We start from the raw sequence: 100534 nt of genomic DNA, 5'->3' as shown, positions 1-100534 counted from the left end.
ATAAGCCCCAGTGCCGAACCAGCATGGCCGCTACCACAATTCCCATAATTCTCGCAACCACCGCAACCCCTACAATCCTGGTACGATAAACCTTGTATTAAAGATTGGCTGACCAAATCACAAGAAAAAACCGCCCCTAAAGGCGGCTACGATGCGTTATTAATATTGTGATGGCGTTGGAACCAGCCCTGCCAGGGTGCGAGTCGGACGACGCCACGAATGGCGTTGCGCGGGATGAAGCCAATATGTCGGGAGTCGTTGGCAGATTGGCGGTTATCACCCATGAGAAAGTAGTGGTTGGCAGGCACTTTGTAGGAGGTATTGGGTTGAATCCACCCTTCACTTTGCGAGAGACTCACAAGGTCCCAGTCAAACTGACTGGTGCCATTTGACTGCTGGGTGTGTGATAGAAAAGACTGCGTCGTTTTATGACCATTGAGGTAGAGCAAGCCGGCTTTGTAGGCCACGGTGTCTCCGGGCATCCCAATTACCCGTAACATGGTATAGTGGGATTGTGGGGTAGTTGGCGTCACGCCTTGCTGAACCACTAAAACAACGTCGAAACGGTGGGGCTTTCGAGTGGCCGATAACCAGACTGTTTGTCCGGTCCTGAGATTGGGCGCCATGTCATTGTCGGTCACTTTAACCGGCTGTGCGATAAAGTGATGAATGAATAACGCAACAAAAAGGCCCAAAACAATGGGAATTAAAGTTAACCGAACACGTTTGGGAATCTGCTTCACCCGGATCACCCCTCCTTAGTCAATGCTTAACATTATAGCTTGCGACCAACAATTTGTGAACTTGTTGGGGTGAATTACGGCGATATTGAAATGAAAGAGCGGCGAAAAATGACAAAACGCGATGTAGCAACTCAATTTTTAGACTCAAACTTAACTCAGTTTCGTTGTCCAAGCTGTCACGCGGCTTTTAGACAAGTGGCCGATGGCACAGTGACTTGCGAAGCCGGTCACGCGTTTGACCTCTCAAAAAAGGGGACCTTGTTTTTCCTAAAGGCCCCGGTGACGACAGAGTACACGACGGAAATGCTGACTAACCGCCAAAAGGTTCTTGGTGCTGGTTTCTTTGACCCGATGTTGAAAGTGGTCCAGCGGTTTTTGACCCCAGGATTAATTTTGGACGCTGGTTCTGGAGAAGGGACAACGACGAAGTGGTTAGCAACTCATCAGCCTAACAGCGCATTTGTGGGTATCGATATTTCCAAACCTGCGATTACGCTAGCGGGTTCTGGACCAGCTAGCGAGCACCAGCCGTTGTTTGCAGTGGGAGATCTGGCGCGGTTGCCGTTTGCTGATAATGGGTTAGCGGGGCTGGTCAATATTTTATCACCAGCAAATTATCAGGAATTTGACCGGGTATTGGCACCGGGTGGACGACTAATCAAAGTTATTCCTAATGCTCATTATTTACAAGAATTACGAGCACTGGTTTATCCTGAAGGGAACCATGCAACTTATGATAACGGACCGGTTAAGCGTCATTTTATGGCGCATTATCCGAACGCATCGGTGACCCCAGTTTCGTACGATTTTGATTTAACTCCTGATCTATTTGCAGCGTTATTTGCAATGACACCGCTAACCTGGCAAGCGATGGATCGCAAATCAGCCATTTTACAGCAGGGGTTAACGCATGTCACGGCAGACTTCGAAGTGGCTGTCGTGACGGTGCCCTAGGAGATGCAATATGCAAGATTTCAAGTGGTTTCCAGACGACCCGCTTTATAAAAAATATTATCCTGATAATCCGTTATATCGCCATTATTTTGAACGGGAATGGGGGATCCCATCCCATGACGACGCTCAGTTATTTGAACTATTAACCATTGGAATTTTTGCAGCGGGGTTAAACTGGGACGTTGCGTTTAGTAAGCGGGCAGCGTTACAGACCGCTTTTCATAATTGGAACCTGACGCAAATTGCGGCAATGACCGAGACTGATGTCGCTACGTTACTGGCCAATCCGGCTATTATTCGCAACCGGTTAAAGATTGAAGCGACGATTCATAATGCGCAAGTGGTGGTCCAGCTTCAGCGCCAATATGGGTCATTTGATGCCTATTTGTGGTCGCTGGTACATTATAAACAGGCGCGGTTTGAAATTAACGGGTTCGCAGATTTGCCAAAAAAGACGCCAGAAAGTGATCGCATTGCTAAGCAGATGAAGCGTGATGGATTTAAATTCACGGGTTCAGTGGCCGTGTATGCGTACATGCTATCAGTGGGCTTGATTAGTGTCCGGTTGGATGGGCGGGGCGTAGAAATAGAATGATAAGAGGTTGTGACATAATCGCCTGAAATGAATTCTGGACAACCTTAATGGCTGAGACCATAAATAATGCCGTTAAAGAAGTCGATAATTGCTGGGATTGCTAATGTAGCAAAACAAATAATGCCCCAAAATAGTCCCCATTGAGTTAAACTGTCGTTAATTTTTCTCCAGTTAATATTTACTGCCAGAAAAATGAATGATAACAACTGTAGTAAACTTATCCAACCTGTTATACGAGTTTCTCTAATTCCTAACAGCAATAATGTGGTTAGAGATAGGATTGCTATCAGAGACCCTATCCCTATTACTTCTAAAATTTTAATGTGCGGCTTTCGCTCCAAATTTTCCATGAATTCAGCATCGCCTCTGATGAGTTCATCCAGCGAAACGTCAAAAGTGTCACTGATAATGACGATGTTTGCAAAGCTTGGCCATGCTAAATCCTGCTCCCATTTAGAAATGGATTGTCTGGAAATGTGGACACGATCTGCTAATGCCTGCTGTGTCATCTGGTTTTTGGTTCTTAATAGTTTGATTCGTTCGCCGATTGTCATTGTAACCGCTCCTCTCGTTTTACTCAGTTATTATTGCTAAAAAGTGAAGTTTTGTGAAGCACTTCTTGGTTGCAAAGCCTAAGGAATAAGGCTTTGACAACTTAAGCGTGAGAGGTGCTTGTCGTTTAAAGAACCGAAATTATTAAAAAATTTGATGTAGTTAAATAAGCTAAAGAACCGACACCCAAATCAGGTGTCGGTTCTTTTTAAGTGAGTTACTTCGTGATATACACGTACAATGTTGAGGTTGAATAGCCCAAGCTAAACGTAATCCCATTTGAATGTAACTTCGGGGTCGTGGTTTGACTGGTATTCTTCCCATTTGCTTGTTTTTGGAACTGTTTGAGGACGTTTTTGGCATTGGCGCCCACGCTTTGGGCCACCAAAGAGAAGGTGGTGACAAAGTGGCGGGCCTTTTGACCCTTCAGCTGCGAGGTTGGGACCATCAAAGCGAGGCCAGTCACCTGGTCACCATCAAGCGCTGCCCGGATGGTCGTCTTGTTGGTTGTGACCAAATTATGCAGACCGCTGGTTGGTTGGGCCGGCAACTGATCGTCCTTAGTAGCGGCTGTCGCTTTTGCCATAGCTGGTGCAAGGCTCGCTTTTGTTTGACCTAGAATGGCCACACTTCGCTTCAGCGATGCCGCTTCTTTTAACTGGCGGTTTAAAGTGGCCCGAGCGACGGTGTCGCCAGCTTTGACGCGCTTTTGCGCCTTTTTTATAGCAGCTTGTGCCTGACTGAGCCGGCTTTGAACGCTGGCGGATTGTAGTGCGAGGCCTTCGGCAACTCGTTGATCTTTCGACGACAGTGCTGAGACCGCTAAACCTTGGTTATAAGTCTCCCGCAACGCTTGATATGTCACGAGCGGTGTTTGCCGGGTAACGGTCACAGTTGTTTGATGTCCGCCAGCCTTGAGCGTCACCCGCTGAGCGGTTGTTGCACTTGGAATTGTGATGGAAAACTGACCATTAACCGTTTTTTGTTGATGGGTCGTACCGTTATTGATGCGATAGGCGATGTGAGATTGTCGACTTTTACCGTTAATTACGGCGGCCAGCCCATCCGGCGTCACCTGATGATGACTGACGCTTAACGTTGGTCGACCACAGCTGGCAAGCAGTAGGCAGAGCACGAGCATGGGTAAAATGAAGCGTAGTCGTTTTTTCAATTGTTCGGCCTCCTAACCAAAATCAACGTTGTCAGAGAACTGACTGTTGTAGAGGGTGGCGTAGAATCCATTTTGAGCCAGCAACTCGTTGTGTGTGCCAGTTTCAACAACTGAACCGTGGTTCATCACAATGATGTTGTCTGCGTTTTGGATAGTGGATAACCGGTGAGCAACAACGAAACTGGTTCGGTCTTTTAATAGCTGACTCATGGCATGTTGAATCTGAACTTCGGTTCGCGTATCCACAGAGCTGGTGGCCTCGTCCAAAATGAGAATCTCTGGGTCGGCGACAAAGGCTCGGGCAATGGTGATAAGTTGTCGTTGGCCTTGTGAAATGTTGGAAGCAGATTCGTTAAGAATGGTGTCGTAGCCATCCGGTAATTTGCGGACGAATTCGTCGACGTGAGCTGCTTTTGCCGCTTCGATAATGGCATCGTGAGTCGCATCTTCACGACCGTATTTGATGTTATCGTAGATGGTTCCAGTGAACAGCCAGGTATCTTGGAGGACCATCGCAAAATGACTGCGCAGGGCCTCACGGTCAATATCGCGGGTGTCGACACCGTTCAGGCGAATCGCACCACCCTTAATATCGTAGAAGCGTTCAAGGAGGTTAATAATAGTGGTCTTTCCAGCACCGGTCGGACCAACGATGGCGACCTGTTGGCCAGCCTTGACCTGAAGGTTGTAATCGGTCATTAACAGATCTTGATCATCGTAGCCAAACTGAACGTGGGAAAGCTCGATAAGATTGTCCGTGTCAGTTTCAACGGGCCGGTTTTCCTTAGTGTTCTTCATTTCCTCTTCATCAATGACATTGAAGACCCGTTCGGCACTGGCCACCGTGGATTGAATGGTGTTCATCAGATTAGCGAGTTGGGAAATGGGTTGTGAGAACTGGTTAGTGTATTGTAAAAAAGCCTGCACGTTACCAAGGGTGACACTTCCTTGTGAGACCTGAATCCCGCCAATAATCGCTACGAAAACGTAGCCAATGTTATTGAGAAACATCATGAGGGGCATGATAATTCCAGAAATAAACTGGGCTTTCCATGCGGCTTGATAGTACTTGGTGTTTTGTTCCTCAAAGGCCTCGACAGTGGCTTGTTCTTTGTTAAAACTCTTCAGGACGAGTTGACCCGCGTAGTTTTCCTCGACTTGGTCGTTTAGAAGGCCAAGGCTCTTTTGTTGAGCTGCAAAATAGCGTTGGGATCGTGGGGCGACGACGCCGACTACGACAAGGCTTAGCGGGATGGTGACAAGCGCGATAAGGGTCAACTGCCAACTGATTGTCAGCATCATCCATAGTGTCCCGATGAATGTCACGGTACTGGTGACAACTTGAGTTAAGTTTTGTTGCATCGTATTTGCAATGTTATCCATATCGTTAACTGCTCGCGACATGATATCGCCATTGCTGTGCGTATCGTAGTACCGAATCGGAACGACGCGCATTTTGTGTTTCATTTCGCGCCGAAGTTTATAAACGGTTCGTTGCGAGATCTTCGTCATGATGAATTGTTGCAGGTAGCTGAAAACGGCACTGGTGAGATACATGACGCCGACAACCAGAATGATCTGCACAATTTTTTGATAGTTAATGGGAAGCTCTGGCACGCTAAAGCCGGCCTTCTGCTGGGCGGTTCCCTTCATGACGCCTTTGAAAATTTCCGTCGTGGCCTCGCCCAAAATCTTAGGCGTTCGAATTTGGAAGACGACACTGACAATGGCAAAAATGAAAACAAAAGTAAGACCGACGATGCGGTCAGACATGTAGTTTAGTAGCCGTTTGGTTGTTTTCCAGAAGTTCTTGGGTTTTTCAACAACACCTTGAAAGCCGCGTCCGGGTCCGTGGCCGCCACGTTGTGGGGTCTGATTTTTTTCAGCCATTACTTGTCAGCCTCCTCTCTCAATTGAGAATGAATAATTTCTTGATAAACTGCATTGTGTTGGCGAAGCTCGTCGTGAGTCCCATGGCCAACTAGCCGACCGTTATCTAGGACTAAGATCAAATCAGCATCGGCAACCGTTGCAATCCGCTGCGCCACAATGACGGTAATGGATTGCTGAATGTGTTGGTCAGCACGCAATTCGGCCCGTAAATCGGCATCGGTCTTGAAGTCTAAGGCCGAAAAGGAATCATCGAAGACGTAAACGGCCGCTTGTTTGACCAAGGCCCGTGCGATTGCGAGGCGTTGCCGTTGACCACCAGAGAAGTTCCCGCCCCCCTGTTCAACGTGCATATCCAAGCCATCGGGGTCTTCTTCGACGAACTCGCGGGCTCGGGCAATTTCAAGGGCGTGCCAAATTTCGGCATCAGTGGCCGTCGCTTTTCCGTACTGCATGTTTTCGCGCAGCGTGCCAGTGAATAACGTCGCTTTTTGGGGGACAAACGAAATCGCGTCGCGCAAATTTGTTAAACCCAACTGATTGATATTTTGGCCATCTAAAGTAATGGTGCCACTTTCAACATCGTAGAATCGTGGAATGAGGCTGATTAAAGACGTTTTTCCGGAGCCAGTCCCGCCAATGATAGCAACGGTTTGGCCACTGTGAGCGGCAAAGGTAATGTTGGAAAGTGCAGGGAGTTCTGCGTTCCGATAACGATAATTGACCTGGTCGAACAGTAGTTCATGGTTGCTGGCAGCTGGGTCGACTTTGGCGGGATCAGCCGCAATTGTCATTGTGGACTTGAGGTCAAAAACGGCCTGAATTCGTTTAGCGGAAGCCTGGGCCCGAGGAATGAAAATGAAGACCATAGACAACATCATAAAACTCATAAGAATTTGGACAGCATAGGTCATGAAGGCGATGAGGTTACCGACTTGCATGCTGTGAGCGCCAATCAACTTGGCACCATAGTAGATAATGGCGACGTTGGTGCCACTCATGACGAGGGTCATTAGTGGAAACGCTAAGGACATCAAGAGGTTAACGTTAATCGCATTTTGGGTATAATCCTGATTAGCATCTTCAAAGCGGTCTTGCTCAAATTGATCTTGACGGAAAGCCCGAATAACTCGAACACCAGTCAGACCTTCGCGGAAGATTCGGTTGATTCGATCGGTCTTAGTTTGCATCGCCTGAAACATTGGTACTGCAAACTTCAGTAGCAAGCCAATCACGATTGCTAGAAGCGGAAGGGAGACCACGAAAACCAGGGTTAATTCGTGGTTTTTTGTATAGGCTAAAAATGCGGCTCCGATAAGCATGATTGGGGCCATTAGCATCATTCGGAGCATAATAATGGCGACGTTTTGAATTTGGACCACATCATTTGTGGTCCGAGTGATGAGAGATGACGTTTCGATTTGATCGTATTCGTCATTTGAAAAATTAATGACCTTCCGGTAAATGTCACTCCGAAGGTTTTTCCCCAGGGTTTGTGACGTTCGGGCAGCTAGAAAAACGTTACACATGGCAGCAGCGATGCTTAATAAGGAAAAGCCAACCATTTTAATCCCGACTTGCCAGATATAGCTGATGTCGCCCTTGGCGACCCCGTTGTTAACGATGTCGGAGGTCAGACTTGGCAAGTTCAAGTTAGCGATGACTTGAATTGTCATGAAGATAACGGCCCCGATAACGGCCAAATATGAGATTCGACCCTTGGCAATTTTTAGCATGAAAAAGCTCCCTTCGAAAAAAGAATTCCGAACTATTTTACACCTTTATAAAGGAAAATAGTATGGACCATTTGGGAGAATTGATGATAGCATGTGCAGGCCGATCTAATTAAATTGCCATTCAACCTGGTAGACGGTATGATACAGGTAATAGAGATGGAAGAAAGGGGTCGTATCGTGGAGACAGAACAACTTAAGGATCAACTGACTAGGGCCTTGACTGACTATTTTGAGCAGGTGGACTTACCCAAAAACAGCTTGTTTGTGTTGGGGGCTAGTTCCAGCGAAGTTGTTGGTGAATGGATGGGCCAAGCAACAAACGCAGAAGTAGGAACGGTGATTATTGAGACGTTGGTACCTATCTTGGCTGAGCATCACCTTTTATTAGCGGTTCAAGGTTGCCAGCACATTAACCGAGCATTATTGATGGAACGGACGACCGCCGACCGCTTCGGCTATGATGAAGTGTCAGTCATCCCACAACTGCACGCAGGTGGGGCAGCACAAGTGGCTGCCTATCAGCAGTTTAGTGACCCGGTTGAAGTGGAGCACATCGTCGCAAGAGGTGGCATGGACATTGGTGATACTCAGATTGGAATGCATGTGAAGTTTGTTCAGATTCCGATTAAGACGACGGTGCCAAAAATCGGTCAGGCGCACGTGACGTTTATGGCATCGCGGCCTAAGCTGATTGGTGGTGCGCGGGCAACGTATGCTGATGCAACGATTTAATGATGATTAGCCGTTATAATTGATGGGAAATGGGAACAAGCAAAAACTAGGCGCGATACCGGAGAATAACGATAAAAGCGGATGACTTGAATAGGACAAGTCATCCGCTTTTGTTGTCAAATATAAGGTGATCCATTTTAATCGCTAAGGAAGTGATGTTAACCTTTTAGATTTAATTTTTCTTAGGTTAGTTAATAGCTTGCTGAAGTGCGCGAATGACAAGTCTGAGGCTTTCGTTTGCAGGTTGAGACTGAGTTAACAAAATATTGGCAGCCTTGGTAGCGGCAGCCACTTTTTCTTGGGCTGCTGGGGTAATATTTCCACGAGCAACCCTTTCGTTATCAACTTGCAATTGCGTCTTGAGCGTCTCAATCAGCTGATTATCCGTCGTTGGTACGAGGCTGGGATCAACCTGCCGAAGGAAGTTTTGAATGTGCGTGGTGTACTGCAAATTTGCGAGTGGCGCCATTGTGTGGCCGCCGACTGTCCCGGGCAGAATCCACAATTGCTTTTTTGTTGTGACAGGAATGTTGTCAAAAACCGCGCGTGATTGAGCAGCTGGGATAAAATCATCATCTTGCGTTGTAATGACTAATTCGGGCATTGTGCTTGTTTTGACGCTGTCTTGCGGTGAGACGTCCGACAGTGAAAAGCCTTGGTCCATCACAAGTTGGTGGTTAATTGCAGCCAGTGCAGTTACCCGGTCAATGAATGGAATATTCTGGGCGAGGTGGTTAAACAGTGCTTCCAGATTTCCGATTGTGGCATCAGAAATAGCCGCTTTAACGGAAGTAGGTAGGTTTGGGAGGCCCTCGACTTGATTAATAGTAGCCGCTCCAAGGGACTGGCCCCACAAAACTTGCTTAGAGCCAGGGCCTGTGTATGCGTTGATTTTATTAATCCAACCGGGCCAGTCAAACTTATCTTTGTACCCAAATGAAATGGTCGTCCCACCAGCCTGGTTTTGAGCGTGAGCGTCAATTGCTAGGATGTTGTAACCCATATCATAGAATGTTTTTGCAAATCCCGTTTGAATTTTCCATCCGGTACGGTAACCTTGGCCTACGATTACAGTTAATTTTGATGGTTGAGCAGCGGGGATAAAGGTGGCATGGCCCTGAAATGTCTGACCATTTTCCGTAAATGGTTGGGTCCAACTTTGGGTAGGGGTTGTTTGTAACCAGCTGTTAATAGCTGGTAGTTCTTCTTTAGCTAAGACCCGATCACTTTCGTAGCCCGGGCCTAACAAGTTAGCTGAAGCGCTCTTAAAGAAGCCGTTTTTGTCAGGGCTATATTCTGCAAAAAAAGGATTGAGAATTGACGGTTGTTTAAAAATTTGAGTGTATGCAAGATTGCCAAGACCAGTATTGGCTAAGTTTAAAGCGTCGGTGAACAAAGTCGTTGAATCGGCTGCGGCTACCGCAGTTGTTGTGCTCCCCGCACCTAATAGAGATAGTCCCAATAACCAAATGTAACGCAATTTCATGCTAATCGCCTCCAAATTTTCATTTTGATGAGGTGATCGTAGCACCGTTAGCAATTAACTGAAAGCGGTTACGTTCGATTTGAGTTAAGTCGGATCATTGCGTCAACCATGTCCTAATTGCTACAGTTTAGAGGGTTTGATCCGTTATGGTACGGTTTGATTAGTTAGTATTGGCTTTTTGTTGAATTTTCGCCAATTCCTGATATTGCGACATCATCCACTGTTGGTAGGTTTTTCCCACCGGCTTGGATTCAGTCACCTTTAAAACGGGGATGCCAAAACGCTGGCACTGTTTGACGATACCGTCCGTAATTTCGTTGGTTTCTTGCGCATTTAAGACAAAAAAAGCGATTTTATGGGTTTTGATATCGTGGTCCATTTGCTGGATATCTTTCGGGGAAGGGTCCGTATCATTTTGCACGGCTTGGGCAAAATGATTATTATTAATTTTGTACCCCATTGCCGTCAGTGCATAATCGAAAACGGGCTCGCTGGTATTGACCAGTTTACCATGACTGCCGCGTTTCAATTGACTCACCAGTCGTTTAATCGGTTGGAGACTCTGTTGGTAGCGGCGAGCATTTGCTTGGAAAAAAGCCTTATTTTTAGGTTGGTCACGGCTGAAAACTTGTGCAAGATGGTCAGCTAAATCGCTCATCGTTTGCGTGTTATACCATAAGTGTTCGTTGGCGCCGTCTTGTTTGTGGGCAATGGCTTGAGCAACGTTGACCCGGGTTGTGGCGTGGTTGTCAGCAGCTAGCCGTGGCATCCAAGCGTCATAGCCCAGTCCGTTATAAATCACGACGTCTGCGTCACTAACTATTTTCGCAGTGTTAGTCGTGGGCTCGTATTCGTGGGGTTCAATGCTAGGCCGGTTGATAATTGACGTGACGTGCCCCTTGTCACCCACCACGCTTTGGGCGACTTCACCATAGAAATCAAGTGAGCTGACGACTTCAATACGGTGTGAGGCATGGTGCGGTTTAGGCGCGCAACTCACCAAAAACAGGCCGATAAACATGAGGCCGAAGCCCGTTAAAACGAAACGTTGAAACCTTGTCATTTTGCTTCCTCCATTAGTCATGGTTATGATGTTACCACCATTTGAGCCGGGGTGCTACTGGCCTTGAGATCCGATGAGGGGTTATTTGTTGACATTTAATTTTGAAGGGCGTATTCTACACGTAATCTATGAAAGGGGGTGATGCTTTTTGACTTCAGGAAATAGTCTTAAGGCATCAGCCGCGGAGCGTGCAGCTAAGTAGCTGATGCCATTAAGAGGGACCCTGCGAAATCTATTCGCAGGGTTTTCTTTTGGCCAAAAATAAGTGGGAAATGCAAAAGGCAAGATTGCAATCAGCAATCTTGCCTTTTTTGATTTCTAGAAGGGGCGTTTAAGATTGGGAGGAAGTATCGAGAATACTCAAACCAGTTGCCTGGATGTCACTTTCAAATCCCTTCACGGTGGCCATTGTCACGTCGTCGCCAGATTGGCCAAATTTCGTGACCAACTTGGCAATGATCGAAGGCGGAACGGTGATGATGTCAACGCCTAATGCATCAGCCTGGATGATGTTATAGATTTCGCGGGTGCTAGCCCACAGAAGTTCAGCGTCTGGATACTGTTTCGTCAACGCAATACTGTCGTGAACAAATGGCATTGGGTCAACCCCGGTATCGGCAACCCGTCCCACAAAGATGGAAATGATGACAGGGACTCCGGCAACGACGGCTTCCAGGCTTTCTTTGACCTGATCGCTCGTCGCGATGGCGGTCACATTTACTGAGATCCCAGCCTCGGTCAGGCTGTGGAGTAACGGTGCGGTTGACTGGCCGTCAGTTGTCCGAATCGGGACTTTGACGTAGACGTTATCCCCCAGCTGGGCAAGGAGTTTAGCTTCCTCAAGCATTGTGTCGAAGTCGTTGGAGAAAACTTCAAACGAAATGGGTTCGTCAGGGAATTTCGCAACAACCGTTTTGGCAAAGGCGAGGTAGTCGGTGACGCCGGCTTTCTTTAATAAACTCGGATTCGTCGTGAATCCGGTGACGAAGTCGTTTTGATTAATGGCTTCCATGTCGGCTAAATCGGCACCGTCAGAGAAGATTTTTACGTTGAATTTTGGAGCTGTCATTTAGATCACCTTTCCGATCGTGTCGTTCTTATTTGCTGCTAGTTTGATAAAGGCGTTACTGGCCGCTTGGGCGGTAATGCCGAGACTGGCGATGATGTCGTCAGCAGCCCCGGATTCACCAAACCGGTCGTTGATGCCAAGTGCAATCCCGTTCAACCCAACGTAGCGTTCCCACCCAAATGTGGCTCCCAATTCGATTGACACGCGAACGTTGACCTCCGGAGGCAGAACCGCGTTTCGGTAGTCTTGTGGTTGCTTGTCAAATAACTCGAATGAAGGAATTGAGACAACGGAAGCGTCGTAGCCAAGATCGCGTAAGTGTTCTTGGGCGGCAACGGCGAGTTGTACCTCGGATCCAGTCGCCATTAAAATGCCATCGGGAACTTTTTGGCGGCTGGGTGATAAAACGTAGCCACCACGGGCCACGCCTGTTTCGGCTCGGTCTTCGGTTCCTGCCAAAGTAGGTAAATCTTGACGGGTTAAGACGAGCAACGTCGGTGTTTTTTCGGCTGCTAAGGCTAATTTCCAAGCCACGGATGCTTCGTTAGCGTCAGCCGGGCGAAGGACCGTCACGTTAGGCATCGCCCGGTAGCTCATCAGTTGTTCAATGGGTTCATGAGTTGGCCCATCTTCACCAACGGCAACTGAGTCGTGGGTGAAGACGTAGGTTGCGGGGATTTGTTGAATTGCAGCTAATCGAATGGCGGCTCGCATGTAGTCTGAAAAAACGAAGAAGGTGCTAGCGTAAGGGCGAACGCCACCGTGCAGCATCATCCCGTTGACCGCAGCAGCCTCGCCGAACTCACGGACGCCAAACCAGATGTTTTGACCGCCGGGATTATCGGCTTGAAAATCATCGGCGGCTTTGACGTTGGTCTTGTTAGATGAAAACAAATCGGCTGATCCTCCCCAGAGACTGGGGAGTTGCTCGGTAAAGCTTGCAATGAGTTTCTGACTGGTATTCCGGCCAGATTCTTTTTCACCAACGTGACTGACAGGTAATTTTAGTTGGGTCACGTCGATTGGATTGAACCCATCTAGCAGTTCCTTAGCCAGTTCTGGGTATGCCTGAGCGTACGCTTCAAAAAGAGCGTTCCAAGCGGTCTCGGCGGCAGCGCCCCGATCGGCAACGGTCGCACTGAAGTTAGCCGACACAGCGGCGGGAATGTCAAATGGGGCGTAGGTCCAACCCAGAGCATCACGGGTCTCCGCCATTGCAGCGCCCGTTAACGGTTTACCGTGGGCGGTGTTTGTTCCGGCGGCCGGTGAGCCATAGCCAATGGTGGTTTTAATATCAATCAACGTTGGCTGGTTCCGTGTGGCTTTGGCAGTCTCGATGGCTTGGTTGATTGCCGTGATATCGTTGCCGTCGGTTACTTTGATGACCTGCCAGTCGTAGGCTTCAAAGCGTTTTGTAACATCTTCAGTGAAGGCCATTTGAGTACTGCCATCCAGCGAGATACCGTTGTCATCGTACAAGACGATTAGTTTACCCAGTTTTAAGTGACCGGCAAGGCTGGCTGATTCGTGGGAAATGCCTTCCATCAGGTCACCATCGCCGGCAATCACATAGGTAAAGTGGTCGACGACACTGAAGTTGGGTTTGTTGTATTTTGCCCGCAAGTGGGTTTCGGCCATCGCCATGCCGACGGCCATCCCTAGGCCTTGACCAAGTGGGCCGGTAGTGGCGTCAACACCATCAACGAAACCGGCTTCTGGGTGGCCGGGGGTTTTACTATTAAATTTTCGGAATTGTTTTAAATCGTCGAGGCTTAAGTCAAACCCTGATAAGTGTAGCAAACTATATAAGAGGGCCGAACCGTGGCCGGCTGATAAAACGAAGCGGTCGCGGTTGATCCATTGAGAATGCTTAGGATTGACCGTCAAGTGTTTTGTCCAAAGGGTGTAGGCCATTGGCGCAACCCCTAATGGTAACCCTGGGTGACCAGAATTGGCCGCCTCAATCATATCAATGCTGAGGAATCGTAAGGCGTTAATAGAAAGTTGGTCTAGTTCGTTTGTTTGCATTTAATCACGCTCCTATGCCCAAGAAATATACGGCTCTTAGTAACCGTTGTCAACTCATGTGGGCTAATTGGTATAGCTGATAAAAAAGATGATGTTCACAGCTTTCATTCCTGTTACTTTTGTTGAAAACAACGTTTCATAGGGCATTTTGTGATTAGGGCTCACAAAATTGAAATGGTTGCTCAAAAATAGCTTGAATGGTCTGGCTTGTGAAAGTGACTTTCATCGGCACAATCCAGTGAAGGTGATAGTTGAATGAATGCAAAACAGGTTTCAATTAATTCCGCTTAAAATGTAAGCTCTTTTCATAAAGCGTTATTGTACTAATTAGGGCTAATGGGGCAGTACAATAGCATCGGGTTACATCCGTTTATTATGAAATGAAGGAAAATTAATCAAAAACTTTGAAAACTTTAATGTTTAGTTTACCTTTTTTGGGTGGCAAATGCGAGAAAAAGTTGAATCAAAAAAAGACCCCGCTTAAAGGGTCGTTTTTTGATTGCGGTTAGTGCTAAAGTGTCTCCGTTTCAACGTCCGTCGTATGACGATCGACATTTTCGTTAATTGTCTTGAACGTTAACCCGGTAATGTCTTTTTTATGGCCAGGCTTTAAGAAACTGAATAGGTAGCCTAGAATCATGGCGCCTAAAAACCCAATGACACTCACGAAGAGGGCGTTAGTCCCCGTTAGTTGGATGGCGTAACAGATGGCGGTGGTTACGATCAAACCGGTCGTTGCGCCAAACCCGTTTGCGCGATGGCTCAAGATGCCTAAAGCGAAAATCCCAGCTATTGGGACTCCAAACAATCCGAATAATCCTAAGTAGGCATCAATCATGTCGGAACTGTGAAGGTGAATTAACATCAACGTCACGAGTAAGCCAAACAGACCACAGATCATGATACTCCAGTGGGTAATCCGCATACTCATTTTGTCACTTTTATCCTTCATGAACCGCTTTTGGATGTCTGTGACTAAGCAAGCTGCAGTTGAATTTAGGCTTGATGCAATGGTTGCTTGAGATGCGGCAAAGATTGCGGCAATAATGAGTCCGGCAACGCCGGCTGGAATTTCTGTTAGCACGAAGTAGGGAACCAAAGCCGACGTGTTAAAGCCACCTGGTAAATGGCCGCCGTGGTTATAGAAGCTGTAAATAACGGTCCCCATCCCGTAAAAGAGTGGAATGGTAATCAGGGATAACAGGGCGTTCGTCCAAATGGATTTGGCGATGTGTTTGTTATCTGTTGAGGTTGTATACCTCTGAACGACATCTTGACTGGCGGTGTATTGATAAAGGGTGTTAAAAATCTGGCCCAGCAAAATAATGGGAACGGTTGACTTTGTCACGCTCCAAACAAAGCTGGATTTTGTCAGAATCTTCCCTTTTTCGACGGCGTCACTAGCGACTGATCCCCAACCACCATGGGTTCCGGCGACCGCAAATGAAATAATCAAGACGGCCCCGACAAGGAGTAAGATACCTTGAATCACATCGCTCCAGATGACGCCTTCCATGCCACCGTGATAAGTGTAAATAATGCATAGAATTGTGATCAACGCGGCGATTAAGTATGGATTAATTGAGATGACGGACTGCAGGGCCACGGTTGGCAAATAAATGACGATGGCAATCCGACCAATGTGGAATAGCACGAAAAGAATACTACTAAAGACCCGTAAGAATGGATTCAATCTAAACTCGAGGTATTCGTAAGCCGTTGTCACGTGCAATTTTGAGAAAAATGGAATGTAAAATTTAATCAGAACTGGGGCAATTAAAAAAATTGCAAGATTACCAAAACCGTAGGCCCAATCCGTCAGAAAGGATTTTTCAGGTGTCGACATGTAGGTGATTGCGCTAAGCGTCGTCGCGAAGATACTAAAGCCGACAGCCCAAGCAGGGACCTTGCTTTCGGTGGCCTTAAAAAATTCTTGTGAGTTCTTCGAACTTTTTTTGCTGAAACTGAGTCCGATGAGCAACATCACGATTAAGTAAACAATTAAAACAAGCCAATTTAAAGTACCAAAACTTTGCTTTCCCATATTTTAAGAGACCTCCAAATACAAATGTGTTATCGAGAAGCTAATACGGTGTTGACAAGCTGAATCTGCTGGTCTAAGCGGTCAGCTTCAATTGCGTACTCCAGAAACACTGGGACATCCTCATTCAGTGCGCGGAGCATGGACTGCCAATCCGTCTGGCCGTCACCTAGCATAACGGTTTCGCGATTTGCAATATCTTTTAGATGGAAAACGTCAATCTCGGTTTGGAGCAGGTCGAAGGCTTTTTCAGGGGCCGTGTCAATCCAGTACCAGTTACCGGAATCAAAGGTGTAGCCTAACGCTGAAACCGCTGTCAAAATTTCGTTGAGCTGGTCGGCAAAGGCCGGTAATTCGGCATTTTCGTTTGGCTGGTTTTCGACGGTGATGAGCGCCGAACTAGTGCTGGCCAGCTGAGCAAGGTCGCGGAGCGTCTCTTTAGAAATCCGATCAGCCTTGCCCAGACTGATCTTTAGACCGTTCATACTGAATTGGTTGCCTAACTGGATATAATGTTCAAGGGCGGGGTTCAGTTGGCCGTCAATTAAGAGTTCTTCTGGGATAGAGTAGTAGAGTCCGAATTGCTGGTCATCACAGGTTTTTCGAATGGCGGTTAAGGCTTCTTGTTCGGTGGCGGGGTCGAAGAGCTCACCACGCACCTCCACGTTTTCGATGGGCTTATTACTTAAACTGGCAACGCAGTCAGCCTGTGAGCGACCGTTTTTGATATCGGCTAAAAATACAGCGGTATTAACTGAAACTTTCATAGTCGAACGCACTTCCTTTTTAGAATTAAAAAAGCTACAGGACTGGCCCTTTCCTCGTTGAGAAAAGAGCATTCCTGTAGCGGTTTAATTTAAATCGGCTGATTATTACAAGAGTTAGTCTAGCATAGAGAAGCCAGAAATGTAAACGCTTTATTTTAGAAAATGAGAAACGGCCCCATAAATTTGGGCATCGTTTGAAAGGGTACTAGCTCGGATTACCGTCTTCAAAAGCCCGGCTGGCACGAACTTTGATAAGGACTGGGTCAACAGTGAGACCAGAAAATCACCTTGCTTAGCAACGGCGCCCCCAAGGATGAGCACTTCGGGATCCAGAAGTAATAAAACGTTGGCCAAGCCAGCGGCCACATTGTCCGACCAATTTTGAATGATGGTGAGGGCGGACTTTTGATTGTTTCGCGCTTGTTCAAACGCTTCAATAACTGAGATTCCGTACGGCTCAACCATGGATTGAAGACTGAGTGTTGCTGCTCGCTGTTCATAGGTTGTCTGATCACTCTCATGGTAACTGGTGTAACCAATGGAATTAGCATTCCCGTGAGCGCCTGAATAGAGCTGTCCATTAATGGCAAACGCGCCGCCGATCCCCGTTCCCAAAGCGACACAGTAAACGGAAGTAGCATGGATGGCTTGGCCAGCGACCGTTTCGCCTAACAATGCAGCGTCCACGTCATTGACCACGTCAACGGGCAGGTGGCTCGCTGATTGGAGGTGGGCTTTGATTGGCGTTCCCTGGTAGTTGGGGATGGTCGGGCCAGCGTATTTGATCCCGCCATCTTCACTGACAATTCCGGCAGTGCTGACGCCAATCCCGGCAAGCGGTTGTTGGGATAGCGTCTGCTGAGTAATGCGGGTTAGTTGGGTTAAGATAGCCCTGTTCCGGTTATGATCGGTACCGACACTTCCCCGATTGGTGATGGTCTGTTGCTTGTCGACTAACGCGTACTTGATGGTAGTACCACCAACATCAAAGGCTAAAAATTGTTCTTGCATTATAGTCATCTCACTTTGTGGTTTGGATAGATTCATTGAACACGATTTTACCGTTTTTGTAAACGCATTCATTCAGGAAGAACCGGATTTAAAAATAATTTTTTAAAAAATCAAATTTTTTAATTGGTTGGTAGATATGAGATAAGCGTATTAAATGAAATTTATTTTCAAAAAATACTATTGAAAATAAAAATTTCATGTCGTACATTGATGGCAGCGGTTGATATTAAATGCTGATTATTACCAACCAAAAATTTTGAACCATCAAGGAGCCAGACTGATGAAAAAATTATATGCTGCGTTAATGACTGCTTTTAACGACGACGATACCCTGAATGAGCAAGGGACCCGCGAAATGATTCGCTATAACATTGACCATAACAGGGTTGATGGCTTGTACATTGGTGGCTCAACCGGGGAAAGCTTCATGTTGAGTACCGAGGAAAGAGAACGAGTTTATAAGATTGCTTTCGAGGAAACGGCTGGCGCTGTCGATTTAATTGCTCAGGTCGGTTCCGTTAATTTAATAGAAGCCAAAACATTGGCAAAGTATGCGGTCGATTTAGGCTATAAAACTATTTCAGCCGTTCCACCGTTCTACTACAAATTTAGTTTTGACCAGATCAAGGATTACTACGACCAAATTCTGGAAGACGTTGATGCTGAGATGATCATTTACTCGATTCCTGCACTTTCTGGGGTCTCGTTATCCCTAGATCAGTTTACGAAACTGTTTGAGAATAAAAAAATTGTGGGTGTGAAGTATACGAACAATGATTTCTTATTGTTGCAACGATTACGCGCTGCCTATCCGGAAAAGAAGCTGTACTTCGGAACGGATGAGATGCTGATTTCAGCCTTGCCATTAGGAATTGACGGGGCGATTGGGTCCACCTTTAACCTTAATGCTAAGCGGGCCAGAGCGGAAATTACAGCCTTTGAAAGTGGTGATATCAAAAAGGCGTTTGAAATTCAAAACGTCTCGAATGATTTCATTTTAGATTTAATTGATAATGATCTGTATCCAACGATTAAATTGGTTTTCGAAGAGCTGGGCGTTCACGCCGGTTACAGCAAGGCGCCAATGAGTAAGCCAACGCCTGAAATGCGCGAAGGGGCTAAGCGAATCTATAACAAGTATTTTAAAGACTAAGAATGAGTGAAAAGAGTTGGATGACAATGGCAAACACTTTTATGGAGACGGTTAAAGGACAGTTAATCATCTCATGTCAGGCCTTACCAGAAGAACCGCTACACAGTTCGTTCATTATGGCGCGAATGGCGCGGGCCGCAAAGATGGCGGGAGCTGTGGCCCTCCGTGCTAATTCGGTGGTTGATGTTCAGGCGATTCAAGACGAGACTGGATTGCCAATTATTGGGATTATCAAACAAAACTATGCTGATTCAAAAACCTTTATTACACCGACGATAAAGGAAATGCGAGCGATTGCGGCTACCGGGGTCCCGGTCGTCGCCACCCAAGTGACTGGCCAACGTCGCCCAGACAATGAACAATTGGCAACAATTGTTGCTCAGTTTCGAAAAGAGTTTCCAGAGACGTTACTAATGGCGGATACGGCGACGTTAGATAATGTCAGGGAGGCTGATGATTTAGGCTTTGACATCATTGGCACGACCATGCACGGGTACACTGATGATACTCAGGGATTGAACATTGCGGATAATAATTTCGACTACCTGAAGAAGGTTGTCAAAGCTGCGCAACATCCAGTTATTGCAGAGGGGAAAATTGACACGCCAGCCAAGGCGGCTGAGGTCTTGAATCTCGGCGTTCATGCGGTTGTTGTTGGCAGCGCGATTACGCGGCCGTTAGAAATTGCCAAGGGATTCATTGCAGCTGTCGCAGAACGTTAGTTAACGCTGTTAGGGAATAGAAGGCCTTTTAAAAGATCGAGGATTAGATGCTAATCCCCGATCTTTTAGGTTACAATGGCATTAGCGATTAACGAATTGGGAGGAACTTAAGATGGCGGAACGAGAATTGACGATTCTTGGTAAAATGGAAGCCGAATTACCGCATTATTCTCGCCAGGAGCGAAAAATTGCAATGCAGGTCATTCAAAATCCCAATGCAATTGAAAAAATGAATATTAAAGACCTGGCTAAAATAACCGGTGTAGGCAGCGCGACGATTACTCGGTTTGTCAGAAAAATCGGATGCGCTGATTTTGCGTCCTTTAAGCTCCAACTGGCTATTGAGGAAAATGCTAAAAACCAGGTTGCTCATCAAAGTCCAACTCTTAACAACGTTTCTGAGGTGTACGTTGATGTTTTGCAAAGTACTTGGAATGAATTAGATCCAGAAGAAATAGAAAAAGTTGTTGATTTGATTAAGAGAGCACGGCGAATTTATATTTACGGTTTGGGTAGCTCCGGGTATTCGGCCCTAGAAATGGGACAGAGACTGACTCGAATGGGATTGGCGGCTTTTGCCACGGTTGATAGCCATATGATGTTCATTAACGCTGAGGTAATTAATGAAACTGATTTATTATTAGTTTTATCCAGTTCAGGTGAGACGGATGAATTAAATGAAGCGGTTGCCTTGGCAAAGCAACAGGGCGTCACTACTGTGGCCATTGTTGGGGATCAGGAGAGTCAGTTAGCTAAAATGGCCACTGTTAGTATTCAGGCCAAAAATTCTAGCGTTGTTAATAATCAGCGGTTTGTGAATAGCCAGTTTTCGGCTATGTTTGTCTTAGATATTTTAACAACTGAGCTACTTAAAGATGATCGTTATAATCAACGCATGAATAAAACAATCCAATTAGTCTTAACTCGCAAATATAAGTGACTGGAACAATCATCACCATGTACTTCTGTTGTTACAACGTCATATTAAAATGTAAGGGCTTACTATTACGCGATAATATGCTAAAATAAGCCTGTTATTTAATTTGAGAGTAGGTAGGTGCGTCGCACATGAACGGATTTATTGGTGAATTTTTTGGGACAATGGTCTTGATTTTATTAGGAGCGGGGACGGGAGCTGGCCTGAATTTAAATAAAACATACGCAAAGGGCAGTAACTGGACGTTTGTGAGTATCGCTTGGGGGTTGGCTGTGACAATGGGCGTCTACGTTGCCGGTTCGCTAGGGTCGTTAGGGCACCTTAATCCTGCGGTAACGGTTCCTTACGCTATTTTTGGCCTGTTCCCGTGGGCGCAGGTCGGGCCGTATTTGGCTGGGCAATTTTTGGGAGCGTTTGTCGGTGCTGCGTTAGTGGCCTTTATGTTTACACCGCACTTTAAGGCTTCTAAGACGCAATCTGATGGCAATACAATTGGCATTTTTGCCACGCGACCAGCGATCCAATCGCCGTTTTATAACCTAGTTTCCGAAGTAATTGCTACTTTCGGGTTCATTTTTATCTTACTTAATCTGGGGGACTTCACCCAAGGACTGAAGCCCCTGATGGTGGGCCTGTTGATTGCGGTGATTGGGATGAGTCTGGGGACCACTACGGGATTTGCTCTGAACCCCGCCAGAGACTGGGGCCCTCGATTAGCCTACACGGTGTTGCCGATTCCTAATAAGACGAGTGCCGAATGGTCTTATGCGTGGGTTCCGATGTGTGGTCCCCTAGTGGGTGGTGTGATTGCAACGGCCATTCAGGTCGCCATTAAGTAGTTAACTTGAGTCGTGACATTTAATCGGGAGGGATCGCGTGTGTTTGATCAAACAAGTTTTTCATTAGCTGGAAAAGTAGCGGTTGTGACAGGTGGCGCCCGGGGTCTAGGCAAGTATTACAGCATTGCTTTGGCGATGTATGGTGCTGATATTTTTGTTGTCAGTGGCTCTCAAACGGGTTGGCAGGCAGTTCGTGAACGGGTTGAACAACTGGGCCGCCGAATTGAATTTTTACATCGGGATATTACGGAAGATGGTGCTGCAGCTGAAATCGTAGCGGCCGTCCTTGAGGCGTATGGCCGATTAGACATTCTGGTCAATAACGCGGGTATTCAGCGCCGAAACGACGTCTTAGAGTTTACGGATGACGACTGGCGACGCGTCATTGATGTTAACTTAAACGGGTTATACTATTTGAGCCACGAAGCTGCTAAGGTGATGGTGAAACAACGACAGGGCAAGATCATTAATATTGGCTCCATGCAGTCGTACCGGGCGGGGAAACGGATCTTTCCGTATGCGGCTAGTAAGCATGCGGTGTTGGGTCTGACGCGAGCTTATGCGGATGCGTTAGCGCCTTACAATATCCAGGTGAACGGGCTAGCACCTGGCTACATTGAAACGGATATGACTAAGCCGTTACAAGAGGATCCCGTTCGCGGTCCTGAGATTGCCGGCCATATTCCTTCGGGTGAGTGGGGGGCGCCAGATAAATTGATGGGCCCCATGGTATTTTTAGCCAGTGACGCCTCAAATTACGTGACCGGCGTTATGTTACCCGTCGACGGGGGTTATTTATTGCGGTAATTTGCAGCTTTTTCTGCTATACTATGGACAATCAAATAGTTAACTAGGGGCGCATTTTGCTGAGACGGTTTTGACCGAACCCTTTGAACCTGTGAGCTAACCCTCGCGTAGGAAAGTTATTAAAAGAGTCTTGAACTAGCCGACCGTGGGGATTTTTGCGGTCGGCCTTTTTGCGTCCTACTTTATGGAGGAATTCAATATGACGTTTACAGATCAACTTCACGAACAAGCAGCAACCTTATGGCAGCAAAGTTTTGACCATCCCTTTATCCAACAGATAAGCGCCGGCACCTTACCGAAAGCTGTCTTTCGGTTTTACCTGTTACAGGACCGTTATTATCTCAGTGAATTTGGAAAACTTCACGAACAAGTGGCAAGCCAGGTGACGAATCCTAAGGGCCGAACCTTTTTGTTGGAGGGGGCCCAGGGGTTAAAAGATGGCGAGATTGCCGTTCGAAAGGGATTCTTCGAGACGTTACAGATTTCGAAACAAGAGATTGCGCAGACGCCGGTTGCACCAACTGCCTATAACTACGTTAACCACATGTACGCCGAGCTTTACCGGGGGACGCCAGGTCGAGCAATTGCCGGCTTGCTACCGTGTTATTGGTTATATAATGAAATTGGCAAACGATTGATTGCGGCTGGCTCACCTGACGCGCTATACCAGCAATGGATCGAAACCTACGATAGTGACGGTTACACGGATAGTGTTCAAAAAATGATTGCGCTGACGAATGAAACGGCGGCTCGAACGGATGCGGATGAACGGACCGCAATGGCGGCGTCATTTGTCCGTAGCAGTGCCTATGAATTGGCGTTTTGGCAAATGGCCATGGATCGTCAGAGCTGGCAAGCGGGTTAAACTCAGGTACTGCAAAGCTAAATTAAACATTACATTTTCCGATCATCTCGTCTAAACTAGTTAGGTAGGATAATTCGGAGGTGGCAGTATGATTAAAATGGTGGTCGTCGATATGGACGGAACCTTTCTACGGGATGACCGGACGTACGATACGTCCCAATTTGACCGATTATTTAAGCAAATGAAGGCGCAACAAATTCGGTTTGTTGCAGCGAGTGGCTCGCAGTTTCAGCGGTTACAAAAGAAGTTTCCGGCCTACATTGACGATATGGACTTCATTTCCCAAAATGGGGCCATTGTGCACCGGGGACAGACGCTGCAACGGATTTTTCGGTTAGAGGATGGGGTACTGCATGATTTGATTGGCCGGATCCAGGCTGCTTATGACCCAGAGATGATTGGTCAGTTACTCATTGCGGGTCTGAACGGATCATACATTAGCAACCAGACCGACCCTCAAGTTATCGAGATGCTGAAACACTATTATCGCCCCGTATTTTTAGTCGATCATTTTGAGACGCTATCAAGCCAAACGGTCCAGGATCAATTTACGAAGCTGGCGTTGAGTTTTTATCCGGGAACCGACTTTCAGGAAATGGCCGCGAAGTTAGCGCCCATTTTACCGCCTGAGTTGGCCGCGGAAAATTCAGGGTTCAATACTGAGATGATTGGCTTAAAAGTTGCTAATAAGCGGACTGGTATTGCCACGCTACAAACAGCGTATGATATCAGAGATGATGAAGTGGTGACATTTGGTGATAATGAAAATGATTTACCGATGTTGGCCATGACCCCTCACAGTTATGCGATGCAAAATGCCAGCGCGTTGATTCAACAATCAGCACACCACGTGACGACGAGCGATAATAACCATGACGGCGTTTTGGAAACGCTAAGTCAACTCATCGGATAATAAAAAAGCTGCTGAACAGCGGACTTCATTTCAGGAGTCCCAAGTTCAACAGCTTTTTGATTAGGCAAATGTAATTTCCATCGGCACAGCACCGACGAGGGTCTCATGAACGGTGCATTTGCGGACAACTTCGTTCAAGAACCACTTGTGGTCGGCTTCTGACAAGTTTGTTTCAGCCGTGATTTTGATGCTAATGGATGTGACCTTTGAACTGCCATCTTGAAACGTTGTTGTTTCGCCCGTCACGTCAGCTTGAAACTTTTTAATGGTCAACGTCGCTTCATCGTTTTCGATTTCGCGGGCGGTCACGCCTAGACAGGAGCCGACAGCCCCTAACAGGTATTGCACCGGATTAGGGGCCGCATCGGTACCCTTGGCAATCAGTGGTTCGTCAGCCAAGTATGAAAAACCACCGGTGGTGTTCATCATCTGGGTGCCAGCGGGCCGTAGTTTTGAGTGGACAATGTATTTTCCCATGAAAAGCCTCCTAGTTGTTTTGACCAGTTTAACGAGTTTTAGTGCTGATGACCACTATTTTACCCCGTTCACCTTAACGTTGCTGGAATGATAATCTTATCTTGGGTCGGGCGCCTATGACTAACTAATTGATCAACCAGGACTTCCGCCGCACTAGCCCCCATGAGGTACGGATCCTGGGAAATCAGTTGGAGCCGTGGCTCAATGTTGCGGGCGGTACTCGTATCCGAAAAAGCCGTGGCGGTCGCTTGATCGTGGTCAATGTAGCCTTGGACAATAAGGCTTGGAATAAATTCCAGTAACCAACGCTCTTTGAGGGCGAACACTAAGGTTTTTTCAGTTGTTTCAGTAATCAGCTTCACTAGTTTTTGATGAACTTGGGTGTGGTTATACGACTCTTCAGACACTTCGAGAACGTCGACGTGCGACGCAGCTGCCTTGATGCCTGCATAACGTTCTTCCCGGGTCGAGGCCATTGAGATCTTGGACGTTAACACGACCACGTGAGTGTATCCCGCTGCCATAAAATGGCTGGTCGTTGATTTGGCGACCTCGTAGTTATTTGTGACCACTTGGGTCCACGGTGAATGAATGAGTTCCCGGTCGACCACCACAATGGGAATGTCACGCTTCATGTCAGCTTCGATGGTGGCTGCTGATTCTGTCAACGGTTGCAGAATCAACCCATCGTATGTGTGATCATTTACGAGTTGGATGAGTTGGCGTTCTCGTTCGGGGTTAGAGTCGGTATCAAAAAGAACACCGGTGTAATTGTTGGCTTCTAAAATGGAGCTAACACCTTTAAATAGTTCTGTTGAGAAATAATCATCGATATTTGCGACGACAACGGCCACCATTTTACTGGCTTTGGTAATCATTTGTCGAGCTGCCGAATTGGGGACGTAATTGAGCTTTTCAATTGCGTCTTTTATTTTGGCGGCCGTTGTCGAGGACATGCGGTCTAAATTGCCGTTTAAAAACCTTGAGACGGTGGCAATTGACACGTCAGCTAAGGCTGCCACGTCCTTCATTGTTGCTGTCTTTCTGTTTTCCATAACACTACCGCCCACCTTTCCTTTAACTATAAAAGATTAGTTGCCTATTTGGCAACTATTACTATGGGGGCTTTTTAGATAAAAAATAGATCTGACTAAACATTGTAAAAGTGAAGTGGTGAGCGTGACTTCGCTATGCTAGTTTAGGTAAACGTTTGCCTAATTAAATATAAATTGTCAAGATAGTTAGTAACAGGATAAATTTAAACACTTGCATTTATTTGGGAAAACGTTTACCATAACCTTTGAAAAGATATCTTTTATATTACTTAATGAGGTGAGCATATGTCAGACCGGGCGATGATTGACCCCGAAAAATTTGCTTTAGGGTTTGCGAATAGTAACTTGGCCGCTGGGGCAGAGCCGAGTGAAGTTGTTGCTGAAGCTAAAAAGTATTTACTCAGTTACCTGACGGCGTATTATTTGGTGGCTGATTTTAACGGAATTGAGAGTCAGAACTTTAATAGCCCAGAGGAAAAACCATTCAAGGACTTAACTTTTGATGAATTAATTGACCGCGTTAGTCAACTAAATAAGTATTAAACGGAGGGATATCAACATGACAGTTATTTTAAATACTTGGATTTACGAAGCAGACGTTAAGCAAGGGACAAAACAGGCGGATTTAATTGATCGGGTCGCTGCGGTTGGTGCTGACGGCATCGAAGTTCGGCGCGAGTACTTTACGGACTTGGACACGGAGCTAGCTGCAGTTGGGGAAAAGGCAAAAGCGGCGTCACTCATTGTGAACTACAGCGTGCCAGACGAATTATTCTTAGAGGATGGCTCAGTTAATCCTAAATTGCCGGACTATTTTAAGGAAGGCCAGACAATGGGCATCCAAAAGATCAAGTTTAATACCGGCCACTTTGATCGGTTTGAAGGCGATCTAGCTGCTGCCTTTTCTGATTTACCACTGGATGAAATCGAGCTCAATGTTGAAAATGACCAGACGCCAGTGTCAGGGACCGTTGAGGCAATCTCGACTTTCTTAACGGCGGCTCACAAAGCGGGATTAACTAGCTTGGGATACGTCTACGATTTAGGGAATTGGGCGTTTACTCACGGTGACGCGACGGCCAGTGCTGAAGCCTTAGCAGACGTGACGCACTACATTCATTTGAAGAATACCGCGTCCGTTGACGGCCAACTCGAAACGACCGACGACTTAGACACTGGGTTATACGACTGGCGTGCTTTGCTGAAGGTACTACCGAGCGATGTGCCGTTTGCGCTAGAATTTCCGATGGCCTCTGATGATCAGATCAAGGCCCAATTAGCATTATTGCGTGCGGAAGTGGGGGTCTAGTCTATGAGTTCGACGATTATTGCCGTCTTACTACTTTTGACTTTTGCGGGGTTCATTTATTACATCCTTAAGGGTGGGAACCTGATGATTGGGTTCTTCGTGATGGCGATCCTGTGGTCAGTTATCGGGATGGTTCCTTTCACGACAGCGATCCAAAAGGTGTTCGCAGAACCTGCGTTAAATTACGGACCGACGATTATCTACATTGTTTTCGGGTCCTGGTTTGGCCGGGTGCTGGTGGACAGTGGCATTGCACCAGCAATTTCAGAGCAAACGAATAAAGTTGGTAAGAAAAAACCATTGTTAGCTGCTATCTTAATTATTCTTGTCACTGCTTTTATTTTTGTCAGTGCTTACGGGGTCGGGTCTGTCATTGCCATTGGCGTCATCTTACTGCCAATTATGCTTTCCGTCGGGATTCCAAGAGATATTGCCCTATCAGCGTTCTCGTTAGCAATTGGGGCACCAATGTACATCAACGTGGTGCTGTTCAACCAGATTAAGGCCTTCTTCCCACACGCCGAATATGGCGGTCGCTATCTCCAATTCGGGATTGTGGCGACAGCGGTGCAATTACTTGCCGTTGTGTTATTCCTATTCTGGCACCGCAAGAAGATTAACCCTGCAAACGCGGAAGAAAATCTGCGAATGATTGGGGCCGAGAATTCAGACTCAACCGAAGCTAAGAAGATTCCCAAAATTGCCTTCATCATTCCGATTATTCCCGTATTGATGAACATGTTATTTAAATGGGATGCCATCCCAGCGTTGACCTTAGCAACGTTGTTGGCTATTGCGATTACTGGTAACGCGAAGAGTTACAAAAAAGGCGTGGCTTTCTTGAATGAAACCATTCAACACGCGATCTCAGACATCGCTGGGTTGATCATGTTCTTGATGGCATTGATTATGTTCAGCGGGGCCGCTTCAATTAACGCTGAACGGTTCCGGCCAATTTTCGCGGCTATTTTACCGCACAACCACTTGGTTCTGGCATTGGCGCTTGGTGTCCTGGCACCGTTAGCATTGTTCCGAGGACCACTCCACGTTTGGGGCGCTGGGGCCGCAACGGCCGCTGTTTTATCAGGAACCGGATTATTCAATGATGCCTTTTTGCTTCCGTTATTGTACGTGCCAACGCTGATGGCGGTCTCAACCGATATCACACAGTCTTGGAACGTCTGGGGCTTAGACTACATGAAGGTTCAATCCCGCGACTTCTTGAAGAACGGGATTCCAATCATGTGGGTCGTCTCAATTATTAACGAAGCACTGGTCTTTTATTTCTTCGGCTAAACGACATATAGGAGTGAACGATTATGAGTGAATTTATTACGATTGGTGAACCCGTTGTGACTTTTGCATCAACGGACATGGATGCCTCCTTGGCAGATACTATCAACTACACTAAAATTCTTGGTGGGGCCGAATTAAACGTGGCCATCGGGGTTCAACGACTTGGTCATACGGCGGATTACATCTCGCAAGTGGGGACTGACCCGCTTGGGGAATACGCCATTAATACGATTATGAGTCACAAGGTAGGGGCCCAGTATATTTCAAAAGATGCTGACCACTGGACTGGCCACCAATTAAAAACCTTGGTTTCTAAGGGTGACCCTGTGACGTTTAACTACCGGACGAACTCAGCAGCGGCCAATTTAAGTAGCGATGTCATTGAATCCGTTGATTTAAGTGATGTTAAAATTGCCCATATGTCAGGAATTTTTCCGGCCTTGTCGCTAACGTCACGGCAATCTTTCCGGCGGTTGATGGACCGTTTGATTGAAAATAACATCCTTGTGACCTTCGATCCTAACTTGCGACCATCACTATGGGAAGACGAAGCAACTATGATTGAGACGATCAATGAACTAGCAGGTTCAGCGGATATCGTGCTTCCTGGCGTTGAAGAGGGTAAAATCTTAATGGGGTCGGATGATCCTGAAGTAATTGCTGATTTTTACTTGAAAGGGGAGCGGACCCATACGGTTATCGTGAAGGTGGGGCCAGCCGGGGCTTTCGTTAAGACGGATTCTGGTGAAACTTACACGATTGCCGGTTTCAAGGCAGATCATGTGGTAGATACGGTTGGTGCTGGCGATGGCTTTGCGTTGGGTGTTATTACCGCCTTGCTCGAAGGCAAGTCACTCAAGGCAGCCGTTACCCGTGGTAATGCAGTCGGGGCCCTCCAAGTTCAGACACCTGGGGACAATGACGGTTACCCAACACCGGCAGAATTAGACGCTTTTTATGAAGGAAAGGGAGTTGAAGAAGCATAATGAAATTGCAAGCCGCAATTGATCGAGTCTCGTTAGACAAAGCGTTGGACCTTGTTGCTAAATTCGATGGGGTTGTTGATATTATCGAATTGGGGACCTCAATTATTAAGGATTACGGGATGGAAACATTGAAGGCCCAGAACCTGAAACTTAGCAACGCCACGTTGTTGTTGGATATTAAAACCAACGATGAAGGGGTCTACGAATTTAAGAAGGGCTACGCCGTACCTGCTGATATTCTGACGGTCATGGCAAGTTCATCTAACGAAACAATTGAACAGGTTTACGAGTTATCAGAGGCTCAGGGCAAAGCCACGTTCATTGACTTACTAGGCGTGACTAATGATCGAGTGGCTGAATTAAAGCATCTGGAAAACGCCATTTTTGGCTTGCACCACTCCAAGGATACCGGGGGCAACTTTGACGCAGTCGCCACTGTTGCTGATTTTCATCAGGCATTTCCGGAAATTAAACACGTTGCCGTAGCCGGTGGCATTGATCTCGATCAAGCCCACAAGCTCGCGGAGCAAGGTATCGCTGAGGTCGCCATTGTCGGTGGTAAAATTTCTGGTGCGGACGATCCAGTGGCATCAGCAAAACAATTTATGGAGGCAATCAAATGAGTTTAATTGACGATGTGATGAAGGAAGTTAACACGGTCATGGGATTGGTGGATGAGCGTCAAATCGACGCCGCTGAAGCCCTAATCAAAAAGGAACAACGCATCTTTGTTTTAGGTGCTGGCCGGTCTGGATTAATGGCCAAGGGCTTTGCAATGCGGTTGATGCACATTGGCTATACCGTGTTTGTGATTGGTGAGACGATTACCCCTTCAATCCAAGCTGGCGACGTGTTAGTTGCCGTTTCGGGTTCGGGTAAGACGGGAAGCATTGTGGAACTCGCACAAAAGGCTAAGGCAGACGGCGTGACGGTGATTGGGGTCACGAGTCGGGCTGACTCACCATTAGGCGAACTGGCTGATACGACACTGGTGGTACCAGGCGCAACTAAGGCCGGTGACGGGGTTCAATCGATTCAATTATTAAGTACGTTATTTGATCAAAGCGTGCATATTACGCTTGATGTTTTGTGCTTAAAGCTTAGTCGACGCGACCATATTTCAAATGACAGTGCTAAGAGTACTCACAGTAATATGGAATAGATTGTTAATAATACTAAAAAAAGGCATGTTCGCTTAAGAACATGCCCTTTTTTTAATCGTTGCTTAACCACAACGTGAAAGTACCTTAATTAGCCTAAAACGCGGACTTGGATGGATTGCCGACCAAATTGTAAGGCTTCAGCATTTGTCATCGAGATGTCCAATTGATTGGGGTTGCTTGCCGCAAATGTCCCAGTATCATTGACCACTCGTGTTTCGGTGTAACCATCCGCATACTTAATTTCTAACTGAGTGCCTTTGGGGAAGCGGTCAAGAGCGGCCGCAACACCAGTCCCAGTTGGAATCGAAGTAGCGCCACCGGCGGCTACTTGAGGATCGTAGGCAGTGGCTTCCATCGTCATCCAACCTGTTGAAGTTTGTGTGTTAGTTGATGTTGTCTTTGAATCGACCTTTGCCGTATCAGCCTTGTAAGGGGCTTTTTCGACTTTAGTCGCGGTCTTAGTGGCAGCGCCGTGCTTCTTAATGGCCAGCTTGTCACTCGGTAGAATCAATGAACTAACGGACGATAGCTTGGAAGAGTTTGCGTTTACGATCGCTTGAGGGGTGGTGTTGAACTTCTGAGAGATGCTCCAAAGGCTATCCCCAGATTTTACCGTGTAAGTTGCAGCGTGAGCTTCAGTAGCGGCAATGCCGAAACCAAACAGCGCACCGAGAACAACTAAGCCACGAGTAAGGAATGTGTTCTTTAACATAATCTATCGTTTCCAACCTTTCGGGTTATAGTTTCTATAAACAAAAGCTAGCTGCTTTTGCCACGGACAACACTATAACATGGTTGGTGGGTCAATCTATGACAACAACACGACATTAAATTCGATATCCGTCATATTTTTGTAACATTGTCATACCCACGATATGTTTTGAAATATGTAAGCGCCATTTGACGAGAATGTTACGAAAAATTGTGATTTGAGTTAAAAGATGAGAGAATATATTTTGCACAATTAACCCACCTTTTCCGGGAATAAGCCTAAATACTGATAAAAATCAGCAAACTTGTTCAGAAAGTAACACACTGCCCAATAAAAAACGCTCCAGCTGATTTAATTGCTGGAACGTTCCAATTGTCATTTAAAGAAGCGCTAAGGCTGCTGTTTCGTCGATTGAAACTCCCTCAAACATAAAGGCATTAATACTGAATAACCCAAGCTTGGGTGACGCAGTTTGACGCCACATTTGTACCCGGCGAGGTTCAATCGGGTAAGTTAACCAAGTGTGGTCATGATTGAGATTGGCGACGTAAAATAACTGATAGTCGATGGCCGAAAGGTTCGCACCGAGTAATGCTTGGTAAACGGCCTCAAGTTTGATGTCATTTGATGCCTGTTCGAGATCGGTTGACGACCGTTGAATCCGGCGGAATTGCGCTTGTTGAGTAGTTGTCAGTGGTTGGTTCATAATCAGGTCTTTCGATTGCTGATAAGCGGTTTTAAGTTCGGCCAATGGGTTCATAAAAATCTCCTTAGTTGACTTGTAAGTCGCGTCGTTGATAGGCGAGTCCGCCTAAAATGATAAGCCCGACTGTCCCAGCAAGGGTTAGCCATAAAACACTTTGGTTAAGATTGCTCACGGGCACTTTGGGTTGCCAACCAAACGGTGTCAGTTTCTTAGCCCAATCAGGTAATTTGAGTAAGGCGCCAAGGTAAATGGTGACAAACCCATACCCTAATAGCACCCATGATAAGTGGACTAACTGTGGCAGAGCACCGACTAACAGGCTAGCTAGCGCGGTGAAGCCCAGAACAATGGGAATACCAATAACAATGGCTTGTCCAAATTCGGGTCGGGTGATCTGCTCTCTTGTAGCCGTCAATGTTTGGTTTCCGGTCAAAATCAAACCGCAAGTACCAGCCCAATAAGTGAGCAGGCCAACGATAATACCTGACAGAATCGTACTATAGTAACCCGTTGTACGTGAGGTTTGATGTGCGTAAATGAGTTCGAGATTACCTGACTGTTCATGGCGTCTGAGACTCAACACTAACTGAATGGCAGGGATGCAAGCTAAGGCTGCGATAACAAGTAAAATAATGGCGGTGTAATTAACGATAATGGCATGGTTAGCACTATGAGTAGCTGTTGCACCAAAAACCGTTTGAACGGTTGGATTACTCTTTAAGACGTCACCAATACTGTTGAAAATGGAACCGTATGTGGCGCCTAGAACGATCGTTCCAATAATCCAACAGGCGATTAATGTCCGGTTGAGACGCCAAATGAGTGCGAGTGGTGAGGTTAAAAAACGGCTTGCCGTTCGTCGACCGGGTCTGGTTGCGAGAAGCCCGCTACCTAAATCTCGACGCGTTAGTAGCCAAGTGGCAACTAAGAAACATAGACCGGCCATCCCCATCATTGGTAGTAGGGCCCACCAATGATTTTGAATCAGTGGCTGAGTTTTTTCGAGCCATCCAAGTGGTGACCACCAAGTCATATCCGGGTTCGAGATATCAGTTATCATCCGCGCGAGATAACTTACCAAAAATAGTGCGTAAGAAAGAATGGTTGCGCTGGTATGGTTGCTGGTCAATTGCGCAACGAGAAGGCCCATCATGCCAAAGGCCAACCCGGTTAATCCCAATCCTAAGCTAAAAAGCCAATTTCCCGCAATGCTGGCTCCCGGAACTTTAGCAATGGTCAATCCACCGGCCATTAACAGCGTTAAGGTACTATTAAGTAGTACAAGTTCGCCTGCAGTACTTATCAAAGGACTCTGAGGACCAACTGCGCGTGATCGAATAATTTCAGTAAGGCCGAGATCTTCGTCTCCCCGGGTCTTGGCAATTCCGATAGTCAAGTTCATTGCAATGATGACGAATGAAGTGAAGAGTAGCATTTCACTCCCAAAGACCTGAGCAACCGTTGGATTCGTTGGAAGGTCGAAGGCGCCAAGCAATGCCACCATCGAGGCACTTTTTAAGGTAACTGTAATTGTTTGCAAAGCAGTCGCCGTGCCGTAGATGGTATTAAATTTAAACCCAACAACTAGGACTAAAATGAGAATTGCGAGTAACCAAGTTAGTAGCTTAACCCAGTCGGCTCGAAGGTTAAAACGTAAAAGCGCCAGCATATTCTTAGTTTGTCTCATCGTTAGTCACTCCTTTGCCGGCGCAACTTCGTCCCCATAGTACCGCAAGAATAGGTCCTCTAGGGTTGGCGGGTTGCTTTGGATTGAAAGAATGTCAGCTGCGGCCAAACGATCCATTAAGACTGGAATTTGTTCAGAATCGACGGAGAAACTTGCGGTGGTTTTGAGGGCATCAAGCTGCAGATCATACAGGCCATCACGCTCTTCTAAAATGTCCAAGGGATGGACCGTCTTCACCACCATCTGGGTGCGCGTTAAGTGGCGCATTTCTGCCAATGTTCCGGTCTCGATGACTTCTCCTTGGCGAATAATGCCAATCCGATCACACATTTTTTCAACTTCAGATAAAATGTGGCTAGATAACATAACCGATTTGCCCGCTCTTTTAAGGTTGAGGACTTCCTCTTGAAAAAGCTGTTCATTTAACGGATCTAAGCCGGATGTTGGTTCGTCAAAGATATAAAAGTCAGCATTTTGGCTAAAGGCGGCAATCAACGCCACCTTTTGACGATTACCTTTAGAGTAAGTGCGCGCCCTTTTTGTTGGATCAAGCTGGAATTTTCGGATCAATTCGTCGGTATACGCAGTGTGGTTATTACCATTGAGATGGAGTAAAAAGTCAATGATTTCGCCACCGGTCAAATTAGGCCATAGATAGACGTCGCCGGGAACGTAGGCCAGACGCTTGTGAATGGCACTGCTATTCACAAATGGATCGAGGCCAAATAAGGTGACGGCCCCGCTCGTTTTCTTTAAAATGCCAAGTAAGATTCGGATAGTTGTTGATTTACCTGCTCCGTTTGGCCCGATGAACCCAAAAACTTCACCAGGGTTAATAGTCAAAGTGACATCTGTTAAAGCTTGCGTTTTTCCGAATGTTTTCGTTAAATTTTCGACTTTTAAAATAGCGGTTGTCATGGTGCATCCCCCCTTTGGGTAATTTACGATTTTATCTTAAAGCTGTATAATGATGATGTCAACAAAAAAGTGAAATATCAATTACGATATGTTTCATTAATTATGAATAATTGCTTTTATATAAAGGATCTAGTTGTTCTAGTAATACTGAAATAATGTATAGTGAAATGTTAAGTCATAGAGGTGTTTTAATGGCAACAAATGAAGAACGGAAACAAAAGACTAGTCAAAAAATTCTCGATGTCGCAACCCGACGCTTCATGCACCATGGGGTTAAGGCCACTTCAATAGCTGAAATTGCGAAAATGGCGGGGGTTTCTCAAGTGACCCTGTACAAGCACTACAAAAATAAGGAAACTTTGGCGCGTGCAGCCGTTATTAAATTAATTGATGACGGTTATCGTCAAGATTTAAAAATTTTGGCGGATACGACTTTAACGTTTAAGGAAAAAATGGGTCGATTGATGCAGCAAAGTATTGCGATATCAAAAGAAATCCACCCTGATTTTTATCAATATATTGTTCGGGAATTTTCGGGGCAACACGGAACTAATGATGCCATGCGGGCGTATGAAGCGCAACGGGGTCAATTTTGGGGTGCTTTGTTGCAACAAGGACGTGATACTGGCGAAATTGACTCTACGATTTCCAATTCTGCAGTATTGACGTACCTAGAAATGTTTGTTCAATTTTTTGTAGCCCAATCTCAAAAAAATGACCCAGTAGCGGAAAAAAAACTTCGGGAGATTGGTCCCGAATTAGATCAACTTTTCTTCTATGGTCTTATTGGTCACTAAGTCTTAATCAGTAAAATGATGCGAAAACGCGGGAGATGGCTTGTTTTTAACAAGCTCATCCCCCGCGTTTTTTAGTGGAGAGATCGTTTGAAATAACACTACAGAGTAGCGTTAGACTGGAATATCGCGTGACTGGTTGTGCTCAGTCAGTTACTTACTTTTTAAACTGTTCGTTGACGTAATCGTAGTACAAGTCATGGGTGAGGTACAGATCTTGGTGTGAGCCCTGACCAGTTATCTCACCGTGTTCAATGAAGATAATGTTGTCAGCATCCACGATGGTTGAGAGCCGGTGGGCAATCACCAGAGTGGTTCTGTTAATCATGAGGTCGTTGATTGCTCGCTGGACGACATCTTCGGATTGAACGTCTAAGCTGGCGGTTGCTTCATCTAACATTAAGATCTCAGGATCGCGTAGGAAGGCGCGGGCAATGGCAAGTCGTTGTTTTTGCCCCCCCGACACGAGGGCGCCCCGTTCACCAACCTGAGTCTGTAAGCCATCAGGCATGTCAGCGACAAACTCGTCAGCGTAGGCCATCTTGAGGACGGCCCACATTTCATCGTCGGTGACGACGCGGTCCAAGCCATAGGTGAGGTTATCCGCAATGGTTCCCGCAAGTAGTGCGCTATCTTGGGAAACGTAACCAATTTTACTGCGCCATTCGCTTAACCCAGTGGTACTAATGTTGCGATCGCCGATGGTGATGGTCCCGGCTGTGGGCTCATAAAACCGTTCGATGAGGTTGAAAATCGTCGACTTCCCACCGCCACTAGGGCCAACAAAAGCCACAACAGTGTTGGGCTGAGCCTCAAAACTGATATCGTGTAGCGTGACCTTATCGTCAGTGTATTGGAAATCAACGTGGTTCACGTGGAGCGTCTGATTCTTTAAGTCGACCGGATCACGTTTGTCGAAAACTTCTTCCCCTTCATCAAGAATTTCGGTTAGTCGGGCTGTGGCGCCACGGGCGCGTTGGAGGGCCGTGAAGAACTGAGCCAGCGATAGGACCGGTGAGATGACTTGCATCATATAGAGAAGAAAGGCAATCAACGTTCCGATTGACATCGCGCCGCTTTGGACACGGACGCCACCGTAGGTTAAGACGCTAACCATGACCCCCAGAATTACCAGCATGGTGACGGGAGCAATCATGGAAACGGCCTTGGTTTGAGTGACCCCAGTATCGAATAAATCGTTAATTCGGTGATGGCCACGGGTCGTTTCGGTGGCTTCACCGTTAGAGGCTTTGACCAGCCGAATTTCTGAAAAGGTCTGCGTGGCATCGCCATTAAACGCGGCTGTTTGCTTTTGTAGGCGGTTAGATAATTTCCGAATGATGACGCCGATTGGCCACATAATGAGGCCAATGACGGGGACCCCTAGAATAAGAATCATGGTCATGCGCCAGTCCATAATTAGCAGGATAACGATTGAAGTAATCATCGTTAGAATCCCGTTGATAATGGAAGGTAACTGGTCTGAAATCAATGTCTTTAAAACGACGGTATCGTTGATCAAGCGACTTACGATTTCACCGACATGGTGTTCGTCAAAGAATGGCACGTGAAGCCGGAGCAATTTGTCCCATACCGATTTTCGCAAATTGGCGACGACTTGTTCGCCAGCATATCCAAGCAAGTAATTTGAAAACGCCCCAGTTGCAGCTTGAATGATGAAGGCCACTACGACGATGCCCACTAATCCAGCACTAATTTTGGCCGCTCTAGCGTCCACGACGTTTCGTGTTAGTAGGGGAATGACCAAACTAACAATGGTTGAGAATAACCCAATTAATAACCCAATTGCAATCTTGGACTTACTTGGGTGTGTTGACCCAAGCATGCTCATAAACCGACCCCAAGCAACTTGGGAGTCGTCTTTTGGTTTGTTTGTTTTGACAGGTTCTTTCATAATGCCTCCCGATGTGATTTAACCCAATTCAATGTGAAACTATCCAATTTATACAATAGCAGAAAAAGGGGACTAGCGCACCGACCATATTGATAAATCAGTAACTTGTTATAAATTCCTTAAAGGATTATATTTAAGTTAGGTGCACCAAATAAAGGTTTTTTGACTGATAATGTTTACAAATTCCGAGAAAAGGACTAGTATAACAATGTAAATAAGAATAATTCTAAACTAGAGAGGGTGACACGATGAAAAAACAATTAACGCTTGCCCAACGAGTCAACGTCCTGCGGGCTGCTGTGATGGGAGCAAATGACGGGATTTTGTCCGTAGCGGGAATTGTTATCGGGGTCGCTGGGGCGACAACTGACAGTTACGCAATTTTTATTTCCGGAATGTCAGGCCTATTGGCTGGAACGGTGTCGATGGCCATGGGTGAGTACGTTTCAGTCAACACTCAAAAGGACTCACAAAAAAAGGCGATTGCGACCGAGAAAGCAATGCTTAAAAGCCATTATGATGATGAGTTTAGTTACATTGAACAAAAATATTTAGACCAGGGCATCGAACCGGAGTTGGCGACTAAGGCCACTAGTGAAATGATGAGCCGAGATTCCCTCGTGACCATGGTCCGTGAACGGTACGGCTTTGAAGTCGGTCAGTACACGAGCCCGTATGCAGCGGCCATTGCCTCGATGATTTCGTTTCCCATTGGGTCGATTTTGCCCATGCTGGCGATTACGCTGTTACCGAGTCAAATTCGGGTGATGGCGACCTTTATTGCCGTGGTTTTAGCCTTGTGCTTAACCGGGTTTGTTGCGGCAACACTTGGCAACGCAAATCGGGGGCGTGCCGTCATTCGAAACATGGTATCAGGGGTGTTAACAATGGTGGTCACCTTTATAATTGGTTCGTTAATTGGCCATTAAGGGGATGAAAAAATATGAAAGTCATCAATCAGGCTAAATCAACTCACCAAAAACGGCCCACCCAAACAATGGAAGAACGGTTAAACACGTTACGGGCCGGCGTTTTAGGGTCGAATGACGGTATTTTAACGGTCGTTGGGGTACTGTTTTCGGTAGCCGTTGCCACGACTAATCAGTTTACAATCTTTATCGCCGGACTTGCTGATTTACTGGCGTGTGCCTTTTCAATGGCATCTGGGGAGTATGCGTCGGTTAGTACCCAAAAGGATACTGAAAAGGCCGTTGTGGCCCAGGAAGCCCGACTCCTTAAAACCAATTACGACGATGAATTTAAAGTCGTTGTTGACCACTACACGGCGCGCGGGGTAACCCCAACTACGGCGACCCAAATTGCGCAGAGTTTGATGGCTAAAAAGCCCTTGGACACCCTGGTCAGCATTAAATATGACCTTCAACTTGGCCACTACATGAACCCGTGGAACGCTGCGTTTTCATCATTGTTTGCAGCTTCGGCTGGTGGCGTTTTTCCCTTGGCTGCAATGACGTTAGCGCCAGTGGCTTACCAGTGGCCAGCGACCATTTTAGCGGTTTGTTTCTCCGTTGCGTTAACGGGTTTTACGAGTGCCAAGCTGGGTAATGGTTCGGTCAAAACAGCCATGATTCGAAACGTTGTGATTGGAATTTTAACCATGATTATTCACTATTCAATCGGACTGTTATTGTAAAAGAGTGAGTTTTCCAAATACAAAAAACGTTCCGCAATCGGTTATAGAACCGACGGCGGAACGTTTTTTAGTGCTTAGCTGACTTTAACTTTACCGTGAAACTTGAGAAAGTATAGCAGCGTCATGATGATGAGGAATAAGACTCCAACCAGAATTGAAATGCGTGTTTCTGGGTTAAAGAACATGAAGACTAAGGTTAAGAGTAAGAAAGCTAGCGTTAGGTAGTTAGACCAGGGTGACAATGGCATCTTGAACGGATGATTAGCCATTTCATCCTTGTGTTGACGTCTAAACTCAATTTGGCTAATCAAGATCACAAACCATGGAATCATCCCTGGTAACACGCTAGAACTGTAAACCAGGACAAAGACGTTTTCGGCATGGGGCCAAAACATCGGGACGACGGCGTTTAAAATCACACCGAGAAAGATGCCAAACGAAATTGAAACAACGGAATAGAACGGCACGCCATGCCGGTTCAACTTTAAGAACCGAGCGGGTAGTTGGCCGTTGTTGGCCAGCGTGTAAGACATTCGACTGGCACTGTAGATTCCAGAATTGGAACCAGAAAGGGCCGCGGTGATCACCACAAAGTTAATGATGGAAGCGGCTGCGGTAATCCCAATCTTAGCGAAGGTTTCAACGAATGGCGACCCAACGTTGTTTAACTTATCCCACGGGTAAATACTTAGGATGACGAAGATGGCCCCGATGTAGAAAATCAAAATCCGGAAAACGGTAGAGCGAATGGCACGAACCAATGTTGATTGGGGATTCTCGGCTTCGCCGGCCGTGACCCCAATCAGCTCGATGCCTTGGTAAGACGCTAACACGATGGAGAGGGCAAAGATAAAGCCCTTAAAGCCACCGGTAAAGAACCCGTGTTGCCAGATGTTGCCAATCCCGATAGGATGGAACCCGTTGCCAATCCCGAAAACGATGAGTCCCAGGCCGACCACGATCATTAAGACGATGGTGACCACTTTAATCAGTGAAAACCAGAATTCTAGCTCGCCAAACATTTTAACGGAGATCAAGTTGGCAACGGTGAGAAAAGCGATGGCGACCAATCCAGGAATCCAGGATGGGAGATGCGGCCACCAGAACTCAAAGTAGCCGCCGATTGCGATCATTTCACTCATACCCACGACGACAAATTGGAAAATGTTACTCCAAGCGGTCAGGTAGCCAGCGAGTGGGTGAATATATTCTGAGGCAAACTTAGAGAACGAACCGGTGTCTGGGTCAACGTAGAGCATTTCGCCCAAGGCCCGCATAATCAGGTATAAAAACAGGCCAGCAATGGCATACGCAATCAAAACAGATGGCCCAGTCCACTTGATTGTCGATGTTGACCCCATGAACAGGCCGACCCCAATAGTTCCGCCAAGTGCAATCATTTGCATCTGACGGGCGCTTAATTTACGTTTCATGGTTCTAATTCTCCTCACATAATTAGTTGCTAATCGAGTTACGACGTTAATGTTAATAAGTATGATATGATTGATGGTAAATAAAAAGATTGTCGTCCCGTAATATTAGCATAGTATGAGAATATGCTACACGAAAAACGGACCTAGCGCAAATGAAATATGTGAAATGGAGGAATTTTGCGGTGATAAAAACGCAGGCTTTATGGCGTGATCAACAGTGGGTCGCCGTAACCCGCCCAGACGAAGGCGATATTACGGAATTGATGGAAAAATATAGCATTCCGCGGACTTATATTTCGTACATTTCAGACGTCAAAGAGCGGGCGCGTTTCGACTATAATTTTGAGAACCAGTGTGGCATGTTTGTTTTTCGGACCATTAACCACGGTAATCACAGTATGAAGATTACCCATACGAAGCAAACGCATCCCGTGTATTTGATGATCAAAGACAACGCGCTGATTACGGTTAACACCAGCCGGCACGACCTGCTTAATGAGACGATGGCGGAACTCGTCAGTAACGATCGAATTCGCCAGGAGGAACCGAGCCTGTTGACGTTATCGTTGGATGCCTTATTTGAGTTGAACCGGGACTATTTCGACCGGATCAACGCGTTAGATGACACCCGTGAGGAACTTGAGGGCTATAAACAGCGACCGTCTAATGATCAAATCGAAAAGTTATCAGAGCTTAGCAAGAGCTTGATTTACCTCAAAGCGGCTGCTCGTGGTAACTTGATTGCGGTGCGTCAGTTGCAGGTGATGTCCGATGAAGATGATGATCCCATTAACTTGAATCGCGTGGAACAGCAGCGACTGAAAGACTTGAAGACCGAGCTAGAACAAAGCGCTGAGATGGCTGAGATTAACGGTGAAATTGTGCAACAGGTCGCGGATGCTTACAGTAATGTGTTGGACAATAGTTTGAACAACACCATGCGCATATTGACTATCTGGTCCTTAGCCTTAGCAGTGCCACCGATTATTTCGGGCTTCTACGGCATGAATACCAAACTGCCATTATTTGGTGGGTCGTGGGATTGGCCGTTATCGATCTTGATGTCGCTAATTCCAGTGGGACTGATGGTCTGGTATCTGCGACGTAACCATGATTTATAAGGAGCGGAGGATGAAGATAGAACAGGTCAAACCGGCTGACTTAAAACGCATTGTGGCCATTGAAAAAACGGGCTTTTCGCCCGAGGAAGCCGGTAGTGAAGCCGCGTTTCAACAGCGAATTAGGCAATTGGCCACGACGTTTTTAGTGGCGAGAGATTCGGCTGGCGTCGTGCAGGGGTTCATTGTCGGACCAGCCGTTGCTGAACCGTTTGTTTTGGATTGGATGTATGAAATGACGCCTCAAAACCTTGAGACTGGCGGCCATCAGCTCGTTTTATCATTAGCCGTGAGTCCTGCAGCTCAAGGACAACATATCGGCAGTGACTTGCTAGCGGCTTTAACCGTCGTGGCTCAAAGGGCTAACCGGCAGACGCTGTCATTGACGTGCTTGAACCGCTTAGTAGCCTTTTACGAAAAAAACGGGTTTGAAAACGGTGGCGTTGCCGAGTCCGACCATGCGGATGAGGTCTGGTACAATATGGTGAAAACAATTGCTTAAGAAGGGTTGACTTTCACGGTAATTGGCGTTAAATTAAAAACACATTAATAACCGATTAGAAAATGCGATGATGAGGAGAGTAAATTAAGTCTACCGGTTTAGTGACCCCCGTTAAGTGAAAAGGAGGACGACGGCTTAATCGAAAGTAACCTTTGAGCAGTGGGTGCGACGTTTCGAGTATCCACGGTTGGTCCCCCTTAATGGACAAGCGTATCGCCAATTGGCCGTACGTGTTTGAGGTGGCGTGAGAACGTCACAAAAAAAGGTGGTACCGCGCAAAAGCGCCCTTGATGTTTGAACATCAGGGGCGTTTTTCTATTCGGTAATCTAAAACTGGGAGTGTGATTTTAATGGAATTCGCAATGATTGGTGCAGGTGCAATGGGACTTCGTTACGGGATTTTACTGCAGGAGGCGGGCAATGACGTGACGTTTATTGATACTTGGGAACCACACATTGATAAGATCCGCGATCAGGGCGGCGTTTATGTCTCTCGTGACCACCAAAACCGCCATTTAACGCCAATTAAACTGGAGACCCCAGAATCTTATAGCGGGGATCCGGACATGTTTATCTTCTTTACTAAGCAGATGCAGCTTCAAGATTATCTTGACCGGTGTGCGCATTTCTTCAATGATCATTCGTATGCCTTTACGGCGATGAACGGAATGGGTCACATCGAAAAGTTACAGCGGTACTTTGCTGACGACAAGATTATTGCCGGGACAGCGCTGATTGCGACCGTATTAAACGGTCCCGGAGATGTGGATTTCATGGGGAAGCGGGGCGCTGGCAAGATGAATATGGCCAACTTCACAGAACAGCCGGACGAGATGACCCACCGGTTATTTGATGAATTAGAGAAGGCCCAGATGCATCCAACCTTAACGACCAATTTCAAAGGGACACTCATGACGAAGGTGATTTTTAACTCGGTGATCAACACACTATGTACCATGTTTGAGATTCAGATGGGCGAATTGGGAAACTTTCCGAAGGCCTATGATCTCGGACGGCAGTTGATTGATGAGGCCTACGATATCTGTGAAAGAGCCGGGATTCAGCTAGTGTCGACCCGCGAGGAAGAAATGACCGCGCTTGACATCAACACCCGAATCGATATGCCGCTACACTACCCATCGATGTATCAAGATATGATTCACGACCGCCCAACCGAAGTGGACTACATTAACGGCTACATTGCCGACCTTGGTCGCCAGTACCATTATGAAGCTAAGACCCACCGCTTCTTAACCAACTTAGTCCACCTGGCTGAATATCATCGGGCAAATGAAAAAGCTGCCCACGAGGCAGCTTCAATTCAGGCGGCAACGTCAACGGCCAGTTAAAGGCCGTATACGCCCAGCGGTTGGACCGTGAAAACCCTGGCCATTTCAGTCAACGTGGCCTGGAGGTCGTCAAGTTGTGCGGTTGTGCCAGAAATTTCAATATAGAACGAATAAATCCCCATTTTCTGCTTCGTTGGTAGGGACATGAGTGTTGCTAAATTGAGCTGGGCCCGTTTGGGATACCCCAAGATCTCGTAGAGGGTCCCCGGATCGTCAGTGGGCGGCGTTACAAAAATGGGACACTTAAACTGGTTGACAGCAGCTTCAAGCGTGGTATTAGCCGCCAGGGTTGTTGGCGATTTTTTGAAGATGGTGAACCGGGTAAAATTATCAAGCTGGTCGGCCACGTTATCACGCATGAGCGGAAACGCATTAAGCGCCATTTGAGACTGTGGAATAATCGCAGCATCGCCTGGCTTTCCGTGCTGCAATTTTTCAACTGATACCATGTTACTTGACGTGGTGATAATTTCAGCGTTGGGCAAACTGGATAGCAGGTTCTGACACTGGCCCTCCGTTTTGAATTGAACGTACACCCGCTTGATAGCCGATAAGGAATCAGCTTGAGCAGCGAGGCCAAAGTTCACTGGGATCGTTGTTTCGCCGATAATGGTCACGGCTTCCGATTGAAGTCGTTGCAACGTGGCCATGACGAACCCGTCAAGCTGGTTTTCGATTGGCAGCAAACCAATACCGTCTGGGGCCACAGCTTGGTACACTTGCTCAAAGGTGGCGTGATAATCAATCGTTGCGGTTTGATGAGTGGTACTTAAATACTGGTGGGCGGCTGCATCGGCAAAGGTGCCTGCGGGCCCGAGAACAGAAAATTTCATGACAAACCTTCCTTGTTGAAAAAAATTGTGTGCAACTTAATTGCACTAGAACCGAAAACGTGCGACACTGTACGCATAAAGAGAAGGGGGTATTTCCATGATTAGACTTGAAATGGATGATAAGGTCCAAGCACGACTCAAAGCGCACATGACCGCGCCGGACGACCAGTTAATACTGGACTTAGACGACGGGGTCGGGAATTACTCAAGTGTGGGTAATTGTTCGCTCGACACGAGTTTTCAACTCTTGATCGTGACCAAGGAAAACCTCGATCCAACGTATAACGCTGAAGTTGCTAGCCCGCTGGGTCCGGTTTTTATCAAGGATTACACGACAACCTATATTGAGGGCTCCCCCAAACTAGACCTCAATAAATACGGGATGATTCGGCTAAAGACACAAGCGGGAACGGTGGATGAGAGTGTTGCCATCAAGGATTACCCCGAAGTGGTAGCAGCGGCGGGAAAGACGCATGATTGTTAGGGTCAGAGTGTGAGCCAAGGCGGTATGCCTTGGGGAGCGCGTTTCGAACACTGAGCTAAGACCCGCATGCTAGTTGCTTTGTTCTTCTCGAGCCTCAAAAGAAAAACACCAACCAGAAAGACTGATACTTCGGTATCAGTCTTTCTGATTAACTGAAAAATAATCGGTTAAGCTGGCAATCAGTAACTCAATCATGTTGAGGTAGGCTGAAATTGAGACGAATTCATCTACTTGGTGGGCACTGGTATTACCGGGTCCCACGACCAGCATTTCGGCCGTGGAATTTCGACGGCGGAATTCAGAGGCGTCCGTTCCCAGTGACACACTGATGGTGGGCAAGTCTAACGGCTCAGCAAGCGTTGTGTGGGCGTGGTGTTGAAGGAATGGTGCGAAAGTGAGGGGCGTGCTGTTGGCTACCGGAACCTCGCTTTGTTCGACCGTTAGCTCCAAGTTCATGTCGGGTTGCTGATTGAGCTCGTCGATGAGGTGCGAGAGACGGTTGATGAGTTCCGAGTTGGGCAACTCGGGAATGGTGCGCACTTTGACTTGTTCGTAAGCGATGGCCGGGATACTGTTGACCTGCGTGCCACCGTGGAAAATATCGGGGGCGTAAATGGTGGCTCCCAACTCTGCACTCGTTTCCATTAAATTAGCATACAGCGCTTTTTCGGCCTGATAGTAAGTGATTAAGCAGTCCACTGCGTTGATTCCCAAGCCGGGCATTGAACTGTGAGCTGCTTTTCCATGGGCCGTGACCGTGTATGTCATCCATCCCTTGTGAGATTGGAAAATAAAGTGTTGCTCCCGCGCCTGCGTCGTTTCGGCGGCCGCCAATAAGGCGTCTAGGGTGTTGTGATCAATGCGGGCAGCACCACTGTCAAAATACGCTGGCAGCTGATCAATTGCCACGCCAGTAGGCTCAGCAAAAAGGAGAACATCTAAATCATCAGCGTATCCTTGATCAGCTAGTAATCTAGCGCCTTCTTCGGTTAGCTCCTCGGAGATGGTGCCTAAAAACCGAATAGTACCATGCCGGGGCAAGCCGGCCTGTTTGAGTTCAATCATGGTAATCACAAGTTGGGCAACGCCAGCCTTCATATCACTAGCACCGAGCCCACGAAGGGTATCAGCGTCGATAACTGCCGAGTAAGGCGACGTTGTCCACTGGGTCTCATCACCAGGTGAGACGGTGTCAAAATGCCCGGAGAGGCCGATTTTTGGCGCTTGGCCGTCGCCGATTTCGGCCACGAGGTTACAGCGCCCTGGAAATTGAGTAATCTTGGACGCTTTGATGCCGTATATCGCAAATAACTTTAACAGGTAATCGGCAATTTGTTCTTCGTGATTATTGGCGCTATCAATGGCGATCAGGTCAGCCACGATACGAATCTTTTCCGCTGTTTTCAAATCGGGACCACCTCGTCGGTCAGAGTATGTTACCTGGTTTCTTCATCGTATTTTAATCTTACCATACCCATCACCCAAAAGCAGTGGATTTGCGGGTGAAATCGGGTCAAAAAAAAGAGCGATCAAATGACCGCTCTTTTTTTGACTCGGTGGGCTGGCTGGCCCTATACGTTTAAGATCTTATTTAAGAAGTCTTGCAGGCGAGGGTGCTTCGGGTGGCCGAATAACTCATCGGGCGTGCCTTCTTCTAGGATCTGACCGTCATCAACGAAGATGACCCGGTCAGCGACTTCTTTGGCAAAGCCCATTTCGTGGGTGACGACCACCATGGTCATCCCTTGCTTAGCTAAGTCCTTCATAACTGCCAAGACGTCACCGACCATTTCGGGGTCAAGGGCACTGGTTGGCTCGTCAAACAACATGACATCAGGCTTCATCGCAAGGGCGCGGGCAATCGCAACCCGTTGTTGCTGCCCACCAGACAGCGATTGAACCCGGGCGTCAAACTTAGATTCTAAGCCGACCATTTGGAGGAGCGAGTGGGCGTGTTCTGTGGCTTGTTTTGGCGCCTCTTTCTTGAGCTCAAGGGGGGCTAAGGTGATGTTTTCACCCACTGTTAAGTTGTTGAACAAATTAAAATGTTGAAAGACCATCCCGATGTTTTCACGGACCTTATTAATATCCGTATCCGGTTTGGCGATATCGTAGCCATCAACGACGATCGACCCGCCAGTCGGTTCTTCCAGCTTGTTAAGTGTGCGCAAAAGGGTACTTTTCCCGGAACCAGAAGGGCCGATGATGACGACGACTTCGTTATTTTTAACTTCCAGATTAATGCCCTTTAGCACAGCGTTGTCGCCGTAGTTTTTAACTAAATTGTCAACTTTGATCTTTGCTTTGGTTTCGCTCATATTTTTGTTCTCCTTTGTACCCAGTTAGACAGCCAAGTGAGCAGGGTGATCACGACGAGGTAAATGACCGCAACGATGGTCCAAACCTTGAAGCCTTCGAGGTTTCTGGCGATGATGATTTTTCCGGTTTGGGTGAGTTCCAAAAGGCCAATGATGGAAAGAATCGACGTGTCCTTTAAGGTAATAATGAACTGATTAATGAAAGATGGCACCATAATTTTGATCCCTTGTGGCAGGATGACTTTTCGCATCGACTTACCAAATGGTAGTCCTAAACTTCGAGCTGCTTCCATTTGGCCATGGTCAACCGCATTAATCCCACCCTTAACGAAGGCTGCAATATAGGCCCCTTCGTTGAACATCAGTGTGATAACCCCGGCCACAAAGGCGGGAATCTTTTGACCGGTTAAGCTTGGAATTCCAGTGTAGATGAACAAGGCGAGAACTAGCAGTGGCAAGCCTCGGAAAATATAAATCAGGGTTGTTGAGGCGCCATTAATGAACTTGCTTGGCACAACGCCCATTAGCCCGACAATGACCCCGAAGAGGGTGGCAAAAAAGATTGACACAACGGTGAGCCAGAGGGTCTCAACAAACCCATCCCACAGGGCGCCCTTATTTTGCTTGAGGAGTCCAAGGAAGCTACGGTCATCGGCTGGTTTGGCCGTGCTGTCTTTACCTAAGTAGCGTTCGGTAATTTTGTCGTATTGGCCGTTCTTTTTTAAGTTCGCTAATCCGCGGTTAAAAGCGGTCAAAAGCGCTTTATTTTGGCCCTTTTTAACGGCAAATCCATATGAGCCGCTTTCAGCTGGTTTAGTGACGATTTTTAGCTTGGAACCCTGTTGAATGGCATAGCGCATCACGGGCGAATCTTCAAAACACGCAACGGAGTTTCCCGTCGTGACGTCTTCGTACATGTTGTTTGAATCATCAAAAGTGACCACTTTAAAGCCGTACTTATTTTTGATACTGTTAGCGTAATCAGCGCCAGAGGTCCCGGTTTTAACGGCCACCCGCTTGCCTTTTAAGGCATTAAGGTCGGTAATCTTGCTGTTTTTTGCAACAGCCATCACGACGCCAGAGGTGAAGTACGGGTTAGAAAAATCAAAGGTTGCAGCGCGTTCTTTGGTGATGGACATTCCGGCAATCACGCCGTCAATCTGGCCGGACTGGGTCGCTTGGACGGCCGCATTAAAGCCAAGGGGTTTAATGTTAACCTTGAACCCCTGATCCTTAGCGATAGCCCGCATGAGGTCCATATCGATGCCGACGTATTTATTTTGATCGTTTGCAAATTCAAACGGTGGGAACGTCACGTCGGTACCAATCGTGTAGGTTTGCTGCGTCTTAGCGGATGCACTGGAATAACCCAATCCTAAACCTAAGGCGAAGAGAACGGCCACAAAACTGAAGACCGCAAAAAGACGACGTTTCATAAATTGCCTCCTGACGTCATGTTAGAAAACGTGACATTAAATTTTATGAGAATATCATAACAGAGAATTTTACGGATGTATAGCTTAACTTAAAATTATTTTAAGTTAAAGGTTATAAGAGAATCCTTATAACATTAAGGATTGTGAAAAAAATTGAGCCCAAACACTTGGCGTTTGTTCAAATTGGTATACCTGTTTCTGCGGTCAAAAATGACGCATTTAACTGGCTTAAACCCTCAGCAACCAAATTAAAACCCGCAATCCAGTGGGGACGGACTGCGGGCAAGTTGAAGGATTAACCGAAGTGGTTTGGCAAAATAGGTATTAGTCGGTCACGTTGACGAAGACGGCGCCGAGGCCTTTATCAAACGTGGCCTTCCAGTTCCCGTTCGTTAATGTTTCGGGTAGCAAGAATGTGCCACTCGACACGCGTTGACCGGCCAGAAGTGGCATCCCCTGGGCTTCGAGTTTGTCCACCAACCACTTTAGTGAGTTGAGTGGATTGCCGAGGACTTCCGAAGAAGCGCCATCCTTTAGCTTTTGGTCGTCATGAAAGAGTTCGCAATAGACGTTGGCTAGGTCATCGACATTTTCGAAGAGCTGGTCCGTGTCCATTTCGGTGCCGTATACAACGTAGCCACCGACTGCTGCATCGGCCATGACCATGTATTTAGAGAGGCTAGGGAACCAGTCGCTAAACCGGGAATCCGGAACTTCGACAGCTGCGGCTACTTTGGTTTTATGGAAGAGATCAGTGAGACTGTCGCGACTTGAGAGGCGTTCCTTGGCGGTGAATAACATCTCTACCTCAGCGAGGGGGGCCATCAATTGCGTACTAAGATGTAAGTTGGCCGGCGATTGGACAAAACGACTGGCGACTTGGGCGCCGTAAAGCGGGGAGTCGGAATCAAACATGTCTTGAGTTTGCTTACTAGTTAGTGAGACTTTGTAACCGCCAACGTGTTCGTTTTTCTTGGCAGTCAGTTCACGCTGGACCTCATAAGCCGTTTGCTCGTCTTCGACCAGTCCCGTGTAGTCGGCTTCAACTAACGGTTTTCTAGTCTGATAGGCGTTAAATAAATCATCGACAAAGGCTGCAGTTTGTTTTGGTAAAACGGGTTGGTTAACTAATTGTTCACTCATGGGCGAGACCTCCAAATAGGTTTGATTAGGTTTTGGTACTATGTGTGGGCTCGCCAGAGCCAAATTGCAGGAATGGCGAGCCAAATGAGAAAGGCACTTCATTAACTATGTGTGATGTGATAACTAAATCGATATGTTGGCTTAAAATCTGAATGTCACTGTCATCTGAACTTTTAATACCAGCTTCCATTTGACCTCACCTCCCTTAATGTTTATTGGTGACCCACCACTACAAGTCATGTGTGGTTCGCCACTCTTTCGATAAAAAAACGCCCTTAACAACAGACCTCTTGCTGTTAAGGGCGTTCAATAACGCGGTACCACCTTAGTTTGTAGTGCAATAATTGCACTACCTCTCACGTACGGCATTGCTGCGATACGCTAACACTATAATGGGTGTCCCCAGCACGATCTACTTTTGGTTCGACGTGCGGCTCGGAGTGGATTCCCTGAACTTCTTGGTCGTTGCTTTTCATCAGCCAGCAACTCTCTGACACCAATTCAGTGAGGGGGTACTCGTCATTGCTTTTTATCTAAATTTAATGATTGGTGTTACTCTAACCCCATATTCGATGGAAGTCAACAGTTTTATTAAAAATAAATGAGATTTTTTTAATCGCTTAGCGTCCTTAGGTGGAATGGTCCGTTCCATGGTATAATAACGCCGAATAAGAGATGAAGGCGAGGGGCGAATATAGTGAAACTATCTAGATTTATACTTGGATCAGCTATCGGTTTGGTCGCCGGACTATCGACGATTTACTTAACGAATCAAAAAAAGGCCCAAGCACCAACTTGGATGCCAAATGGCCGATTATTTGATGATTTTTCCGGTGTTGATCTGACCGCATTTGGCGTTCACGTCACCCAGGCAACAGCAGATGAGAGTGCCGTTGTGCTTGCGCAAGATGACCAGCAGTACTTCCGTGAGGGCGTGATGACGACGCCGGCATTCAGTTTGCCAGAATTTAAACATCTCATTATCTCGTGGAATGCACTGACGCCGCCGAAGACGTCCGTAGAAGCTCAGGCTCGTGTCTGGGTAAACGGCCACTGGTCCGACTGGCATAGTTGGGGGCACTGGTCAACGAACCTGAATAGTGCCAGCGTTGAAGATGATATTAGTGATCCTGAAGTAACAGTGGATACAGATACGTTACGGGTTTTAACTGGGACGGCTGATAAGGCCCAGCTCCGGGCTATTTTACGGTCTAGTGACCCGTCACAAACACCGGTGTTGAAGCTTCTTGGGGCCAGTGTTGATCCGGTTTCAACCGATTTAAGAAAGGATCCGCGGCCGATTTCGATTGACCGCGTTTTGCCGGCACCTGCGTACTCGCAAGAAATTCGAGACCCTCAGTTGGCCCCGGGGATTTGCAGTCCAACGACGATTTCGATGGCGGTTAACGCCCAATCAGCTGATATTTTACCAGAGGAAGCGGCACTTAAAAATTACGATACCAGTTACGAAGGTTTTGGTAACTGGGCCTTTAGTAGCGCGCTAGCGGGTAGCATGGGCTACGAGGCGTTCACGGTTTATACGGACCTCAACGGCCTTCGACGACAGATTCAAGACGGATTTCCAGTCGGCGTCAGCGTCCGGTATACCAATGATACAACGCAAACGGAATTACCCTACGTCGAGAACGCACCGGGCGCAACTTTTGGCCATCTATTGTTAGTCACTGGCTTTACTCAAAAAGATGGTATTGAGTACGTGGCGGTCAATGATTCATACGCAGCAAGCGATGAAACGGTTAGCCGACTATATCGGCTTGATCAATTTGATGCGGCTTGGCAGTCTCGAGTTGCCTACATTGTTCGGGCACCTTATAACGGTTACGAACAGATCATGCAACCGGTGCGGTTTGCGGTCGACGTGACACTGGCAAGTGATCAACAGCACCTTGAGATTCGGCAAGGCGGCGCTGCTTTGACCATGGCACCACAGCCAACGACTCAACCCGAGGCGTATGCGAAGTCAACGACGACGGTTCTCGCAACGTTTGACGATGCCACACCAGCCGCCACGACTGCGGCGTTACCGATGACTTATTTGACCATTGATGAATCAGGGCGGGTGGCCTTTGATTTGTCCGAAATTAAAGAGCGCCACCCGCTGGCAACTTCAATGACACTGTACGTTATTCGGATGAGCCAGCCGACGCTAACCGGAACGTTAGCCCTTTAATGATGTTTAACGAACAATCAGCCGCCCGGGGCACCTATTCCCGCTACGACGCAGTGGGGCCGCGGCCAATTCACTTCGTTGTTATCCATGCGACGCAGCTTGACTATTTCCAGACCGTCGAGCGGTTCACGACTGATAACGGGGTTAGCGCGCACTATTTAATTCGGCACCATGATGGGGCGGTCACCCAATTTGTGAACGATCAAGACGTCGCCTGGCATGCCGGAAACTGGGCGATGAATGCCATGTCGATTGGGATTGAACTCGAGGCCTTCATTGATCAACCAGCACCATTTTCGATGGTTCAATTACGGGCCCTGGTGCGGCTGTTGACGAGTCTCACAGATCAATATCAGATTCAACGGGATCGGGCGCATATTATCGGCCATGATAACGTGCCTGCGCCGACGGCCACTTCAGCCCCGACCATGCACACCGATCCAGGGTTGCAGTTTGACTGGGCATGGTTAATACCACAGCTAGGTGTGATCAATCCGCGTCTGCTGCCGCCGGTCATCGGGCAGCCAATCGTGAGTTTAAAAAATACCGTCTCGTTATATCGGCAGCCAGATCAGCAGGCCCCACTCACGACTGAGGGGCCTGCGTGGACCCGTCAGTTGAGTTATGGCCAACTGTTTGAGTGTGCGGCCCTTCGACCGGACTGGATCGGTATTTGGTACAATGGCAAGCTCGCCTGGCTTCAGGCTGAAGCCGGGATTGGTCGCCCAGAAAGTGGCTTACAAGAGGCACCACTTAGCGGGCCAATCTCGGTGACTAGTGGCCCCCAAACGGCAGCCGCTAAACTGGCTGACCTCCCAGATGAATACCGAGCAGTCGTGTTAGATCACCTTAAAGGGCCAGAGCTGGTCGATTGTGCGGGGCATATCGAACTGGGACCAACCCGCTCAGCACAGCTAATCTGGCTGAACCACCGGTTAGGATTTGTCCCGGCCAGCAGTTCGCCTATAAATTAATGATGGACATCTGAGGCACGACTTGTCTCAGATGTTTTTTGTGAGCGATGAGGTTGGGGATAAAAACCGGGAAAGGTGAAAGCGAGTAGTCCCAAGGGGATGTTAAGAAGATCGTGGCCTGAAACGAATAAGATAATGAGCCATACCGTAATTAAGAAAATAGCGTAGGCGGTAGCAAACCACTTTGGAATAGTAATGCTACGGTAGCGCCGAATGAGGAGCATGGCATACGGAAAGGCCATAATAAGAGTGGCCCCCGCAAGGAAAAGATGTAGGATGGCTGGTGTTTTAACCAAGTAGTGCGCTGATAAGATACTACTGTAAATTAGAAAGTAAAGCGTGAATTCGGCCAATCCAGCTGGTTCATCTCGATCAAACATTTTTGTCCAAAAATTTGTCATTACTGTCATTAAAAAGACCACCAATCAATAAAATGGGAAAGCAAGTTTACTTTGAAGGTTTAGAGGACTGAAGACAAGCTAAGTCTCGTAGCGACGCGTGTCTACCGTACATAGACAACTTTCGATAGGCCGACTTTTAAGCCGGTGATGCGGTAAAATAGCAGTTAGGAGTGGGGGATGAAAATGCAAACATCAGAGAAAATAAAAGCATGTCGGAAAACCTTAGGGTTGACCCAGCAAGCATTGGGCGATGAATTAAGTGTTTCTCGGAAGACGATTTCAAGCTGGGAAACCGGTCATAGCTATCCAGATGTCGGCAGTCTTATTCGACTCAGTGAGATCTTTCAAATTTCACTGGATGATTTGCTGAAAGACGATCGACTCGTGGATCACTATAACAGTCAAGAAAAAGTTGGCTTGCAGAATCAGCGGATGCTTTGTGTGACTTGGTGTTTAAACATTATTCTGGTTGTCATGGGCTACGTCAATCTGTTTCGACCTTTTAATGTCCACGTCCCCTTCCTAACCAGCGCAGTCTTTCTCAACTGGTTTATTTTGGCAACTCATTATGATCGGTGGGCAAATTTTCGCCGGATTAGGTGGGGACTGGGTGCAGTCGCAACGATGCTAGGGGTGTACGTCATAACGGCGCTGACAACAATGGCTGTACCTTTACCGGCTAAACGGCATAGCGTTGCCTTTTTTGCGGGGCAACAAAGTAGTCACTATGCAGCAATAATGGTGCTCTCACTTGGGGTGACGAGTCTACTTTGGATGTGGCCGGGGCCAAAAAAAGGTGATAAATAAACTATCTTCTGCGGGTTTTACAAGGTTTAAAGATGTAGGTCACTGCATAAATAGCCGAAACTTGGGAAAACAACACAAAATTTTCATACTTTAGCCATATTTACTTAACGTTTAACCGTTACACTAAACTTAAGGAAAAGAAAAAATTCACAAAATTACCATCAGAGAAGAGGAACGCCTATGGCTGCGCAAACTCAAAAAATTAATGGCATTACGTTAACGGCCCTTGTGGTCACGTCATCCATTGGGTCTGGTATTTTTGCGTTGAGTAGTGATCTTGGCAGTGCTGCGGCTCCTGGGCCCGCTTTAATCGCCTGGGGAATTGTTGGTTTTGGGATTTTGATGTTAGCGCTTTCTTTGAATAACTTGCTTAACAAGCGCCCGGACCTCGAAGGAATATTTTCCTATGGTAAAGCCGGCTTTGGTAACTTTGTTGGGTTTATCAGTGGCTGGGGTTATTGGATGTCCGCTTGGCTGGGAAACGTGGCCTTTTCAACGGTATTTATGAGTACCTTAGGCTACTTCTTCCCGGTTTTTCAAAGGGACAATAGCGTACCGTCGGTCATGGTCGCAAGTTGTTTTGCTTGGGGATTGACTTTCTTGGTTAATCGCGGGGTTGAAAGCGCTGCACTGATGAACGGCATTATCACGATTTGTAAGCTGATTCCAATTTTTACGTTTATTGTTGTTGCCATTATCGTGTTTAACGGCCGGATTTTTGCCACCGAATTTTGGAGCAACATGGCCGGCCCCGTTACCGCATCCGCGGTTTGGGGGCAAATTAAAGCCTGCATGATGGTGATGATGTGGGTCTTTGTTGGGATTGAAGGGGCGACCGTTTTATCCGCTCGGGCAAAAAGCCGGCAAGTCGCTGGGAAAGCAACTGTGGTCGGAGTTTGTTGCCTGCTGGTCATTTACGTTTTAGCCTCAATCCTACCGTATGGTTATCTGACGCAAGCCCAACTGACGGCGTTACCCAAGCCCGCGATGACCTACATTTTTGCGGAGATGGTAGGCCCATGGGGCGGTGCCTTTATCAGTATTGGCCTACTCATTTCCATCTTGGGTGCCTGGCTTTCATGGACGATGCTGCCGGCTGAAACAATGGATCTTATGGCTGAGCAGGGACTATTACCGAAGCGGTTTGGCCGAAAGAATCGGCATGGTGCGCCAACGTTAGCGTTGATGGTGACAGGCGCGATGGTGCAGGCCTTCTTAGTGATTTTGATTTTTGCCGAACGCGCTTATGAATTTGCTTACAGCCTTTGTACGGCTGCGGTCGTCGTTTGCTACATGATCGTTGCAGCCTATCAGATTAAGTATTCGTGGCAACACCGACTTGAAAAGGGCAATCGGGTCCAATTACTGATTGGAATTGGGGCGTTAGCCTTTGAATTAGTCGGCATCACCCTAGCTGGTCTCCAATATCTGCTGATTTGTCTGGTTGTTTATATTCCAGGAATTGTCTTGTACATGATGACCCAAAAGCAACAACTGGGTTATTACTGTTCTAAGATGGAACTGTCGGCGACAATTCTGATTTGCAGTACTGGCGCTGTGACCCTGATTTTATTCTTCCTGGGTCAGATTCATTTGTAAACTTAAAAAGCCGTTTGGAAATTAATCCGAACGACTTTTTTAATAGGCAATCGTAATTTTTAGTGAGAGGGCGTTGTTTGTTCATCGAACGTTTCATGAGCAGCCGCCATTTTTTTGTTTTCTGCTGGTTTCAAGTGGAAGAAGGCGTAAACAACCACGACCAGAAGGATCACAACGCCAGCGGTAAAGATCAGGTCCCAAGGCATCCGGCCCCACATTAATCCAGAAACAAGTGGTTGATGGTAGAAACTTGTGAGTCGCGCATGCCAGTAACCGTTTGTGAGCGCATCTTTAAGCTGAATGTAACCAACCGGCATGAGCGTGGCAAAGACCATACCCGCTAAGCCAACATTAAGCGCGATACAGGCCCATTTGACCCATTTTTCAACTTTTGGCGTCCAAACGGATTTCTGGCTGATGTTACGCATGACGTATAGCAGAATGGCAATTGAAAACATCCCATATACACCGGCCATTGAGCCGTGGGCGTGTGCAGAGGTCCATTGGGTACCATGTTCAAAGTAGTTAATGGCAGGTGCGTTGATTAAAAAGCCAAGGGCGCCGGCCCCAACCGCGTTCCAGAGACCAGTTGAGACGAGGAACATGAAGGTTCCCTTATATGGAAAGCTTCCGGTGGTGTCGCGATAAACCCGATAGTGAGTGTAGGCTTCCCAGACTAAGAGACAAAGTGGGATAACTTCAAGAGCTGAGAAACAAGCCCCTAAGGCTAACCAGATTGAGTGGTCGCCTTCCCAGAAGTAGTGGTGCCCCATTCCAATGACGCCAGTTCCCAACAGCAACGTAATTTGAAAGTATAGCGCCCGAACCGTTGAGCGAACGGTTGTGAGCTTCATGTCAACCATGAGGTAGCCAATGAGAATGACCGCAAATGATTCGAAAATGCCCTCAACCCAGAGGTGGACAATCCACCAGCGCCAGTAATCGGCAAAAGTGACGTGAGAGTTAGGCATAATAAACAGGGAAGCCAGGTAAAATGCTGGAATGGCGATGGAACCAAAGAATAAGAGTGTCACTAATCGAGTTCGATCAGCCCCTTCTCCGGCCATTTTACGGCGCATCGCTGGTACAAAGCCACGCCATAGAATGAAGATCCATAAAAGCATCCCAATAATAAAGAGAATTTGCCAAAATTTACCCATTTCGATATATTCCCAACCGGAGTGGCCGAATAGCCACCATTGTTTCTTAATAAAGCCAAGAATATCGCCCCATTCGCCTAACATGCTGCCCCCGACGACAACAATCAGGGCCCAAAATAGGGTATCGACAAGGATTCCTTGGCGCTTGGGTTCCCGGCCCAGAACGCGTGGTACGATATAGATTCCGGCCGCTAACCAACTGGTAGCAATCCAGAAGATAACCAGTTGTAAGTGCCAAGTTTTGGCTAAGTTAAATGGCCAGATATTTTGAAGTGGGAGTCCAAAAAATTCGTTTTCTACGTAATAGTGAGCCATGAGTTCGCCCAGCATAATTTGAATTAAGAAGAGCACCATCACAATGACGAAAAACTTGGCTACTTTGCGTTGACTCGTTGTAATTGGTTGGTCAGGATCGATAAGTGGCATCCCGGCCTCCGTCGTATAAGTTGCCTGCATATCGAAATGATAACGGCGTTGATAGTAGATAACAACACCAACCCCGGCGACTAAGAAGGCAACGGATAGGGCCGTCCAAATCATGGCTTCGGCCGGCATCGTGTTACCCGCCTCTAAATCGTAGGGCCAATTATTGGTATAGGAAAAGTTTCTGCCTGGCCGGTTTGTCGACGACATCCAGGCACCCCAAAAGAAGAAGCTGCTAAGTTGATTCACTTTATTACCCTTAGTCAAGAAATTGCCTTTTTCCTGTAGTTTAATCATGTTTTCGGGTAACCCAGCTTGTTTTGGGTTATTAATAAATGCTTTTCGGTAGTAGGCTTGCATAGCTCGTAATCCTGCAACCTGGGCCGTGGTTAAGGTCAACGTCTGATCAGATTGAGAATAGCGATTCTCACGTATTTCGTGGCGTGTTTTCCCAATAATGCCCTCTCTTTTTATTTCGGATAATTGCTTGAAAGGCTGGTGATAAAGCTTCTGCGCGTAGTAGCTGTGCATGCCTTCAATGTAGTGGTGAAGCGCCTCAGCTGTATAATCTGGTCCTAAATAAGACCCGTTCCCTAAATAAGTGCCGTAATCAGTTAACCCGTATTTTTCATAAACGGCTTGGCCGCTGACCAAAGTCTTTTTTGAAATTAAAACGTTCCCCTGTTGGTCAACAATTTGAGCTGGTCGAGGTGCTTCATTTTTGAAAATAAGCCAACCACCGGCTAGCAATATTGAAAATACAACGACGAGCATTCCCACGAGTACTTTTGTGAGTCGTGAGTAAGGTTTGCGTGTTGCCATTTTATCTGCCCCCAAATTAAGTATAGTGATAACTCATTTAATAATATTTGAATATTCTAAAAATGTAAATACGTTTTTCTAATTAATCAATAATCATGTGATAAAAAGTGTGAGTGACCTAAATTGTTGCTCATTGTTCGACCTAGCTTCTTGATGGGTAAAGCCTGGGATTCCAAACAGATAACTCAAATAAACCCGATTCAGCGCTATAAACAGCTGAATCGGGTTTATTTGGGTCAATCTAGAATCTCTTAAGGGTGGTCACTCACGTCTCAAGCGGGCTATTGGTTAAAATCAGAAATCCGCTTAAGCAGCAATTGGTTATGGTTAATCTTCGCAAACGCCGCGGCATCGTTAAGATAGCCCTGAACTGTTGCGAATTCGGCGCCCTGAGCCTTGGCATTTTCAGCTTGCCGGAAGCAAATCCGTGCGACGTAGTATGTCACGTGGTTATTGGCACAGATCTCGTAGCCGTAGTCTAACAGTGGATCACTGGTTTTATAATCCCCAACGTGGGCAAAATATTCAGCCGTATAAAACAACATGTTGAGGGCCCGCCAGATGGATTTGTTGTCCTTGAGTGGCAGATCGTGCAGGTGGTCTAACACTTTTTGGAAGAAAAACTCACCCTTCGTGTGCTCACCGTTACGACTATATGCGACACCGCTACCCGTATAGGCGAGTAACGTGAAAATCGACCGATGGTTATCATCAAGGTCGTTTAAAATCAAGTTAAAGTCGTACAGGGCATCCGCAATTGGGCCGCCGGTTAATGCGGTTAAATAGCCTCTAACAAAGTAAAACTGCATCTTTCCTTCCGTTGTCAAATCATCAAAAGTGACCTGGGCCAGGTCTTTTTTTGCGGCCTCGTACTCGCTGGTAATCAACGTGAATTCAGCCGCGTCCAACAAGTGATTAGCCTTTGATTGAGCCGGCGGATTGACCGGGAAAACGTCGTCCAAAGTAAGGTTGAGGCGAGCACATAACTGAGTCAGAATGCGAATCGCGGGAGCCTTGCCGGAGTTTTCAAATTTACTTAGTGTTGCCTGGGTACAAATGCCCTCACAGAGTTCTGCTTGTGATAATCCGCGACTTTTGCGGGCACTAATGAAGCGGTCGATATTCATCATCATCATTCCATTTATTTTTAATTTGAATATAGTATATCAGAAAAATGGGTTAAAATGAGGCCAACGTTTTATATAAAAATGGAATATATAGAGACGGACGTTGCCAAATGATCACAATTCTTGTCAATATTTCAGCGAGGTCACAATCTGATTGCAGCGACACACAGTATTAATCCCGATGAAATTGCCCTGTTACGCTCATGACATGCGGCTCAGTTAAGATGGAGACTATTAACTAAGAGACGAAGGAGTGGCCATTTTTGAAGTTTAAACAACTAAGTAGAATCGTTTTAGGGGCGATTGCAGGGGTAACATTGATGAGTGCCATCATTGTTGGCGGTTCGCAGCTGGCACATGCAGAGAGCGCAGCGGTCGTCACAACGAATAAAAAGATTGCCAAAACAGCCATGGTCGCAAAACATCATTCAGGCGATATTCAACGCATCAAAGTGAGTGGGAAAACGGCCAGTATCGGTTCAGCGATCCACCACTTAAAAAGCTATTCAAAGACCACGTGGCAGGCGACCCGGAAGCTTAAGGTGTCGGAAGACGGTCAGTCGACGACCTACTACTACGTTCGAAACACAAAGGGAACCGTTGCGGGGTTCGTTAAAGCAAGCGCCCTCAAAAGGGGCACAACAGCTACGACGTTGATTGGCACGGCGAAAAGTCAGCTTGGTAAGCACTATCGTTACGGCGCAGTGGGGCCCTATACATTTGATTGTTCTGGATTGACGGGCTATGTTTTCAAGAAGGCGGCCAACAAAACGTTGCCAAGAACTGCTCAGAGTCAATATAGCCACCATTCCCATGTTAAAAAAGCCAGTTTGAAGAAGGGTGACCTCGCCTTCTTCGGGAGTAATGCCATGAGTATCTCTCACGTCGGCCTGTACATCGGTGGCGGTAAAATGATTGATGCTCAAAATCGGGGTGTGATCGTTGAAAACGTGAGTGCACCATGGTGGCACGTTGTCGGCTATTCCCGGCCAATGACGGTGACTCAAGTTTAATTAAATCAAAGAGCGAGTGACGACAATCGAAGGGGATTGTCGTTTTTTTGATGAGAAAAATTTTAAAATAAATTAGTGTTCAATCCACGTTTTATACATAAAATAACTTATATATCCTAACTTTATACAAAATTAGCGATAAAAATGATTAATTTACAAGAAAAACTTGCATTTTTAAATTTATGAGAATATAGTGAGTCCCATACTAAATTTAAAAGATGAGGTGACGAAATGAACGTTGGAATTGTTGGGGTAACCGGCTACAGTGGCCAGACCCTTTTTCGATTGTTGGCCGCCCATCCGGCAGTCGATCAAGTAAACTTGTACGGCCATGTTGATGAAGGAAACGGTCCTGTCCGCTACCTTGATGAAGAAGTTCCGATGTTTTTTGGCCACCACCTGCCACTAGAGCCCTTTGATGCAGCGACGATGATGGCAGCTAACGACGCCGTTTTTTTTGCGACCTCTGCCGGGGTGACGAGTCAATTAGCCGGCCCGTTTATTGAAGCGGATTTTCCGGTGATTGATTTATCGGGCGACTACCGGTTACAGGACCCAGAGGCTTATGCCCAGTGGTACCACAAAACACCAGCCAGTCAGCTGAACGCGGCTAGTTACCAATTAGCAGATCTTGGCGCACCCCAGACCCACTACGTTGCCAATCCAGGATGTTACGCTACCGCGACGCTCCTAGGGTTAGCGCCGTTAGTTCAACACAACTTGGTGCAACCTGACAGCATTATCGTCGACGCAAAGTCGGGAACTTCGGGGGCCGGCAAGAAGTTGTCGCCGTTGACGCATTTTACAGAGGCCAACGACAACTTGCAGGTGTATAAATTAAACGCTCATCAGCATATTCCAGAAATTGTGCAACAGCTCAAGCAGTGGGATCCAGCGATTGAGTCGATTCAATTTAACACGACGCTGTTGCCAATTACGACGGGGATTATGGCCACGATTTACGCAAAAGGGGTGCCCGGGTTAACCGAGGCCTCAGTGGTTGACGCTTTTCAAGTGACTTACCAAGATCATCCGTTTATTCAGTTAATGCCGGGTCAGATGCCCGATATCAAGATGGTGATTGGCACGAACAACTGTGCCTTAGGGATCAGTTTCAACGACGTGACCAACACCATCATGGTTGTCAGTGTTATCGATAATCTCGTGAAGGGGGCTGCGGGGCAGGCGGTCCAAAACTTTAACGACCTATTTCAGTTAACGGAAACGGCAGGGTTACCTACTTTGCCGGTTCTGGCGTAAGGAGAACTCACCATGAATAATCCAACAGAACAATTACAGCTCACAACGTTTCAATGGCCACAGGGATTTTATAGCGACGGCATTGCCATTGGACTTGGCGCTACGGCCAAAAAAGACTTTGGCTGGCTGGTCTCGGTGGCCCCTGCTGCTGCGGCCGGTACCTATACGACTAATAAATTCCAAGCGGCGCCAACGGCCCTCACTAAAGCGACTATCGACAGTCATCATCAGCTCCAAGCGGTGGTGGTCAACAGTGCTATCGCAAACTCCTGTACTGGTCAGCAGGGGGAAACTGATGCTTTGCAAGAACAGACGTGGATTGCGGATAAGTTAGACATTGCCCCACACCTTGTTGGCGTTGCCTCGACCGGTTTAATTGGGGCCACATTGCCCATGACCAAGATTCAAGCCGGGGTGACCCAATTGCAGCAGACGACCACGATGGCTGTGACGGAAGCCGTTTTAACAACGGATAAGAAACCCAAAACGGCGAGTGTCCAGGTGCTGGTAAACGGCCAATTAGTGACAATTTCTGGTTTTGCGAAAGGATCGGGGATGATTCATCCCAAGATGGCAACGATGCTGGGATTTGTCACGACGGATGCCGCGATTACTGGCGACTTGTTGCAAACAACGCTGAGTCAAACGGTGGATGAAACGTTTAATCAAATCACGGTCGACGGCGATACGTCAACCAATGACATGGTTTTGGCGATGGCCAATGGTCAAGCAGGGAACCAACCGTTGACTCAGGCGACCGATACTGATTACGCCACATTTAAGGCGGGTTTCTCGCTGGTCTTAAAGGCCCTGGCCCAACAAATTGCCGCCGATGGTGAAGGCGCCACGAAGCTGGTCGAAGTCAACGTTTCAGGAGCTGAAACGACTGCTGATGCGCAACGGGTGGCAAAAGCTGTCGTGGGCTCAAACCTGACTAAAGCCGCGTTATACGGTGAAGATCCGAACTGGGGCCGAATTATTGCGGCCGTCGGGATGGTTGATGCGCAAATGGCTGTTGATCACGTGGGAATTTGGATTAACGGTGCCCAAGTCGTTGCCCATAGTGAGGGGACAGCCTTCGATCCTGAGGTGGTCTCGAAAGCCATGCAAGGGCCTAAGGTCACCATTCAGGTTGACCTTGGCGTTGGGGTGCAAACCGGACAGGCGTGGGGCTGTGACCTCACATACGACTACGTTAAGATTAACGCGAGCTACCATACTTAGGAGGTGCGCCATGGGACTTATTATCGTTAAGATTGGCGGGAACGCCATTGATCAGCTAACCGCTAACTTTTTTGACCAACTTAGAACCTGGCGGCAACAACACCACCAAGTTTTGTTAATTCATGGTGGCGGTCCACAGATTTCAGCGTTATCTCAGCAGCTGGGACTAACCGTTGAAAAACGTAACGGATTACGGGTGACAGATGCAGCCATGCTCGACCTGACCAAGATGGTTCTTTTAGGGGTTACCCAACCCAAGTTGCTAACTAAACTGGCTCAGGCCCACATACCAGCACTCGGTCTTAACGCTGCTGATCAGCGGTTACTGACCGGCGATTGGGTGAATCAGGCCCGATACGGCCACGTGGGTCATGTGACTGGGATTAATCAACCGGTCCTGCAAGACCTGTTAACCAATCAGATTGGAGTGTTAGCGCCGCTTGCGATGACGGCGACAGGGCAGTGGCTCAACGTCAATGCTGACGATGCGGCCGCAGTGGTAGCTCAGAAATTGCAGGCTGAAAGACTATACTTATTAACTGACGTGGCTGGCGTTCTTCAGGAAGGCGCCGTGATCCATCAGTTAACACCGCAAAAAGTGGCAATGTTAATGTCGAATAACGTGATTAAAAGTGGGATGCAACCGAAGCTCAAGGCAGCGGTTGCGGCCATTCGTTCGGGGGTTAAAACCGTCCATATCACGAATCAATTAACCGTCAATGGCACGGTTTTAACGCAGGAGGCAGAATAGATAATGGCAGCAATGACACACGTATTTCCAACCTATGACCGATTCGGATTTGAACCCGTGTCTGGTCAGGGTGTAACGATTACGGATGAGACCGGTAAACAATACTTAGACTTTACGTCCGGCATCGGGGTTTGTAACCTTGGCTACCAGCATCCAGCCGTGACTCAAGCGGTGAGCGACCAGTTAGCCAAGATGTGGCATATCTCTAATCTTTACAATAATCACCTACAAGAGTCTGTCGCCCATCTATTGGTCGGCGATAGTGACCGATTAGCCTTTTTTGCGAATTCCGGGACTGAAGCCAATGAAGCTGCGCTGAAGTTAGCGCGAAAGGCGACGGGAAGAAGTCAGATCGTATCGTTTAACCACTCGTTTCATGGGCGGACGTACGGGTCGATGTCGATGACGGGTAATCTGCATATTAAAGAAGGTTTTGGTCCGTTGGTTCCTGACATGGTTTTTGAAACGCTCAATGATCCGGCCGCTTTCAAGGCGGTTGGGCCACAGACGGCCGCAGTGATTGTCGAAGTGATTCAAGGTGAAGGAGGCGTCATTTTGGCGGATCGTCAATGGCTCTTAGACCTTCAGGACAAAGCCCACCAAGTCGGTGCGCTGTTAATCATTGATGAAGTTCAAACGGGAATTGGTAGGACGGGGACCCGTTTTGCATTTGAAGGCGTGGGACTCGATCCGGACATCTACACGTCGGCTAAGGGGCTCGCGAACGGCTTACCGGTTGGGGCGATGATTGGAAAAAGCGCATTGAAATCAGCCTTTGGCCCGGGGAGTCACGGGTCCACGTTTGCGGGCAATCCGTTGACAATGGCTGCAGCTCAGGCCGTTTTAACGACGTTGACGCCAGCCTTTTTAGCGGAAGTGACGCAAAAAGCTGACCAAATATGGCCAGTGTTGGCTTCGTTTGAGGACCTCCCTGCCGTAACAGCTGTGACCGGCCGCGGTCTGATGATTGGTATTCACTTGGCGGCCACCGTTCCAGTATCTGAGGTGATTTCAACCCTCCATGAAAAAGGGCTCCTAACGCTATCTGCCGTTGGAAACACGCTCCGGTTGTTGCCACCACTCGTGATGTCTTCGGCGGATCTTCAACGTGGGTTAAGCCTGATTGAATCGGTTTTGAAGGCGGTCTAGGATTGCCGATACCGCTTTCATCGGGTATGATTGACCTAATAATTAGAAGTCATGAGGATGGTGTTGTGTGATGAAAGCAATCATAACCGTAGTGGGTCAGGATCAAGTCGGCATTGTTGCCCGGGTAGCCAGCCAGCTTGCCGAGTTAAAGGTCAATATTATAGATATTTCTCAGACCTTAATGCATGGTAGTTTTACGATGATTTTGATGGGGGAATGGGACGGCGAACAGCAGTCTTTTGACCGCATTAAAACGGCCTTAGCCGACCTCGGCCAGCAGCTAGGACTCGATATTCGAATGCAGCGTCAAGAACTATTTGACGCCATTCAGAAGTTGTAGGAGGCTGTCAATGGAATCTCAACAAATTATGGAAACCATCCAAATGATTTCCGAAGAGAAACTTGATATCCGGACGATTACCATGGGTATTTCACTTTTTGACTGTATTGATAGTGACGGCGAAAAAGCCCGCACCAAGATTTACGACAAATTAACCAAGAGTGCCCGTGATTTGGTCAAAGTGGCGGATGAGATTCAAGCGGAATACGGCATTCCCATCATCAATAAGCGGTTATCGGTCACGCCAATCGCGATGGTTGCTGCGGCGTGCCATGATGATGATTACGTGGCTTACGCTCAGGTCATGGACCGGGCAGCAGCAACGTTAGGCGTTGATCTGATTGGTGGTTTTTCAGCCCTCGTTCAAAAGGGCTATCAGTCAGGCGACCGCAAGCTCATTGCCTCCATTCCCGAAGCGCTAAGTGAAACAACCCGGGTCTGTAGTTCTGTTAACGTTGGGTCAACGCGGGCCGGTATTAACATGGACGCCGTTTCGCAGATGGGGCACGTGGTGAAGAACCTCGCGGCGATTGATCCGGTCAGTTGCATGAGTCTGGTTATTTTTGCTAATGCAGTGGAGGATAATCCGTTTATGGCGGGGGCCTTTCATGGTGTTGGTGAAGCTGATCGGGTGATTAACGTCGGTATTAGTGGCCCCGGTGTGGTGAAGCGGGCGCTTGAACAGGTCAAAGGAGAACCGATTGATGTCGTCTCTGAGACCATTAAGAAAACCGCCTTTAAGGTGACGCGCATGGGTCAATTAGTTGGGAATGTGGCCGCAGAACGGCTGAACGTTCCCTTTGGCATCGTGGATCTGTCGTTGGCACCGACACCTAATGAGGGCGATTCGGTTGCTGAAATTCTCGAAGAGATCGGGTTAACGAGCGTGGGGGCGGCAGGGACGACTGCTGCCCTTGCGTTGTTAAACGATGCGGTTAAAAAAGGCGGGGTGATGGCCTGTGAACACGTCGGTGGGTTGTCTGGTGCCTTTATTCCGGTATCCGAAGACGCGGAAATGATCCGAGCGGTCAGTCGCGGCAATCTGAACATTGAAAAGCTCGAGGCGATGACGGCCGTTTGTTCGGTTGGTCTCGATATGATTGCGGTCCCAGGTGACACCTCTGCGGAAACGTTGAGTGGGATGATTGCGGATGAAGCAGCCATTGGCGTGATTAACAATAAAACAACGGCTGTCCGGGTCATCCCAGTCCCCGGTAAAACCGTCGGCGACAGCATTGATTTTGGCAGTTTATTTGGAACGGCGCCAATAATGCCGGTAAATGAGGCATCCCCCGCGGACTTTATCCAGAGAGGCGGCCGAATTCCGGCGCCGATTCATAGTTTTAAAAATTAGAGCGCAAAATAAGCCGTTTAGCTCCCAGAATATAAGCCAAATAACGCGTGTGACCAAGGGTCATGCGCGTTATTTGGCTTATATGGCTGGGAGCTGGCTTATTTTGCGCGTTTCAGCTAGGTAGACGAGAAAACCAACGCGTGTGACCAAGGGTCATGCGCGTTATTTGGCTTATATGGCCGGGAGCTGGCTTATTTTGCGCGTTTCAGCTAGGTAGACGAGAAAACCAACGCGTGTGACCAAGGGTCATGCGCGTTATTTGGCTTATATGGCCGGGAGCTGGCTTATTTTGCGCGTTTCAGCTAGGTAGACGAGAAAACCAACGCGTGTGACCAAGGGTCATGCGCGTTATTTGGCTTATATGGCCGGGAGCTGGCTTATTTTGCGCGTTTCAGCTAGGTAGACGAAAAAACCAACGCGTGTGACCAAGGGTCATGCGCGTTATTTGGCTTATATGGCCAGGAGTTGGCTTTTTTTCACGTTTCAGCTAGATAATTAAATGAAACACAAAAAACAGAATTAAATCCTTGACGAGTCTCCTGCCCTAGGTTAAGATGTATTCGAAATCATATTATATGACATATAATATTGTGGAGGTGATAGTGTGGCAATTCAAGTGAGCTCTGAGCTTCTGGATGGGTGTGTGTTGGCCATTCTAGAAGAGGAAGACTATTACGGTTACGCCTTAACGCAACGGGTTCAAGCAGCGATTACGGTTTCGGAATCAACCATGTATCCCGTATTAAGGCGGTTGAAAAAGAATGGCTGGTTAACAACTCATGATGAACCCTATCAAGGTCGAAATCGGCGGTATTATCATTTAACCGACACTGGGCGAACGCAACTAGCGACAATTCGTGAGGAATGGCAACACTTTCGTGGAGGGATAGACAAGATGTTAGGAGATGAGACAACTCATGAATAACTACATTAAAGAGTTTAGCGGGTACCTGGGCCAATTAGGCGCCACGGAACGTGACGAAGTGGTCAGCTTTTATCAGGAGTATTTGGAAGACGGTGGTTTTGAGACCTATGATCAGGCAGTTGGTGAATTGGGATCGCCAAAACAGTTAGCGCGTAAGGTGCTCGCGGACTACTCCATCCGACTATTAGATGGGACCGCGAGCCAAGCGGCTGATCCTAAGCCGCAATCGGAAGTCCGCACCATTTGGATTATTATCTTGGCGATCTTGTCAACGCCGATCACGATTCCGATTGCCGTTGTGGTCTTAGGCATTATGTTTGCCGTTTTGGTGTCGGCGGTGGCTATCATATTCGCGGCAGTTGTGATTGTCTTTAGTATTCTGTTAGTCGCGGTTGTCGCCATTTTCTTTGGCATTTCACTGATTGGGACAAATGGCTGGGTAGCGATGACTTACCTTGGTGGGGGCCTCGCTGCGATTGGCGCTTTCTTGATTTTGATTCCCGCTCTTATCTGGTTGATTCGTGGTTTGATTCGTGGTGCGCTATCAATCAGCAAGTGGCTATACGCAAAACTAAGTCGGAAGAATAAAGCAGAAGAAAGGCGTGATCAATAATGAAAAAAACGCTTATTTCAGGAATAGTGCTGGTCGTCGTTGGCCTGATTTTAACCGCTTTTGGCGTTGGTCACGACGGACTTCATGCCGTTTATTGGGATGATGGTGTCCGAGTTGACGCGCGAACGGATAAGACGCAATCATTGACGGGTATTCAAACGATTGTCATCAATAGCGCCAACTATGATAATGTGTCGATCAAACGTGGGAACGTGGCGCAAGTAAAAGTACGCGCTTCAAAAAGTCATCCAATTACGACGACGTTTAAGAATCACGAGTTGACGGTCAGCAGCTCGGAGAACGCAAACGTCATGTTTGGTGATCCGTTCACGAGCAGTGGTCAGTCGGTTCAGATTACGATTCCAAAGTCTACCCGGTTAAAGCAGGTCACTAATCAAGGCAGCGCGAGTCTTTCGATTAACGATGTTGTGATTGACGAGCTAAAGGGAACGGATGGCTCCGGCGATATTTCGCTCACCGATGTAACTCTGAAGAAGCCGTTATCAATGGTGTCGGATTCATACTTTGACGTTCAGTTAGACCGGGTGAAAGCGCCGAGTTTATCCTTTGAGGGGAGTCTTGACGTCACCGTTCGGCACTCGACGTTTAACGACCAAGCGAGTCGTATTAAGACCACTTATGGTGATGTGACATTATCTGATAATCAGTGGCAGGCCCTGACAATATCCGGTCAAAGTGGAGATCTTAACTTTGAAAATGAGCGGGTTAGGTCCAGCTTGACAGCGTCATTTGATTCTGGCGACATCAACGGGCAAATCGTCAAGAGTCGGCGAAACCTCGTGACGACGTCAACCCAAGACGGGGATATTTCCGTATACGGTCACGGTCAAAGTAGCTTTGGTCAACCGAGTCATCAGGCGGTTAGTTATCGCCTGAAGACGAACTCCGGTGACATTACTGTTAACCAGTAGACGATTCGCATAACTAAGTGGGTTTTAAAAGCAAAACCATTCCTGAATTTTCACTTTCAGGAATGGTTTTTTTAATGAATAGATTGATAAATTGAGATATCGAAAAAAAGTCCGATATGTTACACTTTATAAAAGTCGTAACATTTATTTATGGGGGTTAGGCGACTTAATATTGACGGATTCACGAAGTATTTAGGAGGGGTTTTATGAAGTACGCACAATCTTTAAAGTTAGTCGTTGCAACCATTGCGGTAGGGGCGACGTTGGTTGCAATTCCGACTTTTGATCAACAGTTAACTGGTCAACCAACGACGGTGCAAGCAGCTAGTAAGCGGACGATTGGAAAAACGTGGCAGGGGCACTACCTGTCAAACAGCATCAAGATGGTTATCACCGGGCACTATATTAAGATTGATACGGATTTGGCACATGTTGGTTCATATCAGAGGGTCAAAAACGGCTGGTATCGAATTAATTTCACCAATTTTAAACCACTGTATATGAAGTATCAAAAAAGCGAAGGCGTTATGGCGATTCGGTATCGCCCATCAAGCAAAACCTACTATTTCTTTGAACAAGCTTAATTCGGCCATTCAAATAATCCGCCTCAAGGAAAAAGACGCAAAACTCAAATTCGGTTTTGCGTCTATATTTGTTTTATGATACGTCACAGTCTTGGTGTCTCAATTTCGGCACTATTTGATTGCTTGCAAGCCGTGAACGAAAATCCAGCCTTGGATAGTCGGGTGTTCTTGACTAGTAACGTAATAATACATTCGACCTTCAGGTGCAGTTAAGTAAATCGATTTAGTGACTTTGAAGATATCGTTTTGGTAAGTAGATAATGACCCATCCAGTTTTCTGGCTTTATATTGTGAAAGGTATGGATAATTCCAGAGTGCGTTGGCGGAGCCGGCACGAAGTTTATAGAGCTGGGTGGGTAGTGGCGCTGTTCGAGTTGTAGTCACGTACTGCAAGCCACCACCGACATTTTGGAATCCGTTGAGTGCTGGGTTGGTCTTTCCAACGTAAATCCAACCGCGGATCTTACCATTGAAAGAGACTACCTTCATATAGTAGGAACCGTTACTCAGTTTCGCAGTCTGGTAACCACGTAAAGTATAAGCAGCATGGACCAGTAGTTTGTCAGTACTTGCACCAACCTTGTAACTGTTTAACATTGATTTAGATGTAACCAATCGTGCCCCTGGCAGGATACCCGCTTTGCTGTAAATTGCATTTGAATCGTTTGCCCAGAAGTTTCTTGAGGTAGCTGCACCGCCTGAAAGACGATTTGAAATAACCTCCGGGTAACTTTTGGCACTTGATTGTGTGGTCGATAGGGTTAGTGACAATAGTGTGACAGTCAAAATAGTTGGAATTAAAAATAGCAGTCTTTTCATAAATTAGGATTCACCTCTTCCGGTGACTATACAAAACTGAGTGGGATGTGTCAAACCAAGTAGAATGTATAAAAGGGGCCTTCATTATATGATATTAATTTGGCTTGTGACCGAATAATTAAAGCGGTCATTTATTTGCCAGTGTCATTAGGTAGGAGTCTAAGTTCAGTGCCTTTGGGTGTCACAAAGGCATACAACGTCTCGTCAGGATGGTCGGCCACTGGTCCTAAGTTGATGGTTGGGACATCATCGACGATGGATAACCCCGCAAACCGATCCATCACAAACTGTTTCAGTGTGTTGGCCATTTGTTTATGTGCCACCGCCTTTTTTGCGGCGGTTGCTAAAGTAAAGCCCTCTTCTAAGTAGGCTTTGATCACCAACACTTTAATGAGAATGCCGTAACTGTACTTTCGGTTCTTCTTGGGGCCGCTTTCACTGGTGATGTAGCCCTTTTGTTCCCAGTAGCGGAGCTGGCTTTGACTCAGGCCACTGGCCTCAGCAAGGTTACCAATTCCTAGTTTAAGATCTGATTGAGTTGCGATGTGGTTAAATTTTTCGCGAAATTGTGGGTCATTTAAGATGTTCACTGGTTAGCCTCCGAGAGAATAGTGATCGCTTGTAACGGTTTTCTTTGCCTGTTTAATCCGGTTTCTGTTAGTAGATAATCTGATGCGAATATTATATTTCTTAAGATACAGTATATATATTTAAATAACATTGTCAAGATAGTTGACAACTGCCGTGGATAAGATTATAGTTGTTTGCAGTTTAAAAAATAGAGGTAAAGAAGGTAATGAAGCGTGGGAGCTGCGGTTGACACAAACGGCAAAAAGTATAACCGGACATTAATGATTCTCGTGATTCTTGTGGGAACGTTTTGTACGGTCTTAAATCAAACAATTCTATCTACGGCCTACCCAACGATTATGAACGCGTTTGACATTAATACGTCGACCGTTCAATGGTTAACGACCGGATTTATGTTGGTTAACGGGATTATGATCCCAATTAGTGCTTGGTTAAGTACTCGGTTTAATTCAAAATGGCTGTACATTACGGCCATGACGGTGTTTACGATTGGGACAGCGGTTTGTTTTACGTCGCCTAATTTTGCAACGCTGTTAACGGGACGCTTGATTCAAGCGGTTGGTGTGGGTGTGACCATGCCATTGTTACAAACATTGATGTTGTCCATTTTCCCACCAGAACGGCGGGGAACTGCGATGGGCCTAGCCGGAATCGTTATTGGGCTCGCTCCAGCGATTGGTCCGACTCTGTCAGGTTGGGTGATTGACAACTGGACATGGCGTGACTTGTTCGGGATGACGCTACCCATTTTGATTTTGACGGTCGTTTTAGCCTTCTTCTTTGTGAAGAGTGTGCTGGAAAATGAAAAGAAGAGCCTAGACTGGCTTTCCGTGGCATTATCAACGGTTGGGTTTGGTAGTCTTCTTTACGGTTTCTCAAGCGTTGGTGACGACGGTTGGGGGAGCGCAAAAGTCCTGTCATTCCTCATTGTCGGCGTCATCGTGATCGGTCTCTTCGTTTGGCGGCAATTGACCATGAAGGATCCTTTCTTGGAATTACGGGTTTATCGGTCAGTGCCATTTACAGTATCAGCCATCTTAAGTTCCGTTTCCATGATGGCCATGGTTGGAGTTGAAATGGTGATTCCGTTGTACCTGCAAATTGTGAAGGGGATGTCGGCTCTGAACTCAGGGCTAACCCTGTTATTTGGGGCGTTGATGATGGGGGTTATGAGCCCTATCACTGGCCGGGCCGTTGACAAGTATGGCGCTAAACGGCTCTCAATCATGGGGATGTTGTTACTGACCTTGGGGTCTATTCCATTTATCTTCATTACTAAAGACACGCCAACCATCTACATCGTCTTCTTATATGCGGTTCGGATGTTTGGGATTGCCATGGCGATGATGCCAGCAACGACTGTTGGGATGAACGCGTTGCCTGTTCACTTAATTGGTCATGGGACGGCGGTCAACAACACGCAACGGCAAATTGCCAGCTCGGTTGGGACGGCAATCTTAACCAGTGTGCTGACCAACGTTGCCAACAATGGCATGCCAGGCAAGCACCTGCTTAAGACGAACCCGCTACATTACAAGGATGCGGCGATTAATGCAACGCTTGATGGGTATCATGCGGCCTTCATGGTTGCCGTTGTCTTCTGTGTGCTGGCCCTTATTACGGCCTTCTTCATGAAGAACCGTGGCCAAGCTTCAGACTATAAGGTGAGTGGAGGTGACGCCAAATGATCGTTGCAGCATTAGCGATTTTTACCGTCTTATCGTTTTGGTTTTTCATTTACATGCCAGGTAAAACATTGAGTACTATTTTGACGACCCTCTCCATTGTAGGCGTCATTGTCAGCAGCTGGTTTATCGTGGTGAACTGGAAAGACCACTACGGCATGAAGCAAGAAACGGTGACGACCACGAAGTTTATTTACCCGACATCGGCTTCCGAGCAGATGTCGCCATTGGTTTACCAACCGATTGGCAGTTCAAATAAACACCAGGTGTACGTCTACCGAACGAGTGCGGATGCTAAGAAGACGGTTCACACTCAAGCGGACGCGGCGACTAAAAACAAGGTCGTGGTGACAGCTGACCGGCCGTATCTCGAAGTGAAAACAACGCGGTGGGTCTACAAGAGTGGGGCCGCTAAGTTCTGGTTTGGCATCTCAGGCCAAAATAAGGCGTTCGTCAAACGGACGAATACATTCCATATCAACAAAGACTGGGTTGTGCTGACGGCAACGCAAGCCAACCAATTAAAGAAACAGATGGGCAATAAAGCGGCTCAAGCCAAGATGAAAAAGGAAGGTCAAGCTTACGTGACGGCACAGGTAACAGCAGCCATGAAGCAGGACCCGACGATGTCGAAGGCCAAGCGGGCTGAGTTGGTCAAAACGGCAACGGCTGAATTTCAACAGCAAGCCATTAAGAAAATGATTGCGGGATTAAAATAACCCGATTGAGCGACTGCTATGATGGCAGTCGCTTTTTATTAGTAAATTCTCATTTAATTGACATTTAACGTTAATAAGAGTAAATTAACGAAAAAAGTCAAAGGGGTGTGACAGTTATGAGAAAACAAGCGACTCAAATACAGGTGGCCGCTGTCGTGAACAGCTTGTTGGGGCTAGAGGTGGAGAGTCACCGCGTCACGCCAACGGGGCATCTCAGTGCGTTGCCGTACCCAAACCAGTTAGCGGATCAACGGCAGCATCACTTTATTAAAAATGATTTCTTGCAGACCCAATCAGAGCTAATCACGCCGCCGACGGTGAGTAGTCGCTTAGCCCTGCAATACCTAGGAGACTACCATCAGGCACTTCGGCACGCGCTACAGGCTCAAGAAGCGCTGTGGCCGTACAGTATGCCGCCAGCTTTAAACGCTGACCACCGGGATATCGTGATTGCGAAAACGGATCCCGCCAGTTATGACTACCGGTTAAGGGTGGCCCGCTACCGAAAAATTGAACGGACGGCAGAGTGCGGGGTACACATCAATCTTGGCCTTTCGGAAAGGGGCCTAAAGGCGCTGGGATTGGACGATTCACCAGCGTTAGTGGAGACCCGAAACCGGTTGTATTTGACTGCCGCCGTGGGCTTTTACCAGTATCGGTGGTTGTTAACCACGCTATTTGGTGCGACCCCCGTTACGTTTGCAAACTACTTTTCGGCGGCGACGGATGCCCCGAGCCAACCGGTGCGTTCTCTCCGTAATTCGCCTTTTGGGTACGGTAATGGGGTGGCGGGGAGCTACGAATCGGTTGCAGCTTACGTGGCTCGGATTGAGACGGCGGTCGCTGAGGGCGACCTGCTAGCCGACCGAGAATTTTACGGGATCGTCCGACTGAAGGGTGGCGCCGAGTTGGCCGACTTGTTGACAGACGGGGTGCGCTACATCGAGTTGCGCACGTTAGATCTTGATCCGTTTGAGCCGTTGGGGATTAGTGGTCAAACGCTTGATTTTATTCGTCTGTTGTTCGGGTATTTTATCCTGCAGACGGCGTTGCCAACCCAAATCAACGCGGCTGTTGCAAATGGGGAAGCCGCCAATCGAGTGGCCGCCTTAGAAAGCCCGTTTGCGCCCAGTCACATGTTACAACAGGGGCTGGACCTACTAGCTGACTTACAGGCCTTTTATGACGGAGTTGCACTCCCGTTTAACGCGCAAACCTTGATCGATCAAATGCGAGAACGGTTGCTGAATCCAGCGTTGACGCCAGCTGCCCGGTTGGCCAAGATGGCCGCTGATCACCAGTTATTTGAGACATTGAAGCAAACCACCCAGCACTACCAACAGGACCTCACCAACCGACCGTTAATAGGGTTCGAATCAAGAACCTCCGTGGATCAACGACAAATTCTAGCTGAACTTCAGGCAGGACGGGCGGTCGCGTTGCCGGAAGCACAGAAATTGAATGAGTAAGCTGAGGGGGTCAAAATGGTCTAGTGAATTTGGAACTTAATCACGTGAAGAATGGCTACCTTTTAGGCGGCAAGTCGTCGGTTCTCAATCGACAACTTGCCGCCTAATTGCGTTTATCTCCGATAATTGTTGCAGTTGCTAGATCTGTTGGCTGGTTTGGCTAGAGTACGAGTGTTACAAAATTTTGAGCATACTGCGTTGTTGGTCTGAATTCTGGAGAAACCGTAATAATTACAACAGTAAACGGTTCATGTATCAAGATTAGCCGTTTATATTGAAAGCAATTGAGTGCCATGATAAATTTAAATAAAAGGTTAACAGAGAAATTGATTTACTACATGGTCATCATTTGAAATAGTCTGGCATCATCGTATTTTTTCAGGCAAAAGGTGGATGATGACGATAGTTAACCAGTATTAAAAGAAGGGATCAACCCATGATATTTTTTCTGAGTTTTGGGGTTATCATAATTGCGGCAATCAGCTATTATTTGTTGCTACACAAGCTGAAATATCCAAAGCGCTGGCTAATTCTAACAAACTTGCTTGGCCCGATCATCATCGTTGCCGGTACTTGGAAAGTTGTGGGAACGCTCTTCGTTCTCCCAGCGCTCATCTATATCGTCGTTTCAACGTGGTTGATTAATAAGTATTGGACTAATTAGCGTGGATTTCAAAGACGATATGCCTAAAGTCGATTGCTCGGTGTAAGAGATATTTCCCGGAAATTGAGGATTTTTAATTGGAAATGCCAGTTGAATTATTGGATTCTCGTAGCGCCAGTGGGGAACGAAAGTTAAGTAGCACCGATGTTTTTCTATTCCAACTGAGCAGCTTGCTTAGGTCGATCTTTACATAGTTGCAGAGAAAGGCTCTTTGTCAAACATCCTAAACTAAGAGGTATCAAGATTGTGACGACAATCTTGATATCTCTTTTACTATAATTAAATTGAGGTCGTCAATACCAGTAAAATATATATTTCGAGTGTCAAACTGGCCCGTCAGCACACTGTGATTAGTTAGTTTTAGGATGTTGGTCTTAAAGATCGAGTATAGAAGATGAATAAATCAGTGTCCCTGACACCTCAAAACTATAGAAGGTGATGAAGTGCATGTATTGCGAATTGTTGTGAGTCGAGGCAGGAGTAAGTTCTATCATCTTATTTGATGATAGGGAGCTGAGAAATAGTAAGGCAGCGCCGATGATCTTTTGCTTATTCGGAGTGGTGTACACAGATCGAGCTTGAAATATAGGAAAAAGAAAAAACACCTTAGCTCACTGACTAAGGTGTTAACGTGTATTTTATAATGACTGCGATCGGGATTAGCGACCAGTTGTAGCGACGGTTGCTTCGGTTTCCTTTTCACGTAACGTAGCTTCAATTTCTTCAAGTGACCGGTTCCGGGTTTCAAAGACGTGCTTTGAAACGAACCAGATTGAAACGAAACATAAGACTCCGTAACCGATGAAGAGGCTCCCAGTCCCGAAGAAGTCTAACAGTGGTGGGAAGGTTAGGGAGACAATCATGTTAGCGCCCCAGTTGATGACACTGGCAAATGAGTTCCCGAGACCACGGATGTTCAGTGGGAAGACTTCACCAATCATGACCCACATCACGGGACCCCAAGTTGCTGAGAAGAACGCAATGTAGATGGTTAAGGCAATGACACAGATGATGGCAGCGACGTGAGACTCACCAGAGAACTTCATTGAAAAACTCATGATGAATAGTGAAATACCCATGCCGACGGCGCCACCAATCAACATCTTTGTTCGGTCGATCTTGTCCATGATTGCTACAGCCACAGCCGTCACAATCACGTTGAAGACACCAATCCCAATGTGAGCTAGAAGAGCGGCAGAAACGCCGAAGCCAACATCGGTGAAGATAGTTGGGGCATAGTATAAGACGGTGTTGCAACCCATAACTTGTTGGAAAATGGCCAAACCAATCCCGATAATTAATGCGGGGTGAACAAACTTGCTAAAGAGTTCGCTCCAACCACCACTCTTGATGGCAGCTTGTTCTTGAATCTGACCTAGTTCAATTTGAACGGCAGCGTTGTCACCCTTATTCATATTGAGAAGGACTTGTTCGGCTTCGTTGTCCCGGTGTTGCTTCACCAAGAACCGTGGGCTTTCGGGCAGAATCAATCCACCCAAGAACAGAATTGCAGCTGGAATTGCAGCAAACCCGAGCATCCAGCGCCAGCCAGTGTAAAAGCCAGCGAAGGTGTAGTTGGTGATGTAGGCTAGAAGAATGCCAGTCATGACCATCAGTTGGAAAAGACTGGAAACAGTCCCACGTTTATTAGCAGGAGCAAGTTCAGCAAGGTAGGTTGGTATTAAAGCTGAAGCGGCACCGACGGCCATCCCAAGAATGATCCGAGAAATGATTAATGTCCAAAACTCTGGCGAAATGGCTGATCCTAATGCCCCGACGAAGAAAATGATCGATGATAGCAATAACAATTTTTTCCGGCCAAAGCGGTCAGAAGATGGTCCAATAATCGCGGCACCTAAAACAGCTCCAAGTAAAACAGCGCTGACAACCCATCCTTGTTGCCAAGAACCCAGATGCAGTTGTTTTTGGATGAAGAGAATCGCGCCCGAAATAACCCCGGTGTCGTATCCAAAAAGTAATCCACCGAGGGCGCCAAAGAAGTAGACGAACCCTGTTGAAACTTTCCGCATAATGAAATACCCCTTTATTAAATGATTTGTGAGTTGGAATAAGTTGGTATAGTGAAGCAACCAACGATTGAATTGTAAACCAAGACCCCAAAAAAAGAAAGCGTTTTCTGATAGCGGTTTCCATTTTGCGTTTTCTTGTGAAGATAAGATGCCTGAAAGGCCGTGCACCAAAACGGATTTGTCACAATTAAAAAAATAACGTAGGATAAAGGTCATTGAAAGGCATTACTTTTTCCAATATTGTCTGACAGCAGGCCTTTATTTGTATTGTAAAAGTTATTTAGGGTACAATTAATTAAATTAATAGAAATGAGGATTCGGTCATGGCTGGGGATGTTAAAAATCGAGAAGAGCTCCATGAACAAAATATTCGCGCCATCTTAGCTGAAGTTTTTAATCAGCAACCTATTGCAAGAGTCGACATCTCTAAAAATCTGTCACTCAATAAGTCAACGGTGTCAGCGTTGTACTTTGATTTAAAGGAACGGGGGGTCGTTTCTGAACTTGGTGAGGGCCAGGCGTCTACGTCTGGTGGCCGGAAGCCCGTTTTGATTGCGATTAATAATCGTTACGGCTTTACGATTAATTTTGATTTTGGGTATCGCCACCTACATATTATGAGAAACGATATCTCCGGTGGTATTTTAGATTACTCGCAGGCTGACGTTGAAGGCTTGCGGTTGTCTGAAATTGTGCAAATTATTGATGAAGCCATCCATGACGCGCGGCGAAATGATCGATCGGAGCACGGCTTATTGGGGATTAGCTTTGCCATTCACGGGACGGTTCATAACAATCAGGTCACGTATTCGCCCTTTATGGATATGGAAGGCATTGATCTGGCCAACGTCTTTGAAACGAAGTATCAGGTTCCGGTTTTACTAGAAAATGAAGCTAACTTGTCAGCGGTTTACGAACGTGATTTTAATGACGGGCATGCGTTGAACAACGCTGTAACGGTCAGCATTCATCGTGGTATCGGGGCCGGAATTATCGTGAACAAGGAACTCTATCACGGTGACCACGGCGAGGCCGGCGAAATTGGTCGGTCTGTGATTATTGGGAGCGCCTTAGGTCAGACGATGATGAAAGTCGAAGATTTCTGCTCAGAAGAAGCCATTATTTCTCAGTTAGGGCAAATTAAGGCGAGCCAGGCACTCGACCGGCAGTCGGTCGTCGAGCTATATAACCAGCATGATGAGGACGCGGTGACGGTGTTGAACGGTTTTATCCGAAACATCGCCATGATTATTTCCAACGTTCAAAACAACTATGATCCGGCAACGATTTTTATCAATTCACCGTTGATCGAGGAACTGCCTAGTTTGTTGCCACCAATTACGGATCATTATCAAAAAATGACTAAATCCAACCCGGTTCCCATAAAAATGATCGCAGATTCACATGCGGCAACTCTGCAGGGTGGGTGTGCGCTCATCACGCGTCAGGTATTGGATTTAGAGAACTTTGAACTCAACTTTTCAGCCAAATAAAGGTCATAAAAAAACAACTTCCTGAAAAAAGGGGGTTGTTTTTTTGAATGTAAGCGCTATACTAACGTTGTGAGTTGGTTGTATGAACAAACTAATTAATTCGTTTATCACTTAAGGAGGAAGTTTCATGGCTGATTTATGGGATTTTAACAAAGTTAACTACGTAGGTAACGGTAATTTAGGTACTGGTGATGGGTTCCACTACTACAACCCAGATGAAATCATCGGTGGTAAGAAGATGCGCGATTGGTTACGGTTCTCAGTCGCTTATTGGCACACATTTGATCAACGGTTAGTTGACCCATTCGGTGATGGGACCGCTATTCGACCATATGACAAGTACACGGACCCGATGGACCAAGCACTTGCCAAAGTTGACTACGCCTTTGAATTTTACGACAAACTGGGTGTTGACTACTTAGCATTCCACGACCGGGACTTAGCTCCTGAAGGTGACACACTGCGTGAAACGAACAAGAATCTGGATAAAGTTGTTGATAAGATTGTTGAGTATCAAAAGACTTCTGGGATGAAAGTCCTCTGGAACACCGCAAACATGTTCACCAATCCACGGTTTGTTTCCGGGGCCGCTACGTCACCATATGCTGACATTTTTGCTTACTCAGCTGCGCAATTAAAGCACAGTTTGGAAATCGGAAAGCGGGTCGGTGCTGAAAACTATGTCTTCTGGGGTGGCCGTGAAGGTTATGAATCACTTTGGAACACGGACATGAAGCGGGAACAAGAACATGCTGCCAAGATCTTCCATTTGGCAAAAGACTACGCCACTGAAATTGGCTTTGATGCTCAAATGTTGCTTGAACCGAAGCCAAAGGAACCAACGACGCACCAATACGACTTTGACGCTGCGACCACGATTGCCTTTATGAAGGAATACGATCTTGATAAAGACTTTAAGTTGAACTTGGAAGGTAACCATGCTAACCTAGCTGGGCACACTTACCAACATGAAATCCGTGTGGCTCGTGAAGCTGGCTTGCTTGGTTCATTGGATGCCAACCAAGGGGACAAGTTGATTGGCTGGGATATTGATGAATTCCCATCAGACTTATACGAAGCAGTTGCTGCAATGTATGAAGTCGTTGAGGATGGCGGCATTGGCCCTCACGGTGGGTTGAACTTTGACTCGAAACCACGTCGTTCATCATTTGAAGCTAACGACTTACTGTACGCTCACATGGTTGGGATGGATACCTTTGCTGCTGGCCTTCGGATTGCGACTAAGATGAAGGAAGACCACGTGTTGGAAAACCTTGTCACGGAACGTTACAGCTCATATGACTCAGGTATCGGAGCTGACATCGAAAGTGGCAAAGCAGACTTTAAGACGCTTGAAGAATACTCAATGGACAAGACCCAAGCCGATTTACGGAATGCGACCCACTCCGATCACCTTGAACAAGTTAAGGATACGATTAACCACTACATTATTGATGCGCTCAGCAAATAATGGTTAACCCTAAATGCAGTGAGTGGACCAAGGTCTGCTCGCTGCTTTTTTAAAGGAGAAGTGACAGTATGAGTGAATATGTTTTAGGCGTCGACCTTGGGACTAGTGCCGTCAAGGTCTCGGCCATGAATAAGGACGGCGAAATCGTCGCCCAACAAAGCTTTGACTACCCACTAAGCCAGCCGCATCCAGGCTATAGCGAACAAAATCCGGAAGACTGGGTATCCGGGACAACCGTTGCGATCGTTCGTCTGATTCTGGACGATCAGATCAAGCCCGAAGAGATTGAAGGCATCAGTTTTTCTGGCCAAATGCACGGTCTGGTCTTGCTGGACGAAAACCGGCAAGTTTTAAGGCCAGCCATCTTGTGGAACGATACGCGGACTACTAAGCAACGCCATGAAATCGAAGCGCAATTAGGCGATAAGTTCGTTGAAATTACAAAGAACCAGCCACTTGAAGGGTTTACCTTGCCTAAAATGTTATGGGTTAAGGAAAACGAGCCAGAAATTTGGGCTCAAGCCAAGACTTTCTTGTTACCCAAGGACTACGTTAGATATCGGATGACGGGAAAATTGGCCATGGATTATTCTGATGCAACCGGGACGGTCTTGTTGGACGTGAAGGCCGGGCAATGGAGCCAAGAAATTTGTGACGCTTTGGATATTCCAATGAGCATGTGCCCGCCGTTGATGAAGTCCATTGATTCAGCTGGTAAAGTTTCTCAGAGCTATGCGCTATTCTCTGGCTTGAGCACCGATACTGAGGTGTTTGGTGGCGGGGCTGATAACGCTGCCGGAGCAGTGGGGGCGGGGATTTTATCGCCTAACATGGTCCTTTCAAGTATCGGGACGTCTGGGGTTGTGTTGAAGTATGAGGAAAATGCGGATGTGGACTACCACGGTGTCCTGCAGTTTGAAGATCACGCCATTCCAGATTCATATTATTCAATGGGCGTGACACTAGCCGCTGGATATTCACTCAATTGGTTTAAAAAGACGTTTGCGCAGGATGTCTCCTTTGATGAAATGGTCGAAAGTGCGGCCAACTCTGGCGTGGGGGCAAACGGGCTAATTTACACACCATATATTGTTGGTGAGCGAGCACCGTACGCTGATGCTGATATCCGGGGCAGCTTCATCGGTGTTGATGGTACCCATAAAAAGACCGACTTCGTTCGAGCGGTTCTGGAAGGCATCATTTTCTCATTTAAGGATATTATGGATATCTATGATGCGCACCATAACGACTTTGACACGGTTGTCGCCATTGGTGGCGGGGCTAAGAGCCCGTTGTGGCTACAAATTCAGGCCGACATTTTCAACAAGAAAGTGGTGAGTCTCGAAAATGAGCAGGGTCCAGGTATGGGGGCCGCAATGATGGCCGCAGTAGGTTTGGGTTGGTTTGACACGTTCCAAGAATGCGCGGACAAATTCGTTCATTTTGGAAAAGAGTACCTGCCAGATCCGAAGCGGGCCCAGCAGTACGATAAAGTCCATGAGATATACGGAAAAGTGTACAAGAGTACGAGTGAATTGAGTCATGAATTGTTGGCCTATCGGCGCGATAATGATATTTAAATAAAAAAGGATGGCCTGATTTCAACGACTTAGTGTTTAAGTTCAACTGAAATCAGGCTTTATTTTTAGCCAAAAAGCCGATGGTGGGTGATTAAACGGAGGCAGTCCATGAAAAAATATACGCCATTACCACTTATTGATACCAGTATTTACTTGTTTGGCGGGCACCAACGAACGGTGGCTGGGGGGTGGCAGTTTTTTGAACAAAAGCATCAGGCGTTTGAACTAATGTATATTTTGGCGGGTTCCCAGACAACCGAAATTAAAAATATTTCGGTGGATTCCTACGGTCCTGGATCTGCCATGATTATTTCGCCAGGGACGATCCATACGAACCGGAACAGTAGCCGAACGGAACCGATGACGTACATCTGTACCCACTTTAATATTGAAAGTGTGGATTTAAAGTCCGACATTATCAGCAAAGTCGCCAATACCGTTTTGGAACCGGAGAGCGACATTGCAAAGTTGATTGGGGACGTCTGTACCAAAATGGTTGGGTTGGTCGCTAGCCAGCGATTCGATGCCAACCAAACAAAAATCCAAATCGAGATTACTTATTTACAGTTTCTATCAGATCTATTGACGGTTCTTAAGAAAATGGAACTTCACGAAAACGCAAAGTATTCTGAGCAAGAGGCCAAGATGGGGCGGGATATGGCGAATCTGATAAAGGAAATGACCGAGGCAGAAGTCATCCCTAACTTTTCGTTTGGTGATGTGTGTCAGGAATTAGGCATCAGCACAGGCTATGGTCACCGGACCTTTAAAAAGGTGTATGGGATTACGCCGTTACACTATATTGAAGAAGAAAAATATCAAAAGGCCAAGGTCTTGCTAGGGGCGCCAAGCTTGTCGGTCGAAGAAGTCGCTTTTCGAATGGGGTCGAGTAGTACGTCAAATTTCTCGAAGCAATTCCGGAAATGGTCAGGGGTGACACCCAGTAATTATCAGCACCAAATTTTAAAGAAACGGGAGGTGCGCACGCTTAAAGAAAGTGGTTACTTTGAGTAAACAGGGTAGATAAGCTGCGTGTGACATTGGTCACAATTTAACTATTACTCGTTAGAAAACTAGATAGTACCTGGTAATGAAAGCGAATACAATAAGGTTGTAGCTTACTAGTGGGTATACAAGTTGTTTAACTGGTTTAGATAGAATTTGACTATTTGACGCAAGTTGGTTGATTGTCAAAACCAACTGTAAGTATAAGGGGGAACTACCATGGCTTCAAATGTTAGCCAAACTGCAAATTCGCAAACGGATGAATTTGCCAAACTTTCTTGGCGCGAGCGAATTAGCTACGGCGCCGGGGACCTGGCCCAAAACCTTATTTTTGGGACGATTGGGTCGATGCTGCTTTTCTACTTGACGACGGTTTACGGCATCTCAGCAGCAGCTGGTGCCACCATCTTTTTAGTGGTTCGGTGGATCAATGTTTTCTGGGATCCGTGGGTGGGGGCCTATGTTGACCGCCATAAATTTAATCCGAAGATTGGGAAGTACCGCCCATTTTTGGTTAAATTTGGCATTCCGCTGACCATCTTGTCCGCGATGTTATTTTTACCAATCCCAGCTTTACGGGGCAACATTTTTTACGCCTTTGTTGCGTACATGGCGACCGCTATGGTGTATTCACTGGTGAATATTCCGTATGGGGCCTTAAACGCTTCGTTAACTCGAGATAACGATGAAGTGTCAACGTTAACGACGGTTCGGATGACCGAAGCCAACATTGGTAACCTGTTGGTTTATACGTTCCTACCACTTTTCGTGCAATTAGCATCACCGAACCCGCAGTCAAAAGACATTGGTCTCTTTGGGCTCAAATTGAATCTGGGAGATTACAGTTCACCACATGCCGGTGGGGCCTACTTCTTGGTCATGTCCATTTACATGGTCATTGGGTTTGTGATGTTGCTGTTCACCTACTTCGGCGTCAAGGAACGTATCTTGCCAACTCAGGAAGAATCAGCGTCTGTTAAGTATTCAGATTTGTTTGGCGAATTAAAACGCAATAAGCCACTGCAGATATTAGGTCTTTTCTTCCTAGTTGGGTTTACATTCATGTTCTTTGGGAACACTGTTTGGCCGTTTTACATGCAATACAACGTCGGCCATTCTGAATGGATGGCGTCGATCAACTTGATTGGATCAATTCCGGGGATCTTCCTCGTCTTTCTCTGGCCAATTGTCCGTAAAAAGATTGGTAAGCGGGGCTTTTTCTACCTTTTCTTATCGTTATTCATTGTCGGAAGTCTCATTATTTGGGCATGGTCGTTGCCTGGCTTCAAGGATCACACGACTTTAGGATACATTGGGCGCTTCTTGCAACAATGGGGTTTAACAGCGGCAACCGGTTACATGTGGTCGATGGTGCCGGAAGTGGTCTCGTATGGTGAGTATAGTTCTAAAAAGCGGGTAGCCGGTATCATTAACGCAATTATGGGCCTGTTTTTCAAGATTGGGCTGGCACTGGGTGGTATTATTCCCGGCTATATCAATGCCTTTTTCAAGTTCGACGGGACGTCGCAATCACAACCAGCTTCGGCTTTGGTCGGGATTCAGTGGTCGATGGTTTGGATTCCAATTATTTTGGCGCTCGTTGCGATGTTCATTATGAGTCGTTACCCACTCAGTGATGCGCGAGTGGCAGAAATCAACATTGCCGTTGATAAAGAACGTAAGGCGAAGCAGATTTAGGTTAAGACGATGAATGAGTGATTTGGAGGTAAAATGATGAAAATTGAAAATCCGGTGTTACGCGGTTTTAATGCCGATCCGAGCATGATTCGAGTCGGTGACACCTACTATATTGCAAATTCTACTTTTGAGTGGTTCCCTGGTGTCCGCCTGCACGAATCCAAAGACATGGTGCATTGGAACTTGTTGCCCTCACCATTATCAACAACAACGCTACTTGATATGAAAGGGAATCCGGCTTCTGGTGGCATCTGGGCACCTGATTTATCATACGCTGACGGTAAGTTCTGGTTGGTTTACACGGATGTTAAGATCACAGAAGGCGCCTTTAAAGATATGACCAATTACTTGACGACGGCAACTGACATTCACGGTCCGTGGACAGACCCAATCAAGTTGAACGGGGTTGGATTTGATGCGTCACTTTTTCACGATGAAAATGGAAAGAAATACTTAGTTCAACAAACTTGGGATCACCGTGAATACCACCATCCTTTCAACGGAATTACACTAACTGAATTTGACGTTAAGACAATGAAGCTACAGCCAAAAACAGCTCGGACGATCTATAATGGCACCCAGGTGAAATTAGTCGAAGGGCCCCATTTATACCAGATCAATGGTTACTATTATTTGTTTGCAGCTCAGGGTGGCACTGTCTTTACCCACCAAGAAGTGGTGGCCCGGTCACGCACATTGGATACGCTGTCGTTTGAAACGGAACCGGGTGACCCATTTATTACAAACATGGATACGCCTGATTTCTACCTTCAGAAACAAGGCCATGGTGCCTTGGTCAATACGCCTGGTGGTGAGTGGTACTATGCGTCACTGGTTGCGCGACCATGGAACCATAAGAATGAATCGGCGTACGATCCTCGTGGTTGGAGCACGCTTGGGCGTGAGACGTCGATCCAAAAGGTTGAATGGGACGATGAGGGGTGGCCTCGGGTAGTCGGTGGCCACGGCGGCCAGGTTGAAGTTGAGGCCCCGAAAGATGCTATTTTGACAAAAGCACCTGACAATGGCGATCAGCATGATGACTTTGATCAGTCAGAACTTGCGCTGGAATGGAATACGTTAAGGGTACCGTTTGAGAATCACATGGGCCGCATAGGACAGGGTCAGTTAACGCTGATTGGGCGTGACTCCTTGGCCAGTGACTTTGACGTGTCCATGGTAGCGCGGAGATGGCAGGCCTTTAACTTTAATGCTGAAACCAAGGTCACGTTTAAACCGTACACTTATCAGCAGATGGCTGGATTGACGAACTTCTATAACGACAATCACTGGTCTTGGATTTTTGTGACCTGGGATGAAAAGAAGGGGCGCGTCATTGAAGTTGCCGAAAATAACCGGGGTCACTATACGTCGTATTTAAAGGATGACGCAATTCAAATTCCGGATGACGTCGAAGCAGTCTGGTTTCGAACGCAGGTCCGTAAGCAATCGTATGGTTATCAGTATTCGTTCGATGGTCAGACATGGCAAGATGTGCCGGTGTCACTGGATGCTGCCATCTTATCCGACGATTACGTGTTGCAAACCTATGGTGGGTTCTTCACCGGGGCCTTTGTTGGTCTAGCTGCAGTGGATTACAGCGGCTACGAACAAGAGGCTGATTTCGATTATTTTGACTATAAGGAACTGCCAGACTAACAGCAGGTTCAAAGAAATTAAACTGAGAAATCGACGAAAAAATAATGAGATCATCCTCACTTTGACGTTGACAACCCTCATTAGATGGTGTATCTTTGTATCAAATATTAGAAGTCGATTAGAAGATGAGTAATTTGGGACCACTCAAAGAGAGCCGCTGGTTGGTGGAAAGCGGTAGTGGAAGCGAGTGAAGATGGTCTTCAACGGAATCGGATGGCTGAGCTATGGCTAAGCCATCGTGGGTGTGCCCATTATAGCACGCGGGTATCAACAGGTACTCGGTAAGAAATTCAGTGTGAACTGGATTTAAAGTAAGGTGGTAACGCGTGCCAACGTCCTTATTCTCGGTCTCGAGAGTAGGGGCGTTTTTTGATTCTGTGACGACAATTTGGAGGGATAGCAAGTGGCGAAAATATACTATTTACACTGTCATAAAATTGCAACTGCTTGTCTTTTGTTGGGTGACGGCTTAACTGGTACCGTCATGTGATGATGTGACGAACTATTAGATTATTGGACACTGAACCGCTAAAAGGAGCGATATTTTTATGAAAACAACCGTTGTTGGCTACCCTCGAATTGGGGCACACAGAGAATTAAAATTTGCTGTTCAAAAGTATTTTAAACACGAAATTGATGCTACTACGCTGGATGAAACCGCTCGTGAGCTACGACGAGTTAATTGGCAATCACTGACGGAAGCGGGGTTAGACCAGATTCCATCAGGCGACTTTTCGTACTTTGACACGACGTTAGATACGGCTAACTTGTTGAACATCGTGCCACAACGCTACCGTGATTTAAACTTAGCCCCGCTTGACGAGTATTTTGCGCAAGCTCGTGGTTATCAGGGACCCAAGGGTGACGTCACTGCGCTGAGTATGAAGAAGTGGTTTAACACCAACTATCATTATTTGGTACCGGAGTTCGAGGACACGACCGATATTAAGCTGGTTGGGACAAAGTTATTTGACGAATTCAAGGAGGCCAAGGCCCAAGGGTATCAGACCCGGCCAACGATTGTGGGCCCGTACACACTGTTGAAACTAGCGGCCTTTAATGGGACTAAAACCGCTGCGGATTATGTGCCGGAACTTGTGACGGCCTATACCGATGTCTTATCACAATTGGCCGAACTGGGTGCTGATTGGGTACAACTAGACGAACCGGCCTTAGTGAAGGATCAAAGTGTGGCTGATTTAGCATTATTCCAAGCACTTTACACCCCGCTTTTGGCAGCCAAGAAATTGCTGAAGGTCTTACTACAAACCTACTTCGGGGATTTGCGCGACAGTTACGAAGCTATCGTCAATCAAGCCTTTGACGGAATCGGATTGGACTTTGTGGAAGGGGCGCAAACTGACAAGTTGGTCAAAACGAACGGTTTTCCGGCGGACAAGGTGCTGTTTGCGGGTGTGATCAACGGGAAAAATATCTGGCGGGCTAACTATGACGAAAAGTTGGCCTTAATCAAATCGTTGCCTGTCAAGGACGACCAGCTTATCTTGACGACCAGCTGTTCTTTATTACACGTACCTTACACAGTGGCTAACGAACCGAAATTAGCGCAACATTACAAGCGATACTTGGCGTTTGCTGCCGAAAAATTAACGGAATTAACTGACCTTAAAGCGATTGCAACTGCTACCAACCAAGCTGAACTTCAAGCGAACCAGCAACTCTTTGCGACACCACGATACCAAGAAAACGAGGCCATTACCAAGCAAGTGGCGGCGCTTAAACCCAGCGACTTTAACCGGGAACCCGATCGCGCGACGCGGTTGAAAATTCAGGCTGATGAATTTAACCTGCCAGTGTTACCGACGACCACCATTGGGTCGTTTCCCCAGACCCGTGAAGTGCGCCAAAACCGGGCAAAGTTCAAGCGCGGCGAGATTACAAGAGAACAGTACGATGCGTTTAACAAGCATGAAATTAAGCAGTGGATCGAATTTCAGGAGAAAATTGGCTTAGACGTGCTGGTTCACGGCGAATTCGAACGCAACGATATGGTGGAATATTTCGGTGAGAAACTGGATGGCTTTATCTTTACTCAAAATGCTTGGGTGCAATCGTATGGTACCCGCTGTGTGAAGCCACCAATTATCTGGGGCGACGTTGCCCGGACCCAACCAATCACGGTGGCTGAATCCGTGTATGCGCAAAGTTTGACGGACAAGCCCGTCAAAGGAATGCTGACAGGGCCGGTGACCATATTGAACTGGTCGTTTACCCGGGAAGATTTGTCACCACAAGAATCAACGTACCAAATTGCGCTGGCGATTCAGGCCGAGGTCTTGGATCTTGAACGTCACGGGATTAAGATTATTCAAATTGACGAGGCCGCGTTGCGCGAAAACTTGCCGTTACGCAAAACGGATTGGTATCCCCGGTACCTGGATTGGGCTATTCCGGCCTTCCGATTGGTCCACAGCAAGGTTCAGCCGACAACTCAGATTCACACCCACATGTGCTACAGTGAGTTTGGTGATATTATTGAGGCCATTGATGCCATGGATGCGGATGTCATCTCATTTGAAGCTTCGCGGGCTGACCTAACGCTGCTGGATACATTACAAGAGGATCACTTCCAGACCCATGTTGGGCCTGGCGTGTATGACATTCACTCGCCACGGGTCCCATCTGAAGAAGAAGTTGCGACAACCATTCACAAAATTTTGGCGAAGCTGCCACTAGACAACGTTTGGATCAATCCGGATTGCGGTCTGAAGACTCGGGGGACGACTGAAACGGTCGCAAGTCTGGAAAACGTGGTGGCGGCGACGAAGCAGGTCCGTGGGGAGCTTGTCCATGAAGGTCGTTGATTGTTTTAAAGACCGGCCTGTCATTTCGTTCGAAGTATTTCCCCCACGGCCAGGTGCCTCAGAAGCGGCTTTAAACCGGTTCTATAGCTCTCTTGACGTGCTGGCTGACTTGGATCCAGCCTACATCAGTGTGACGTATGGAGCGGGCGGTAGCGATAACCACGCTAGTACGTTACGGCTGTGTCGTTATATCAAGGCGCACTACGGCGTTGAAACGGTGCCCCACCTTCCCGGATTGGAATTTACCGCTGAAACCTTGCCAGATTACTTGGATGCGCTGACCCATGCGGGCGTGGAAAATGTGTTGGCGCTGCGCGGAGACTTGCCAGCGACCGGCCAGCCCCATGGTCCCTTTCAGCACGCGTCAGACTTAGTCACGGCTGTTAAAGCGGCGGGGGACTTCAACATCATCGGGGCGTGTTACCCTGACGTGCATCCGGAAGCCCCAAGCCTAGCGGTGGACGTGGCCCACCTCAAGGAGAAGGTGGCAGCTGGCACCTCGCAACTCATTACCCAACTATTTTTTGAAAATGACCACTTTTATCATTTCTTAGACGCAGTGGCTGAAGCCGGGATTGCAGTTCCCATTCAAGCCGGCATTATGCCTGTTATCACGGCGCACATGGTTGAACGGATGGCCACGATGTGTGGCGTGGGGCTGCCCCAAAAGTTTGCCAAAATGATGCGGCATTACGCGGACAATAAAGTGGCCTTGCGCGATGCCGGAGTGGCATACGCCGTTGACCAAATCGTTGATTTATTATCGGAGGGAGTCGATGGGATTCACCTGTATACGATGGATAATCCAATCGTCACCAAGCGAATTTGCTCGGCCATTAAAACATTGATTTAACCAGTAACCGGGTGCCTTTAATGGTATTCGGTTATTTTAGTGTGCCGATTTTGACATTTAGCGACCTGAATTTAGGGATTATTTAATTTTCCATGGTATAACAGAAGAGAAGCAATTTTTGAAAGCAGGTGATTGAATGTTTCCGTATTTAGGGTTAAAAGCCAGTACCGACCCACGTCAGATTGACGAACGGTTGCAGTACCAACCAACCGTGTTTGAATTTTACACGCAGGCGGATGATGTGACGCCTAGTGGGCTAACCCATCTGCGAGCGATGATTGATAAGGTACGAAATAGCGGCGTGCAAGCGATTGTCATTCACCACCCGATGAGTTATTTACACTACCATAATGAGGTGGCCGTCAAGGCGAGTCAGCATCCACGGGCGTACGATTTTGTGATGAGTAGCACGGAAAACCTGATTGAAGTGGCCCAAGAAAAAGACGTTCAGTTGCTGGTTCACGGTGCTTATAATGAAGAGTCGGCTAAAATCGAAGCGGAATTTGGGTCCATTGACGCCGCCCGCACCTTAGCCTTTAAACGGTTGGATTATTTCCAATCGTTGGGTGGTGATCACGTGATGTTTGAAAACTCTATTTCCCCTATTTTTGATTTCGGCAACCCGGTTGTCGATCAGCTCGTCCAGCAGCGCGGCTACCGGTTAGCCTTTGATGTGAGCCACGCGTTTATCGTGCTTCGTGGGGATAATACGTTGTTACAGGAATCGATGCGCCTGTTGGGTCCTCAGGTGGTTCACTATCATCTTGTTGATTCCATGGGAATGACTCACGATAGTTTACCGCTCGGCACAGGGGCGATTGATTGGCAGGGAGCTGCGAGCATGATGAACCCCAAGGCGACCAATATCTATGAAATTGACTTGAACGACCAATATGACAGCCGTGAGATGCGGGAAAGTCACCACTACTTCTCAAAAATTTGGAGGCAAGAACATGACGCGATGTGATTGGGCAGAATCTGGCAATGAACTCATGCAGACTTACCATGATACCGAGTGGGGCTTTCCCACCACTGATGAGACTGAAACTTTTGAGTTAATGGTTCTTGAAATGATGCAAGCGGGTCTGAGTTGGCAAACGGTGCTCAATAAACGGGCGGCATTCCGGGCCGCGTTTGCCGATTTTGACATCGATCAGGTGGCCGCGTTTGATGCGGAAAAGATTGCCGCATTGATGCAGGATACAGGCATTATTCGCAACCGGCGTAAAATTGATGCCGCTGTGAATAACGCCCAGCAAATGAAGCGATGGCATGCAGCAGGCAAGTCGTTAAACGCCTACCTGTGGCAGCAAGCGGGTGGCCACCAACTGGTCGCACAGTTTGCGACGAGCGCTTCAGTCCCGGCTCAAACGCCGCTAGCGCAACAAATTAGTAAAACGCTGAAAAAGAAGGGTTTTAAGTTTTTGGGGCCGACAATCGTGACGTCGTGGCTCCAAGCGCTGGGCATTCAAAATGACCATGTGTTGACCTGTGAGTTCCGGCAAGCAGCGATTGAAGCAGCAAAAAGTCAGGCTTTTTAGGCCGTGGTTGGCGGTTGTGGCTATGGTATGATAGGGGGAGGGGGACTTAACTTATGAAAAAACCAAGGCATTATTACTTGCAGCGACCACCCTCGGGCTGGGATTCGCTGCATTTACCACAACGCATACTGAGACCGCTCATGCGGCTTATTATTCTTGGGGTAAGACAAAGGCATACTCTCGTGTCTGGCCTCTGAAACAAAAGAAATCAGGTACAACAGCCTACATGTGGAATGCTCACCATACAGCCAAGCTTCACAATTTAAAAAATTACCCAGGCGCACTATGGAATTTATCGCGAAGCGTCAAAATGACCTATCGGGGTAAAAGTTCAATTTATTATAAGATCACTAGCGAAAACAAAAAAGTTTCGGGATACGTTTGGCGGGGTTACTTAACAAATTATAATAAGTGGTCACCAGTTTTTGGGGTAAATAGCCCACTATTAACAGATGACGCAAGTTACACACAATATCTGAATGAGTCGCCACAACAAAAACTAGCAAAGGCCGTTATCGCATTATTCCCAAACACGCCGGTAAGCTTGGATCTTTCAAGATACGCCATGGGGCTATCGGCTTCGAGTGGCAAGCTCTTTTCTTCCCAAACAAGCCTACTAACTCCTGGCACTTCAGGCGAGACGATGTACTACTTACGCTTTGCTAGCCCCAAAACTGGCATTACGACCCAAGACAGATTAGATAAAATCAAAGAAGAACTCGATCAACTCGGATATACGGCAGAAAAAAGGGCCAGTCTGACTGGCCAATGGCGGTTAGGAATTTGTTTCTATGATCATATTTCTGCATATATGGGTGTTATAGACGAATCAGATTACGCATTAATGATTGCAAAACAGGACTAATAGTATACTAGCTCGTTTTAACCCCATATACGTAACGTCCTCTAATCACCAAATCAGCCTATTCACAGGGTTTAGCACCCTCCAATTTGCGGTCACCGCCATGTTTTTACTCACCGGTCTCATCATGGTGAGCCTCGGTATCATCGGGGTGTACCTCTACCGCATGTTTGAAAGCTCCCGGCAACGGCCATTATACATCGTGGCCCGGACGACGGGGTTTCCAAGCAACCGCGCGGTGACGCCCCGGCAAGCAACGATGACCTTCCAACAGCCGACTCTGCAACGCCACGCGAATTAGACCGGTAGATCTTGATTCTTAAACAAGTGCCAGCAATTTAAAATGCGCGCCAATCGCTAGCCTGTAATCTAGCGATTGGCGCGTATTTTTTTGGCTAAACTGTTACCGGCCTTAAGAGTCAGGATTGGTGATGAAGTTTCTGATAAAAATAGTGACATTCATCTTTTTACTTTCCCTCTCTAATGCTAGCAGGCAGCGTCGTTTAGCTGACCAAATTGAACCGCCGAACTAATATGCTATACTGTAGAGCAACAGGGGGACTTAAATCATGAAAAAAAGTCATTTATTCATACTTATTGCGGTGACATTGGGGATTGGGCTAGCAAGTTTTGCCTCATTTTCGACGACTGCCAGTGCAGCCTACAAAACGGTCAAAAGCAAGACTTATTCGCCTGCAAAACCGTATCATCAGGCAGTTATTGGCGGGTCCGCACTCATGTGGAATGCGCGCCATACAGCGTACAGTCATAACATGCAAAACTACCCGACAACGACTTGGTACGTAACCAAGAGTGTCAAAATGGTCCATGGTAAATCTTCAACCATTTTCTGGCGGGTTCGGAATCAGCAAAATACAGTGACTGGCTATGTTGCCCGCGGTTATTTTACCAAGGGAATTAATCCCAATTCGGTAGCTACGGGAAATGACCACTGGCAATCAGAAATATCGCCAATGAGTCAAAAAGTATTAGATTTATTTACGGGTACCATTAAGGATCCAGCGTTACAGGCAATGGCAAATTACTCAGGAAATTACTCTAATCCTGATCAATCTGTGCCTGGATACGCCAGAATAATGAAAGCAACTTACGGTGCCATTTATAGCCACACGCAAATAAGCTATGTACCAAATTCAAAGAGTCCATTAACTGATTTTCGTCACGGGAAAATTGCCCTGGAGGATTACATTAATAGTACAATCACTGATAATGGCGGAAACTACAATACGCAAACCCATAAAGGACAAAAAATTGGGGCTTATTTTTATCCCAAAAATAGTCTGTATTATGGTAATGGAATCATTATATTTAGCGTGAATTAGTAAAAAGCAAATTTCAACGTCAGTCAGCCTTTATGTGGGTTGGCTTTTTTCGTTCGAAAGTCTGAAGGTTTTTTATTAAAAGGTCAAATAACCAGTCTTTGTCAATCATCCAAATATTCAAGATTGTAAGCAGGGGCTAGTTTCCTATATTTATTAGGCCGAAGAGGCTCACACTGAGCGTTTCCATATAGGCTTAATCCTTTCATCAAAGTCGGCATAGCACATTACAGCGCCTGAAAAAATCTTCATGGTTCGCTGCTTCTTGGCCATAGTAGAAAGGATACTTGTTAGTCAAATGCCTACCTCGCAATGTAGCTAACAGAGCTAATAAATATATTATGTGTTTCAAAAGAAAAGTAACTGATATTACATTTTTACACCCCCTTTCCTTTACACCGGTTTACAAGGCTGTTCAGCAGATAACGTTGCCTCACCAAACAAATATGTTATACTGTATGGCAACAGGGGGACTTAAATCATGAAAAAAACCAACGCATTATTACTCGCAGCGACCACCTTAGGGCTGGGATTCGCAGCATTCACCACAACGCATACTGAGACCGCTCAGGCGGCTTATTATACTTGGACGAAGACGAAGAATTATTCGCCAGCACCTGCTGTCCATGCGCGTTACTTTAAGGAGACCGCGTATGTATGGAATACACATCATACGCGTAGGTTACATAATCTTAAAAACTATCCTACAACTACTTGGTATCTGTCTAAAAGCGTTAAGATGTCAAATGGCTCTAAGTCAAGCATATATTACCGCCTGGTCAACTCAAAGAAGCAGGTTTTTGGGTACGTTTGGCGCGGATATCTCAAAATGGGCGGATTTGAAACTTATATTCCTACGGATAATGTTGCTACGAGCAGCGAACAAAGTATTGTCAAAAATCTTTTTCCAAAAGCGACTTTAAGTGCTCGTTTGCAACAGATTATGCAAGATTATACTAAGTACGATGATACATGGAGTTCAATGGGAGACTCGCAATGGATTAAGCATTTGGACACGCAACTAACAAAGGACGAACAATTAAAAATGGCCAGTACGTCAATTCTTGCCTCAGATGGAAAGGGTGGGATTAAAGGAGGGGCTTCGTTTGCCGATGGTGTTAAAGCCGCACTAACCACTGAAATTTCGTTGGATCAAGGAATTGGAAATGAATACAACAACTCGAATGGTATGGAGAACTACCAAATGGGTATGTATGTCTTTCCTAAAGGCTCTTCTCGATATGGGGATGTCGCTCTATTATTCCTAAGGCCTTAATCTAGCAACGTGCAAAATATCTGTGATATAAGGGTCCGGGAAACAAAAAACACTACCAGAACGGTTTTGTTCTTAGGGTAGTGTTTTTGATATGGTGAATTGTCAATTCACCCCTTTAAATAATTCAGGACAAAGAAAAGACGAAAACCCAAAAATACGGTTTTTCGTCTTTATTCGCCTTGCGAAAGCCGAGATATGTCAAAGCCTCTTTTTGAACAAGTGATAGATTACCCTAGAAAGACCATTCAGCTAAGCGTGAACCGCCTAGTGAAGGTAGATATTGGTTGGGACTCATGTTGTCATCTCCGAAACCATATCGATGCCGATTAACAGTACCATTCTTAGTGCTAATCTGGAAGACATCAAAAGCCAGCTGGTCACGATTCCCTTTTGGAGCTCGATTTTCGTCACCAGTACCACGATCTGGTAATGCGCAGGTTGTCGTAACAAATTGAATCCCACCGCTATACGCGTGGTCATCTTCATGGGTATGACCGGCGACGTATCCGATAATACTATTACTGTATTTTGTTAACTCATCATAAATCAGTGCAGAGTAACCCGATAAATCATGAGCATTTTCGAAATGATTCGATAAATCGAGAAGAGTTTTCCAACCGGTTACCCCGCGAGGCATGATATGGTTAAATACCATAATTTTTCTGCCAGAAGCAGCTAATTGTGGCAATGTGTTTACTAACCAATCATACTGGGGTTTCGAATAGCGTGTGAATCCATGTCTAAACGTGTTGAAGTGTGGATTTCCATCGTCGGTCGTATCAGTGGCAATTTCTGGCTGATCAAAACCGTCCAGCACAAGAACAGTAATATTACTGTCAGGGATCTCATAAGTCCCATACACAGCATTATTGGGATTTGACGGTCGTTGTAACCATTGAGATGAACGTAGTGACCATTCGTCAGCTGCCGTAACGATTTGGTCCATTTGGTAACCAGCCATATCACGAACATAGCCAGAATTATCATCGTGGTTACCCTGAAGGATAATGTACGGGCGTCGGCTAAGTTTAACAGCATCAACCGCACGTTCAGTATCAATCAAACTAAGTTCTCGAGACTTCACACCGTCATTTAGATCGCCACCATGAATCATGAGATCTGTCCCATAATGGCTAGTGAAGTAGCTAGCCAACATGATCGCTCGAAGACCCATAGCGGTCCCCGGTGTTTGGTAACTATCTACGTGAGTATCGGTAATATAAGTGATTAGTACATCGTCATCGTTTCGATTAGCTGTGATTTCACTTTTAATTCTTTCCATTTCATCAATTTCGTCCGAAGTTGGTACAAAATCCTCGGAAGGTGTTAAGTTGTCAATATTGTAACCTTCCTCCCAGCTAGTGTTATTAGGACCGTAAACCTTATTACCACGGGTCTTACCATTAACCATTTTAGTATATGGCCAGATATTTTCCCAAGGTTGAGATGTGTTTTGATCTTGGACATAATTTGCAACGGTTTCACTGTAAGCACTATCGTTATTTTTCGTTAAGTCATTAAGTCCGACTGACAACTGGCCAATTGGCATGTAGTGACCGTTCGCAAATTTCACCCACATACGAGTGTGCTCAGTACCGTTTGTTTTTCCAACATAGTTGACTTTTGTACCTTTTGCGTGCGTAGTACCAGTTTCAAAATCTGATGAAAATGTCGGTTGTGTTCGAGTTGCAGCACCACTTAACATTTTTACCCAGCCCTTCATTGGGAATTTATACCCATCCAGACTAGCTAATGGTTGCGCACCACTTAGTGATGGCGTACCGGTATCAACCCCACCTTGATCCCGACCGCCGGTTGTTCCACCACCTGTTGTGTAAACCGGGTCACCAGGGTTCTCGTCAGTAACGTATGAGACAAAAGGACTGATTTGCGCATATGGGAAGTAGACATAATGACCATCGTCATTCGGTGAGTAACAAGCCCAATAGTAGTTTCCAGATTTCACCTTAGCTTCGTAGTAAATGTCATTACCGCCAGCTAAGGTGTCAATAACCGTCGAATTGATATCCGGGGTTTCGTAAACGTTTACGTCAGCGACAATACCCATGTGACCTTGAGAGTCTAGAACTGTCCCATCGGCTGTTTGATTAGCCACTGCGGCGCCTTCAGCACCGGTAAGTTCACCTAAGTTTTCTTGGTCACTTGGCGTTGGGAGACCGCCGCCAGTTGAGGTACTGCCACCGGAAGCGTAAACTGGGTCGCCCCAGTTGCTATCTTCCCCGTAGTACCGCAGAACACCGGTCGTGCTGTCAACAATCGTCGCATATGGGACGTAGTACGTTTTGCCATCGTTAGCACTCACATATTTCAGCCAATAGTGATTATCGGCCTTAATCTTAGCGGTATAAGGCACCGTGGAATTCACTACAATGTGATCGATCCCTTGACTATCCATCAACGTTGTTTCACGGCCATAGGCCCCGTTAGTGGTGTAGGTGAAGTTCCCAGTTGTGGTGTAAGTTGTTCCATCTGGGGTGGCGTCAGCGTGATTAGCCCCCTCTTGTCCATAGAGCGTTCCTAACCCCTCACCGGTTGTGGGCTCAGAACCAGCTTGAATCGGGTCAGTCGAATTCGTATCAGTCCCAAAATATTCGTTATTCGCAATGTTGGCGTAATCAACATATACTCGGTTGCCGGATGCCCCGATATAACTTAACCAAAGGTGATTGTCATTCTTGACTTTACTGTCGTAGTTGACTGATTCACCGGCTACATAGGTGGCAGCACTAGATTGGGCCATAAAGGGACTGGTTCGGACCCCGACATTTCGGTCAAAGGTGAATGTCCCTGAAGCAGTAATGGTATACATTTCTGGTGTGTTGGTTGCTGCTGTAACGTCCATTATTCATCATCCTCACATTTTTTGATTGGAGGCCTCGTTGTTTCGTCGACAACCAAAGCATAAAACGCAGACTAAAAAAATAAAACTGTCAATTAATGTCAATTACTCGCATAAACTATCGTTAACTGTCGGAGTTCTTGATGGAGACCAACAAATGTGCGGTTGGGTCGAAAAAAGCAAATCGTAAAAGCGCTTTGAACTGCATTCTGAAGTAGGCACTGGTAGATTCACCAAAAAAATCCGGATATCTCTCTAGCAGGATTGATTGAACCTCGTCACAGGGCTTCTTTTTCAAAAAATGTAAAGCAATCAGGTCTGCATACAACTGATTCTGAGTTGAATCTGTATCTCGCAAGGTCTGAATTGTTTGCCGGATATTGCGACTTTGGTCACACAGTGGGATACCGAAGTGGCACGCCATCTCGGCTTCGGGGTCTCCGTAATGGGTGAGATAATATTTGACGCGATTGACACTTTCAGACTTATTGATGTTATGAACAGAATATTGATTAGCCATTCAACTAATACCTCCAGATTTCCATTTGAATATTTGATGAGTACAAATACGAAAATAGCAGTTTGTGATATAAACCGCAAACAAAATTTTGGCTAAATAATTAAAATTACAAAAGTTTCTTTATAAAAATTTAAGAAATTCGCAACAGTTCTGTAACGTTTAAACCCCTTCTAACGTACTGGTATTATTAGGATATTTAACAATTCTTAAGGTATATTACAGAAATATTTCATTCTATTTGGGACTCTTATATTACAAATTATTCTATTTTCGTAATAAAGGATTGCGGGATAAATCGATAGTAATTGACAGTTTCTTTTATGAGTCGTGAATGACATCCTAAAGATATCCAAAAGAAGGAGGTATATCAGGATGTCAGAAATACTAAGTTGGATTCAGTGGTTGGACAAAAATGGCGTTATTGCGTTTCTCGGGACAGCTCTCTTTGTAGCCTATAAACTACTTCATCCGATTGCCCAGGCCAAACTACAGGATGAAACTTCCAGCATTAAAGTACGAACTCTCCAAATTGCAGATGATTTGGCGGCGACAATTGTTCCTGAACTAGCCCTAATGAGCACTTTAAGCAATGAGGAACGGAAGGCGGAGGCCATCAAATTTATTAACCGAAAGCTTAGCTTGCTTGATCTACAACTGACAGAGGAAACCGTGTCAGCTAAGGTCGAAAAAGCGTATCAAGAATTTAAAGACACACCGTTAAAATCCCGTTCTTGAGATTGTTTGAGGATTCGTAGAGCATTGTAAATACGAGCTAAGAACAGGTGCTTCTTTGGCGACGATGAGGTTAATGTTCAACAATTAGCAAAAAAAGAAATGAAAATGTAATATTTAAGTTATTGTTCATTTTCATAGATAATTTAAGTGGGCTTGTGAAGCGCTTTAGTTCCCTTAAAAACAACACTATTTCGATTTAGAAACATGCTGCCAGAAGGGACTGAATAGGCCATATTAACAAGTTTATGAGGTTTTAAAAAGTTGTGTTTTTTACTGAAATAAGTAATAGTGTTATTAATGTTGTTAATTTGATTTTTTAGAAAGTATGTGTTTAATATGTTCCCAAAAGGAAAACGGCTAATTAAGGATGTCACACTAGATCTGGAGGAAACTGTGGAGAGGACCAAACGGTACTTGTTATATTGGGTCCGATTTTCCCATAGTGAGAAGATGAGAGCAGTTTGTTTTACGATTGATCGAATTAGAGAAAGTAAGAGTCTCGATTTTCAGATTAGTGCTGACTACCTAGAAAAATTGTATGTGAAGCGTGAAGCTCCTCAGAAGGTTCGAATGTTCCTTTGTGAAAAGTACCCCCAAATTATGGCTAAATCGACAGCGACTTTTGAAGAGGTCCAGTTCTATGCTTGTTTAATTTACGCTATTTATGATCAGTCATCGGGACTCTCCATACACAGGGACACGTTTCCAATCAAAGAAAACATTTTGAGCACAAAGCTATAATGCGGAACCCCGACCAGAGACTTCTCTCTGGTTACAAAAGAGTTTGGACGTCAAAAAAGGTAGTCAGAAATGCCATCTGACTACCTTTTTAAGTGCTTCAATATTAAGTATGGTCTGTTAATTTAAACATTTAAAGTACTTGGTTTTTGTAGCTTTCATTTTGCATAATCAATTATTTGACCAGTAGAACGACAAAATCACCGTATCCTTTAGTTCCAGTGTTCGGATCACTAGTGACACTCTTAGGACTCACATATGCCCCAATGTGGTAACCTTTGTATCCAGAGAAGTTGACCTTTTTATTGGTTGCGTTAAACCCATCATAAATTGATGCATTTTCCTTAATATAATCCGTAAAACTCGTTGTTCCAGCGATGAAAGATTTACGTGGTTCAACGTTATTCCCGGTAATCAATGGACCAATTTTTACGTAACTAGTAGCTAACTGAGTTTGTACTAGGTTATCGAAACTGCTACTATCGGCTTGTGAACTGTAGCCACTTGTACTCAACTTTTCTGAAGGATATGCGTTTGCTAATTTTTGAAGCTTAGAATCCTGCACAGTGCCTGGGAACATGCTAATCAACTGATTATTCAAAGAACTGTCAATCAATGAAGGATCAGTATTCGGGATAGCATTCGACGAATTACCACTCGCTTGAGTGTTCCCTGTGTTGATATTATTTACACCTTTTGCCAAATATCCGCGCCAAACATAACCACTAACCCCGCCACTAGTCAGTCGGTAGTAAATCGCACTCTTACCACCGCGTGTCATCTTCACACTCTTTGATAGGTACCAAGTAGCACTTGGATAGTTTTTTAGGTTATGAAGCTTCCGGGTGTGGTGGGCGTCCCACATATAAGCAGTCGTGCCCGGTGTTTTCTGTTTCATAGCGACACTTGGCGAATAATTCTTCGTCTTCGTCCAAGTGTAATAAGCCGCATGAGCGGTCTCAGTATGCGTTGTGGTGAATGCAGCGAATCCTAGTCCTAGAGTGGTTGCTGCAAGTAATAATGCGTTGGTTTTTTTCATCAGTTAAGTCCCCCTGTTGTTCTACAGTATAGCATATTAGTTCGGCGGTTC

92 protein-coding genes, 1 riboswitch and 1 other annotated feature are annotated in these 100534 nt (G+C 46.6%); of the genes, 57 read left to right on the top strand and 35 right to left on the bottom strand.

Annotated elements, in window-relative coordinates:
* Positions 1-146: 146 nt before the first annotated feature.
* Positions 147-743, bottom strand: a complete 597-nt coding sequence (lepB, locus tag FC96_RS10255) for a signal peptidase I (protein WP_056942927.1) — start codon at positions 741-743, stop codon at positions 147-149.
* Positions 744-851: 108 nt separating this feature from the next.
* On the opposite strand from lepB, the gene FC96_RS10250 reads away from it, so the two are divergent.
* Together FC96_RS10250 and FC96_RS10245 are read left to right on the top strand one after the other, a co-directional pair.
* Complete coding sequence (locus FC96_RS10250) at positions 852-1697, top strand: methyltransferase domain-containing protein (protein WP_054660078.1); 846 nt, start codon at positions 852-854, stop codon at positions 1695-1697.
* 10 nt (positions 1698-1707) lie between these two features.
* Entirely contained in the window at positions 1708-2292 is a 585-nt protein-coding gene (locus FC96_RS10245; RefSeq protein ID WP_082593560.1) for a DNA-3-methyladenine glycosylase I, read from the top strand.
* Between the two features lie 44 nt (positions 2293-2336).
* Here FC96_RS10245 and FC96_RS10240 read toward each other — a convergent pair whose 3' ends face one another.
* The 4 genes from FC96_RS10240 to FC96_RS10225 form a co-directional block, all read right to left on the bottom strand.
* Positions 2337-2846: a helix-turn-helix domain-containing protein gene (locus FC96_RS10240; protein ID WP_054659893.1), complete on the bottom strand. Its 510-nt coding sequence runs from the start codon at positions 2844-2846 to the stop codon at positions 2337-2339.
* A gap of 215 nt (positions 2847-3061) precedes the next feature.
* On the bottom strand, positions 3062-4015 hold the full coding sequence (locus FC96_RS10235) for a hypothetical protein (RefSeq protein WP_056942926.1): 954 nt from the start codon (positions 4013-4015) through the stop codon (positions 3062-3064).
* Between the two features lie 12 nt (positions 4016-4027).
* Entirely contained in the window at positions 4028-5905 is a 1878-nt protein-coding gene (locus FC96_RS10230) for an ABC transporter ATP-binding protein (RefSeq protein WP_056942925.1), read from the bottom strand.
* A complete protein-coding gene (locus FC96_RS10225) occupies positions 5905-7641 on the bottom strand; it encodes an ABC transporter ATP-binding protein (protein ID WP_056942924.1) in 1737 nt (578 codons plus the stop codon). Before FC96_RS10225 ends, FC96_RS10230 begins: the two co-directional genes overlap by 1 nt.
* A gap of 177 nt (positions 7642-7818) precedes the next feature.
* Here FC96_RS10225 and FC96_RS10220 point away from each other — a divergent pair, with 177 nt between their 5' ends.
* Positions 7819-8373 carry a TIGR01440 family protein gene (locus tag FC96_RS10220; RefSeq protein WP_235804755.1) on the top strand — a complete coding sequence of 185 codons (555 nt, stop codon included), beginning with the start codon at positions 7819-7821 and terminating at the stop codon, positions 8371-8373.
* 187 nt (positions 8374-8560) lie between these two features.
* On the opposite strand, the gene FC96_RS10215 is transcribed toward FC96_RS10220, so the two are convergent.
* From FC96_RS10215 to FC96_RS10185, 7 genes are all read right to left on the bottom strand, one after another.
* Positions 8561-9859, bottom strand: a complete 1299-nt coding sequence (locus tag FC96_RS10215) for an alpha/beta hydrolase (protein ID WP_056942923.1) — start codon at positions 9857-9859, stop codon at positions 8561-8563.
* A gap of 160 nt (positions 9860-10019) precedes the next feature.
* Complete coding sequence (locus tag FC96_RS10210; RefSeq protein ID WP_156403217.1) at positions 10020-10922, bottom strand: metal ABC transporter solute-binding protein, Zn/Mn family; 903 nt, start codon at positions 10920-10922, stop codon at positions 10020-10022.
* A 331-nt stretch (positions 10923-11253) separates the two neighbouring features.
* Positions 11254-11991 (bottom strand): transaldolase, encoded by a 738-nt coding sequence (locus FC96_RS10205; protein WP_054659903.1) that lies wholly within the window; start codon positions 11989-11991, stop codon positions 11254-11256.
* Positions 11992-14019 (bottom strand): transketolase, encoded by a 2028-nt coding sequence (gene tkt, locus FC96_RS10200; protein ID WP_056942921.1) that lies wholly within the window; start codon positions 14017-14019, stop codon positions 11992-11994.
* 511 nt (positions 14020-14530) lie between these two features.
* Positions 14531-16063, bottom strand: coding sequence for a sodium:solute symporter family protein (locus tag FC96_RS10195; RefSeq protein ID WP_056942920.1), 1533 nt, complete (start codon positions 16061-16063; stop codon positions 14531-14533).
* A gap of 29 nt (positions 16064-16092) precedes the next feature.
* Positions 16093-16827: a sugar phosphate isomerase/epimerase family protein gene (locus tag FC96_RS10190; protein WP_054659905.1), complete on the bottom strand. Its 735-nt coding sequence runs from the start codon at positions 16825-16827 to the stop codon at positions 16093-16095.
* Positions 16828-16977: 150 nt separating this feature from the next.
* Positions 16978-17838, bottom strand: a complete 861-nt coding sequence (locus tag FC96_RS10185; RefSeq protein ID WP_054659907.1) for an ROK family protein — start codon at positions 17836-17838, stop codon at positions 16978-16980.
* A 280-nt stretch (positions 17839-18118) separates the two neighbouring features.
* Between FC96_RS10185 and FC96_RS10180 the strand changes: the two genes are divergently transcribed.
* The 7 genes from FC96_RS10180 (at position 18119) to FC96_RS10150 (ending at position 24074) form a co-directional block, all read left to right on the top strand.
* Positions 18119-18991 carry an N-acetylneuraminate lyase gene (locus tag FC96_RS10180; protein ID WP_056942919.1) on the top strand — a complete coding sequence of 291 codons (873 nt, stop codon included), beginning with the start codon at positions 18119-18121 and terminating at the stop codon, positions 18989-18991.
* A 26-nt stretch (positions 18992-19017) separates the two neighbouring features.
* Positions 19018-19713 (top strand): N-acetylmannosamine-6-phosphate 2-epimerase, encoded by a 696-nt coding sequence (locus FC96_RS10175; RefSeq protein ID WP_054660080.1) that lies wholly within the window; start codon positions 19018-19020, stop codon positions 19711-19713.
* 112 nt (positions 19714-19825) lie between these two features.
* Positions 19826-20653, top strand: a complete 828-nt coding sequence (locus FC96_RS10170) for a MurR/RpiR family transcriptional regulator (RefSeq protein ID WP_056942918.1) — start codon at positions 19826-19828, stop codon at positions 20651-20653.
* Between the two features lie 128 nt (positions 20654-20781).
* Positions 20782-21489 carry an MIP/aquaporin family protein gene (locus tag FC96_RS10165; RefSeq protein WP_056942917.1) on the top strand — a complete coding sequence of 236 codons (708 nt, stop codon included), beginning with the start codon at positions 20782-20784 and terminating at the stop codon, positions 21487-21489.
* A 39-nt stretch (positions 21490-21528) separates the two neighbouring features.
* A complete protein-coding gene (locus tag FC96_RS10160) occupies positions 21529-22296 on the top strand; it encodes an SDR family NAD(P)-dependent oxidoreductase (protein ID WP_056942916.1) in 768 nt (255 codons plus the stop codon).
* 35 nt (positions 22297-22331) lie between these two features.
* Positions 22332-22427, top strand: a riboswitch (TPP riboswitch).
* A 68-nt stretch (positions 22428-22495) separates the two neighbouring features.
* Complete coding sequence (gene tenA, locus FC96_RS10155) at positions 22496-23161, top strand: thiaminase II (protein ID WP_056942915.1); 666 nt, start codon at positions 22496-22498, stop codon at positions 23159-23161.
* A gap of 88 nt (positions 23162-23249) precedes the next feature.
* A complete protein-coding gene (locus tag FC96_RS10150; RefSeq protein WP_054659914.1) occupies positions 23250-24074 on the top strand; it encodes an HAD hydrolase family protein in 825 nt (274 codons plus the stop codon).
* Between the two features lie 60 nt (positions 24075-24134).
* Here the strand turns inward: FC96_RS10150 and FC96_RS10145 are convergent, their stop codons facing one another.
* Together FC96_RS10145 and FC96_RS10140 are read right to left on the bottom strand one after the other, a co-directional pair.
* Positions 24135-24551, bottom strand: a complete 417-nt coding sequence (locus FC96_RS10145) for an OsmC family protein (protein WP_054659916.1) — start codon at positions 24549-24551, stop codon at positions 24135-24137.
* A gap of 68 nt (positions 24552-24619) precedes the next feature.
* Complete coding sequence (locus FC96_RS10140) at positions 24620-25606, bottom strand: LacI family DNA-binding transcriptional regulator (protein ID WP_056942914.1); 987 nt, start codon at positions 25604-25606, stop codon at positions 24620-24622.
* 285 nt (positions 25607-25891) lie between these two features.
* Between FC96_RS10140 and FC96_RS10135 the strand changes: the two genes are divergently transcribed.
* From FC96_RS10135 to hxlB, 6 genes are read left to right on the top strand one after another with little or no spacing between them, the layout of a single operon-like run.
* Positions 25892-26149 (top strand): hypothetical protein, encoded by a 258-nt coding sequence (locus tag FC96_RS10135; protein WP_054659918.1) that lies wholly within the window; start codon positions 25892-25894, stop codon positions 26147-26149.
* Positions 26150-26165: 16 nt separating this feature from the next.
* Complete coding sequence (locus FC96_RS10130) at positions 26166-26915, top strand: sugar phosphate isomerase/epimerase family protein (protein ID WP_054659920.1); 750 nt, start codon at positions 26166-26168, stop codon at positions 26913-26915.
* Between the two features lie 3 nt (positions 26916-26918).
* Entirely contained in the window at positions 26919-28211 is a 1293-nt protein-coding gene (locus FC96_RS10125) for a hypothetical protein (protein ID WP_056942913.1), read from the top strand.
* 23 nt (positions 28212-28234) lie between these two features.
* Complete coding sequence (locus FC96_RS10120) at positions 28235-29197, top strand: sugar kinase (protein ID WP_054659922.1); 963 nt, start codon at positions 28235-28237, stop codon at positions 29195-29197.
* Positions 29197-29820, top strand: coding sequence for an orotidine 5'-phosphate decarboxylase / HUMPS family protein (locus tag FC96_RS10115; RefSeq protein WP_056942912.1), 624 nt, complete (start codon positions 29197-29199; stop codon positions 29818-29820). The genes FC96_RS10120 and FC96_RS10115 overlap by 1 nt, the downstream gene beginning before the upstream one ends.
* Positions 29817-30359 (top strand): 6-phospho-3-hexuloisomerase, encoded by a 543-nt coding sequence (hxlB, locus tag FC96_RS10110; RefSeq protein ID WP_056942911.1) that lies wholly within the window; start codon positions 29817-29819, stop codon positions 30357-30359. Before FC96_RS10115 ends, hxlB begins: the two co-directional genes overlap by 4 nt.
* A gap of 89 nt (positions 30360-30448) precedes the next feature.
* Here the strand turns inward: hxlB and FC96_RS13215 are convergent, their stop codons facing one another.
* The 4 genes from FC96_RS13215 to FC96_RS10090 form a co-directional block, all read right to left on the bottom strand.
* Complete coding sequence (locus FC96_RS13215) at positions 30449-31072, bottom strand: LysM peptidoglycan-binding domain-containing protein (protein WP_054659924.1); 624 nt, start codon at positions 31070-31072, stop codon at positions 30449-30451.
* A 379-nt stretch (positions 31073-31451) separates the two neighbouring features.
* Entirely contained in the window at positions 31452-31832 is a 381-nt protein-coding gene (locus FC96_RS10100; protein ID WP_054659926.1) for a hypothetical protein, read from the bottom strand.
* 10 nt (positions 31833-31842) lie between these two features.
* The gene (locus FC96_RS10095; protein ID WP_056942910.1) at positions 31843-33465 is read right to left on the bottom strand and encodes an ABC transporter permease; all 1623 of its coding nucleotides are present in this window, start codon (positions 33463-33465) and stop codon (positions 31843-31845) included.
* 6 nt (positions 33466-33471) lie between these two features.
* Positions 33472-34383, bottom strand: coding sequence for an ABC transporter ATP-binding protein (locus FC96_RS10090; protein ID WP_056942909.1), 912 nt, complete (start codon positions 34381-34383; stop codon positions 33472-33474).
* A gap of 191 nt (positions 34384-34574) precedes the next feature.
* Here FC96_RS10090 and FC96_RS10085 point away from each other — a divergent pair, with 191 nt between their 5' ends.
* On the top strand, positions 34575-35180 hold the full coding sequence (locus FC96_RS10085; RefSeq protein ID WP_056942908.1) for a TetR/AcrR family transcriptional regulator: 606 nt from the start codon (positions 34575-34577) through the stop codon (positions 35178-35180).
* Between the two features lie 154 nt (positions 35181-35334).
* Here FC96_RS10085 and FC96_RS10080 read toward each other — a convergent pair whose 3' ends face one another.
* Positions 35335-37092 (bottom strand): ABC transporter ATP-binding protein, encoded by a 1758-nt coding sequence (locus tag FC96_RS10080; protein WP_056942907.1) that lies wholly within the window; start codon positions 37090-37092, stop codon positions 35335-35337.
* Positions 37093-37340: 248 nt separating this feature from the next.
* On the opposite strand from FC96_RS10080, the gene FC96_RS10075 reads away from it, so the two are divergent.
* Both FC96_RS10075 and FC96_RS10070 read left to right on the top strand, forming a co-directional pair.
* On the top strand, positions 37341-38021 hold the full coding sequence (locus tag FC96_RS10075; protein ID WP_056942906.1) for a VIT1/CCC1 transporter family protein: 681 nt from the start codon (positions 37341-37343) through the stop codon (positions 38019-38021).
* Between the two features lie 14 nt (positions 38022-38035).
* A complete protein-coding gene (locus tag FC96_RS10070; RefSeq protein WP_054659936.1) occupies positions 38036-38746 on the top strand; it encodes a VIT1/CCC1 transporter family protein in 711 nt (236 codons plus the stop codon).
* Positions 38747-38820: 74 nt separating this feature from the next.
* Here the strand turns inward: FC96_RS10070 and FC96_RS10065 are convergent, their stop codons facing one another.
* Positions 38821-40179 (bottom strand): amino acid permease, encoded by a 1359-nt coding sequence (locus FC96_RS10065; RefSeq protein WP_056942905.1) that lies wholly within the window; start codon positions 40177-40179, stop codon positions 38821-38823.
* A gap of 182 nt (positions 40180-40361) precedes the next feature.
* Between FC96_RS10065 and FC96_RS10060 the strand changes: the two genes are divergently transcribed.
* The 3 genes from FC96_RS10060 (at position 40362) to FC96_RS10050 (ending at position 43148) form a co-directional block, all read left to right on the top strand.
* Positions 40362-41300: a magnesium transporter CorA family protein gene (locus FC96_RS10060; RefSeq protein WP_056942904.1), complete on the top strand. Its 939-nt coding sequence runs from the start codon at positions 40362-40364 to the stop codon at positions 41298-41300.
* 10 nt (positions 41301-41310) lie between these two features.
* On the top strand, positions 41311-41799 hold the full coding sequence (locus FC96_RS10055) for a GNAT family N-acetyltransferase (RefSeq protein WP_056942903.1): 489 nt from the start codon (positions 41311-41313) through the stop codon (positions 41797-41799).
* A gap of 350 nt (positions 41800-42149) precedes the next feature.
* On the top strand, positions 42150-43148 hold the full coding sequence (locus tag FC96_RS10050) for a ketopantoate reductase family protein (protein WP_054659942.1): 999 nt from the start codon (positions 42150-42152) through the stop codon (positions 43146-43148).
* Here FC96_RS10050 and FC96_RS10045 read toward each other — a convergent pair.
* Positions 43145-43981 (bottom strand): prephenate dehydratase, encoded by an 837-nt coding sequence (locus tag FC96_RS10045; RefSeq protein ID WP_056942902.1) that lies wholly within the window; start codon positions 43979-43981, stop codon positions 43145-43147. The genes FC96_RS10050 and FC96_RS10045 overlap by 4 nt on opposite strands.
* 97 nt (positions 43982-44078) lie before the next feature.
* Between FC96_RS10045 and FC96_RS10040 the strand changes: the two genes are divergently transcribed.
* A complete protein-coding gene (locus FC96_RS10040) occupies positions 44079-44465 on the top strand; it encodes an iron-sulfur cluster biosynthesis family protein (RefSeq protein WP_056942901.1) in 387 nt (128 codons plus the stop codon).
* A 135-nt stretch (positions 44466-44600) separates the two neighbouring features.
* Here the strand turns inward: FC96_RS10040 and FC96_RS10035 are convergent, their stop codons facing one another.
* The 5 genes from FC96_RS10035 to FC96_RS12945 all read right to left on the bottom strand — a co-directional run bounded on the left by FC96_RS10035 (position 44601) and on the right by FC96_RS12945 (position 49552).
* Positions 44601-45872: a M20/M25/M40 family metallo-hydrolase gene (locus tag FC96_RS10035; RefSeq protein WP_056942900.1), complete on the bottom strand. Its 1272-nt coding sequence runs from the start codon at positions 45870-45872 to the stop codon at positions 44601-44603.
* Positions 45873-46036: 164 nt separating this feature from the next.
* Positions 46037-46783: an amino acid ABC transporter ATP-binding protein gene (locus FC96_RS10030; RefSeq protein WP_056942899.1), complete on the bottom strand. Its 747-nt coding sequence runs from the start codon at positions 46781-46783 to the stop codon at positions 46037-46039.
* Positions 46780-48219, bottom strand: coding sequence for an amino acid ABC transporter substrate-binding protein/permease (locus FC96_RS10025; RefSeq protein WP_056942898.1), 1440 nt, complete (start codon positions 48217-48219; stop codon positions 46780-46782). Before FC96_RS10025 ends, FC96_RS10030 begins: the two co-directional genes overlap by 4 nt.
* A gap of 324 nt (positions 48220-48543) precedes the next feature.
* Positions 48544-49362, bottom strand: coding sequence for a 2-keto-4-pentenoate hydratase (locus tag FC96_RS10020; RefSeq protein WP_056942897.1), 819 nt, complete (start codon positions 49360-49362; stop codon positions 48544-48546).
* A 25-nt stretch (positions 49363-49387) separates the two neighbouring features.
* On the bottom strand, positions 49388-49552 hold the full coding sequence (locus tag FC96_RS12945; RefSeq protein ID WP_156403216.1) for a hypothetical protein: 165 nt from the start codon (positions 49550-49552) through the stop codon (positions 49388-49390).
* Between the two features lie 105 nt (positions 49553-49657).
* Positions 49658-49894, bottom strand: a binding site (T-box leader).
* A gap of 165 nt (positions 49895-50059) precedes the next feature.
* Here FC96_RS12945 and FC96_RS12785 point away from each other — a divergent pair.
* Together FC96_RS12785 and FC96_RS10010 are read left to right on the top strand one after the other, a co-directional pair.
* Positions 50060-51553 (top strand): C39 family peptidase, encoded by a 1494-nt coding sequence (locus FC96_RS12785; protein WP_202813027.1) that lies wholly within the window; start codon positions 50060-50062, stop codon positions 51551-51553.
* Positions 51553-52527, top strand: a complete 975-nt coding sequence (locus FC96_RS10010; RefSeq protein WP_056942896.1) for an N-acetylmuramoyl-L-alanine amidase — start codon at positions 51553-51555, stop codon at positions 52525-52527. The genes FC96_RS12785 and FC96_RS10010 overlap by 1 nt, the downstream gene beginning before the upstream one ends.
* Here FC96_RS10010 and FC96_RS10005 read toward each other — a convergent pair.
* Complete coding sequence (locus tag FC96_RS10005) at positions 52524-52937, bottom strand: hypothetical protein (RefSeq protein ID WP_056942895.1); 414 nt, start codon at positions 52935-52937, stop codon at positions 52524-52526. The two genes, FC96_RS10010 and FC96_RS10005, sit on opposite strands and share 4 nt — an antisense overlap.
* A gap of 174 nt (positions 52938-53111) precedes the next feature.
* Between FC96_RS10005 and FC96_RS10000 the strand changes: the two genes are divergently transcribed.
* Positions 53112-53735 carry a helix-turn-helix transcriptional regulator gene (locus tag FC96_RS10000; protein WP_056942894.1) on the top strand — a complete coding sequence of 208 codons (624 nt, stop codon included), beginning with the start codon at positions 53112-53114 and terminating at the stop codon, positions 53733-53735.
* A gap of 180 nt (positions 53736-53915) precedes the next feature.
* Positions 53916-55334 carry an arginine-ornithine antiporter gene (gene arcD / locus FC96_RS09995; RefSeq protein WP_056942893.1) on the top strand — a complete coding sequence of 473 codons (1419 nt, stop codon included), beginning with the start codon at positions 53916-53918 and terminating at the stop codon, positions 55332-55334.
* A gap of 59 nt (positions 55335-55393) precedes the next feature.
* Here arcD and FC96_RS09990 read toward each other — a convergent pair whose 3' ends face one another.
* On the bottom strand, positions 55394-57739 hold the full coding sequence (locus FC96_RS09990; RefSeq protein WP_056942892.1) for a nitric-oxide reductase large subunit: 2346 nt from the start codon (positions 57737-57739) through the stop codon (positions 55394-55396).
* Positions 57740-58020: 281 nt separating this feature from the next.
* Positions 58021-58866, bottom strand: coding sequence for a helix-turn-helix domain-containing protein (locus FC96_RS09985; protein WP_156403215.1), 846 nt, complete (start codon positions 58864-58866; stop codon positions 58021-58023).
* 263 nt (positions 58867-59129) lie between these two features.
* Between FC96_RS09985 and FC96_RS13285 the strand changes: the two genes are divergently transcribed.
* From FC96_RS13285 to FC96_RS09930, 11 genes are all read left to right on the top strand, one after another.
* Positions 59130-59879, top strand: a complete 750-nt coding sequence (locus FC96_RS13285) for a C40 family peptidase (protein ID WP_420835113.1) — start codon at positions 59130-59132, stop codon at positions 59877-59879.
* A gap of 231 nt (positions 59880-60110) precedes the next feature.
* Entirely contained in the window at positions 60111-61139 is a 1029-nt protein-coding gene (gene argC, locus FC96_RS09975; protein WP_056942890.1) for an N-acetyl-gamma-glutamyl-phosphate reductase, read from the top strand.
* 12 nt (positions 61140-61151) lie between these two features.
* Positions 61152-62363 (top strand): bifunctional glutamate N-acetyltransferase/amino-acid acetyltransferase ArgJ, encoded by a 1212-nt coding sequence (gene argJ, locus FC96_RS09970; protein WP_056942889.1) that lies wholly within the window; start codon positions 61152-61154, stop codon positions 62361-62363.
* 10 nt (positions 62364-62373) lie between these two features.
* On the top strand, positions 62374-63114 hold the full coding sequence (argB, locus tag FC96_RS09965; RefSeq protein ID WP_056942888.1) for an acetylglutamate kinase: 741 nt from the start codon (positions 62374-62376) through the stop codon (positions 63112-63114).
* A 12-nt stretch (positions 63115-63126) separates the two neighbouring features.
* Positions 63127-64263 carry an acetylornithine transaminase gene (locus FC96_RS09960; RefSeq protein ID WP_056942929.1) on the top strand — a complete coding sequence of 379 codons (1137 nt, stop codon included), beginning with the start codon at positions 63127-63129 and terminating at the stop codon, positions 64261-64263.
* Between the two features lie 70 nt (positions 64264-64333).
* The gene (locus FC96_RS09955) at positions 64334-64603 is read left to right on the top strand and encodes an ACT domain-containing protein (protein ID WP_056942887.1); all 270 of its coding nucleotides are present in this window, start codon (positions 64334-64336) and stop codon (positions 64601-64603) included.
* Positions 64604-64613: 10 nt separating this feature from the next.
* The gene (locus FC96_RS09950) at positions 64614-65957 is read left to right on the top strand and encodes a PFL family protein (RefSeq protein WP_056942886.1); all 1344 of its coding nucleotides are present in this window, start codon (positions 64614-64616) and stop codon (positions 65955-65957) included.
* Positions 65958-66561: 604 nt separating this feature from the next.
* A complete protein-coding gene (locus FC96_RS09945) occupies positions 66562-66882 on the top strand; it encodes a PadR family transcriptional regulator (RefSeq protein WP_054659963.1) in 321 nt (106 codons plus the stop codon).
* Positions 66875-67495 (top strand): DUF1700 domain-containing protein, encoded by a 621-nt coding sequence (locus FC96_RS09940; protein WP_054659965.1) that lies wholly within the window; start codon positions 66875-66877, stop codon positions 67493-67495. Before FC96_RS09945 ends, FC96_RS09940 begins: the two co-directional genes overlap by 8 nt.
* Positions 67495-68427 carry a DUF4097 family beta strand repeat-containing protein gene (locus tag FC96_RS09935; protein WP_056942885.1) on the top strand — a complete coding sequence of 311 codons (933 nt, stop codon included), beginning with the start codon at positions 67495-67497 and terminating at the stop codon, positions 68425-68427. Before FC96_RS09940 ends, FC96_RS09935 begins: the two co-directional genes overlap by 1 nt.
* 206 nt (positions 68428-68633) lie before the next feature.
* Positions 68634-69011, top strand: a complete 378-nt coding sequence (locus FC96_RS09930) for a hypothetical protein (RefSeq protein WP_056942884.1) — start codon at positions 68634-68636, stop codon at positions 69009-69011.
* A 111-nt stretch (positions 69012-69122) separates the two neighbouring features.
* Here the strand turns inward: FC96_RS09930 and FC96_RS13010 are convergent, their stop codons facing one another.
* Complete coding sequence (locus FC96_RS13010; RefSeq protein WP_056942883.1) at positions 69123-69830, bottom strand: GW dipeptide domain-containing protein; 708 nt, start codon at positions 69828-69830, stop codon at positions 69123-69125.
* Positions 69831-69961: 131 nt separating this feature from the next.
* Entirely contained in the window at positions 69962-70420 is a 459-nt protein-coding gene (locus FC96_RS09920) for a MerR family transcriptional regulator (RefSeq protein WP_056942882.1), read from the bottom strand.
* Between the two features lie 261 nt (positions 70421-70681).
* On the opposite strand from FC96_RS09920, the gene FC96_RS09915 reads away from it, so the two are divergent.
* From FC96_RS09915 to FC96_RS09900, 4 genes are all read left to right on the top strand, one after another.
* On the top strand, positions 70682-72109 hold the full coding sequence (locus tag FC96_RS09915) for an MDR family MFS transporter (RefSeq protein ID WP_056942928.1): 1428 nt from the start codon (positions 70682-70684) through the stop codon (positions 72107-72109).
* Entirely contained in the window at positions 72106-72825 is a 720-nt protein-coding gene (locus FC96_RS09910; protein WP_056942881.1) for a DUF4811 domain-containing protein, read from the top strand. Before FC96_RS09915 ends, FC96_RS09910 begins: the two co-directional genes overlap by 4 nt.
* Before the next feature lie 116 nt (positions 72826-72941).
* Positions 72942-74294: a hypothetical protein gene (locus FC96_RS09905; protein ID WP_056942880.1), complete on the top strand. Its 1353-nt coding sequence runs from the start codon at positions 72942-72944 to the stop codon at positions 74292-74294.
* Between the two features lie 436 nt (positions 74295-74730).
* On the top strand, positions 74731-74958 hold the full coding sequence (locus FC96_RS09900) for a hypothetical protein (RefSeq protein WP_056942879.1): 228 nt from the start codon (positions 74731-74733) through the stop codon (positions 74956-74958).
* Positions 74959-75617: 659 nt separating this feature from the next.
* Here the strand turns inward: FC96_RS09900 and FC96_RS09895 are convergent.
* Entirely contained in the window at positions 75618-76988 is a 1371-nt protein-coding gene (locus tag FC96_RS09895; protein WP_056942878.1) for a sugar porter family MFS transporter, read from the bottom strand.
* Positions 76989-77311: 323 nt separating this feature from the next.
* On the opposite strand from FC96_RS09895, the gene FC96_RS09890 reads away from it, so the two are divergent.
* The 14 genes from FC96_RS09890 (at position 77312) to FC96_RS09825 (ending at position 94591) form a co-directional block, all read left to right on the top strand.
* Positions 77312-78481 (top strand): ROK family protein, encoded by a 1170-nt coding sequence (locus FC96_RS09890; RefSeq protein ID WP_054659973.1) that lies wholly within the window; start codon positions 77312-77314, stop codon positions 78479-78481.
* Between the two features lie 127 nt (positions 78482-78608).
* On the top strand, positions 78609-79952 hold the full coding sequence (gene xylA, locus FC96_RS09885) for a xylose isomerase (RefSeq protein ID WP_054659975.1): 1344 nt from the start codon (positions 78609-78611) through the stop codon (positions 79950-79952).
* Positions 79953-80020: 68 nt separating this feature from the next.
* Entirely contained in the window at positions 80021-81532 is a 1512-nt protein-coding gene (xylB, locus tag FC96_RS09880) for a xylulokinase (protein ID WP_054659977.1), read from the top strand.
* Positions 81533-81640: 108 nt separating this feature from the next.
* Entirely contained in the window at positions 81641-82546 is a 906-nt protein-coding gene (locus tag FC96_RS09875) for an AraC family transcriptional regulator (RefSeq protein WP_056942877.1), read from the top strand.
* Between the two features lie 210 nt (positions 82547-82756).
* Positions 82757-84235: an MFS transporter gene (locus tag FC96_RS09870; protein ID WP_056942876.1), complete on the top strand. Its 1479-nt coding sequence runs from the start codon at positions 82757-82759 to the stop codon at positions 84233-84235.
* Positions 84236-84271: 36 nt separating this feature from the next.
* Positions 84272-85894, top strand: a complete 1623-nt coding sequence (locus FC96_RS09865; RefSeq protein WP_054659979.1) for a glycoside hydrolase family 43 protein — start codon at positions 84272-84274, stop codon at positions 85892-85894.
* Positions 85895-86442: 548 nt separating this feature from the next.
* Positions 86443-88719: a 5-methyltetrahydropteroyltriglutamate--homocysteine S-methyltransferase gene (gene metE, locus FC96_RS09860; protein ID WP_054659981.1), complete on the top strand. Its 2277-nt coding sequence runs from the start codon at positions 86443-86445 to the stop codon at positions 88717-88719.
* The gene (gene metF / locus FC96_RS09855; protein ID WP_056942875.1) at positions 88706-89572 is read left to right on the top strand and encodes a methylenetetrahydrofolate reductase [NAD(P)H]; all 867 of its coding nucleotides are present in this window, start codon (positions 88706-88708) and stop codon (positions 89570-89572) included. The genes metE and metF overlap by 14 nt, the downstream gene beginning before the upstream one ends.
* A 136-nt stretch (positions 89573-89708) precedes the next feature.
* Entirely contained in the window at positions 89709-90539 is an 831-nt protein-coding gene (locus tag FC96_RS09850) for a TIM barrel protein (RefSeq protein WP_054659983.1), read from the top strand.
* Entirely contained in the window at positions 90526-91113 is a 588-nt protein-coding gene (locus FC96_RS09845) for a DNA-3-methyladenine glycosylase I (RefSeq protein WP_054659985.1), read from the top strand. The genes FC96_RS09850 and FC96_RS09845 overlap by 14 nt, the downstream gene beginning before the upstream one ends.
* 310 nt (positions 91114-91423) lie before the next feature.
* Positions 91424-91978 (top strand): hypothetical protein, encoded by a 555-nt coding sequence (locus tag FC96_RS09840; RefSeq protein ID WP_056942874.1) that lies wholly within the window; start codon positions 91424-91426, stop codon positions 91976-91978.
* Between the two features lie 100 nt (positions 91979-92078).
* Positions 92079-92276: a hypothetical protein gene (locus FC96_RS09835; protein WP_054659991.1), complete on the top strand. Its 198-nt coding sequence runs from the start codon at positions 92079-92081 to the stop codon at positions 92274-92276.
* A 268-nt stretch (positions 92277-92544) separates the two neighbouring features.
* On the top strand, positions 92545-93318 hold the full coding sequence (locus FC96_RS09830) for a hypothetical protein (RefSeq protein ID WP_056942873.1): 774 nt from the start codon (positions 92545-92547) through the stop codon (positions 93316-93318).
* A gap of 478 nt (positions 93319-93796) precedes the next feature.
* The gene (locus FC96_RS09825; RefSeq protein ID WP_054659995.1) at positions 93797-94591 is read left to right on the top strand and encodes a hypothetical protein; all 795 of its coding nucleotides are present in this window, start codon (positions 93797-93799) and stop codon (positions 94589-94591) included.
* 232 nt (positions 94592-94823) lie between these two features.
* Here FC96_RS09825 and FC96_RS09820 read toward each other — a convergent pair whose 3' ends face one another.
* Positions 94824-97454 carry an SH3 domain-containing protein gene (locus FC96_RS09820; protein WP_056942872.1) on the bottom strand — a complete coding sequence of 877 codons (2631 nt, stop codon included), beginning with the start codon at positions 97452-97454 and terminating at the stop codon, positions 94824-94826.
* A 121-nt stretch (positions 97455-97575) separates the two neighbouring features.
* Positions 97576-97971, bottom strand: a complete 396-nt coding sequence (locus FC96_RS09815; protein WP_056942871.1) for a hypothetical protein — start codon at positions 97969-97971, stop codon at positions 97576-97578.
* A gap of 372 nt (positions 97972-98343) precedes the next feature.
* Here FC96_RS09815 and FC96_RS09810 point away from each other — a divergent pair, with 372 nt between their 5' ends.
* Positions 98344-98706: a phage holin, LLH family gene (locus tag FC96_RS09810; protein WP_056942870.1), complete on the top strand. Its 363-nt coding sequence runs from the start codon at positions 98344-98346 to the stop codon at positions 98704-98706.
* 913 nt (positions 98707-99619) lie between these two features.
* On the opposite strand, the gene FC96_RS09800 is transcribed toward FC96_RS09810, so the two are convergent.
* The gene (locus FC96_RS09800) at positions 99620-100483 is read right to left on the bottom strand and encodes a hypothetical protein (protein ID WP_056942869.1); all 864 of its coding nucleotides are present in this window, start codon (positions 100481-100483) and stop codon (positions 99620-99622) included.
* Between the last annotated feature and the right edge of the window lie 51 nt (positions 100484-100534).

This window comes from Secundilactobacillus kimchicus JCM 15530, from assembly GCF_001433995.1.
Classification (GTDB): Bacteria; Bacillota; Bacilli; order Lactobacillales; family Lactobacillaceae; genus Secundilactobacillus; species Secundilactobacillus kimchicus.
This window is presented reverse-complemented; position numbering and strand designations above follow the sequence as displayed.

What these genes read in the sequence shown, in the direction of transcription:
- FC96_RS10250 (WP_054660078.1), top strand. Translation starts at nt 852, where the DNA reads ATGACAAAACGCGATGTAGCAACTCAATTTTTAGACTCAAACTTAACT.
- FC96_RS10245 (WP_082593560.1), top strand. Translation starts at nt 1,708, where the DNA reads ATGCAAGATTTCAAGTGGTTTCCAGACGACCCGCTTTATAAAAAATAT.
- FC96_RS10240 (WP_054659893.1), bottom strand. Translation starts at nt 2,846, where the DNA reads ATGACAATCGGCGAACGAATCAAACTATTAAGAACCAAAAACCAGATG.
- FC96_RS10230 (WP_056942925.1), bottom strand. Translation starts at nt 5,905, where the DNA reads ATGGCTGAAAAAAATCAGACCCCACAACGTGGCGGCCACGGACCCGGA.
- FC96_RS10225 (WP_056942924.1), bottom strand. Translation starts at nt 7,641, where the DNA reads ATGCTAAAAATTGCCAAGGGTCGAATCTCATATTTGGCCGTTATCGGG.
- FC96_RS10215 (WP_056942923.1), bottom strand. Translation starts at nt 9,859, where the DNA reads ATGAAATTGCGTTACATTTGGTTATTGGGACTATCTCTATTAGGTGCG.
- FC96_RS10210 (WP_156403217.1), bottom strand. Translation starts at nt 10,922, where the DNA reads ATGACAAGGTTTCAACGTTTCGTTTTAACGGGCTTCGGCCTCATGTTT.
- FC96_RS10205 (WP_054659903.1), bottom strand. Translation starts at nt 11,991, where the DNA reads ATGACAGCTCCAAAATTCAACGTAAAAATCTTCTCTGACGGTGCCGAT.
- tkt (WP_056942921.1), bottom strand. Translation starts at nt 14,019, where the DNA reads ATGCAAACAAACGAACTAGACCAACTTTCTATTAACGCCTTACGATTC.
- FC96_RS10195 (WP_056942920.1), bottom strand. Translation starts at nt 16,063, where the DNA reads ATGGGAAAGCAAAGTTTTGGTACTTTAAATTGGCTTGTTTTAATTGTT.
- FC96_RS10190 (WP_054659905.1), bottom strand. Translation starts at nt 16,827, where the DNA reads ATGAAAGTTTCAGTTAATACCGCTGTATTTTTAGCCGATATCAAAAAC.
- FC96_RS10185 (WP_054659907.1), bottom strand. Translation starts at nt 17,838, where the DNA reads ATGCAAGAACAATTTTTAGCCTTTGATGTTGGTGGTACTACCATCAAG.
- FC96_RS10180 (WP_056942919.1), top strand. Translation starts at nt 18,119, where the DNA reads ATGAAAAAATTATATGCTGCGTTAATGACTGCTTTTAACGACGACGAT.
- FC96_RS10175 (WP_054660080.1), top strand. Translation starts at nt 19,018, where the DNA reads ATGGCAAACACTTTTATGGAGACGGTTAAAGGACAGTTAATCATCTCA.
- FC96_RS10170 (WP_056942918.1), top strand. Translation starts at nt 19,826, where the DNA reads ATGGCGGAACGAGAATTGACGATTCTTGGTAAAATGGAAGCCGAATTA.
- FC96_RS10165 (WP_056942917.1), top strand. Translation starts at nt 20,782, where the DNA reads ATGAACGGATTTATTGGTGAATTTTTTGGGACAATGGTCTTGATTTTA.
- tenA (WP_056942915.1), top strand. Translation starts at nt 22,496, where the DNA reads ATGACGTTTACAGATCAACTTCACGAACAAGCAGCAACCTTATGGCAG.
- FC96_RS10150 (WP_054659914.1), top strand. Translation starts at nt 23,250, where the DNA reads ATGATTAAAATGGTGGTCGTCGATATGGACGGAACCTTTCTACGGGAT.
- FC96_RS10145 (WP_054659916.1), bottom strand. Translation starts at nt 24,551, where the DNA reads ATGGGAAAATACATTGTCCACTCAAAACTACGGCCCGCTGGCACCCAG.
- FC96_RS10140 (WP_056942914.1), bottom strand. Translation starts at nt 25,606, where the DNA reads ATGGAAAACAGAAAGACAGCAACAATGAAGGACGTGGCAGCCTTAGCT.
- FC96_RS10135 (WP_054659918.1), top strand. Translation starts at nt 25,892, where the DNA reads ATGTCAGACCGGGCGATGATTGACCCCGAAAAATTTGCTTTAGGGTTT.
- FC96_RS10130 (WP_054659920.1), top strand. Translation starts at nt 26,166, where the DNA reads ATGACAGTTATTTTAAATACTTGGATTTACGAAGCAGACGTTAAGCAA.
- FC96_RS10125 (WP_056942913.1), top strand. Translation starts at nt 26,919, where the DNA reads ATGAGTTCGACGATTATTGCCGTCTTACTACTTTTGACTTTTGCGGGG.
- FC96_RS10120 (WP_054659922.1), top strand. Translation starts at nt 28,235, where the DNA reads ATGAGTGAATTTATTACGATTGGTGAACCCGTTGTGACTTTTGCATCA.
- FC96_RS10115 (WP_056942912.1), top strand. Translation starts at nt 29,197, where the DNA reads ATGAAATTGCAAGCCGCAATTGATCGAGTCTCGTTAGACAAAGCGTTG.
- hxlB (WP_056942911.1), top strand. Translation starts at nt 29,817, where the DNA reads ATGAGTTTAATTGACGATGTGATGAAGGAAGTTAACACGGTCATGGGA.
- FC96_RS13215 (WP_054659924.1), bottom strand. Translation starts at nt 31,072, where the DNA reads ATGTTAAAGAACACATTCCTTACTCGTGGCTTAGTTGTTCTCGGTGCG.
- FC96_RS10100 (WP_054659926.1), bottom strand. Translation starts at nt 31,832, where the DNA reads ATGAACCCATTGGCCGAACTTAAAACCGCTTATCAGCAATCGAAAGAC.
- FC96_RS10095 (WP_056942910.1), bottom strand. Translation starts at nt 33,465, where the DNA reads ATGAGACAAACTAAGAATATGCTGGCGCTTTTACGTTTTAACCTTCGA.
- FC96_RS10090 (WP_056942909.1), bottom strand. Translation starts at nt 34,383, where the DNA reads ATGACAACCGCTATTTTAAAAGTCGAAAATTTAACGAAAACATTCGGA.
- FC96_RS10085 (WP_056942908.1), top strand. Translation starts at nt 34,575, where the DNA reads ATGGCAACAAATGAAGAACGGAAACAAAAGACTAGTCAAAAAATTCTC.
- FC96_RS10080 (WP_056942907.1), bottom strand. Translation starts at nt 37,092, where the DNA reads ATGAAAGAACCTGTCAAAACAAACAAACCAAAAGACGACTCCCAAGTT.
- FC96_RS10075 (WP_056942906.1), top strand. Translation starts at nt 37,341, where the DNA reads ATGAAAAAACAATTAACGCTTGCCCAACGAGTCAACGTCCTGCGGGCT.
- FC96_RS10070 (WP_054659936.1), top strand. Translation starts at nt 38,036, where the DNA reads ATGAAAGTCATCAATCAGGCTAAATCAACTCACCAAAAACGGCCCACC.
- FC96_RS10065 (WP_056942905.1), bottom strand. Translation starts at nt 40,179, where the DNA reads ATGAAACGTAAATTAAGCGCCCGTCAGATGCAAATGATTGCACTTGGC.
- FC96_RS10055 (WP_056942903.1), top strand. Translation starts at nt 41,311, where the DNA reads ATGAAGATAGAACAGGTCAAACCGGCTGACTTAAAACGCATTGTGGCC.
- FC96_RS10050 (WP_054659942.1), top strand. Translation starts at nt 42,150, where the DNA reads ATGGAATTCGCAATGATTGGTGCAGGTGCAATGGGACTTCGTTACGGG.
- FC96_RS10045 (WP_056942902.1), bottom strand. Translation starts at nt 43,981, where the DNA reads ATGAAATTTTCTGTTCTCGGGCCCGCAGGCACCTTTGCCGATGCAGCC.
- FC96_RS10040 (WP_056942901.1), top strand. Translation starts at nt 44,079, where the DNA reads ATGATTAGACTTGAAATGGATGATAAGGTCCAAGCACGACTCAAAGCG.
- FC96_RS10030 (WP_056942899.1), bottom strand. Translation starts at nt 46,783, where the DNA reads ATGAGCGAAACCAAAGCAAAGATCAAAGTTGACAATTTAGTTAAAAAC.
- FC96_RS10025 (WP_056942898.1), bottom strand. Translation starts at nt 48,219, where the DNA reads ATGAAACGTCGTCTTTTTGCGGTCTTCAGTTTTGTGGCCGTTCTCTTC.
- FC96_RS10020 (WP_056942897.1), bottom strand. Translation starts at nt 49,362, where the DNA reads ATGAGTGAACAATTAGTTAACCAACCCGTTTTACCAAAACAAACTGCA.
- FC96_RS12945 (WP_156403216.1), bottom strand. Translation starts at nt 49,552, where the DNA reads ATGGAAGCTGGTATTAAAAGTTCAGATGACAGTGACATTCAGATTTTA.
- FC96_RS10010 (WP_056942896.1), top strand. Translation starts at nt 51,553, where the DNA reads ATGATGTTTAACGAACAATCAGCCGCCCGGGGCACCTATTCCCGCTAC.
- FC96_RS10005 (WP_056942895.1), bottom strand. Translation starts at nt 52,937, where the DNA reads ATGACAGTAATGACAAATTTTTGGACAAAAATGTTTGATCGAGATGAA.
- FC96_RS10000 (WP_056942894.1), top strand. Translation starts at nt 53,112, where the DNA reads ATGCAAACATCAGAGAAAATAAAAGCATGTCGGAAAACCTTAGGGTTG.
- arcD (WP_056942893.1), top strand. Translation starts at nt 53,916, where the DNA reads ATGGCTGCGCAAACTCAAAAAATTAATGGCATTACGTTAACGGCCCTT.
- FC96_RS09990 (WP_056942892.1), bottom strand. Translation starts at nt 57,739, where the DNA reads ATGGCAACACGCAAACCTTACTCACGACTCACAAAAGTACTCGTGGGA.
- FC96_RS09985 (WP_156403215.1), bottom strand. Translation starts at nt 58,866, where the DNA reads ATGAATATCGACCGCTTCATTAGTGCCCGCAAAAGTCGCGGATTATCA.
- argC (WP_056942890.1), top strand. Translation starts at nt 60,111, where the DNA reads ATGAACGTTGGAATTGTTGGGGTAACCGGCTACAGTGGCCAGACCCTT.
- argJ (WP_056942889.1), top strand. Translation starts at nt 61,152, where the DNA reads ATGAATAATCCAACAGAACAATTACAGCTCACAACGTTTCAATGGCCA.
- argB (WP_056942888.1), top strand. Translation starts at nt 62,374, where the DNA reads ATGGGACTTATTATCGTTAAGATTGGCGGGAACGCCATTGATCAGCTA.
- FC96_RS09960 (WP_056942929.1), top strand. Translation starts at nt 63,127, where the DNA reads ATGACACACGTATTTCCAACCTATGACCGATTCGGATTTGAACCCGTG.
- FC96_RS09955 (WP_056942887.1), top strand. Translation starts at nt 64,334, where the DNA reads ATGAAAGCAATCATAACCGTAGTGGGTCAGGATCAAGTCGGCATTGTT.
- FC96_RS09950 (WP_056942886.1), top strand. Translation starts at nt 64,614, where the DNA reads ATGGAATCTCAACAAATTATGGAAACCATCCAAATGATTTCCGAAGAG.
- FC96_RS09940 (WP_054659965.1), top strand. Translation starts at nt 66,875, where the DNA reads ATGAATAACTACATTAAAGAGTTTAGCGGGTACCTGGGCCAATTAGGC.
- FC96_RS09935 (WP_056942885.1), top strand. Translation starts at nt 67,495, where the DNA reads ATGAAAAAAACGCTTATTTCAGGAATAGTGCTGGTCGTCGTTGGCCTG.
- FC96_RS09930 (WP_056942884.1), top strand. Translation starts at nt 68,634, where the DNA reads ATGAAGTACGCACAATCTTTAAAGTTAGTCGTTGCAACCATTGCGGTA.
- FC96_RS13010 (WP_056942883.1), bottom strand. Translation starts at nt 69,830, where the DNA reads ATGAAAAGACTGCTATTTTTAATTCCAACTATTTTGACTGTCACACTA.
- FC96_RS09915 (WP_056942928.1), top strand. Translation starts at nt 70,682, where the DNA reads ATGATTCTCGTGATTCTTGTGGGAACGTTTTGTACGGTCTTAAATCAA.
- FC96_RS09910 (WP_056942881.1), top strand. Translation starts at nt 72,106, where the DNA reads ATGATCGTTGCAGCATTAGCGATTTTTACCGTCTTATCGTTTTGGTTT.
- FC96_RS09905 (WP_056942880.1), top strand. Translation starts at nt 72,942, where the DNA reads ATGAGAAAACAAGCGACTCAAATACAGGTGGCCGCTGTCGTGAACAGC.
- FC96_RS09900 (WP_056942879.1), top strand. Translation starts at nt 74,731, where the DNA reads ATGATATTTTTTCTGAGTTTTGGGGTTATCATAATTGCGGCAATCAGC.
- FC96_RS09895 (WP_056942878.1), bottom strand. Translation starts at nt 76,988, where the DNA reads ATGCGGAAAGTTTCAACAGGGTTCGTCTACTTCTTTGGCGCCCTCGGT.
- FC96_RS09890 (WP_054659973.1), top strand. Translation starts at nt 77,312, where the DNA reads ATGGCTGGGGATGTTAAAAATCGAGAAGAGCTCCATGAACAAAATATT.
- xylA (WP_054659975.1), top strand. Translation starts at nt 78,609, where the DNA reads ATGGCTGATTTATGGGATTTTAACAAAGTTAACTACGTAGGTAACGGT.
- xylB (WP_054659977.1), top strand. Translation starts at nt 80,021, where the DNA reads ATGAGTGAATATGTTTTAGGCGTCGACCTTGGGACTAGTGCCGTCAAG.
- FC96_RS09875 (WP_056942877.1), top strand. Translation starts at nt 81,641, where the DNA reads ATGAAAAAATATACGCCATTACCACTTATTGATACCAGTATTTACTTG.
- FC96_RS09870 (WP_056942876.1), top strand. Translation starts at nt 82,757, where the DNA reads ATGGCTTCAAATGTTAGCCAAACTGCAAATTCGCAAACGGATGAATTT.
- FC96_RS09865 (WP_054659979.1), top strand. Translation starts at nt 84,272, where the DNA reads ATGAAAATTGAAAATCCGGTGTTACGCGGTTTTAATGCCGATCCGAGC.
- metE (WP_054659981.1), top strand. Translation starts at nt 86,443, where the DNA reads ATGAAAACAACCGTTGTTGGCTACCCTCGAATTGGGGCACACAGAGAA.
- metF (WP_056942875.1), top strand. Translation starts at nt 88,706, where the DNA reads ATGAAGGTCGTTGATTGTTTTAAAGACCGGCCTGTCATTTCGTTCGAA.
- FC96_RS09850 (WP_054659983.1), top strand. Translation starts at nt 89,709, where the DNA reads ATGTTTCCGTATTTAGGGTTAAAAGCCAGTACCGACCCACGTCAGATT.
- FC96_RS09845 (WP_054659985.1), top strand. Translation starts at nt 90,526, where the DNA reads ATGACGCGATGTGATTGGGCAGAATCTGGCAATGAACTCATGCAGACT.
- FC96_RS09840 (WP_056942874.1), top strand. Translation starts at nt 91,424, where the DNA reads ATGACCTATCGGGGTAAAAGTTCAATTTATTATAAGATCACTAGCGAA.
- FC96_RS09835 (WP_054659991.1), top strand. Translation starts at nt 92,079, where the DNA reads ATGTTTTTACTCACCGGTCTCATCATGGTGAGCCTCGGTATCATCGGG.
- FC96_RS09830 (WP_056942873.1), top strand. Translation starts at nt 92,545, where the DNA reads ATGAAAAAAAGTCATTTATTCATACTTATTGCGGTGACATTGGGGATT.
- FC96_RS09825 (WP_054659995.1), top strand. Translation starts at nt 93,797, where the DNA reads ATGAAAAAAACCAACGCATTATTACTCGCAGCGACCACCTTAGGGCTG.
- FC96_RS09820 (WP_056942872.1), bottom strand. Translation starts at nt 97,454, where the DNA reads ATGGACGTTACAGCAGCAACCAACACACCAGAAATGTATACCATTACT.
- FC96_RS09815 (WP_056942871.1), bottom strand. Translation starts at nt 97,971, where the DNA reads ATGGCTAATCAATATTCTGTTCATAACATCAATAAGTCTGAAAGTGTC.
- FC96_RS09810 (WP_056942870.1), top strand. Translation starts at nt 98,344, where the DNA reads ATGTCAGAAATACTAAGTTGGATTCAGTGGTTGGACAAAAATGGCGTT.
- FC96_RS09800 (WP_056942869.1), bottom strand. Translation starts at nt 100,483, where the DNA reads ATGAAAAAAACCAACGCATTATTACTTGCAGCAACCACTCTAGGACTA.